Here is a 110,083-nt window from a genome sequence, read left to right as displayed (position 1 = left end):
CAGAGGCAGAGGCAGAGGCAGAGGCAGAGGCAGAGGCAGAGGCAGAGGCAGAGGCAGAGGCAGAGGCAGAGGCAGAGGCAGAGAATGATTCCATAGTCACAGGCTTATGGGTATTGCTTGATACCCGCGATGGCGCCTCTGTTCACCCCTTAAACCTGATCAGCTGTTCCACGAGCCATAGCAACACTGATGCAATGGCAGGCAAAGCAACCGCCTATCCCCTTAGAGCGCGAATAAAGCATAATCGCATTACAGACGGGGCCTAGGTCAATCCTGGTGAGCCCCTCCCCTTAATCCTCTTCGAATACCCAGTAACAACTGTTGTGGTTGCGATGGAACTGGAGGCGATTCACTGGGGATGATTACTCCCCCTGAATCGCACGCATAAAAAAACCGGCGCCTTGGCGCCGGTTTTTGCTCACTACGTCTCGATTACAGAGAAGCGGTGAAGGTACGGGTGATGACGTCTTGCTGTTGCTCTTTGGTCAAAGAGTTGAAGCGAACGGCATAACCGGATACGCGGATGGTCAACTGCGGATATTTCTCCGGGTTTTCCATGGCGTCCAGCAGCATTTCACGGTTCATCACGTTAACGTTCAGGTGCTGACCACCCTCTACGTTGGATTCGTGGTGGAAGTAACCGTCCATCAGGCCAGCCAGGTTGGCTTTCTGGGCTTCCATATCTTTACCCAGTGCGTTCGGAACGATGGAGAAGGTATAGGAGATACCATCTTTAGCGTAAGCGAACGGCAGCTTGGCTACGGAAGTCAGGGAAGCAACAGCACCTTTCTGGTCACGACCGTGCATCGGGTTTGCACCCGGACCGAACGGAGCACCAGCACGACGGCCATCCGGGGTGTTACCGGTCTTCTTGCCATATACCACGTTGGAGGTGATGGTCAGAACAGACTGGGTAGCAACAGCACCACGGTAGGTGTTCAGCTTCTGAATCTTCTTCATGAAGCGCTCAACCAGGTCACAGGCGATATCATCGACGCGAGCGTCGTTGTTACCGAACTGCGGGTATTCGCCTTCGATTTCGAAGTCGATGGCAACGCCATCTTCGTCACGAATCGGCTTGACCTTGGCGTACTTGATGGCAGACAGGGAGTCAGCGGCTACGGACAGACCAGCGATACCACACGCCATGGTGCGATATACGTCACGGTCGTGCAGCGCCATCAGAGAGGCTTCGTAGCTGTACTTGTCGTGCATGTAGTGGATGATGTTCAGCGCAGCAACGTATTGCTTGGCCAGCCAATCCATGAAGTGGTCCAGACGATCCATTACGTCGTTGTAGTCGAGGTACTCGGACTTGACCATCTCGGTTTTCGGACCGACCTGGATCTTGAGCTTCTCGTCCATACCACCGTTGATTGCATACAGCATGGTCTTGGCCAGGTTGGCACGAGCACCGAAGAACTGCATCTGCTTACCAACGATCATCGGGGATACACAGCAAGCGATGGCGTAGTCATCGTTGTTGAAATCCGGACGCATCAGATCGTCGTTCTCGTACTGAACGGAAGAGGTCTCGATGGATACCTTGGCACAGTACTTCTTGAAACCGACCGGCAGCTTCTCGGACCACAGGATGGTCAGGTTCGGCTCAGGGGACGGGCCCATGGTGTACAGGGTGTTCAGCATACGGAAGCTGTTCTTGGTGACCAGAGTACGGCCATCAACGCCCATACCAGCCAGGGTCTCGGTCGCCCACATCGGGTCGCCGGAGAACAGTGAATCGTATTCCGGAGTACGCAGGAAGCGAACCATACGCAGCTTCATGACCATGTGGTCCATCAGCTCCTGGGCTTCTTGCTCGGTGATCAGGCCTTTCTGCAGGTCACGCTCGATGTAGATATCCAGGAAGCTGGAGGTACGACCGAAGGACATGGCTGCACCGTTCTGGGACTTGACTGCCGCCAGGTAGGCGAAGTAGGTCCACTGTACGGCTTCTTTAGCGTTCTTGGCCGGTACGGAGATATCGCAACCGTACTTGGCAGCCATCACCTTCATCTGTGCCAAGGCACGGTGCTGTTCGGAGATCTCTTCGCGCAGACGGATGGTGGCTTCCAGGTTGACGCCGTTTTCCAGGTCAGCTTGCAGGGACTTGAACTGGGCCAGTTTGTCGGCCATCAGGAAGTCAACACCGTACAGGGCAACACGACGGTAGTCACCGATGATACGGCCACGGCCGTAGGCATCCGGCAGACCGGTGATAACACCAGACTTACGGCAGTTCAGGATGTCTTTGGTGTAAACGTCAAACACGCCCTGGTTGTGAGTCTTGCGGTACTCGGTGAAGATCTTCTCGACCATCGGGTCCAGTTGACGACCGTACACTTCGCAAGAAGTTTTAACCATCTTGATACCGCCGTTGGCGATGATGGCGCGCTTCAGCGGCTTGTCAGTCTGCAGACCAACGATCTGCTCCAGGCTCTGATCGATATAACCGGCATCGTGTGCGGTAATGGTGGAGGGCAGGTCAGTATCAAAATCGACCGGCGCATGAGTGCGGTTTTCGATTTTGATCCCTTCCATGACCTTGTCCCACAGCTTGGTGGTCGCTTCGGTCGCGCCAGCCAGGAAGGACTCGTCACCTTCATACGGGGTGTAGTTCTTCTGGATGAAGTCACGGGTGTTGACAGAGGTCTGCCATTCACCGGCCGCGAAGCCTTCCCATGCTTTTTGGAACTGTTCGTTAAGTTCTGCCATTTTTCATTACCTCACACGGTATTGATGTAGTATCCCGCAATCATCCTTAATGATGACGACGGAAGATAAACCAGTAAGTCAGACCAACCATCACGCCACCACCGATGATATTGCCGATGGTCACGGGGATGAGGTTGTGTAGGACGAAGTTGGATACGGTCAGGTCAGCAAAGGTTGCCGGATCCTGGCCGATGGCCTGCCAAAATTCCGGACTAGCCACGCTGTGGATAGCGATACCAACCGGAATCATAAACATGTTTGCGATGCTGTGCTCGAAACCTGAGGCAACGAACATGGCAACCGGCAGCAGCATAACCACTACCTTGTCAGTCGCGCTGCGGGCACCAAAGGCCATCCAGGCAGCAAGACATACCATCAGGTTACAGAGGATACCGAGCGCCACCGCTTCGAAGAAGGTGTGGTGAATTTTGTGTTGGGCCACTTTGAGGGCGTTAAGGCCCCACTGACCGTCTGCTGCCGTGTACTCGGCAGAAACGATGATCAGCGCCACCATCAGCAGACCGCCAATCAGATTACCGAAGTAGACCAGACCCCAATTCTTGAGCAGCTGAGCCCAGCTGATGCGATTGGCAGCCTTGGCCACCAGCGTCAGGGTGGTGGAGGTGAACAGCTCGGCACCGAGCAGCACACAGAGAATAAGTCCGAGAGAGAAGCAGAGACCGCCCACCAACTTGGCCATACCCCAAGGCATGGAGCCGGTTCCGGTCGTCACTGTGATGTAGAAGATAAATGCGATGGCGATGAAAGCGCCTGCGGTAATGGCCAGTGGAATGACCTTGTATGCCGGCTTGGTAGCCTTGGCATAGGTGATGTCTTCAGCCAGTGCAGCGATGGCTTCGGGCTTGAGACAATCGAATGGAGATTCAGCTTTCAATTATTTTCTACCTGAATGTTTTGCCTGTTGAAATCATAACAAAGGGCCTAATAGCCAAAATTGACATTGATCAAGTTTATCAGAGTGCGAATGTAATTTTACTACAAATATTTTAGTGCGATGGCTACGCCACTTTACACCATGTATCAGCTGAAACAGAAATATCACATTTTTAATGCAATGATTTTAAAGAATTTATTTCCAATCATGGAAATGTGGCATTGGCAAGATATCTTTGCAGATCAACAGCACATCCCCTGCCCTGCAATCAATCCCCTTAGGGGTATTTTTTGTTTTTTATTTCATCTTTGAATAACAATCCCGTGCCTTGCCGCACGATAAACAGAAGGGGCCACTCGGCCCCTTCCTTTACAGCAACGATCACGCCCAGTGATGGGCTCGCTTGGCCTTTTGCAGCTTCTCGTAAGCCGCCAGCAGCTTCTGGTGCAGCGGGAACTGGGAGAGCGACAGGTCGGCCGCCTCCAGACCGTGGAAGCGTGCTTCGCCAGTGGCGTTGGCCCATGCCTGTGCCAGCGTCTCTTCGCCATACATGCGAGTGAAGACGGCGCGATACTGCTCCGGATCCCGCTCCTCGTCGAGGAACAACTCGACGCAGGCACGCAGGGCGCGGTAGTAGCTGGCACGCTCGGCAGTGAACACTGACTGGTTGAACTCCATGGTCCAGTCGATGAGATCCAGTGCGGTCTCCAGCTCACCGGCGGCCAGCGCCAGCATGGCTTTCAGCTCGCCAACGCGCAGGGTGTGCAGCGCGGTCCCCTTGGCAGCGGCGATGCCCAGCAGCTCGCGTACACGGGTGCGCTCGTCGTGCCCCTCTTCATCCAGTTGATCAAACAACGCCATGTACTGCTCGGCATCCCAATCCAGTGATGGCAGCGCCAGGATCACTTCGCGCAGGTTGGCGCCCATGTTGTTGTTGGCCAGCAGCAGATCTTCGGCCGGATAGATGTCGGACATGCCCGGCACCAGAATGCGGCAGGCGTAGACACCCAGATGCTCGTAGTCGGCGATATAGACCGGCTGCTCCAGCTCGTGGAAGATGCCGATCAGGTGGTCGAACTCCTCCTGCGAGGTGCCACGGAAGTCCCAGTCGGCAAACTCGAAGTCCGCATCTTGCTTGAACAGATCCCAGCTGATAAGGCCCGAGGAGTCGATGAAGTGGGTCTCGAGGTTGTGGTGATCCGCCACCTGCTCGTTGTCGAATGACGGCGGCACGAATACGTCGAGATCCTTGAGACCGCGGCCCTGCAGCAGCTCGGTGACGGTACGCTCGAAGGCCACTTCGAAGCGCGGGTGGGCACCGAAGGAGGCAAAGCAGGTGCCATTGCTCGGGTTAAGCAGCACCACACAGATGACCGGATAGCGGCCACCCAGGGAGGCATCGAAGCTGTAAATGGGGAAGCCTTCCGCTTCGAGGGCGGCGATGGAGGCTGCAATTCCCGGATAACGGGCAATCACCTCGTCCGGGATCAGCGGCAAGCTGATAGCCTCGGCGATGATCTTGTTCTTCACGTGGCGCTCGAACACCTCGGAGAGCGCCTGGGTGCGCGCTTCGGTCTTGGTGTTGCCAGCGCTCATGCCGTTGGAGACATAGAGGTTGCCGATGATGTTCATCGGGATGTAGACGGTCTCGTGATCGGACTGGCGCTCGAACGGCAGGGCGACGATACCGCGCTCCTCGTTGTTTGACTGAAGATCCACCAGCATGTCGGCGGTCACTTCACCATCCGGGTTGTAAAACTTGCGGGTGAAGCTGTCTAGCAGACCGGCCGGGAACTGGTCACCCTCGATGGGGAACCACTTTTCGTTCGGGTAGTGAACGAAATCGCCGTTGGCGACCTGCTCGCCCAGATAGAAGTCGGCGAAGAAGTAGTTAGTGGAGAGACGCTCGAAATATTCGCCAAGGGCAGACGCGAGGGCCGCCTTCTTGCTGGCACCCTTGCCGTTGGTAAAGCAGAGGGCGCACTCTTTGTCGCGAATATGCACCGACCAGACGTTCGGCACGGGGTTGAGCCAGGAGGCCTCTTCAATATCAAAGCCCAAGGCTTGCAGCTTGGTCTGGAAGCGTTCGATGGAGTCTTCCAGCGCCGCGTCCTTGCCGGGAATAAAAGTGTGGTCAGTCATCACGATATCCTGATTTTTATTGGCTCATGTTCGGCCGCAGATAATAGCAGGGGTCGGCGGCTTTGGCAGGACAAATATCAGCAAACAGGGATGAGTCGCACGGTGAGAAACCGGCTTGCCCCCTCTCCCCGCCACAAACAGCGCGGGCCCGGGGATTGCCCGGGCCCGCTTGTTACGCAATGCGATACATCGTCAGAGCTGCTTGCCCTGGCTGGCGATCACCTGGCTGTACCAGTGGAAACTCGCCTTCTTGATCCGGCGAAGTGACCCCCCCTGCTCGTCACGCTCCACGTAGACGAAGCCGTAACGCTTCTGGTAACCGTTGAGCCAGCTCAGGATGTCGGTGAACGACCAGGCACAGTAGCCGAGCAGTTCCACCCCGTCCTGCATCGCCTCCTGGCACGCCTTGACGTGGCTGCGCAGATAATCGATGCGGTACTCATCGTTCACCTTGTCGCCCGCCTCCAGCTTGTCAAACTCGCCAAGGCCGTTCTCGGTGATCATCAGCGGCAGACCATAACGGGAAGAGAGGCGACGCAGGGCGATGCGCATCCCGGTCGGGTCGATGGCCCAATCCCAGTTGCTGGTCTCAAGGTGCGGATTGGGCGCCGTCTTGTAGAGGCCGGGGATGCCGCTCGATGGCGTAGTGCCCTTCTTGCCGGTGGTGTTGATGCGCTGCAGGGTCTGACCGCCCAAGGGGTTATCTGTGTAGGTCAGGGTGTAGTAGTAGTTGACGCCGATGTAGTCGGGCGTCCCCTCGCGCAGCAACTCCATATCGCCCGGCAGGATCTCCGGCGCCTCGTCGTTTTCCCGCAAGTAAGCGAGCGCCGCCTGCGGATAGCGGCCGAAGCAGTAGGCATCCAGCCACCAGAGGTTGTTGAACTCCTCGGCGTTCTCGTAGGCCAGCATATCTTTCGGATCGCACGACGCCGGATAGGCTGGGGAGTAGGCAAAGCTCGGGCCGATGAGGCCATTTGGCACATGCTGGCGAAACGCCTTGATCACCCGGGCGTTGGCCAGAAACGCGATATGGTTGGCGGCAAAGAAGCGCTTGCGATCCTGCACGGCGGGCGGATGGGTGCCGAGCTGATAGGCGTTGGTCAGGTTGTAGTTCTGCTCGTTAAGCGACACCCAGTACTTCACCTTGCCGGCAAAACGCTGATAGAGGGTCACGCAGTAGCGCTCAAAATCCTCGATAATGCGTCGATCTTCCCAGCCGCCGTACTCATCCTGCAGCGCCTGCGGCAGATCCCAGTGATAAAGGGTCAGCACCGGTTCGATCTGGTGGGCCAAGAGGGTGTCGATCAGCTTCTCGTAGAAGGCCAGACCCGCCACGTTCACCTCACCGCGACCGGTGGGATAGATGCGTGGCCAGCTCACCGAGAAGCGGTAAGCCTTGAGCCCCATCTCGGCCATCAGCGCCACGTCCTCTTCCATGCGGTGGTAGTGATCCACCGCCACATCGCCGTTGCTCCCCTCAAAGGTCTTGCCCGGCAGCTTGGTGAAGAGATCCCACACCGAGGGCCCCTTGCCATCGGCATTCCAGCCCCCCTCCACCTGATAGGCGGCGGAGGCGGCGCCCCACAGAAAATCGCTCGGGAAGTCGTTGAACTTGTGGTGATGCATCTGGTGTTGCTCCTTCTGCGCTGATGGTGTCAGCCATCTCTGATAACTCGGCGCCCCCGTGCCGGGGCACCCGAAATGAATTGGCATAAGCATCCATCACTTCTAAAATTCCGTCCAATGACAAATATGACCACTCAACATTCCCAACAGGAATGAAAGGAGCCCTGATGGAGCTACGGGATCTGAAAGCCTTCGTCACTCTGGGGGAGGTGCTGCACTTCGGCCAGGCGGCGGTACGTCAGCACGTTACCCAGTCGGCCCTGAGCAAACAGATAAGGCGACTGGAGGAGGAGCTGGGCGGCGAGCTGTTCGAGCGCAACGCCAGCACCACTCGCCTCACCGGACTGGGCAGGGCGCTGTATGAAGATGCCCGCGCTGTGGTCATCCAGAGCGAGCAGCTCTCGCGCACCGCCCGCGACGTGCTGGCGGGCAATGTCGGCACCCTGCGCATCGGCTTTGGCGTGGCCACCAAAATCCTGGTGCCCGCCGCCATCGCCCGTTTTCGCGCCGAGCGGCCGCAAGTGACCATAGAGCTCAACGATCTCTCTACCCACCACCAGCTGCTGGCGCTGAGTGAAGGCAAGCTGGATCTCGGTTTTTGCCGCCTGCCCGCCCCCAAGGGGTGGCACGCCCTGCCAGTGGTCGAAGCACACTTTGTCGCCGTGCTGCCCGCCAGCTACCGCGATGTGAGGGAGTTGGCGGATCTGGTGGACAAGCCGCTGGCGATCCTGCGTCGGGACAAGGCCCCGTCGTTTTACGATCACCTGATGAACTATCTGGCCCAGAGCGGGCTGCGTTTTCGCGATATCCAGTACGTCAACGACTTTGCCGCTGGCGTCGCCACCGCGGCAGCCGAGATCGCCTGGACCCTGGTCCCCTCCTCCACCACCATAGAGCACCCGGATGTGCTCACCCTCCCCTTGAGAGACGGGGAAGCCTGTTGGACCATTGGCCTTATCCGTCCGCCCCACAGCAAGGGGCCCTTGATCGATGCCTTCTGGGCAACCATCGCCGATATGACGCCAAGATAGACACGCCCTTGGCAAACCTTGGCAAACCGCAGATGGCGGCAACGCATCAACGATAGCGTTCGACGATACGCGCCAACTCGCCGCTTTGTCGCAGCTGTTGCAGGGCACGGTTGAACTCGGTTATCCGGGTATTGAAGCGGGAGTGCTTGCCGATGCAGAGATTGAACGGGGTAGAGGCAAGCTGCAGCGGCACCTCGACCACCTGCCCGGACAATCCCAGCTGGTTGAGTTTGAAACGTGCCACCAGTGGGTCGGTCACCATCAGGTCCCCCCGACCCGCCGCCAGCATTTTGAAAACATTATCGACATTGATGGTGTGATGAACGGTGAAGCCCGCCAGGTTCTCCTTGCCCCAGCCGTTACCGAAATAGTCGAGAAAGGTAAGTGATTTGAAGTCGCTCAAGCGGCTGGCACGCTGAAAATCGCTCATCCGGGGGTGGCCAAGCCGGGTAAATACCGTCAAAACCGTCGTGGTAACGGGCTCCTCCACCACCAATGTGTAAGAGCGGCGCTCCCGGGTGGCGATGGTGACAAAGCCATCGGCCTGCGCCATCCGCACCAGTTTTTGCGCCCGTTGCCACGGATAACCTTCATGGCGCACCCGCAGCCCCATCTGCGCTGCCACCCGATCCATCACGTCTATCATCAGCCCGCGCATCCTGCCCTGTTCGTCACGCCACGAATATGGGGCAAAGTCGTCAAAGTAGACCATCTTCAACTCGGCCGCTGGCGCCGCCCATGCACTCTGCCACATCAGCAATCCCCACAGGATTGCGCTCCCCAGACTGACTCTCATGGCCGCGACTCCATCCACTTCTGCCAACTCTGAGCCTAGTGCAAAGCGGGCTGCGGCAAGGTTCAGGATCCAGTGGAAAAGTGGCCAACGAAAAAAGAGAGAGGAAGCAATGGCTTCCCCTCTCTCGTTCGTTTGTCAGCACGCCACCTTACCGATGGCGGTCACGGCTAGCCGGTTACGCCAGCTCGGCCCGCAGCGCCTTGGTGGCATCGACCATCACCTTGAGGGCGGCCTCAGTCTCTTCCCAGCCCCGGGTCTTGAGGCCGCAATCCGGGTTGACCCAGAGCCGCTCGGCCGGGATCTGCTTGGCCGCCTTGCGCAGCAACCCCTCAATCCAGCTCTGGCTCGGCACGTTCGGCGAGTGGATGTCGTAGACGCCCGGGCCAATCTCGTTGGGGTAGTTGAAGCGTTCGAACGCTTCGAGCAGCTGCATCTGGCTGCGGCTGGTCTCGATGGTGATCACATCCGCATCCAGCGCCGCCACCGCCTCGATGATGAGGTTGAAGTCGCTGTAGCACATGTGGGTGTGGATCTGGGTGCGGTCCGCCACCGGGCTTGCGCTCAGACGGAAGGCGCGCACCGCCCAGTCGAGATAGGCCTGATGATCCTGCTTGCGCAGGGGCAAGCCTTCGCGGATCGCCGGTTCGTCGATCTGGATGATCTTGATGCCGGCGGCTTCCAAGTCAGCCACCTCGTCGCGAATGGCCAGCCCGATTTGCAGGGCGGACTGCTCGCGGCTCACATCTTCCCGCGGGAAGGACCAGCAGAGGATGGTCACAGGGCCAGTCAGCATCCCCTTCACCGGCTTGTCGGTCAGGCTCTGGGCAAATCGGGTCCATTCGAGCGTCATGGGAGTCGGGCGGTCAATATCGCGGGTGATCACCGGCGGCTTGACGCAGCGGGAGCCATAGCTCTGTACCCAACCGAAGCGGGTGATGGCAAAGCCATCCAGCAGCTCACCGAAATACTCCACCATGTCGTTGCGCTCAGCCTCACCATGTACCAACACATCCAGCCCGATGGCCTCCTGACGCGCGATGGCATCGCGGATCTCGGCCTTAATGCCAGCCTCGTAGGCACTGTCATCGATGCGACCGGAGCGCCAATCCTGCCGCAACACCCGGATCTGGGAGGTCTGCGGGAAGGAGCCGATGGTGGTGGTGGGCAGCAGCGGCAGTTTGAGATCCGAGCGCTGCAGCTCGGCCCTGACCGGATAGGGGCTGTGGCGCTCAAAATCGCTGTTGGTCAGGTTGGCGAGCCGTGACTGCACCGCTTTTTTGTGCACCCGGCTGTCGGACTCCCGATCGACGATGGGCTGGCTGTAGGCGGTGATTTTGTCGAGCTCGCCCCCATCCAGATACTCTCTGAGCAGTCCCAGCTCGAAACATTTTTGCAAGGCGAAGGCGAACCAGCTGCGGGTCTGGGGATCCAGCTCCTGCTCCAGGGTCAAATCCACCGGGCTGTGCAGCAATGAGCAGGATGAGGCCACCCAGAGCCGCTCGCCGAGTTTGGCTTTCAGTGCCTTCAGAGTCGGCGCCAGCTTGGCCAGATTGGCACGCCAGACGTTGCGGCCGTTGATCACCCCGGCGGAGATGACCCACTGGGCGGGCAGATGCGGCACCAGGGTCTCCAGTTGCTCGGGGGCGGCCACCAGATCCAGATGCAAGCCATCCACTTTCAGGCTGGTGATGATGTCGCGCTGATGGGCAACCGAACCGAAATAGGTGGTGAGCAACAGCTTGCAGGGGCCGCTCAGGCGCTCGTAGGCGTTGAGGTAGGCCAGCCGCCACTCGTCCGGCAAGTCCAGCGTCAGCGCAGGTTCATCGATCTGTACCCACTCCACTCCCTGGGCGGCCAACTTGGCCAGGATCTCCTGATAGACGATGAGCAGGCGATCGAGCAGTTCAAGGCGGGAGAAGCCGCTCTCTTTCTCCTTGCCAAGCCACAGATAAGAGACCGGTCCCAGCAGCAACGCCTTGACCGGCAGCCCCAGCGCTTTGGCCTCTTCCACCTCGTCAAACAGCTGGCTCCAGCCCAGCTTGAAGCGCTGATCACGGCTGAACTCCGGCACCAGATAGTGATAGTTGGTGTTGAACCATTTGGTCATCTCGGCGGCGGCCGCCGCCGGGCCGGTCGGCGCACGGCCGCGGGCTACCCGGAACAGGGTGTCGAGATCGGTCTCGCCATGACGGTGGCGGGCAGGCACTGCATCCACCAGCAGGCTGGTACCGAGCACCTGATCGTACCAGGCAAAGTCGCCCACCGGCAGCAGATTGACCCCGGCGCCGTGCTGGGCCTGCCAATGGCGCTCACGCAGCGTCTTGCCCACGGAAACGAGTTCGGCCTGAGTGGTCTCGCCACGCCAGTAGGATTCGAGGGCAAATTTCAGCTCGCGCTTGGCGCCGATACGGGGGAAGCCCAGGGTGTGTGCTCGTGTCATAGGTTCATTTCCTTATGCTCATTCATCTGATGGGAAACTGGATGATTTAGCCATCCAGATGTTTACACATCCAAAATGACAAGATAAGGTGACGCTGGCTATTGAATCCTCTTCAACTGGCTCTCAAATAATCCTCAACTGACCGCCAGTCAGGTTCACCGCGAGGATACAGAGGCCGATGTTTACAGGTGCAAGAGGTGCCGGAGTCAAGAAGCGCAGCAGGCCACCGCCGACCGTAACCTCAGCGCCAGACGCAATCTCACAAGGAGCCATCTTATGGCAGTGCCAAGCAATGCAGGGATAGAGATCAAACACTTGAAAACATTGACCGCGCTGGCCGAGCAGGGCTCGCTGGCCGGTGCGGCGCTGACCCTCAACCTTACCCAGTCCGCCCTCTCCCACCAGCTCAAAGAGCTGGAGACCCGCCTCAATCTGGAGCTCTACCTGCGCAAAAGTCGCCCGCTGGTGCTAACCGCAGCAGGCAGCCAGCTGCTCGCCCTCGCCCGTCAGGTATTGCCCGCTCTGGCCCAGACCGAGAAACAGTTGCAAGCCCTGCAGAGCGGCGATGCGGGCAGGCTGCATCTGGCGCTCGATTGCCACAGCTGCATCCAATGGCTGTTGCCGCTGTTGCCCGATTTTCGCCGCCAGTGGCCCGGGGTGGATCTGGAGGTGGAGTCGGTGCCGGGCTTTGATGCCATCAATGCCCTGCTCGGCGGCCAGCTCGATCTGCTGCTCACCTCGGACGTGCAGGCCCGCGGCGATCTCCACTTCGAGCCGCTGTTTGCCTTCGATCTGACTCTGGTGATGGCGCCGGATCATCCCCTCTGCCACCAGAGCCACATCGAGCCGGGCGATCTGGGGCCGGAGGTGCTGCTGGTCTATCCGGTGGAGCGCAGCCGCATGGATATCTTCAGCCGCTTTTTGCAACCCGCCGGGGTGGAGCCCGCCCGCTGCAAGCCGGTGGACAACACCTCGGTGATGCTGCAGATGGCCGCCGCCGGCCTCGGGGTTGCCGCCTTGCCACGCTGGGCCAGCGACGAGTTTGTCAGACAGGGGATGCTCTGCGCCCGACCCCTCGGGAGCGGTATCCGTCGCCATATGTACGGCGCGGTGCGGGCCGCCGATCGGGATCAAGCCTGCCTGCAGAGCCTGTTCGAGCGCATTCGCCGCAAGATGGAGGGATAGCCCTCCTCAGCGTGGCTGACCGACCTCTGCCAGCAGTGCAGGCAACTGCGCCTTGATAAAGTCGATGAGGGCCCTGACCGCCGGTGACAGACCGCGCCGCGCGGGATAGAGCATCACCAGCTTGCCATCTTTGGGACGCCACTCGGGCAGCAGTTGTTGCAGCAGCCCATCCTCCAGCTCATTGACGCAGGCGTAAAGTGGCAAGCCCACCATTCCTAGCCCCGCCAGCGCCGCCTGTTTGAGGGTTTGCACATTGTCGCTGCGCAGCAGCACATTGACCGCAACCTCCTCACTCTCCCCACTGTCGTGCCGCAGCCGCAGCAGATCGGCCTGACGCTCCAGCGAGCTGAAAAGCAGGGCATCCTCTCCTTCCAGCTGGCGTGGATGCGCCAGCGCATTGTGGCGCGAGAGCCACGCCGGGGTCGCCAGCACGCCCCACTGCACCGTACAGAGCGGCACCTGCACCAGGCTGGAGGGGGGCTGCTCAAAGGCCACCCCGCGGATCACCACATCCAGCCCCTCCTCCAGCAGATCCACCTGCCGATTGCTGGCTTGCACGGCGAGCCTCACCTTGGGGTATTGCGCCATAAAAACGGGCAACAAGCGGGCAAGCAGCGCATCGGCCATGGTAATGGGCACGCTGATCCGCACCAGACCGCTCGGCTCCTGCTGCCGTTGCCGCACAGCCGCCTCTCCCGCCTGCGCCTCGGCCAGCATCGCCTGACAGTGGCGATAGAGCACCTCACCGGCATCGGTCAGGCTGAGTTGGCGCGAGGTACGTTGCAGCAGCCGGGTATCCAGCCGCTCCTCCAGCAGCCGGATCCGGCGCGAGATCCGCGACTTGGGCACGCCAAGCGCCCGCGCGGCGGCAGTGAATCCCTGCCGCTGCACCACATGGGTGAAGAGATAGAGATCATTCAAATCAAGTTCCAGTGGTGTCATCGGGCAGCCTTGGTCAGGGTGAGGAGCATTCTTATCGTTCCATTGGTGGAACGATAAGAACCTATTTCACCAGATTGTCGCTATTTTTGCAGCCATCATAATGGCCCTGTCCCCATCAGACGGTTGCTGCGCGGCAATCCGCCCCACCAGCAAGGGCCGTTTGACTGTTCCAATATCACAAGGAGTTCACCATGAAACTGCGACAAATCTGCTCTGCCACCCTGCTCGGTCTGGCGACCCTGACCGCCACGCTGGCCACCACAGCGACACCGGCCATGGCCGCCGAGGCTGCCAGCCATCCGACCGTATCACCCAACCGCTATCTGGAGATGCTCTCCCGAGACAATGCGGTACTGCTGCTGGTCGACCATCAGGTCGGCTTGCTGAGCGGCGTGCGCGACACCACGGTGGGCGAGCTCAAGCACAACGTGGTGGCGCTGGCCAACGCCGCCCGCGCCCTCGGCGTGCCGGTGATCGTGACCGCGACCATGCCCGATGGCATGTGGGGCCCCACCATGCCTGAACTGACCAGTGCCCTGACGGATGTGAAGGTGATCAACCGCACCGTCATCAACGCTTGGGACGATCCTGCCGTGCGCGCCGCCATTGAGAAGACCGGCCGCAAACAGCTGATCATCGCCGGGGTATCCCTCGAGATCTGCGCCAGCTTCCCGGCCCTCTCTGCCAAGGCTGCCGGCTATGATGCCCGGGTGGTGCTTGATGCCTCCGGCACCTTCAACGAAGCCAAGCGCACCACTGGGCTGCAACGCTTGCTGGGGGCCGGTATCCCGGTCACCGACTACGCCTCTGCCGCGGTCGAGATGCTGCGCAGCAACGTCGACCCCAAGGCGCACGATGTCTACAGCGCCCTCGACATGCCTTTCGCCACCCTGGTGTGGCAGATGCAAGAGGGTGCCAAGAAGTCGTAACTCGCCTCGCCTTCGGTCAGATGACCGAAGGCTTCTTTTGTCTTCAAGAGGTTATATCGATGACCAGACGCCTGACTCTCTCCGCCCCCGTCAAGGGCCAACCGCTACGCATTGGCAGCGGCTTTGCAGCCAGCCATTTTGGCGAACACTTTTTCAACGGTCTGATAGACCCCGTGGTGATGGTGGATCACTTCCAGATGACCCCCCCACCTTCGAGCCCCATCCCCACGCCGGGATCTCTGCCGTCACCTATCTGTTCGAGGACTCGACGAGCCCCCACGTCAACTACGACTCCCTCGGCAATCAGGGCCCCATCGAACCGGGGGCGCTCCACTGGCTGGCGGCCGGGCGCGGGGCCGTACATACCGAGCAGCCGGAAGGGGCATCGCCCTATGTCCACGCCCTGCAGATCTTCGTCAACCTGCCTGCCCGTCAAAAGATGATGTCGCCTTTTGCCGTCCACGCAGCCGCTGCCACCATCCCCGAATTTCATGGCGAAGGGGTGCGAGTACGGGTGGTCGCAGGCCACAGCAACGGGATAACGGCACCACACTCGGTAAAACTGCCCCAACCCTTTACCCTGCTCGATGGCCATTGCGCGCCCGGCAGCCGCTTCACCCATCTGCTGGCGGCAGGCTGGAATGCCATGATCTATTCCCTGACCGGATCGCTGACCCTGCAGGCGGAGGGAGAGCGGCACCTCATCCCGGCAGGTCACGGGATGGGTGTCAGCCTCTCTGCCGATGGCGGCGAGGCTGTGGCTCTGCAGCTTGAGGCCACCGAGCCCTGCCACTTCGTGCTGCTCTCAGGCCAGGCGCTCAATGAACCCCTGGTCAAACATGGCCCCTTCGTCATGAACAGCCACGACGCCATTGCAGATCGGCTGCATGCCTATCAGCGCGGCGAATTTGGTCAGCTCAACGATGAGTGGCTGCGCAACGGCCAATATCGGCCATGAGCACGCTCGCTGGCCACCAGCCACAAAGCACGCGCTGGCCTCTGGTCTTCCTCGCCATTTTTGCCGGTGCCAGCGGCGCCCTCTGCCTTGGCAAAGTGCCCGCCGTACTCGGCATACTGCGCAGCGAGCTGGGGCTGACACTGGTCGAAGCCAGCTATCTCGCCTCAGCTTTCAATACGCTGGCGATCCTCTTCAGCCTCTTTCTCGGCCTGCTGCTGACTCGCTGGAGTGGACGGCAAACCGGGGTTGTCGGGCTACTGGTTATCGTCACAGGCGGTGCGTTGGCACTACCCGCCACCGGGCTGGCCATGATGCTGCTGTCGCGCATTGTCGAGGGGATTGGCTTTTTGCTGGTCTCTGTGGCCATGCCCGCCTTTATCGTGGCGGTGACCCGGGAGGAGGATAAACGGCTGGCCTTGAGCCTGTGGGCGGTCAACCTGCCTCTCGGGGCGGCGGCGGGTATGCTGCTCACCCCCTGGCTCACGGCGCAAGGTGGCTGGCGACTGGCCTGGCTGATCCTGATGATCCCGCAACTCTCTGTCCTGCTGCTTCTGCTCGCCAGTCGCTCGGCAGATGGGCTGCGGGTCTGGGCACCCCAAAACTCGATCAACTCGGGCCACCCGCTGCGCCAACTCACGGTACTCCGACAACTGACACTCTGGCGCTACGGGTTGGCGTTCATGCTCTACAGCCTGATGCTCTGGGCGCTCTTTGTCTGGCTGCCGACCATGTTGCAAGGCAGCCCCGGGATTGGCCAAAACCAGATCGCCCTGCTTTCGGCGCTGGCGGTGGTCGCCAATATTCCCGGCAACCTGATGGGGGCATGGCTGCTGCGCCGGGGCGTGGCGCGAGATCGGCTCATCTGCTGGGCACTGAGTCTGATGGCGCTGTGCGGCATGCTCGCCTTCTGGCCCGGCCTGTCGCCGTGGTGGGCCTATGGATTGTGCCTCGTCCTCTCCCTGTCGGGTGGTATGGCGCCGCCGGCTATCCTCTCGTCTGCGCAGGAAGTGAGTCAGGGGCCGGTACAACTGGCCATCGTGCAGGGCTTTTTTGTCCAGCTCGCCAACCTCGGTCAGCTGCTGGGGCCCTTGCTGCTGGCGGCCCTGATGACGGACAGCGGCCATTGGGGGAGCGCTCGCTGGCTCTTTCTGGGCGGCTTGCTGCTGGCAATCGGACTCTATCTGTGGCGCCGCCAGCCCATTGGCGGGCAAGAGCCCAACTGACAGCTAGGCCAAGCTGCATTGATATGTGTCAGGAAGTGCCTGCGAAGTAGCTGCGTAGCGCCTCCACCACCCGCCGAACCTTCTCCGGGATCTCCCGCTGCGGCGTGATGGCGTGGATCTCCATCGGCGCCACCCGAAAACCGGGCAACAGTTCGAGCAGACGCCCCTGCGCCAGATCCTCGCCAATCTCTCCCTCCGGCTGCAGCGAGATCCCCTGCCCCGCCAGCGCAAACTGGCGCAAGGGCAACACGTTATTGCAGAGCACCTTGGCCTTGAACCTCACCCTGTGTTCGCCCCCCTTTTCATCCTGCAGCAGCAAACCGTTGCCCAGCATGTCGCCGCAGAGCCAGTCGTGGGTGGCCAGATCGGCGGGCATGCGCGGCGTCCCCTTGCGCGCCAGATAGGCGGGAGCGGCGCAGAGCAGCATCCGGGTCTGCCCCAGTTTGCGGGCCACCAGGGTCGAGTCAGGCAAGGTGCCGACCCGCAGCGCCACATCGATCCGCTCGGCAATCAGATCCCGCTTCTCGTCGTCGGCGATGATCTGGATGGTGAGGCCGGGATGGGCCTGCAACAGCGGCGAGAGGGCCAGAGCCAGCGGCTGGCCCGCCATCCCCACCGGGGCGGTGATCCGCACTTCCCCGAGCAGGGCGTCGCGCACCTCCGAGAGGCGCAGCTCGGTCTCGCTCAGGGTCTGCTGCAACGCCCGGCACCCTTGCCACACCACCTCTCCCGCCTCGGTCAGACTGAGGCGACGGGTGGAGCGATGGAGCAGGGGCAGCCCGAGCAGGCTTTCGAGCTGGCTGATATGCTGACTGACGGCAGAGGGGGTCATGCCAAGGGATTTGGCCGCCCCTGTCATGCTGCCCGCATCCACCACGGCGGCGAAGATGGCGTAACGTCTGAGCTGTTCCATTATTAAATCCAGCTTATAAGTAAATGCATTTTTGAGGTGATTATTAAATCATAAATGGCAGCGTAGGATAGCCCCATTCCAACAGTGAAGGAGAGTTCCCCATGAAGATTGCCCTGATCGGTGCCAGCGGTTTTGTCGGTTCAGCCATCCTGAACGAGGCCATCAGCCGCGGCCATCACGTCACCGCCATAGTCCGCGATGTCAGCAAGGTGGCCGCCCATCCGCAGGTCACCGCCGTGGCGGTGGATGCCCAAAACCCGCAGGCATTGGCCGAGGTGCTCAAGGGGCACGATCGGGTGATCAGCGCCTACAACCCGGGCTGGACCACACCGGATATCTACGACCAGTACCTCAAGGGCGCCAACGCGATTGTCGCAGCAGCCAAAGCGGCCAACAGCTGGCTGCTGGTAGTAGGTGGCGCCGGCAGTCTGGAGGTCGCCCCCGGCGTGCAACTGGTGGATACCCCGGAGTTTCCGGCCGAGTGGAAACAGGGGGCACTGGCGGCCCGTGACGGTCTCACCGCCCTGCGCCGTGAAACCGCTCTCGACTGGCGCTTTGTCTCTCCCCCGGTGTTCCTCGAACCGGGCGAGAAGCGCGGCGGCTATCGGATTGGTGGCGATCAGGTGCTCTTTAGCGGCGAACAGCCTGCCGGGATCACCGCCGGTGATCTGGCCGACGGCGTGCTGAACGAGGTGGAAAAACCGACTCACCTGCGCCAGCGCTTTACCCTGGGTTACTGAGAGCCAGCAGGCGGTTAAGGCCAGAATGCGCGGTCACTCGCCTGTGCTTTCGGTCAGGTGAACACCCGCTCAACCAGAAGGGAGGTATCCGCCTCCCTTCTGTTTTGGTCATTTTTGCCACTGGTAGCTTGCCTCTGGTTATCACTCTCCCCCTCATCGTTGCCCCTTTACCCCGCAATGGCTGCGCAAAAACCTTCAGCCCATCAGGCACCGAATTCCATTTCGAATTTTGTATATAACTAAGAATAATTTGTTGTTTCCGTCTTATAACACCGAACAGTAGCATCCCCTTTATCCCAGATGGCGCCACACTGTCGCGCCATCCCGTTTGCCGCTTATCAGGTCTGCCAACAGCGGAGGCAGTGCAAGAGATGGCGCCAGAGATAACGAAAGAGTGAGGAGGTGCACATGGAACATTCACCACTGCCGATCATCGATCTGGCTGCCCTCAACGGGGCACCCGACCTGCGTCGCCCTATGTTGGCCAGGCTGGCCGCAGCCGCCCGCGACGTCGGCTTTTTCTATCTGACAGGGCATGGCCTGAGTGATGCCGAGCAGCGGGAAACCCTGGCGCTGGCAGAGCGCTTCTTTGCCCTGCCGGAGCAGGAGAAGCTGGCGGTGCAGATGGTCAACAGCCCCCACTTTCGCGGCTACAACCGGGTCGGTGCCGAGCTGACCCGCCAGCGGCCGGATCTGCGTGAGCAGTTCGATATCATGAACGAGGCGCAAGCCCTGCCTGCGGCCCTGATCCGTGAACCCTGGCAGCGGCTGGTCGGCCCCAACCAGTGGCCAACCGCCCTGCCAGAGATGAAAGCCCATCTGCTGGCGTGGCAAGATCGGCTGAGCGATATCACCCTCACCCTGCTGGCCGCTTTTGCCGAGGTGCTGGAGCAACCGGCCCAAGTGTTTGACGACAGTATTCGCGGCGCCCCCTACCACCACATGAAGCTGATTCACTACCCTGGGCAAGAGGCGGGCAGCAGCAGTCAGGGGGTCGGCGCCCACAAGGATCCCGGCTACCTGACGCTGGTGATGCAGGACAATCACTCGGGGCTTGAGGTCGAGACGGCCGACGGCTGGATCTCCGCGCCCCCCCTGCCGGGAGCGCTGGTGGTCAATATCGGCGAGCTGCTGGAGCTGGCCTCCAACGGCTATCTCAAGGCGACCCTGCATCGGGTGGTAAGCCCGCCGCCCGGCGTCTCGCGCCTCTCCTGCGCCTTCTTTATGGCGGCGCGGCTCGATGCCACCGTGCCCCTGCTCAGCCTCTCCCCAGAGCTGGCAGCGCAGGCGCAAGGGCCGGAGAGTGACCCGACCAACCCGCTCTTCTATCAGGTGGGGGAGAACGTGCTGAAAGGGCGGCTGCGCTCCCACCCGGATGTGGCGGCGCGGCACTATGGGCCGGTGGAACCCGCTCGCCTCCCGCGCACTGAAAGCGAAGCGATAACGGCCTAAGCAGCGCAGAGATCCGCAGGCGGGTATATGCATAAGCCACAAGCCGCATGCACATACCCGCGCTGACAAAAACAACAAGCAACGAACAACAAAACAAGTCATGGCCAGAGCCTGGCCATCACGGAGCAACACGATGAAATTCAAAACCATGAGCGTACACAGCGGCCAGCGGATCGACCCCCAGACCGGCGCCCTCACCACCCCGCTCTACCAGAGCAGCACCTTCAGCTACTTCAACGCTCAAGCGGGCAAGGATCGTTTCGCAGGTCAGGCCCCCGGCTTTATCTACAGCCGCTTTGGCAACCCCACCACCGCCGAGCTGGAGCAGAAGCTGGCGGCGCTTGAAGGTGCCGATGAAGCACTGGTGGTGGCGAGCGGCATGGCGGCGGTGAGCGCCATCATGTATGCCCTGGCCGACAGCGGCGATGAGGTGGCCTATATAGGCCCGCTCTACGGCGGCACCGATGCGTTCCTCAAGCAGACCTTCAGCCGCGCCGGCATCAAGGTCACCGCCTACGAGAGCGACCGGGATCTGCTGGCCAATATCCGCCCCGCCACCAAGGTGGTACTGTTCGAAACCCTGACCAACCCCACCCTCAAGGTGGTGGATCCGCGACTGGTGGTGGACGCGGCCCGCAAGGTGGGCGCTATCACAGTGTGTGACAACACCTTCCTTACCCCCTACCTGCTGCGCCCACTGGAGCTCGGGGTCGACGTGGTGATGCACAGCGGTACCAAATATCTGGGCGGCCACGGCGACATCATCGCCGGGGTGGTGGCGGGCTCCCACGCTCTGATGAAGTCGATCCGCACCGTGGCCCTCAAGCACATCGGCTCTCCCATCGGCCCGCAGGAGGCCTACCTGCTGCAGCGTGGGGTCAAGACCCTGCCGCTGCGGATGGATGCCCACCTGCACAATGCGCAGAAAGTGGCCGAGTTTCTGGCGGCCCATCCGGCGGTGAAGAAGGTGATCTACCCGGGGCTTGCCAACCATCCGGGCCACGATGCCCTCGGCGCCTTCGCCAGCGGCTTTGGCGGCATGGTGAGTATTGAACTTGAAGGCGGGTTTGAACGCTGCGCCACCCTGCTCGATAACCTGCAACTATTCGTGCAGGCGGTGAGTCTGGGGGATCTCGAGAGTCTCGCTTGCCATCCGGCCAGTACCACCCACGCCGCCATGGACGAGGCGAGCCGCCTCGCCGCCGGGGTCAATGACGACCTCATCCGCTTCAGCATCGGGGTGGAAGATGCCGATGATCTGATCGCCGATCTGGCCGCCGCGCTGGCGCAGATCTAACCGGGCGCGCTTTTACTCGCCGACAAAACAGCGGCGAGTGATATGCCTCAAACACAACAACGGCCCATCAAGGGCCGTTGTTGTTTGTTGCGCTATGGAAAGACGGGATTTACTCCTCCCACACCACCACCTGGGATGAGGGCCAGCGATCCCCGACCTGGGCGTACTTTTGCTCCAGCAGGTGACGCTTGATCTTCATGGTGGGAGTCAGCACACCGTTCTCGATATTCCAAGGAGTCTTCACTACCAGAATGCCGCGAATTTTGGCATGAGATTCCAGCTGATCGTTGACCCGTACCCGCGCCGCTTCCAGTCTGGCGTTGACCTCCTCCCGATTGCCCTTCATGGCACTCTCGGCCAGCTGCACCAGCGCAATGGGCTGGGGCATGCCATAACCAATCACGCAGAGCTGTTCGATAATGGGCTCCTGCCCCAGCAGTCCCTCGATGGGCACCGGCGCCACATACTTGCCCTTGGCGGTCTTGAACACATCCTTCATCCGGCCGGTGATGGTGAGATAACCCTCCTTGTCCAGCTTGCCCATGTCGCCGGTATGGAGCCACCCCTCGGCATCGATGACCTCGGCGCTGTGTTCGGGGTCCTTGTAGTAACCCAGCATCATCCCTTCGCAGCGGCAGAGGATCTCCCCTTCGTCAGAGATCTTGATGGTCACTCCGATCCCCGCCTTGCCGACGGTGCCGATCTTGTCGGCGCGGAATGGGTAGTTGATGGTGGAGTAGGCGTGGTTCTCGGTCATGCCCCAGGCTTCCGTCACCTTGAGGCCAATGCTCAGATACCACTCAAGCAGCGCAGGGGAGACAGGCGCGGAGCCGCAGCCGAGTACCCGGGCCTGATCCAGTCCCAACCCCTTTTGCAGCTTGCGTTTGATAAGGCCGGAGATAAGCGGGATCTTGAGCAGCAACGCCAGTTTGTTCTGGGGCAGCTTCTCGTGGATCTTGATGCGGAACATGGCCCACAGCCGCGGCACCGAGATAAAGACGGTGGGACGGCAGCGTTTGACATCTTCGATAAAGGTGTCGAGGGATTCGGGGAACGCGATGGTAGCGCCGCCATAGAGACTGCCGCCATAGATGTAGACCCGCTCGGTAATATGGGCCAGCGGCAGGTAGGAGAAGCCCCGATCGGCCTGGCTCAGGCTCACCGTCTCCACCAGCTTCTCGCACGACCAGGCGTAACGCTCAACGCTCAGCATGGCCCCTTTCGGCTTGCCGGTACTGCCAGAGGTGTAGACCAGACTCAGCAGGGAGTCAGGGTCCTGCACCGGGCTGTCAGGGATCGGCTCGTGCGCCTCCAGCAGATCGTCCCACTGGTGGCTGGCCGGCATGGTGTCATAGGGGAAGGCGATGCGCAGCAGATCGGCGGGTACGCCAGCCTCCTGACTCTTCCAGTCATCCAGCTTGCCGACGAAGATCGCCTTGGCCTCGCTATGGCGCAGCACATATTCGATGGTGTCGACGTTGGCAGTCGGGTAGATGGGCACGCTCACATACTGCCCCATCTGCATCGCCAGATCGGCGATAAACCACTGGGCGCAGTTCTTGGAGAGCAGCGCCACCTTGTCACCCGCCACCAGACCGAGGTGACGCAAGGCCGTCACCATCCGCCGCGCTTCATCGGCCACTTCACCCCAGGTGAAATCGACATATTCGCGGTTGATGGTTTGACGCAGGTAGGTTCGATCAGGACACTGCCGCTCCCAGTGATAGAGCATCTCGAGCGGCAGTTTATTGGCAATGCGTGAGGAGGAGGCCATAGTTTAATCCCTGAAACAAAAGGCGAAACTTATTATTAACCTTTCACTAACTTCAGGGGAAGGATAAACTCAAACTTCAGTTTGAATTGTGTATCCGATCAAGCTTCTGCGTCTTGTTGCAAACGACTCCACATCGCCTGCACCAGTTTTTCATCCTCTTCAGAAAGCTCACCTTGCAAGATCGCCTCGTTGAGGCTGCGCAGCACATAGCTCTTGACGTCCCGCACCAGGGTCTTGCCTTCCAGCTCGGCCCGGGCAACGGCCAATGAGATATGACCTCGCAGGTAACCCCCCGCAAACAGCTCATCGTCGGTCGCGGTGGCAACCATGCTGTCGATCAGTCCCAACAACTTGTGCTCAAAATCGTGAATCGTCATGTAACGCAGCCTCATTTGCGGCAAAAAATTCGGGGGTATGGAACCGCAATCCGGTTGATTGCAGCTCTCTGGCGCCAGGCCAGCAGCGTCCTTGGCGTCCTATTCCGGGTTGGCCACCGGGTAGATGACCTGATCCTTGTATCCCGTGGTTATTCGCAGATAACCACGCAACGCCCGGTTTAATTCGGGATCATCGGTGTCCACCAGCAGCGGCCTGCCCGCAAGGGCGGCAAGCTTGGCTTTGGTTGCCAGCACCTGGATATTCTCCAGCCCGACACACCGAATCACCTCAGGACTCAATTGCTGATTTCCGCGCCCGAACAGATGTCCCTGTCCGCCTATCAGGGTAATGATCAGTCGGCAGCGACGACCGCGGATCCGGGTCAGGATCTCGGCGGCGCTGAGATCCTGCCCGATAAGTCGGCCATTTTCCACCAGATCCACACCGAGCAAAGTATTTTCCAGACCGAGCTCTGCCATACAGGCTGCCACCGTGCTGCCGGAGCCCATCAGATAGAGGGTATCGGGCTCCATCTGCTCCACCACACCAGCGGCGAGATCCGCCAGCACCAGCTCTTCAGACTCCTTACCCCCCTGCTTGACCGCCTGCACATAACGCAGATCGCCGGGCACCTTCAGCTGGCCGTAGTGGCGGGCCCGCACCTTGCCCGCGCGAAACGCCTCCTCGTCGATGTCGCGCACCTCGGCATCGATCAGGCTGAGCAGTTCCCCTGCGATCATCCGCGCCACCACCCGCCCGCTGGCAGCCGGGGTCACCCCGTAGACACCGGAGTGGATCTTGCACCCCGCCGGAATGCCGAGCACATGGCAGGACTCCCCCACCGCGGCGCAAATATCCCGCGCCGTGCCATCGCCACCGGCAAACAGCAGCAGATCGACCCCGGCTTCGCGCATCAACTCGGCGGCGTGGCGGGTATCATCGGCCGAGGTGCTCTCCCCGACCGGTTGATAGATGACCCGACAGGGCAACCCCAGCTCGCGGGCCACCGCCTCCCCCATCTCTCCCGCCACCGTCAGCAGTTCGAACGGGATGCTCAGCTCGCACAGTGGCAACAGAGCTTGCCGCGCTCGATCTTGTGCTCTGGGCACGGCACCACGAGCAAGCGCCTCATCCACCACGCCGTCACTCCCCTTGAGCCCCACTGCGCCGCCAATCCCGGCGACAGGATTAATAATGAACCCTAATCGAAACATGCCTGCCTCCCTTGCGATGGCCCCCATTTTTATCTTTTCGCCCCTCTGGGACAAGCAGTGGCGCCCCTGCTAGAATGCGCTGCTTCAATTTTCCAACCAATTTTCAACCAAGGTTCAATCATGCTGGAATGGGTTCTTGATCCCTCTGCCTGGGTCGCACTCGCCACCCTTACCCTGCTCGAAATCGTGCTGGGCATCGACAACATCATCTTTATCTCCATCCTGGTAGGTCGCCTGCCGGAGGCGCAGCGTCAAAAAGCGCGCATTCTGGGTCTGGGGCTCGCCATGGGCACCCGGATCCTGTTGCTGCTCTCGCTCGCCTGGGTGATGCGTCTCACCGAACCGCTCTTCACCGTGCTGAACGAGGCTATCTCGGGCCGCGATCTGATCCTGCTGCTGGGTGGTCTGTTCCTTATAGGCAAGAGTACCCACGAGATCCACGCCACTCTGGAAGGCGCCGCCGAGCCGGAGAGCGTCAGCAAAGCGGCCTCGGGCTTTATCAGCACCCTGATCCAGATCGCCATTCTGGACATAGTGTTCAGCCTGGACTCGGTGATCACCGCGGTCGGTATGGCCGATCACGTGCCGGTGATGGTGCTGGCCATCATGATCGCCGTCTTCATCATGATGTTCGCCGCCAAATCCATTGGCGATTTCGTCGATGACCATCCCACCATCAAGATGCTGGCCCTCTCCTTCCTCACCCTGGTGGGGTTTGCCCTGATGGCGGAGGGGATGGATCTGCACATACCGAAGGGCTACATCTACTTCGCCATGGCCTTCTCGCTGGTGGTGGAGATGATCAATATCCGCTTGCGCAAGCACAGCGAGCCCGACACAGGAAAGTAGTGTCGCCGGATCAAAAAGAGCGCCTCTCGGGGCGCTCTTTTGCTATGCACACGGCGTACTGCCGGATAGAGATCACTGGTTGGCAATCACAATGGCAACCCGGCGGTTTTCTGCTCGTCCGGCTGCGCTCTTGTTGTCCGCCACCGGGGCCGTCTCACCACGGCCACGGATCTCAAGATTGGCGGGCTTCATCCCCACCGAGATCAGCACATCGGCCACCGATTGAGCTCGTTTCAGAGAGAGCTGCTGGTTATAGCTGCTCTCGCCGGTATTGTCGGTATGGCCGTCAACCCTCGCCTTGTCGAGCCCGACCCCAAGCAGGGCCTTGCCCAGTTTTTCCACTATCTGCCGGGTCTGCGGATTGAGTTCACCCACATTGTTGGCAAACAGCACCCGGTTGGCCAGATCCAGTGTCCAGCCCTCATCGGTCAGATAGAAACCTTGCTCCTTCAATACTGCCAGCTGTTCCGGGGTCAACCCCCTGGGGGTGCTCTGACAACCCGCCAGCAGAGAGAACAACAGGCCCAGCACGACCGCCTTGATGGAGAGGGATAGTTTCATTGTTATGACTCCTTTACACCTTGACTCACGCCGATTTGGCGGCCTCAACCTCCTCACGGCGTGTACGTTTTGCCAAATACATGGCTTTGTCTGCCAGCTCGCACAGCTCGCTGGCGCGGGTCCCGGGTTGATGGATGGCAAAACCGATGCTGATCCCTGCCACCAGTTGCTGTCCATCCCGCAATACCACAGGATCACTCATCGCCTGCTGAATGCGGTCGATCACCTCTTCCACATCCTGCCCCAGATGCACAGGTGTCAGCAGTATGGCGAACTCATCCCCCCCCAGCCGGCAGACCAGATCTCCGGGGCGCAGCTGATGCTCTACCCGCCGGGAGAGGGTCACCAGCACATCGTCACCGGCGTTGTGCCCCAGGGTGTCGTTAATCTGTTTGAAACGATCGCAATCGAGATAAAGCAGGGCGAACGGGGCCCCCCCCTCGCTTACCTCGCCAATGGCATGCTCGAGGCGAGCTTCGAATAACGCCCGGTTGGGCAACCCGGTCAACGCATCATGGGTCGCCTGGTGGAGCAGACTGGCGTTCTCCCGCGCCTGATGAGCCTGCCAGGCTTGCAGCTCATCCAGCAGGGCGTTGAAATCCTCTCCCAGTTCATTGAGCTCGACGATATCGGCCGGTGGCGCCCGCATCCCCAGAGTGCGTTGTCGACGCACCGAGTGGGCGACCTGTGCCAGTTGTCGCAGTGGCGAGGTGATCGCGACCTGCATCCGCCCGGCGACATAGAAGGCGCCCATCACACTCAACACCAGGCAAATCACCATCACCAGCAGCACCGAGAGCAAGAACAGCAACAGATACTCGCCATGACCGCGCAGCTCTATGGTGGCAATCTGATCACCTCCCCGCAGCATGGGATAGGTGACCGGCCCCGGTAACAGCAGGCGGGCAAGATAATCTTCGACTGTGGCTAGTGGATTGCTGACGGGACGAACCCATTTAGCGAGCTGTTGACCATTGGCCAGCAAGATACTGGCTTCGGCCACCTCCTCATGGGCGACAATACCGCCAAGCGCCTCGCTCGCTGCCTCTTCATCGTGGAACACCACCGCCGCCTCGGCGCTGTAGCTGATTGCGCGGGCCACCAGCTCCAGATTGTGATCGGCGTAGAAGCGTACTACCAGCAAGGCAATCAGAGTAAAAAAGAGTCCCGCCACGCTGACGGCCGTGATGGCGGCCACCAGATGGGTTCGCCCCAAGCTCTGACGCAGGGTCGGAAGACGGGGATCCGCGCTGACCTGTCGCCTCATGGGACCCCCTTATCGGCACGGGCCAGCTTGAGCACAGCGGGATGTACTCGTACGCCGCTCAGGGCCAGGGCATCGAGGTTCACTTTAAACCGCACTCGCACACTCTGTGGCTCGGTCTGCAGACAGAACACCGAGCTGGTGGAACAGTCGTGGTTGTATTCGCTGATGCTGAGCACTGAATGACCCTGCAAGCGCGCAAACAACGCAATCCGGGTCGGCTCGTCGACGACGCCGAGATAGAGCACATCGCAATTATCACTGATGGCCGGATCACTCGCGTCGTAACGATTGACCTGCACGGCACGGCCATTGGCCTGACGATCGATGGTAAAGAGGGCTCCGGCATACTCCGTCGGCGCCGCCACACACAGGCGCAGCACCGCAGGCTCGGTGGGCCAGCGAGTGTAACTCAGGATATCGAGCACCAGCTCTCTGACCGCCGTCGCCCGGCTCTCTGCGGCCGTTTCCGCCAGCGCGTGAGGCAACAGCAGACCAAACCCTAACAGCAAGGGCGCCAGGCGAGCGGCGAAACGGGGAGAAAAGAGTAACAGCATGATCGGGAAGTGGCCGCCTTGACAACACCGCTGCAGTGGCATAGCGGTTCGGGTACATGTATCCAGATAGTAAGTTGGTGGACACTGGCCTGACAAGTCTCCCGAAGCCCTCCCGCCCGGAAGCCGTGTAAAGAAAACAGAGAGCCCGTCTGGTGACGGGCTCTCTGTTGGCTGGCATCCGGAACAACTTACTTCTTGCTGATGCCATATTCCCGCAGCTTGTTGGCGATGGCGGTATGCGACACGCCCAGGCGTTTGGCCAACTGACGGGTCGACGGGAAGGCGGGATAGAGCCGGGCCAGCAGCTGGCTCTCGAAGCGCTTCACCGCATCGTCGAGATTCCCCTCAAACCACTCGTCGATCAGCGGCATGGTATCGGCCGCCACCGGCAGGTCGATCTGCTCGGGCCCCAGCTCATCCCCTTCCAGCAGTGTCATGGCGCGGTAGAGACAGTTGCGCAGCTGACGCACGTTGCCCGGCCAGCGGTAGGCGGTCAGGTAGTCGGCCATGTTGCGGGTAAAGCGCGGACGGGGTCGCTGCAACTCGCTGGCAAAGCGGGAGACAAACTGCTGGGCCAGCACCATGATGTCTGCCTTGCGCTCGCGCAGGGGTGGCAGCGCCAGACTGAGCACGTTGAGGCGATAGTAGAGATCCTCGCGGAAGGTTCCTTCGTGCACCAGATCCAGCAACTGCTTCTGGGTGGTGCAGATGAAACGCACGTTGACCTTCACCTCCTGCTCGTCACCGACCCGGCGGAACACCCCATCCTGCAGCACCCGCAAAAACTTGGTCTGCAGATGGGGAGACATGTCGCCGATCTCGTCCAGCATCAGGGTGCCGCCGCTCGCCAGCTCCAGCACGCCGCGCTTGCCCTCGGTGTTGTTGCCAAAGGCGCCGGGGGCATAACCAAACAGCTCGCTCTCGGCCACGTTATCGGGCATGGCGGCGCAGTTGAGGGCCATAAAGGGGTGGCTGGAGCGCAGGCTGGCCCCGTGACAGGCACGGGCCAGCAGCTCCTTGCCGGTACCGGTCTCACCGACAATCAGCAGCGGCGCGTCCTGCATCGCCAGTTTGCGCGCTTGCGACAGCACCTCTTTCATCTTGGGGCTCTCGGCCTGCAGATGCTCGAAGCCTCCCACTTCCACCGCATGAAGCGCGCTGAAGTGCAGGCCGACCCGACGGGCAGATTTGAGCACCACCACGGCACCGGCCAGCGCCTGCTTGCCGCGGGCTTCTGCCACGAACAGCGGCATCAGATCTGCCAGATACTCTTCGCCATTGAAACTGAGCTTGCAGGTCTGCGGCTTGATCTCGCTCGCCTCCAGCCAGCGGGTGAAGGAGAACCCCTTGACCAGCGAACCGAGCGCCACCCCGCGCACCTCCTCCACCGGCAAGCCGAGGGTGGTGAGGGCAGACTGATTGGCCTGGGTCACCTTGCCCTTGCTGTCGAGAGAGAAGACCAGATCCGGCAGCGCCTTGAGCAGCGCCTCGATTTCGTGGTGCTCTCGCTCGGAAGGCATGTAAGGGATGGTCTTGACGTCGTAGACGCCGGGAATGCGGCGGATCTCCGGCATCAAATGCTGAAAATCACTGAACTCCAGCTCGGGAAAGTTGAGATAGATGATGCCTGAGGTATCGATTTCGATGCCGCGCAGATCGATATTGTGCTCCACCAGGCGGTCGAGCAGTTCCCGGGTCAGGCCCAGGCGGTCTTCACAGCTGACTTCAAGACGCATTCGGGACACACTTCCTAGCTAACTCTATGAATGAGCGGATAATACAGTCTCGATCCCCCCAGTGCGAGCGCCAGCCCATAAAAATGCGGGCCCGCCCCGCTTTCGCAGGCAGGCCCGGGTCAACCGATGACGCTGGTGTGGGGCGCGATTACCGGAGTAACTGATCGGTACGCGCTGCCATGATGAAGTCGTTGCGGTGTAATCCGCCTATCTTGTGGTTCCACCAGCTGACGGTCACCTTCCCCCATTCGGTCAGAAATGCAGGAAGGGGGATACTCCGCCTCAACCTGTTCTCAGATTATCTGGGCAATTGGTCTGTACGCGCAGCCATGATGAAGTCGTTACGATGCAAGCCGCCGATCTTGTGGGTCCACCAGCTGACGGTCACCTTACCCCACTCGGTCAGAATGGCCGGATGGTGGAACTCCGCCTCCGCCAGCTCGCCCAGGCGGTTGGTAAAGGCCAGCGCCTCCTTGAAGTTGCGAAACGTAAATTCCCGTCGCAGTTGCAGCGCCCCCTCCTCCACCAGCGGCTGCCAGTCGGGAATAAGCTGCATCAGCTCGCGCAGCTCCTCATCGCTCACCTTGGGGGCATCGGCGCGACACGCTTCACACTGTTGGCTGGCCAGTTCGGACATGGGTTACTCCTGCTTGAATTAATGAAAAATTAATGAAAATGAAATAGGGTTGTTTGCTTTTGGTCAGCTCGCCTGTTTGCCAGCGGCAACCTCAAAACGTGGCGGATAGAGGCCAAGCCGACTGGCCTCCGCCAGAGCAGCCATGATCTCCTCCCCGGCCAGCTGGTAGAGATGATCGAGACTCGGCAGCACAAAATAGGTGGGCTGCATGATGTCGATGCGATACGGGGTGCGCAGCATAGTCAGTAGATCGAAGGGTTGCAGCAGCGGCTTGCCGGAAAGGGCATAAGCTGTCTCGCCGATGGAGGATAGAATGCCACCGCCGTAGATACGCAGCCCGTCCGCCGTGGCCAGCAGGCCAAACTCCACGGTGAACCAGTAGAGACGGGCCAGAAAGACCCGCTCCTCCTTGCTCGCCTGCTGGCCAAGCTGGCCATAGAGGTGGGTAAAGTGAGCAAAAGCGGGATTGGTCAGCATGGCGCAGTGGCCGAAGATCTCGTGAAAGATATCGGGCTCCTGCAGGTAATCGAGCTCGTCGCGGCGCCGGATAAAGGTGGCGACCGGGAACTGGCGGTTGGCCAGCAGGGCAAAGAAGCGGTCAAACGAGATAAGCGCGGGCACTGCCGCCACCGACCAACCGGTGGTCGCCAGCAATACCTCGTTGAGCTCCGCCAGCTGGGGGATGCGATCTCGCGGCAATGTCAGTCTTTCAAGGCCCGCCAGATACTCGTCACACGCCTTGCCTTCAAGCGCCGCCAGCTGACGTTCGATCAGGATCTGCCAGGTGCCGTGCTCTTCGGCCGAGTAGTGGATCACCCCGTCAGCATCCGGCTGGTGGGCGGTGTAGAAGGTTGCCATAGCGGTTCCATCCTCTGGCGCCACATCAAGGCGCCTTGCCGTTTCATCACGATTTCACTGTAACGAAATGGCAACAAAAAAAGCAGCCGACCCATGAGTCGGCTGCCTGAAACAGTTGTAAATAAATTGTGACAACCCGCTAACCAATCCCCACTACAGCTTGACCATGATATGGCGCGGCACCGTGTAATCCTCCAGCGCATAGAGGGAGAGATCCTTGCCGTAGCCCGACATCTTCATGCCGCCGTGGGGCATCTCGGAGGAGAGCATGAAGTGGGTGTTGATCCAGGTGCAGCCATATTGCAGGTGGCTGGCCACCTTGCTGGCGAGGCTCAGATCCTTGGTCCAGACCGACGAGGCGAGGCCATAGTCCGAGTCGTTGGCCCACTGCACCACCTGCTCGGCATCGTTGAAACGGGTCACCGACACCACGGGGCCAAACACCTCGCGGCGCACGATCTCATCCTCCTGCCGGGCCCCGACAATCAGGGTCGGCTCGAAGAAGAAGCCGTTGCCTGGGCGGATCTTGCCCCCCGCCGTCACCTCCACATGACCGCTGCTCTGGGCCCGCTCGACAAAGCTGGCAACCCGGTTGCGCTGTCTGTCCGAGATAAGCGGCCCCATCTCCACCCCCTCCTCGTACTGGCTTCCCACCTTGATGGAGGCCACCGCATCGGTCATGGCGGCGACGAACTTGTCGTAGATCTTGCCCTGGGCATAGATACGGCAGGCGGCGGTGCAATCTTGCCCTGCATTGTAAAAACCGAAGGTGCGAATGCCTGCCACCACCGCCTCCAGATCCGCATCGTCGAAGATGATCACCGGCGCCTTGCCCCCCAGTTCAAGGTGGGTGCGTTTCATGGTGCGGGCGGCGCTTTGCAGGATCTTCTGGCCGGTGGCGATATCGCCGGTGAGCGACACCATCCGCACCAGCGGGTGCTCCACCAGCGGCGCCCCTACACTCTCGCCCCGCCCGCAGATGACGTTGATAACGCCGCGGGGGAAGATCTCGCTGGCCAGCTCCGCCAAACGCAGCGCGGTGAGCGGGGTCTGTTCGGAGGGTTTGAGCACCACCGTATTGCCCGCCGCCAGCACCGGCGCCATCTTCCAGGCCGCCATCATCAGCGGGTAGTTCCAGGGGGCGATACTGCCCACAACACCAATGGGGTCGCGGCGGATCATGCTGGTGTGCCCCTCGAGATACTCCCCCGCCAGCGGCCCTTGCAGGCAGCGGGCCGCCCCGGCAAAGAAGCGGAAGCAGTCCACCACCGCGGGCAGCTCGTCGTTGAGCACAGCCAGATAGGGTTTGCCGCAGTTGAGGGATTCCAGCGCCGCAAACTCCTCGGCGTGGCGCTCGACGAGATCCGCCAGACGCAGCAGCAGGTTGCTGCGGCTTGCCGGGGTAGTGCGGCTCCACTGGGCGAAGGCGCGCTGGGCACCGTTCACCGCCCGGTTCACCTGTTCGAACGAGGCTTCGGGCACGGCGGCGATCTGTTCGCCGTTGGCCGGGTTGAGAATGGGTTCGGCCTGCCCCTCGCCGGTCACAAACTGGCCATCAATCAAGAGTTGGGTAGAGAGTTTCATGGTTGCATCCTTGCGCACGCGTTGAGTCATCATTTGCCACTGCCAGCGACATCATGGGTGTCGCGAGTGAGGTAGTAGGCAAGCAAAATGGGGAGAGTGGTGAAGGCCACTATGATGAGGGCCACCACGTTGGTGACCGGCCTGTCTCGGGGACGGATCAGCTCCTGATACATCCAGATGGGCAGCGTGGTCTGCTGGCCCGCAGTGAAGGTAGTAACGATCACTTCGTCAAAACTCAGGGCAAAGGCCAGCATGCCCCCCGCCAGCAGCGCCGTGGCCAGATTGGGCAGGATCACGTAGCGCAGGGTCTGGAAGCCGTCGGCCCCGAGATCCATCGACGCCTCGATGAGGCTCTGGTTGGTGCGGCGAAAACGGGCCAGCGCATTGTTGTAGACCACCACCACACAGAAGGTGGCGTGGCCGATAACGATGGTCCAGAAGCTGAACGGGATCTCCATCAGGCCGTAGGCCGAGCGCAGCGCGATACCGGTGACGATACCGGGCAGCGCGATGGGCAGCACCAGCAAGAGCGACACCACCTCCTGACCGAAGAAGCGGCTGCGGGCAATGGCCCCTGCCGCCAAGGTGCCGAGGATCATGGCTGCCAGCGTCGCCAGCCCCGCGACCTCCAGCGACAGCTGGATGGCACGCCACACATCGGGGCGATTGAGGGTCACCTCGAACCACTTGAGGGTGAGCCCGGGGGGCGGAAACTGGTAACTCTTGCTCTCGCTGGTGAAGGCGTAGAGGAAGATAAACAGAATGGGAAAGTGCAGGAACAAGAGTCCACCGATGGAGGCGTACTTGAGCAGGCCCGAAGGGCGCTCTCCCTGACGGCTCACTGAGCTAGCTGACATGACGGCCTCCTTGCTGCCGGTTCAAAGCGATAGGGTCAAAGCGCATCAAAGGCTCCTAACCGTTTCGCAATCGCCAGATAGATGGCGATGATAAGGATCGGCACCAGCGAGAAGGCGGCGGCAAAGGGCAGATTGCCCGCCGTTCCCTGCTGCATGTAGACCACCTGACCGATATACATGGTCGAGTTGCCGATGATGCCGGGGATGATGTAATCACCGAGGGTCAGCGAAAAGGTGAAGATGGAGCCCGCCACCACACCGGGCAACGCCAGCGGCAGGATCAGGTTGCGAAAGGTCTGGGCGGGTGTCGCCCCCAGATCGCTGCTCGCCTCCAGCAGGGATCGCGGAATACGCTCCACCGCCGCCTGAATGGGCAGGATCATGAAGGGCAGCCAGACATAGACGAACACGATAAAGGTGCCGAGCCGCGAGAAGGAGAGCGACGGGCCACCTATCACCGGCAGGGAGAGGATGGCATCGAGCAGCCACTCCAGCCCCATGCTGTCTGCCAGCCAGCTCACTACCCCCTCCTTGGCCAAGATCAGCTTCCAGGCGTAGACCCGCACCAGATAGCTGGACCAGAGCGGCAGCATGATCCCTACATAGAACAGCGCCCGGGTCTTGCCACTGGTGTAGCGTGCCATGTAGTAGGCAACCGGAAAACCGAGCAGGGCGCAGGCCAGGGTCACCAGCAGCGACATGCCGACGGTGCGGCCGATCACATCCAGATTCTCCGGTCGCAGCAGGGCGACGAAGTTTTGCAGCCCCAGCTCGTGGCGCACCTGACCGCTGAACTCGTCCAGCCCGAACAGGGAGTTGGAGAGCAGCATCAGCAAGGAGCCGACATAGATGATGCCGAGCCACAGCAGCGGCGGCCCCAGCAGGATCGCCAGCAGCAGGCCGGGCCGACCATAGAGCAGGGTCGAGAGGCGCCGCAGCGGCCTGAAACGGGCAGGTTCGGGCTGATGGTTCATGGCAAGACTCGCACTGTGAGGGGCACTCATGGCTGCGCCCCCTGATGGGCGCCGCTCAGGCGATGGATGGCCTGCTCCGGCCAGCTGAGACTGACCCTGCTGCCACGGGCCAGACGGGCCTGCCCCTCATTGGGGTGGTTGACGATGATCTCGAGCTGCTCCCCGAGATCAACCCGATAACGGACGAAGGGACCCAGATACTCCACCTCGCGGATCTCTCCCGACCAGCCCGGCGTGCCCGCCTCAGCGAGCCGGATCCGCTCCGGGCGCACCATCATCTGGCTGCCGTCGCCGCACAGCCGTCTGGCCTGCTCCCCTTCGAACAGATTGACGGTGCCAACGAAGCGGGCCACAAACGGCGTCGCCGGAGCGTCGTAGATGGTATCGGGGGCGGCAATCTGCTCGATCTTGCCCTGACTGAAGATGCAGATCCGGTCGCTCATTGAGAGCGCCTCCTGCTGATCGTGGGTGACGAAGATAAAGGTGATGCCCAACTGGCGTTGCAACGCCTTGAGCTCAAGCTGCATCTGCTCGCGCAACTTGAGATCGAGGGCCCCCAGCGGCTCGTCCAGCAGCAGGATGCGTGGCTGGTTGATAAGCGCCCGGGCGATGGCGATGCGCTGGCGCTGGCCGCCGGAGAGCTGGCTCGGGCGGCGCTTGCCGACCCCGGGCAGTCGCACCAGCTCCAGCATCTCGTCCACCTTGCGGTAACGCTGTGCCTTGGCGACCCCCTTGAGCATCAGGCCATAGCCGATGTTGTCGCGCACATCCATGTTGGGAAACAGGGCATAGTCCTGAAACACGGTATTGAGGTTGCGATCATAGGGCGGCACGGTGGAGCAGGGTTCGCCAAACAGGCGGATCTCTCCGTCACTCGGGTACTCGAAGCCCGCGATCATCCGCAGGCAAGTGGTCTTGCCGGAACCGCTCGGCCCCAGCAGGGTAAAGAATTCCCCTGAGGGGATCTGGAAAGAGATGTCATCGACCGCCTTCACCTCGCCATAGTGGCGGCTGACCCGGTCAAATTGTACGGCGTTCATGGGGCGTCCTTGTCTGTACTGGAATGAGCCGAACTCCTGTCCGGCCCGCTTGATTATCCGGTCTAGGCAGTCGTGCAGAGGAGGCGCAGCTCCCCTGCCGTTGGCAAGGTGGCAGTGGTTCCGACCACCTTGCTCACGCCGCCTCAGCGACCGCCCAGAATGGCGATATAGTCGGAAACCCAGCGGTAATAGGGCACGCAAGTTCCCTGGCTCTTGCACTGGGAGACCGGAGTGCGCCAGAAGCGAACCCGATCGAAGTTGTCGATACCGTTGGTTTTGCACCCGGTCGGGCCCAGCAGGGCATTGCCTTCGCAGGCGGCAGGCACCACAGGCACCGAGCCAAACCAGGCGGCGAGATCCCCCTGCAGCTTGTTGCTCAGGGAGTGCTCCAGCCACTTGTAAGCGCAGGTGAGGTTCTTGGCATCGCTATGCACCATGCTGGTATCGGCCCAACCGGTGACCCCCTCTTTCGGCACAGTGGTGGCGATGGGCTGCTTGTCGGCGATCAGGGCATTGGCCTGGAACGGCCAGGAGCCTGACGCGACCACCCCTTCGTTCTTGAAGTCATCGATCTGGACGAAAGCATCATGCCAGTAGCGTCCCACCAGCTGGCGCTGCTTGCGCAGCAGAGCGAGGGAGGCCTTGTACTGATCCTCGTTCAGCTCGTAAGGATCCTTGATGCCCAGTGCGGGCTGATGGGTCATCAGATAGAGGGCGGCATCGGCGATGTGGATCGGGCCATCAAAGGCCTGCACCCGCCCCTTGTTGGACTTGCCATCCGCCATGGTCTGTTCCTCGAATACCACGTTCCAGGAGTCCGGTGCCTTGGGGAACACCTTGGTGTTGTACATCAGGATATTGCCGCCCCACTGGTAGGGCACGCCGTAGTGCTTGCCATCCACAGTGTGCCAGGGGGCATTTTGCAGCCGGGGATCAATCTTGCTGTAGCTCGGGATGAGCGCCAGATTGAGTGGCTGCACCTTGCCACCGGCAATCAGACGCAGACTGGCATCGCCGGAGGCGGTCACCAGATCGAAGCCCCCCTCGTTCATCAAGGCCACCATCTCGTCCGAGGTGGCCGCCGTCTTGACGCTCACCTTGCAGCCGGTCTCTTTCTCGAATCCGGTCACCCAGTCGTAGTTCTTGTCGGTCTCGCCACGCTCAACGTAGCCAGCCCAGGCCACAATATTGAGCTGGCCTTCACCCTTGCCGAGCTCGGTCGGGGCAGCCTGGGTCTGGCCTGCCAGCAGCGCCGGAACAAGAGCCAGCATCAGAGGGGTCAATTTCATCATGCACTCCTTGCATTGTGTTGACTTGCATCAGGTGAAGGAACGCCATCATGGGCGTTAACATCCTGTTAACCAGCAATGAGCTTAGGGGAGTGGCAATACGATGAATATTTCAATTTTTGGTGGCTCAGGTATCAGCTAAATCGATATCGAGTGCAGATGAATCTGATTTTTGGTGGCTACCCCGCAAGAGATGGCTAGCGAGGGAGCGCCTGACGGGCCCGCAACCGGCTCTGATCCCGCGCAATATCGATAAATTCCCGCGCCGTCCAATCCAGCCGAGAACCACGGCGCCACACCAGCCCGATATCGATGGCGGGAATGGGCTCCTTGATGGGGCGCGCCTCGACCCGCTCCTGCTCCAGCGACCAGGGACGATAGGCAAAATCGGGCAGCAGGGCGACCCCGAGCTGGCTTGCCACCAGACTGCGCACCGCCTCCACCGATGCGGTGCGCAGCACGATACGGGGGGAGATGCCGTAGCGGCGCAGGCCGCCACCGATGATCTGATCGAGCTGATCGGCGGTCAGCGAGATCATCGGCTCCTCCCCCAGCGCGGTGAGCGAGAGGGTCGACTCGGCGCAGAGCGGGTGGTTGGCGGCCAGCCAGAGCCGCAGCGGCGAACGGGTCAGCAATTCGGTATCAAACGCCTCTTGTCGGATGGTACGGTTGGTCATCAGGATCCCCACATCCACCTCGCCATTGACGATCTGGTGCTCCAGAAAAGGCTGTTCATCCTCCTTCACCTCGATCTGTACCGCCGGAAAGGCACGGCGAAAGCGGCCAAGCGCCTCTGAGAGGTAGTAACCCGCCACCAAGGTGGTCACGCCGATGGTGAGTCGCCCCTGATCCTGCTGGGCCACCGCTTTGAGGGAGTGGCTCGCCTCGGTCATGGCGCCGAGAATGCGGCGGGCGTGGAGCAAAAACTGGTGCCCCTGAGTGGTGAGGGTGACGCCGCGCGGATTGCGCTCGAATAGCGGGGCGCCGAGCTCGGTCTCCAGCTCGCGAATGGCGCTGGTCACCGCCGACTGGGAGATATGCAGCTCGGCGGCGGCGCGACTCACTGAAAAGCTGTCGGCCACGGCCACAAAATAACGGATCTGGCGAAAGGTAAAGTTCATCAGGCATCCTTGCCGATTGGTACTATTGGTGTGATTGGTAAGATTGACTGCCAGCTTAACCGTAAACGGGCGTCTCGCCAAAACCGGGCACTGCTGCCAACTCAATGACCTGCCGATTAAAACCATGCCCCTGCGGCTTGGCGAGCACGACAGGGGCATGGGTCATCGCAGCAAGGTGCAGACAGGGCTATCAGGATTTGTTGAGATACCCCGCCAGCTGGCCGATCAGCCGCTTGCGCAGCTCGCCGAGTTTGGGTTTTTCGTCCGCACACCAGGGCAGCGGACGGCACGCTTCGATGGTGCGCAGGCCAAGACGGGCGGTGAGCAGCCCGGCCCCCACCCCTTGCGCCGCGCGGGCAGAGAGCTTGGCGGCAAACTCGGCGCCCAGCAAGTCCATCCCCACCTCGGTCACCAGCTCGGTAGCACCGGCGTAGAGCATGTTGCGAAACACCTGACGGATCAGACGTATGCGGCTCCAGTAGCCGAGCTCGATGGCATAGACATCGGCGATATCCTCGATCATCCGCAGGTTGCGCCACAACATCAGCATCATGTCGACGGTGGCGAGCGGGCTGAGCGCCACCAGCACAGCGGCCTCCCCCGACCATTTGGCCACCCGCGCCTGCGCCAGTTTGTCGCGTTCGCTCAATACCAGCTGACTGTAAAGGGTCAGCACCTCCCGATCGCTGTGGCTCTCGTCGAGCTGGGCCAGCCAGGTTTGATACCCCTCGCGCCCCTTGTCGCCACTTTTGACCGCCAACCCTTCGCAAAAGGCCTGCCCCTGCCCGACTCCCTGATGGGCCAGCAGATCTTCTGCTCGCGAGCGCACATCCTGACGCCGCTTGAGAGTGTGCAGCCGCAGCCACTCGCGCCCCACCACGCTGGCGGTGCCCGCCGCCACCAGCGCCGAGGCAGCCAGCCAGGCGCTGCCCCAGAGCGGGGTGGTGAGGAATTGATCGTAAAGAAAGGCGCCATACTGGCCCAACGAGAGCAGACCGACTGCCCCCAGCCCCCACGCCAGCAGCCGATGGCGGCGGCGCGGTTTGCTGACGAGGGCGCTCTCCACCTCGGTGAACTCGTCCAGCTCGTCGAGGCGCTCGAAACTCGCCTCCTCCAGCCGCTGAGCCGGTGCGGGCGGTCGCTCGTCACTGGCCACCGTCATGGCAGGCTCAAGGATCACCTTGCCCTGCAGCGGTGGCCGCTCTTTTATCTGATCGTTCATCGCCTTATTCTCCTGAAAACAGTCTCCTGCGGGCGGCGCAGGAAACAAACCCGAGCCGCACACCGTTATTCGAGGTGATCCCCGAGCAGAAACTCCAGCGCCGCATCGAGCCGGATATGGGGCAGCGCCTGATGGGGACTCATGGGCATGGGGCGAAACGCCTGAAAATCAAAGCCCTGATTGTTCCACCACTGCGCGGGTGGAATATGGGGCGGCACCTCCCCGGGGAACAGCAGCAGCGGCTCACCGCTCAGGCTGGTGCCACGGATGGCGGGGAACTCGCGGCCATTGGCCACCCCCTTGCCCACCTCGGTCGCCTTGATGGCGGCGAGCGCCAGACACTCGGTGGTGATCCCCTCGAAACGGGCCTGACCGCGGCCGCTGCGTACCAGATGCTGGAGCAGGGAGACCATGGGCGCATGCTGTTCGGGGGTGACGTGATCGGCCTTGCTCGCCACAAAGAGCAACTTGTCGATACGGGGCGAAAAGAGCCGCCGCCACCAGTTGCTCTTGCCGTAGGCAAAGCTCTCCATGATGCGGGCGATGGCCTGCTGCATGTCGCCAAAGCTGGCCGCCCCGGCGTTGAGGGGCTGCAGGCAATCCACCAGCACGATCTGGCGATCAAAACCGGCAAAGTGCTGCTCGTAGAAGCCCTGCACCAGATGCTGCTTGTACTGCTCGAAGCGCTGCTTGAGAGTGGCGTAAAGAGTGCTATCGGCGGGCTCGCCGACAGGCATCTCCCACACCCAGGGGACAAATTGCAGCATGGGGGCACCGGCATACTCGCCCGGCAAGACAAAGCGGCCGGGCTGGATCAGGTGCAGCCCCAGCTCCTGTTTGCAAGCATGCAAGTAGGCGGTGTAACGCTCGGCCAGCTCAGCCACCGGCCGCTCTTCGAAGCGCTGATCGACCTGCCACCCGGGGGTCAGCCAGCTGGTGGCAAGTGCCTGCAGCTCTGGGCGACGGAGCTGCTCGCGCACCTGTTCGCTCCACTGCTCGTAGCTCATCTCAAGGAGCGGCAAGTCGAGCAGCCACTCCCCGGGGTAGTCCACCAGATCCACGTAGAGGGTGGAGATCTCCCCCAGATGCTTGCGCAGAGGATGACGGGTGCGATAGCGGATTTCGAGGCGCACCTCGGCCACGCCGCGGGTGGGCTCGGGCCAGGCAGGTGGATCGCCAAACAGGGAGTCGAGACCACGCTCGTAGGCAAAGGTGGGGATGTGGGCATTGAGCTGCGGCACCCGGCGGGCACCGAGGATGCGCCCCTGACGCAGGGCATCCCACAATGGCAAACGACCGTCGATGGCCGCGTGTTCCAGCTGGTTGACCAGCGCCGTGATAAAGGCGGTTTTGCCGCTGCGAGAGAGGCCGGTCACCGCCAGCCGAATATGGCGATCCCGCACCCGGTTCACCACGTCGTTCGCCTTGTGTTGCAGGCGAGTCAACTTCTGTTCCAGTTTATTGAGTATCAAGGCTTGACCCGTTCTCCCTTGGTGGTTGCATCTGGATAGCTGGTGTCGATGGTGGCGCATCACGGGAGGCGCCGCCATCGACATGGGGGCTTCAGCAAGAACTACAGCTTGCGAAACTCCCGCTGCAGGTTGAACTCCCTGGAGGTCACCAGCTTCTCGATCCGCTGAACTCTGGGCTCCAGCGCGTCAAGTTCCTGCGCGATGCGGCCCAGCGCCTGATGAGGGGTGATCCCCGCCTGCCAGCTGCGCGCTTTCATCCGCACCTCGGCAAAGTCGGCATCCTCTTGCGAATAGAGGGTGACCGGCTTTTTATCGAGCAGGAACCAGGCAGCGATATAGGCGGTGAAGGTAATGAAACCGGCGAAGATAAGGCCACTGATGGCGAGCAGCCGCACGATCCAGGTCTCCACCCCGAAATACTCAGCCAAACCGGCACAGACCCCGGCTATCTTGCCACGCTGGGGATCGCGATAGAGGTTACGCCCTTCACGACTGACACTGCTCATACCTTGTTCCTCCAACCGGGTACTTCCGCATCCAGAATCGACTCCAGCGCGCCCACTCGCTCCTGCATCTTCTCGGTGCGAGCCAGCAGCCCTTGCAGCTGTTCCCGCTCGCTATCGGCAAGACCGGCGCCAATCCGCCCCTTGGCACGATAGTGCAGCACCAGCCAGATGGGGGCCACCACCACCATGAAGACCACCATGGGAACCATCAATACGCCCAGCAGATCTTCCATCTGTTACTCCCCCTGTTTGCCTTCGCTTTTGCTGTCGCCCTGACCCAGCTTCTGGCGCATGGCTTCCAGCTCACGGCTTATCTGATCGTCCACTTCCAGCTCGGCAAACTGCTGCGCCAGCGCCTTGTCGGACTGACCCAGATCGGCGCGCGCTTCCATTTCGTCGATGCGACGCTCCATCCGCTCAAACTTGCTCACCACAGCCTGGCTCTCGCCACGGGCTACCTGGCTCTGCACATTGAGACGGCTGCTGGCCGCTTCGGTGCGAATGGCCATCGCCTTTTGACGGGCGCGGGCATCTTCCAGCTTGGCTTCGAGCTGGCGGATCTCCTCACCCAGCTTCTCGATACCGCTGTCGACCGCTTGCTGCTCGCGGTAGAGGGTCTCTGACAACTCGGTCTGTTTCTTCTTCTCGATAAGGGCGGCGCGGGCCAGATCTTCACGTCCCTTGGTCAGGGCTAGCTCGGCCTTGGCTTGCCACTCGTCGACCCGCTCCTGATGACGGGCGACCTGACGACCAATCTCTTTCTGGCTGGCGAGGAAGCGGGCCAGATTGGAACGCTCCTTGACCAGCTCGTCCTCCATCTCCTGGATGATCAGGCGCACCATCTTCTGGGGATCTTCTGCCTTGTCGAGCAGGGCCGTCAGGTTGGAATTGATGATGTCGGCCAGACGGGAAAAAATACTCATGATTGCACTCCTGTTATTGGCATGGCGTTGTTTCTCCATTGACAATGGCAACTTGTGTGCCAATCTGGAACAAAATTTAACTTGTTGATTTATATGGGGCAGAATAGCCGAATTGCAAGATGCCTCGCGCAAGTGATGATTAAAATCACCAACTTTTGGTAAGATTGACCAGCTTTTACAACTGACAGGGATCACTATGACCACGGCCACGGAAAGCCTGCTGGGGGAATCCAACGCATTTCTCGAGATCATTGAGCAGGCCTCACGGCTCGCCCCGCTGCGCAAACCCGTGCTGATCATCGGTGAGCGGGGGACGGGCAAGGAGCTGATCGCCCACCGCCTACATTATCTCTCGGCGCGCTGGGATCAAAGCTTTGTCACCATCAACTGTGCCACCCTGAGCGAGAGCCTGCTGGAAACCGAGCTGTTCGGTCACGAAGCGGGATCATTTACCGGTGCAGCCAAGCGCCATCAGGGCCGCTTCGAGCGGGCCGATGGCGGCACCCTCTTCCTCGACGAGCTGGCCACCACCAGCGCCAGGGTGCAGGAGAAGTTGCTGCGGGTCATCGAATATGGCGAGTTCGAGCGGGTGGGTGGGGCCAAGCCCCTTAAGGTGGATGTGCGGCTGGTCTGCGCCACCAACGAGGATCTCCCTGCGCTGGCCGACAAGGGGCAGTTTCGCCACGATCTGCTCGACCGGCTCGCGTTTGATGTGATCACCCTCCCCCCCTTGCGGGAGCGGCGGGAAGATATCCTGATGCTGGCGGAGCACTTCGCCCACAGCATGACCCGGGAGCTGGGCTATCCGCTCTTTGCCGGTTTCTCGCGCAAGGCAACCCAGCTACTGCTGGATTACCACTGGCCGGGTAACGTGCGGGAGCTGAAGAACGTGGTGGAGCGCAGCATCTATCGTCAGGGCAATCCCCAACTACCGCTCTCGACCCTGGTGCTCAACCCGTTTGATTCCCCCTGGCGACCACAGGTCACGCAACCTGCGCAAGAGGCCCGAAGCGAGGTACAATCTGCATCCCCCCTCGCCTTGCCGCTCGATCTCAAGCAGGCGGTGGCGGAGTACGAGATTAATTTACTCAAGCAAGCGATGCAGCAATCCCAGTATAATCAGCGCAAAGCCGCTCAACTGCTGGCCTTAAGCTATCACCAGTTCCGTGGCATGCTACGCAAATATCAGCTGCTGGATGGCGATAACGATGCAGAACAAGAGTGAAGGAGCGCGGTTGATGCCGACTCCAGCAATACGCCAGCCTTCGCGCTGGCACATTTGTATCAAAACGTGCGAACAAAACCCCTATAAGAACATGGTTCAACAATGAGAATGCTCACACCCTTGCTGCTGGGTATGCTGGTGCTGGTCACCGGCTGCCAGAAGCAACCCGAGGCCTCCAAAACCGGACTCATCTATTGTGCTGAGGGATCCCCCCTCTCCTTCAATCCCCATGTTTCCAACTCCGGGGTGACACTGGATGCCAGTGCCCGTCCGCTCTACGACCGCCTGCTGGAGGTGAACCCCAACACCCTGGCGTTGGAGCCGGCGCTCGCCACCAACTGGCATGTCAGCGAGGATGGCCTCACCTATACCCTGACCCTGCGCAAGGGGGTGACGTTTCACCATACTCCCTGGTTCAAGCCCACCCGCACCTTCAATGCCGATGACGTGGTCTTCACCTATGCCCGCCAGCTTGACGAGCAGCACCCCTATCACAATGTGTCCGGCGGCGATTACCCCTACTTCTACAGCCTGGGGCAAGATCTGCTGATCAAACGGGTGAGCAAGAAGGGGCCGCAGACGGTGGTATTCGAGCTGAACCAGCCGAACGCCTCCTTCCTCGCCACCCTGGCCAGCGACTATGCGGTGATCCTCTCCGCCGAATACGCCGAGCAGATGTTGCAGGCGGGCACGCCAGCCCTGCTGGATAGCCGCCCCATCGGCACCGGGCCGTTCAGCTTCAAGGAGTATCGCCACAACGAGTTCATCCGCTATCTGCGCCACCCCGGCTACTGGGGCGGCGATGCCAAGATTGAACAGCTGGTCTACGACATCACCCCCAAATCCGCCAAACGGCTGGCCAAGCTGCTGACCGGCGAGTGCGACGTGATGAGCACCCCTTCCGCCAGCCAGCTCTCGGTGATCAAGCAAAATCCGGCGCTGAGCCTCTCGGTCCAGTCGGGGATGAACGTCGCCTTTTTGGCCCTCAATACCCGCAAGCCGCCGTTCAACAACGTCAAGGTGCGTCAGGCCATTGCCAGCGCCATCAATATCGACAATCTGCTGCAGGCGGTCTATTTCGATACTGGCCTGCCCGCCAACAGCCTGCTGCCGACCCTCTCATGGGGTTACAACCCCAGCCTGCCCGAGCGCAAACCCGACCTGAAACGGGCGCGCCAGCTGCTCAAGGAGGCGGGACTGGAGAAAGGGTTCGAGATGCAGGTGCTGGTACAGCCGGACGCCCGCCCCTACAACCCGGATGCGGTCAAGACTGCCCAGCTGATCCGCAGCGATCTGGCCAAGGTCGGGATCAAGCTCAAGATCGTGCAACGGGAGTGGCCGGTGATCGAAAGCCGCCTCACCAAGGGGCAGTACGACAGCCTGCTCTCCGGCTGGATTGCCGACAACGCCGACCCGGACAATTTCTTCCGTCAGCTGCTGAGCTGCTCGGCAGTGGAGCGCGGCAACAACTACAGCCGCTGGTGTAGCCCGGCCTTCGATCAGTTGCTGGATGATGCGGTCACCACGCCCCAGCTCTCGTTCCGGCTGCGCAACTACTACTATGCCCAGACCCTGCTCAACGAACAGCTGCCGCTGATCCCGCTGGCGCACGCCTTGCGTACCCAGGTCAGCCGCAGCGACATCGAGGGGCTGACGCTGATGCCCTTTGGCGGCACCTCCTTCAACCAGGCTCACAGGGAGTAAGCATGCTTCTATACACCTTGCGCCGCATCAACCTGCTGCTCATCACCCTGCTGGCGCTGACCTTTGTCGCCTACCTGCTGGACTATCGGCTGATCGGCAATCAGCTCAGCTTCTGGAGCGGCTATCCCGACTTCCTGCGCCGCATTTTCGCAGGCGACCTGGGGCTCTCCAGCGTCTCCGGACTGCCGGTGCTGGACGAGATCCGCCACTACTTCCCGGCGACCCTGATCCTCTGTCTGGCGGCGTTCGCCATCTCGCTGCTGGTGGGGATTCCTCTCGGCACCCTGGCGGCCCTGTCACAGGGCAAGACGCTGGATCTCTCCATCATGACTGCCGGTCTTATCGGCTATGCGGTGCCGGTGTTCTGGCTGGCGCTGCTGGTGGTGATGCTCTTTTCGCTGGATCTCGGCTGGCTGCCGGCGTCGGGCCAGATCAGCCTGCTCTACGACGTGCCCCCCATTACCGGCATCGCGGTGATCGATGTGCTGCTCAGCAACGAGCCCTGGCGGCAAGCGGCGCTGCACGATGCCCTGCGCCACCTCATTCTCCCATCACTGGTGCTGGCGGTGGTGCCCACCACCGAGGTGATCCGCCATGTGCGCAGCTCCCTCATCGACGTGATGAAGCAGAACTACATCAAGGCGGCGGCGAGCCGGGGCCTTTCCAAGGCGCAGATCGTCTGGCGCCATGGTCTGAAGAACGCCCTGCCGCCGGTACTGCCGCTGCTGGGTCTGCAACTGGGTAGCGTGCTCACCTCCGCCATGATCACCGAGGTGGTGTTCGAGTGGCACGGGATCGGCCGCTGGCTCATCAGCAGCATCGCCCTGCAGGATTACGCCGCCATTCGCGGCGCAACCTTGGTGGTCGCCAGTTTCGTGATCCTGACCAGCGTCAGCACCGAGTTGCTGACCACCCTTATCTATCCGGCACGGCGCAAAGAGTTGTATGCCAAACAAGATTGAACGCGCTCATGGCGTGACCAGGAGCCAGGTATCCTATGCAAGATAAATCGAACATCTATCCCGAGCTCAAGATCCTCTCGCCCCTTGAGCAGACGTGGGCCTCCTACAGCCGCAATCCGTTGGCGATGGCGGGGCTCTGGTGCTTTTTGCTGTTGCTGCTCATCACGCTGGTGGGGCCGCTGGTCGTCCCCTACGGCATCGATGAACAGCACACCGACAAGCTGCTGCTCGCCCCCTCCTGGGCGGCGACCGGCAACATCGACTACTTCCTCGGCACCGATGATTTGGGGCGCGACATGCTCTCCCGGCTGGTGGTGGGGGCGCGCCTCACTTTCGGCTGTGCCCTTGTCGTGGTGGTGATCGCCATGGTGGTGGGCTCCGCCATCGGCATACTCGGCGGCATGAGCAAGGGGCTGAAATCGAGCGTGCTGCACCACCTGCTCGATACCCTGCTCTCCATCCCCTCCCTGCTGATGGCCATCATCATGGTTGCCATTCTGGGGCCGGGCCTTGGCAATACCCTGATCGCCATTACCCTGGCATTGATCCCCCCCTTTATCCGGGCCACTTACAACGCGGTGCATGCCGAGATGCAGAAGGAGTACATCATTGCCAGTCGGCTCGATGGCTCGCCCCCCTTCAGGATCATGCGGCTGGCTATTTTGCCCAATATCGTCGAGACCCTGGTGGCCCAGACCACCCGCACCTTGTCTGCGGCCATTCTCGATATCTCGGCAGTCGGTTTTCTCGGCCTCGGAGCACAATCCCCTCAACCGGAGTGGGGCACCATGCTGGCCGATTCGAGTGACCTCATCTATCTCGCACCCTGGACCGTCACTTTGCCGGGCATGGCTATCCTGTTCAGCGTGCTGGCCACCAACCTGGTTGGTGAAGGCATCCGCGAAGCACTCAAAGAGGGGAATGACTGATGCCGCTGCTCGATATTCGCAATCTCACCATCGAGATCGACACACCGCAAGGCAAGGTCAAGGCGGTGGACAAGGTGAGCCTGACCCTGACCGAGGGGGAGATCCGCGGTCTGGTGGGTGAATCCGGCTCAGGTAAAAGTCTGATCGCCAAGGTGATCGTCGGCATCGAGAAGGACAACTGGACGGTACGTGCCGACCGGATGCGCTTCAACGACATGGATCTGCTGACCATGGCCCCCAAGGAGCGCCGTCGCATCATGGGTCGCGAGATCGCCATGATCTTCCAGGACCCCATCAGCTGTCTCGACCCCTCCGAGGAGATCGGCACCCAGCTGGAAGAGGCAATCCCGACCGATTCGTTCGAGGGGCAATTCTGGCAACGCTTCCAGTGGCGCAAGAAGAAGGCCATCGCCCTGCTGCACCGGGTCGGCGTCAAGGATCACCGCAAGGTGATGCGCGCCTATCCCCATGAGCTGTCGGATGGCATGTGCCAGAAGGTGATGATCGCCATGGCCATTGCCAACCAGCCGCGTCTGCTGGTAGCCGACGAGCCCACCAGCGCCATGGAGTCCACCACCCACTCCCAGATCCTGCGACTCCTGGACAAGATGAACAAGCTGGGCAATACCACCATCCTGATCATCAGTAACGATATCGCCGCCATCGCCAACCTGACCGATACCATCAACGTGATGTACTGCGGCCAGATGGTGGAAGTGGGCACACGGGAGCAGATCCTCGAGACCCCGCATCACCCCTATACCGATGCCCTGCTCAAATCGATCCCCGACTTTGACAAGCTGGTGCGCCACAAGTCGCGCCTCGAGACCCTGCCCGGCGTCATCCCGCCGCTGCAACACCTGCCCATCGGCTGCCGTCTGGGGCCGCGCTGCCCCTACGCCCAGAAGCAGTGCGTGCAGACTCCGTTGATGAACAAGATCAAGGGCCATCAGTTCAGCTGCCACTTCCCGCTGAACATGGAGGAGCCGAAAAAATGATGACCGTTAATGCCCCCATGAAGGAGCCCCGCTTGTGATCGAGCCATCCCTGTTGCAGGTCAGAGGCCTTAGCAAAACCTACCAGAACCGCACCGGTCTATTCCGTCGTCAGGCGGTGGAGGCGATCAAGCCCCTCTCGTTCGATCTCGAAGTGGGCCAGACCCTCGCCATCGTCGGCGAAGCTGGCTCCGGCAAGAGTACCCTCGCCCGCATTCTGGCCGGCATGATCGAACCCACCAGCGGCGACATCGCCATCGACGGCCAACTGATGGTGCATGGCGATTACCAGACTCGCTGCAAACTGCTGCGGATGATTTTTCAGGATCCCAACACCTCGCTGAACCGCAAGATCCGGGTCGGCCAGATCCTGGAAACCCCGCTGCGTCTCAACACCGAGATGACCGAGGAGGAGCGCCGTGAGAAGGTGGTGCAAACCCTGCGCATGGTGGGGATGCTGCCGGACCACGCCCTGTTTTATCCGCAGATGCTCTCCTCCGGTCAGCAACAGCGGGTGGCGCTGGCGCGGGCGCTGATCCTCAACCCCAAGATCGTGGTGGCCGATGAGGCGCTCTCCACCCTGGATATCTCGGTACGCTCCCAGATCATCAATCTGCTGCTGGAGATGCAGGAGACCATGGGACTGAGTTATGTGCTGGTAGCCAACGATTTGGGCATCGTCAGCCATATCAGCGACGAGGTGCTGGTAATGCACGAAGGTCGGGTGGTGGAGCGCGGCAAGACTCTCAAGGTGTTTGCGGATCCCCAGCATGAGGTGACTCGCCGTCTCATCCAGAACTACAACAACGAATACCGCAAATAGAGAGGCGCTGGCCGCCGCCCTTGCCGCTGTGTTTCGCCGAGCTCACTCGGCGGGATCAAAAAAGCCCACTGCATACAGTGGGCTTTCTGTTACCGGCGTTGCTGCTTAGGCTTGCAGCAACAGACGGTTGATGCGGGAGACGAAGCTCGCCGGATCGTTCAGCCCGCCCTGCTCGGCCAGCTGGGCCTGTTCGTGCAGCAGGGTGACCCACTCGCCAAACAGTGCCTCGTCTTCAATGGTGTCGAGTTTCTTCACCAGCGCGTGGTCAGGGTTGAGCTCCAGAATGTACTTCTGCTCCGGTACCGGCTGGCCGGCCGCGCGCATCAGCTTGATCATCTGGGTGCTCATACCGTAGGCGTCGGTGACGATGCAAGAGGGGGAGTCGGTCAGACGGTGGGTGACACGCACCTCTTTCACTGCATCGCCCAAGCTCTTCTTGACCCGCTCCACCAGACCGGCGTTGGCCTTCTCGGCCTCTTCCTGGGCCTGCTTGGAGGCTTCGTCTTCCAGATCGCCGAGATCCAGTTCGCCACGGGTGACGGAGATAAGCTGCTTGCCGTCGAACTCGGTCAGGTGGCTCATCAGCCACTCGTCCACGCGCTCCCACATCAGCAGCACTTCGACACCTTTCTTGCGGAAGATCTCGAGGTGCGGGCTGTTCTTGGCAGCGGCATAGGAGTCAGCAGTGATGTAGTAGATCTTCTGCTGGCCTTCCTTCATGCGGCCAACGTAATCCTCGAGAGAGACGGTCTGGGCTTCGCCCTCGCCAGCGGTGCTGGCAAAGCGCAAGAGCTTGGCGATCTCTTCGCGGTTGGCGTAATCCTCGGCCGGGCCCTCTTTGAGCACGTTACCGAACTCTTTCCAGAACTTGGCGTACTTCTCGGCATCGTCTTTCGCCAGCTTGGAGAGCATGGTCAGGACGCGCTTGGAGCAAGCCTTGCGCAGAGAGGCGGTCACCTTGTTGTCCTGCAGGATCTCACGGCTGACGTTGAGCGGCAGATCGTTGGAGTCCAGCACCCCTTTGACGAAGCGCAGGTAGGTCGGCATAAACTGCTCGGCGTCATCCATGATAAAGACGCGCTGTACGTAGAGCTTCAGACCGTGCTTCTGCTCGCGGTTGTAGAGGTCGAACGGAGCGCGGGCCGGCACGTAGAGCAGGCTAGTGTACTCCTGCGCCCCTTCCACCCGGTTGTGACCCCACAGCAGCGGATCTTCAAAGTCGTGGGCGACGTGCTTGTAGAACTCCTGATACTCCTCGTCCTTGATATCTTTCGGGTTGCGGGTCCACAGTGCCGTGGCGCGGTTGACCTGCTCCCACTCGCCCGGGGTGCCGACGATGGTTTCGCCATCCTCTTCGCGATCCGGGGTGCCCTCTTTGAACATTTCGACCGGCACGCTGATGTGATCGGAATATTTGCCCACCACGGAGCGCAAACGCCAATCGTCGAGGAACTCGTCCTCTTCGGCACGCAGGTGCAGGATGACGTCGGTACCGCGACCCTCTTTGGTCACATCAGCGACGGTGAAGGAGCCTTCCCCTTCCGATTCCCACTGTACGCCCTGCTCCGGAGCAGTACCGGCGGCGCGGGACACCACGGTCACCTTGTCGGCCACGATAAAGGCGGAGTAGAAACCGACCCCGAACTGACCGATCAGCTGGGAATCCTTACCCTGATCGCCGGAGAGGTTTTTGAAGAATTCTGCGGTGCCGGACTTGGCGATGGTACCCAGGTGCTCAATCACCTGATCACGGGTCATACCGATCCCGTTATCGGAGATGGTCAGGGTACGCTTCTCTTTGTCCACCACCAGACGCACACGCAACTGGCCGTCGTTTTCGAACAAAGAGGCATCGGAAAGCGCCTTGAAGCGCAGCTTGTCCGCCGCATCGGATGCGTTGGAGATCAGCTCGCGCAGGAATACTTCTTTGTTGGAGTAGAGGCTGTGAGCCATCAGGCTCAGCAGTTGTTTGACTTCAGTCTGAAAGCCGTGGGTTTCGGCATGAACACTTTGGGTCATGGACCAATCCTCAGAAACATCGGGTTGAACATACGCCCAACCTAGATGGGGACAGGGATCCAAATATCAAGGGGGCGAATGTGCAATCCTGCTCATTCGCCCCCTTTTTCCATTCAACTGCCGATTTTCTGATCAGGCCGTAATGGCACAATCCTATCCAGCCCCTTATTTGAGGCGCTGGCGCCCCATCAGGGAGTGGGAAAGCGTAGTGCCATCCACCAGCTCCAGCTCGCCCCCTACCGGCACCCCGTGGGCAATGCGGCTCACCTCCACCCCGGCCGCACGGGCCATGTCGGCGATATACCAGGCGGTGGCATCCCCCTCGATGGTCGGATTGGTGGCGAGGATCAGTTCGCTGATGTGCTCTTCCTTCAACCGGCGCTCGAGAATATCGAGCCCCAGCTCCTCCGGGCCTATGCCGTCCAGCGGCGACAGATGACCCATCAGCACAAAGTAGCGACCAGAGAACTGGCCGGTCTGCTCGATGGCCGCCACGTCCGCCGGGCTCTCCACCACGCAGAGCAGGCCATTCTCTTCCCGCTTGGGATTGGCGCAGATATCGCAGCGGTCGTTCTCGGTAAAGGTGCGGCAGTGGCTGCAGTGGCCAATCTCGGTCAGGGCGCGAGAGAGCAGCTGGGCCAGACGCAAACCGCCGCTGCGCTCACGCTCCAGCAGGGTAAAGGCCATCCGCTGGGCAGACTTGGGCCCCACCCCCGGCAATACCTGCAGGGCTTTCATCATCTCATCGAGCAGGGGACTGAACTTCATAACACTCCTTACACAGGCCTGCCCCTCGCCACCACCAGGGCCACGACGGGTCAGCAAAACAGGATAACGCCATTGGCGCAGGACTATACCCGAGCCGGCCCATGACTGCCATTTGCTTTGCTGGCCAGCGCAAAAACGCGGCGCTTATACTTGGTCAAAGACAAACGGGTGGTGTCATAAAAGATCGCCCCCCTCATCAGGACAAGGAGGTTAAATGGAGACACAACATATAAAGCCTCTGGTCCGCCGAAACGGACTAACCCTGATCTGGGCCGGGGGGCTCATCACCAGCCTGATGCTATTACTACTCTGGTTGCTTGTGGAAGGCCCGGTGCTCCCGGCCTATATATTGCTACTGAGTGGCATGATGATAACCTTGATAGGCTGGTTCAAGCTCAATGAGCCCCCGATCAGCCTATCCCTATGCCAGCACTCCCTCCACTATCACCACAAATATGGCGGCTGGGCACTGAAGTGGCACAACATCCAGCGTATCGATCAACCCAGAATCCATGTTGGTTGGGATCTCCAGCCCCTGCCCTATATCGGTTTCAAGATAAAACAGTATGACGAGTTTCTGACACTGATCACTCCCAGACTGGCCGTGCATCTGTTGACAGAGCAGCGCCCTGTGTTGCTGCATGCCCTGCATAATGAGCAGCTCCATGGGCAGCCAGTGCATACAAATGACCCCTTACAAGGCATCGACTGGCTGGAGGAGAGTCACTTTTGCTCCCCGCAAGGGCTGCACTACGATGGCGCATTGGCCATGCTGGCTCAACGGATGATTCGCATGCGCCACTTGCTCGGTTATGACCTGTTGATCCCGGTAGGCAGCCTGGATCGGGAACCGGATGATTTCCTCAAACTGCTGCGCCAATACAGGCAGGAGGCGATCGTCTCTCCACTACCTTCATCAGAGCCACACGCTCAATAACCCCCCTGCCAAGTGGTTGTCGCTACGTCCCAGGCACTAAACGGTGAGCTATCCAACGCGGTTGTAACACCCATTAGACGATTGCAGAGAGTGCTGATGAGAACTACCGATTCCCATAACACTAAATACTCATACCCTGAAGTAACCACCCTTCACCATGTGGTGCGGTGTTTATTTGAACAGTTAACTGCCATGGGTCATGGCAGTTAAAGAGGCTCATTTTTCGACATTGGATGCCAAAACGCTCAAGCGCTCTTGGCAACACGTTTTTATTTGTAATGGCTAACCAAAATCTAATTACCATACAAGTAACCCGAATTGCCGACGCACCTCCTACAGCGAATCATCACTTTTATTTAAGCCTTATTTTTTATACACTTAAATACATGTCGGGAGATTATTGGATGGCTTTTCCCTCAGATAACGAAGGATGTCGAGCCGAGTAAAACCAATCAGGAAGCAGAACACGTGTCCTCGAGAAGCAAACAAACCGTCAAGCTTGATGATGTCGCGGCCCTGGCCAAGGTGTCCCCCTCGACAGTCTCACTTTATGTACGTCATCCAGACAAGGTAAAAGCCAATACCGGCCATAAAATTCAGCGTGCCATTGATGAATTGGGTTATGTGCACAACAAAATTGCCAGTCAGTTTACTGCCGGGCGAAGCTCGGCAATGGCAATTATCGTTCCTTCCATTTCCAATATTACCTTTAGTACCTTTGTCCAGCAGATTGAACATATCGTGAGTGATGCAGGTTTTCAGCTCTATATCGCATCTCATGATCACTCAATGGAAAAAGAGGAGCAGCAGATCCGCTCCATTTTACAATGGTCTCCTGCCGCCATAACCCTCACTGGCGCGAAGCACAGTGATACTACGATTCGTATGCTGGAGCACAGTGCGGTGCCTGTGGTTCAAGCATGGCAAATCGGTGAAGCCAGTCCGTTTGTCGCGCAGGTCGGTATAGATCATTTTCAGGTGGGTTACGATGCCGCATCTTACCTGATACGCTCCGGCTGCCATAAAATTGCCTATTTCACGACCCGTTTTAACGATGACGTGCGTGCGCAGAGCCGCTACAGCGGCTTTTGCCAGGCACTTGAGACGGCGGGTATGGATCCCTTGTTGGTCGAAATCCCTTACAGCGACAATATTTACCCCGCCGCACGCGAACTACTCATCAAGACACTGCTCAAAGAGCGCAAACTCGACGGCATTTTTGCATCAAACGATACCATTGGTACTGCATTGCTGATGGAGGCGATTGCACGCAATATCCCGGTACCAGAGCAACTCTCTATCATCGGGTTTGGCGATTTTCCAGGCAGCGGTTATCTGGCCCCCGTGACCTTGTCCAGTATCAATATCAATATTCACTCTGTTGCCAGCCAGGCTGCATCCATGATGTTACGGATGGCTCGCGATCCCGATTATAGAGGCGAGATCATTGATGCCGGATTTGACTTGATCCCCAGACAGAGTACCCGGTTTGTTTTGTGACCAAGCCAATATAGTCACACCATGATCCATCACAAAACCATGGCCTTGATAAATAGCCCATGAAGATAAATGCCCCCCATGTATCTACCAGAACACTATCCATTGCGTCAGATATTTTTAAGCAGGGCACCAGTTACTGCCAGCGCTACAAGGTTTTGGTTAAGTAATATCGCTGATGAAACACCGGGCACTTTTCCAACGTCATGACGACTGAATACCCCCGCGCTTGGTAAAAAGGCTTTGCTTGAAAACTAAAAGTATCGAGCTGTGAAAAACGGCAGCCGCGCTCGCGGGCAGCCTGCTCCATCGCTGCCAATAACCGGCCTCCTACACCGCGCCCCCGCAGACTGCTGGCCACCCACAGATACTCGATATAGAGCCAGTTGCCGTAGGTATGGCCGCTGCATCCTCCGGCACGACGTTGCTGCTCATCCTGATAGAAGATGGCAAGTGGGCGACGTATCTGTTCACCGACAAACTCACGATTGGTTGTGATCAGATTGTCTCGTAAAAAATCGATGTCGTCCTGGCTGGGGTTTTGCACAACGTCAAGAGTGTCAATCATGCTGCTCTGCTCCTCTGGTGAAACATAATGGCCGTGAACATTGTCACGGCCATGGGTTATCCGGGTCGCATCCTCTATGGCGAACGCCGGTGCGATTTACGCCAGATCCTTTAGCTCGGCAAACAGCGAAGCCCAGGGACTTTTGGCACGATAGAACACTGGGGGCTGGCCAATCGGTGCAGGCAGAGTGACCCGCTGGCCCCCTGTAAAGCGCTGGCCGCTCCAGATATGAGTCCACTGCTCACCTGCAGGCAGGTAAGTTGTCCACTCACGCACATCCCCTTGGTGAACCGGTGCCACCAGCAACTCTGACCCATAGAGGTATTGATCCTGTATGACGTAGACCTCGGGATCATGTTCAAAATGCAGCATCATGGCACGTTGAACCGGATACCCTTTCTCAGCCGCTTCATCCACCAGGCTACGTAAGTAAGGAGTCAGGTGGCAATAAACTCGGGTCATCCGGGCAAAATGCGCCAACGTGCTGCCATCCTGGTCAAACTGGAAGTTCTCATCAGGGCGGTTACCTTCGTGGGTACGCATGACTGGGGTAAAGGCAGCCATTTCAACCCAGCGGTCAAACAGCTCCTTGGTTCGACGGTTGCCAAACAGTGAGGTGTAGCCACCGATATCCGAGTGGTGATAAGCGTTCCCCAACATACCGGAGGAGAGCGCCCCCGAGATCACCGTGACCAGACCGTCGTGACGGCTGAAATCGACACATTGATCGCCTGCCCACAGTAGCGGGCAGTATTGCTGCACCCCGGTGTAACCGGCTCGCATAAAGAACAGGGCATCACCGGTTTGGCCGTTCATAGCGATCGCGTCAGCGTTGCACTGGGCCCACAGAGTCGGCCAGGCATTGTGCATCAGCTTGGCATCGACACCGTTGTGCAGGTAGATGTTATCGGTCGGCAGGTACTCGCCAAAGTCAGCCATCCACCCCTTGATCCCCATGTCCAGCATGTTTTTACGCAGCACGGTATCACGGAACCAGGCCATGGCGTCTGGATTGGTAAAGTCGATACAGCCGCAATAGAATTCGCCAAAGTCGACCAGCGCAACCTGACCATCCTTGTCCAGCGCCATATAGCCGAGCTCTTTGGCGATCGGAAACAGCTTGCCATCTTCACACAGGTAGGGGTTGACGTAGGCCATGAACTCGATGCCCTGGTCATTGAGCGCCTTGATCCTGGCGGGCAGATTGGGGTAGCGATCCTGATGGTGCTGCCAATCCCAGTCCCAGAACAGGCGCTTGCCAAACGAGGTGACCCGCAAGCCGCACCAGTCTTCACTCCACAAACCCGAAACCTTGATACCATGGTCAAGGGCGTTTTCCAGACGACTGAAGGTATTGACCTCTCCCCCCTTCAGACCAAGGATCGCCCCCTTGTAAACCCACTCAGGCAACCTGGGCTGGCGGCCAAACCGGGCGGACAGTTTTTCGATAATGCCCAGATAGCTCTCTGCGGTGCGCAACTCGATGGCCTGCGGGATCGCCCACACTTGCAGCTCATGAAACCCTTCGTGACGAAAATCGAAATCGGCATAAGCGGTGGTGTCGATATGGCAGCTGTATTTACGAGAGGAGACAAACGTGGGTTGCGGATAGTTGGTGTGGTAGTAATCCCCACCGGCTTTGCCCATCACATCGGCTTTCCATTTGATCTCGCTGTGGGGATGGCGACCAACACCGGGCTCTGAGGTCCACAACGGAAAGTGACGGCCACGCAAATCAAAATAGGACATCTGCTCGCCACAACCCCAGACATGCTCTTTACGTTCGGCCGGCAATCTGACCCAAAAGCGGTTATATGCCTCGTTCAGTATGGTCGGATAAAGCATCACATCATCGCCATCACACACCACAGCCACCTGTAACAAAGCCGGGGTCAAGGCATTCGGGGCAAAAACAAACAGGTTGTTGTCAACCTGTTCGATATGAGTCAATGCGACGCGAGACTCGATATAGTCTTCGATATCAAAATTGCCGCGATAAATTTCCATTTTTTCCCGGCCCTTGCCTATATAAAACGCTGGGACATCCGCTTGATGAGAAAATAACAACTGCTGCTGGTGCTGAATCGTTAACGCCTGTGACGAAAATTCGAGTTGCATTGCATAAGCTCCTGTTTAGTCGGGCCATCCCCGCTTGCTCGCAAACACAATAATAGCGCTACGATTTCATTTCAATCACGTAAAACCCAAACAGCGATCTCGATCACCAATCAACATCCGCCACATGAAAACGCTTGGCCCATTTGTAAACACCATTTTTAAGAGAATCCTTAACCACCAGCGCAATCTCTCGATCTGGATCCCACTTTTCAACAATCACCCTTGCGCCAACAATCGCATCGCTACGATTATTGGCAGGCCGGATGGGTTCCACACTATGGAGAATAAAATGGTTGTTCAGGCGCATATCGAAAGCAGACTGCCTTTTAGGGAAAAACTTGCCTATGGCGTCGGCGATTTTGGTTACAACTTTGTATTGAATATCACCACCCTCTATCTGCTTAAATTTCTGACCGATGTAGCAGGTATCAATGCGGCGTGGGCAGGCGTCATCTTTTTGGTGGCGAAAGTGTTCACCGGCTTCACCGACCTGGGCACCGGCATTTTCCTCGACACCCGCAAGAGCTTCGGACCTCGCGGCAAGTTTCGTCCGATGCTGCTCTGGACCATAGTGCCGCTGTTTATCTGCAACATGTTGCTGTTTTGCAATTTTGAGCTCGACAGCGAGACCAAGACCACCCTGTTCATTGTCTGCTTCATGGCCTTTGGCCTGTTTTTTAGCCTGGGCAATGCCAGCTATGGCGCCATGGTGCCCTCTATGACCAAAAACGTTCAGGATCGCGCAGAGCTGGCAGCCTGGCGTCAGGGCGGAGCCAACACTGGCTTGTTGCTGGCCACCGTCGGTTTCATGCCCATCGCCATGTTGTTTGAATCCCAGGAGACCGGCTACATGGTGGCAGCCCTGGCCTACACCTCGGTCGGCTTGGCGGCGGTGCTCTTTTGCTACCTCAACGTCAAAGAACACCACACCATCATAGGTAATGACCCTGACCAGATCGTCGAGAAGCCCACCATCAAGGAGGGGCTCAAGGCGGTACTCAAGAACAACCAGTTGCTGGTGCTGGCAGTAGCCAACCTGCTGACCCTCTCCGCATTCAACGTCAAACTCACCGTGCAGGTCTTCTACGCCCAGTACATTCTGGGTGATGTCTCCATGGTCTCTTACATGAGCTTTGTCAGCATGGGGTGCATCTACCTCGGGGTGTTGTCTGTGCCTGCGCTGGTACGCCGCTTTGGCAAAAAACCTGTCTATCTGGCCGGATTGTGCCTGTGGATCTCCGGCGACATTGCCAACTACCTGTTCGGTGGCACCGTCATGAGTTACGTGCTGTTCACCTCGCTGGCGTTCTTTGGCACCTCTTTCGTCAACAGCCTTAACTGGGCGTTTGTCTCAGATACCGTTGAGTACGGTGAGTGGAAAACCGGTACCCGTACCGAAGGCTTGGTCTACTGCGGCATGACCTTCTTTAGAAAGTGTTCGCAAGCTATCGCAGGGTTCGTCCCCGGGTTTGCTCTGGCACTGGTTGGCTACATGCCCAATGTGGAGCAAACCGATGCCGCCAAAGCCGGGATCACCGGACTGATTTTCATCTACCCGGCAAGCCTGGCCATCGTAACGGCACTGGTGATGGCCCTCTTCTACACCCTCAACGAGCAGCGCTATCAAGAGATCATCGCCAGCCTTGGTGCCCGCCGTGTGGCGACCACCCAAAGCTGACTCTCATGCAACTGGCAGCGGCGTGCTGGCCACGCTGTTGCTCTCTTCAAGGATGTGATCCCATGACATATCGCAATGTGGCAAGTGACCGTCTGGCATGGCAGGAAAAGATGGCCTACGGAGTGGGTGATCTCGGCTATAACTTCCTGCTCAACTGCACAACTCTCTATTTGCTGATCTTCCTGACCGATGTGGCAGCCATTCCGGCAGCATGGGCCGGAGCAATCTTTCTGGTTTCGAAGTTCTTTACCGCCTGCACCGATCTGGTGACCGGCAGCGTGCTGGATAATCGTTCCGAGCTCGGCCCCAGAGGTAAATTTCGCCCCTTCCTGCTCTGGACCATAGTGCCACTGGCTCTTATCAACACCGCCCTGTTTACCAGCGTTGAGCTCCCGGTCATCGCTAAAACAGTACTGTTTACCCTGCTGTTCATGATGTTTGGTGCCTTTTACAGTTTTGGCAATGCCTCCTATGGCGCCATGGTCCCGGCCCTCACCAAGCGACTCCAGGACCGAGCCGAGCTCGCCGCCTGGCGCCAGGGCGGAGCCAATACCGGATTACTGCTCTGCTCGGTGGGGTTCATGCCGCTGGTATTGCTGTTTGACAAACCACAGGTCGGCTATAGCGTTGCGGTACTGATTTATTCGGTCATGGGGGCTGCAGCAGTACTCTTTTGCTACAGCAGAGTTCGTGAACGCCATGTGCTGCCATCGGTTGTCAACGAATCGGGGTTTTCGGCAGTACAAACCAACGCACGGGCCGTGCTGGCAAACCGTCCGCTGGGCATCCTGGCGCTGGCCAATCTGCTGACGCTAGCAGCGTTCAACACCAAGCTGATTGTTCAGGTTTTTTACGCCCAATATGTGATTGGCGACGTATCGATGATCGCCTACATGAGCTTCATCAGCATAGGGTGTATCTACCTGGGGGTATTGCTGGTCCCCTTTGCCGTGCACCGTTTTGGCAAACTGCCTGTCTATCTGGCCGGCATTGGCGTGTGGATATGCGGTGACCTGCTCAACTACCTCTACAGCGAGAGTGCTCTCGATTACATCCTCTTCACCTCCCTGGCCCTGTGGGGATCCGCTTTCGTCAACAGTCTCAACTGGGCGTTCATCTCTGACACCGTCGAGTATGGGGAATGGAAAACCGGCATCCGCACAGAAGGGCTGGTCTACTGCAGTCTGACCTTCTGCCGCAAATGTTCGGCCGCGCTTGCGGGCCTCATTCCCGGGCTGGTGCTGGCATGGTCAGACTATGTTCCCAACGCGACGCAAAGCACCGAGACCCAAAGCAGCATCGCCAATCTGATGTTTCTCTACCCGATCTGTGCCCTGATTTGCGCTGCTGCCTTGATGTTGCTGTTCTACCCGCTCACTGATGCTCGCTATCAACAGATCGTCCGGGAGCTGGCACAACGCCATGCCCTTGCTTCTCCCCGGAAACCCCATCACCGAATGAGTGAACAATCTACTCCATCGCCTGACCCCCCCCCTCTTCGTGCGGGTCAGAATGGCTGAATTTAACATGCTGTTTTTATTGAATTAATCCTTAACCAAATCAGACAAAGAGAGCGCTATTCCTATGTCATTCAACAGTGAAAACCTGGCCAAGCTCGATATCTCGGCGCTGCGTAGCCAACGCTGGTATGCCCCCGACACCATCCGAGCCTTCGCCCATCGTCAACGCAGTCAGCAAAGTGGCTTGAACCGCGACGAATTCATGGGCAAGCCCGTGATCGGGATCATCAATACCTGGAGTGAAATGAGCCCCTGCCATAGCCACCTGCGTGAGCGCGCCGAGGCCGTCAAGCGAGCCGTCTGGGCCGCGGGAGGCTACCCCGTTGAATTGCCCGCGCTGTCGGTCGGGGAAGTATTGGTCAAGCCGACCACCATGCTCTATCGCAACTTTCTGGCGATGGAGGCAGAAGAGCTGCTGCGCCAGCATCCGATCGATGGGGCTGTGCTGCTCGGCGGTTGCGACAAATCCACGCCAGCCCTGCTGATGGGCGCCATTTCGATGGACTTGCCAGTGATCTTCTGCCCCGCCGGCCCCATGTCGAGCGGCAAATGGCGCGGTCATGTCACCGGTGCCGGTACCCATACCAAGAAGTTCTGGGATCAATTGCGCTTGGGGGCCATTACCCAGCATGACTGGATCGAGCTGGAGGGGGCGATGACTCGCTCCATCGGCACCTGCAATACCATGGGCACAGCATCCACCATGACCTCCATCGCCGATGCCATGGGCTTTATGTTGCCGGGGGCCAGCTCCATCCCCGCCGCTGACTCGCGACACGTCCAGATGGCAGCCCAATGCGGCCAAATCATCGTCGACATGGTGTGGCATGATCACAAACCTTCCCGCTGGCTGACCCGAGCCAACTTCCTCAATGGCGTAGTGGCCTACATGGCGCTCGGCGGCTCCACCAATGCCGCGATCCACATGATTGCGATGGCCAACCGGGCGGGCATCAACCTCACTCTGGAAGACATGGAGTCGGTGGCACGGGAAGTCCCTGTGCTGGCCAATCTGTTTCCCTCTGGTGATCAGTTGATGGAGGAGTTCTTCTTCGCCGGCGGTCTGATGGCCCAGCTGAAAAAGGTGGAGTCATTCCTCCACCTCGATGCGATCGGGGTCACCAATCGTCCCGTTGCACAGTGGATTGCCAACGCGACCTGTTATGACGACAACGTGATCCGCTCGCTAGATAACCCTGTGGTACCGCTCTCCCGTGGATGTGCATTGACAGTATTGCGCGGCAATCTGTGCCCCAACGGGGCTGTGATGAAATCATCTGCCGCCAAACCCGAACTGCGCCACCACAAGGGCCCTGCCATCGTCTTCGACAGCCATCAAGAGCTCTCGGATCGCATCGATGACCCCGCCCTGGAGGTAACCAAGGAATCAGTGATTATCCTGCGCAATGCCGGCCCGGTCGGCGCGCCGGGCATGCCGGAGTGGGGCAACCTGCCGATCCCGAAAAAGCTGCTGCAACAAGGCGTCACCGACATGGTGCGGATTAGCGATGCCCGCATGTCCGGTACTCACTATGGCACCTGTATCCTGCACGTTGCCCCTGAAGCGGCCATTGGTGGCCCACTGGCACTGGTACGTACCGGTGACCTCATCGAGCTCGATATCGCCAATGGCCGCCTCAACATGCTGGTCAGTGATGAAGAGCTGGCCGAGCGCCGCCGCACGCTCAAACCGGTACACAAAGTTTATGAACGCTCTTATGCCGCACTCTATCAACAACATGTGACCCAGGCCGATCAGGGCTGTGACTTCGATTTCCTCCAGGCTGGCAGCAAAGTGCCCGAGCCCCCGATTTTCTAAAGGAGCAAACAATGAATCCGTTCAAACTTGCGATTACTCAAGGTCCACGCCCACTGGGCACCTGGATGATGACTGGCAGCGATACGGTGGCGGAAGCCATGGCGACTGTCGGTTTCGATTTCTTGGTGCTGGACCAGGAACATGTGCCGGTCGATAGCCTGGATGCGATCCGTATCGATCGCGCCATTCGTGCCAGCAACCCGGCCACCACCCCACTCTACCGCCTGGCCTGGAACGACACTGTGTTGATCAAACGGGCGCTTGATGGCGGTGCAACGTCGCTGATGGTGCCGTTTGTCAACAGTGCAGCAGAAGCCCGCAAAGCGGTAGAGGCGGCCTACTACCCTCCCCTAGGCAAACGCGGCTTTGCCGCGGTGCATCGTGCGTCCGGTTACGGTGCCGAACCCGAATTCGTGCGTAAAGCCCGGGAAGAGCTCTGCCTTATCCTGCAAATTGAGACCCCTGACGCCATTGATGCCATGGAAGAGATGGCCATTGAAGGAGTGACCGGCTTCTTTATCGGCCCCGGCGATATGAGCGCAGCCATGGGCCATATTGGCAATCCCTCTCACCCCGAGGTGCAAGCCAAGATCCGTGAAGGGCTGGAGAAGTGCCAGCGCTTGGGATTGCCTTGCGGGATCGTCGGTGGCAACCCCGAGCTGGTGAACAAATATCAAGAGATGGGTTTTAGCTTCGTGGCGCTCGGCTCCGACATGAGTTACCTGCTGGCTCGCGCCCGTGAACAGCTCGCCGCGATCCGGGGGGAACGTCTGAGCATATCCGGTGGCGAGGTTTACTGATGAAGAGGCTTCACCGCCAAAGCGGCCCGCTTGATCTGGAGCTCATCCCCGAGCTTGGTGGCGCTATCGGCAAACTGACCTGGCATGGCAGGGAGATCTTGCGCTCCCTGCCCGATGGTCAGAACGTCACAGTCAACCAGGGGGGCTGTTTTCCCCTGGTACCTTACTCCAACCGTATTGCTCATGGACGGTTTCACTTCGCCGGATATGATTACGCCCTGCTGCGTAACTTTGGCGATCATCCCCACTCAATTCATGGCAACGGCTGGCAGCAGCCATGGCAAGAAGGGGATGCAGATGATGACTCTGTCGTGCTGACCCTGCACCATGACGCACAGGGAGCATCCGCGGCGCAATGGCCCTGGCCTTATCGGGCAACTCAGCGCTTCACCCTGCAAGAGAATGCGCTGCATATCATACTCACTTACCACAATCTGGCCGATCACGCTGTCCCGGCTGGGCTGGGCTTTCACCCCTATTTTCCCCGTGCGGCGCACGCCGAGATCCAGTTCGACGCAGGCGGTGTGGTACTCAACGACCACAAGTCCCTGCCCACTGGTCTCGCGCCACTACCGACCCAATGGAACTATCGCACTTGGCGCAAACCTGAACCCGCCAGTGTCGATAACTGCTTCCATCACTGGAGTGGCTGTGCACGGGTGCGCTGGCCAGATGAGAAGCTGATGGTGACCCTGAGCTCACCCGATGCGCCTCACGCCATCCTGTTTCTGCCGCCCGCCGATCGTGACTTCATCGCCATCGAGCCGGTTTCTCATATCAATGATGCCATCAACAACGGTGGCTTTGGTGACCCTGCGCTGGCCATGGCCACTGTGCCAGCCAATGGGCAGTTGCAGATCTCCATGCTGCTTGAGGTTTCTCACTATGCCTAATCCTGCTCTGCTACTTGCCGACTACCGCGGCCATCTGCCCGAGTGCCCGACCTGGAGCACTGCTGAACAGGCGCTCTACTGGACCGATATTCTCGAGCGTTGCCTGCACCGCTATCACCCCGAAAGCGGCGCCATGACGACAATCCCCTTCCCCGAAGAAGTGGGCTGTTTTGCCCTGCGCGAACAGGGTGGCTTTATCGCAGCGATGCGCACCGGGATCTATCTGTGTGATCAACACGGGCAAATTGAGCGTAAAGTCGCCGATAACCCCAATAACCCAGCGCTGGCCCGTTTTAATGATGGCGGTACCGATCAGGCGGGTCGTTTCTATGCGGGCACTTACTGGAGCCCACGAGATTACAACGGCGCCCTGCTATGCCGGGTTGATGCCGAGCTGCAGATGTCGGTGATCCAGTGCGACATTCTGGGAGCCAATGGCTTGGCATTCAGCCCAGACATGCGCTGGATGTACACCACTGATACCCCCAACCGCCGCCTTTATCGCACTCCGTTGGCCCGCGACGGTTCACTCGGTCAACGGCAACTGCTGCGCGAGTTTGCAGCCCGCGCCGACGAAGGGCGCCCGGATGGGGCTGCAATCGATGTCGAAGGATGCTACTGGAGCGCCCTGTTTGATGGCCATCGTATCGCCCGCTTCTCTGCAGAGGGGGTATTGCTGGCCGAATATCCCTTGCCGGTACGTTGCCCCACCATGGTCTGTTTTGGTGGTGAAGACATGAAGACCCTCTTCATCACCACCACTCGCGAAAATATGGACGCCGCCGAACTGGCAGCACGTCCGCTCTCAGGTGCGCTGTTCAGCATGCGTGTTGACATCGCCGGTCTTGCTAAACCCACATTTAAGGAAAACAACGGATGAAAACTATCGGCTTTATCGGTCTTGGTCTGATGGGCGAAGCGATGTCAAAGAACATCGTCAAAAAATTTGATGGCAATGTGTTGGTATTCGATATCAATCAGGAGGCTGTCGCCCGGGTGGTCGATGCAGGCGCCATCGCCTCCCCTTCCATTGCCAGGTTGGCAGCCGATGCGGATGTGATCATCTCCATGGTACCGCGCTCCGAACACGTCAAAGCGGTCTATACCGAACTGCTGCCACACCTTGGCCCCGGCAAGATCACCATCGACATGTCCACCATTGACCCGGCAGTGTCAATCGCCTTATCCCGCCAGGTAGCAGAAACCGGTGCCGTGATGCTCGATGCGCCCGTGGTCAAATCGGTCCCTGCCGCCGTGGCTGCCGAGCTCGGGATCTACATAGGTGGCGACCTGTCCGCCTACAAAAAGGTCAAGCCATTGCTAGCCATGATGGGCAGCAACCAGATCCACCTGGGGGGCAACGGCCGTGGTTTGATCATGAAGGTGCTGCACAACACCTTGGTCGCCCAAATTCAGAACAGTGTCAACGAAATGCTGGCCACCGCCGATCATTTCGGCATCGATAAAGAGAGCTTCAACACCGCCGTCTCTTACGGTGGCGGCAGCAACTTCTATCTGACCAGCAAGATAGGTGCCCTGATCGCCGAGAACTACAACACTGTCTTCTCGCTGGAGAACATGGCCAAAGATATCGGCATTATGAAGAACCTCATGGGCGAAGAAGCGCTGACCCTGCCCGGAGTCGAATTGGTGAATAACATTTACCAGCAAGGCCTGAATAACGGTTTGGGCCGTGAGGATTTCTGTGCCACTTATAAGTTGGTAAAGCAAAACATTCAATAGCTGGCTGATAAAAACCATCGCATGAGGTAATTAATTTACCTCATGCCAATCGCTGTACGATTTAATATCAACTTACCATTGGCGAGTCAATCACTATGCGTATCCACCCCAAAATATGCTTAATCCCTCTTATATGCTGCAACGCAGCTTTCGCAGGCGGTTATTTTGAAAGCCGTGAGGCATTTAACTTTGCTACCGACCAACATGAGTTATTGTTGCGACTCGGCTATAACTGGGAATCTGGTGCCGGCATTATGGCCAGCAATGCGTATAATACCGATAAACTAGACAAGCTAAAGCACAGTTATAACGAAATTGAAGGGTGGTATCCGCTATTAAATTTAACCACCAAACTCTCGGTCAATGCCGGTGGTTTGGTTAACTCCTCTAGCTCTTGCTCTGGTGGCTCTGCGTATCTGGATGGAAAGTACAACTTTACCGATAACTTTTCCGTTATTGCACGATACCGTTACAATCATCAAAATTATCTAACTACGGATCTTGATGGTTATGGCGATAATAACGATACCAATGAATACGCACTGTATATTGTCAATAAAATAACACCAGCTTTGACCCATACTTTTGAATCGCACTATTTTTCTCGCGTCAATAATTTCAACAGTGCTAATGGGAAAGATCATCACTGGGAGCTAACCAGTCAAACCCGCTATCGAATCAATCCACAATGGATGCCTTATCTGGAATTACAGTGGTACGATAGAAATATTGCCTATGATGCAGAGGCATACCGGATCCGTATTGGTGTTAAATACTTTTTCTAATGTTGCCAGATGAATTCAATCTATGACTCACGGAGAGCAGTTATGAACTATTCCCAGCAAGTACAATATCACTCTATTGCCGGCAAGGTCGCCGTTATCACAGGTGGCGCCAGTGGCATTGGCGAAGAGTTGGTGCGCGCCTTTGTCAGCCAAGGTGCCAAAGTCGCCTTCCTCGATTTTGATAAATCTGCAGGCGAAGCACTCGCGCATGAGCTCGACTGCCTGTTTCTGTTTTGCGATGTCACCGACCTGACTCTGCTCAAAGCGTGTTTTACGACCATTGAACAACAGCTGGGCAGTGTCGATATCCTGATCAACAACGCGGGCAGCGATGATCACCATAAAATTGAGGATCTGACCGAGGAGTATTTCGAAAACCGCATCAATATCAATCTGCGTCACCAGTTGTTTGCGATCCAAGCCGTGTTGCCAGGCATGGAGCAAAAAGGGAGCGGCAGCATCATCAATATGGGATCCATCAACTGGATGCGGGGCCGCCCCGGGAGAGTCTGCTACTCCCTGTCAAAAGCCGCTATCCATGGTTTTACCCGTACCCTGGCGCAGGAGTTGGGCGCAAGAGGCATTCGGGTTAACAGCCTGGTCCCAGGCGCAATCCGTACCCCCAAACAGGATGCGATGTGGGCGCAACTCGACCCTGCCGCGGTGAACCAGTTTGTCGAACTGCAAGCACTCAAATTCCGTCTCGATGGCTCACATTGTGCTCGCATGGCCCTCTTCCTGGGTTCTGACGAATCCAATGGCTGTACCGGCCAAGATTTCATTGTTGATGCGGGGCTTACTCTGAACTAAGGCTCTGTCCCAAGGCTGTCTGCTTGAAATGATGAGGTTTGAGCAATATCTGGCTGGCATGGCATTCAACCATGCCGGGCAATCCAGAAGAGGCAAATGCTGCAGATATTGCTTGTTTTTATAGATACGCGTTTGGCTAGATGGGACAGGTCTCGATGCAAATGGGGAAAACGCCATTAATCCGAGCAAGAGTGGTCTCCATGACCCTCTCTTACATCTGAGGGTACCGGAAGAAGATCCCACCATCTTCAGAATGATGCGATCAACTGATATGCAAACCACCAACAGTTGAGATAGTCGGGGCGCATAATAAATCATGCATAAAGAAAAACCCCTGCTCTAAAGCAGGGGTTTACTGTTTGGCGGTGAGGGAGGGATTCGAACCCTCGATACGTTGCCGTATACACACTTTCCAGGCGTGCTCCTTCAGCCACTCGGACACCTCACCAAATTTTTGCTCACTGTTTTATGTGCTTGAGCTGCACATTCGCTGGCGGACCATGCCGCGGCGACGGGGCGTAATGTAAGGGATACGATGGCTTTTGGTCAATGCAATTTTTTACTTTTTGCGTTCGTTTGCTCAATATCCGAACCAAGTGACCAAAAATATGCCGTTTCGTATCCCTTTCAATCAATTTACTGCCGCTTCGTGCAAATGTTCACCTTTGAGCGCCTCTTCCAGCGAACCGTAGAATTCCAGCTTGCCGGGCTGCGGCCGCACCTTGGCACGGGCCAGGGTCTTGAGCGGTTGGAACTGCAACTCGGCCACCCGCAACTCGACCCCGGCTTTGGCCATCTGCTTGCCAAAGTGGAGGAAGGCAGACAGGCCGCCCGCATCGAGGATGGAAACCGCCTCCATCTGCAACACCAGCACCTGGTGCCCTTTCACTTGCGCTTCCAGCTCGGCAAAGACCCGTTCGGCCGCGGCAAAGAAGAGCGGGCCGTTGATCTTGTAGAGCAGGCCGTTGTCCGGCACCTCGTGGGCATAGCGCTTGTGCTCGGCCAAATCGTGCAGTTTGGTCATCTTGGCGATTTCACGCATAAAGAGCAGGGAGGCCAGGATCACCCCGAAGGTGATGGCGATGACCATGTCGAAAATGACGGTGAGTGACAGGCAGACCAGCAGCACCAGCACATCGGATTTGGGCGCGCGACGGATCAGCTCCACCACCTTGTGCGCTTCACTCATGTTCCAGGCCACGATGAGCAGCAAGGCAGCCATGGCCGAGAGCGGCAACCAGGAGAGCCAGGGGGCCAGCACCAGAATGGCGGCCAGCACCACCAGCGCATGGACGATCCCCGAGATGGGGGACGTAGCACCGGCACGCACGTTGGCGGCAGAGCGAGCGATAGCGGCGGTAGCGGTAATGCCGCCAAAGAAGGGGGCGAAGATGTTGCCAAGCCCCTGCCCCACCAGTTCGGCGTTGGAGCTGTGTTTGCGACCGGTCATGCCATCGAGCACCACGGCGCAGAGCAGCGACTCGATCGCCCCCAGCATTGCCATGGAGAAGGCGGCAGGCAGCAGCCGCTCAACAGCCGCCAGGTTCCATTCAACTGGCAAACCATCCGGTCCGGGCAAGGCCCAGGGCATCACCAGGGTCGGCGCGATGGGCGGGATCCCCATCCCTTGAGTGCCATCGGCCAGGGTATAGCTGAACTTGCTGCCGATGGTGGCCACATCCACCCCAAAGTAATGGAGGCCAAAACCCAGACCTACCCCGACCAGCACTGCGGGCAGGTGGCCAGGCACCGGCAGACGCAGGCGCGGCCAGAGCAGCAGCACGGCCAGCGTTGCGACCCCCACCAGGGTATCGCCCCACTGCCAGCTTGGCAGGGCGGCGGCCAGCGCTTCGACCTTGCCCAGATAGGTTTCCGGCATCTCGGGCACGCTTAGGCCAAAGAAGTCCTTGATCTGCAAGGTGGCGATCACGATGGCGATACCACCGGTAAAGCCCAGCGTCACTGACGGGGGAATGTACTCGATAAGGCGGCCAAGACGGGCCATCCCCATCGCCACCAGAAAGAGGCCGGAGATGAGCGTCGCCATCAACAGACCACCGACCCCGAACTGCTGGGCGACAGGATAGAGGATCACCACAAAGGCAGCGGTCGGGCCGGAGATGGAGTAGCGGGAGCCACCGGTCACGGCGATCACGATTCCGGCAATGATGGCGGTATAGAGACCGTGTTGCGGCGGCACACCGCTGGCAATGGCCAGTGCCATGGCGAGCGGGATGGCGATGATGCCCACCGTCACACCGGCGATAAGATCACGGCCGAAGCGGGCCATGCTATAGGGTTCATCAATACAGGACTGGCGTAAGGCTATGGCGAGCTTCACGCTATTTAAAGAGGCTTGCTTGTGCATGTATATCGTAATACCAGAAGAGGGAGATAAAGGCCGGAGAGATCCGGCGCCCGATCATCATCAAGGGCCGGCAGGGCTGTCGACGCGGCGATGGTATCCTGCGTAACCTTACTCCAGACGGGTCATTTTTTCGATGGGCAGGATCAATGAAAAGCACTCTGCCCCATGATTTGGCCCATTTACCGCCAAATCGCCGATCTTGACTCCAGCTCTCCCCCTTTTAGCCACAAAGATTACCATTTGAGCCTCACCTGGTTACCAGCACGTTCGCGACATCATGCTGTCATCATCAGGTTGATGCGAACCGAACCAATGCCCCCTGCGCCGGTTGGGGGGAGCGATGGCAAGGGACTGATTGTGCTGAAAATAAACCGCAAAGCGCAACTTTTGGGCAAACAGTCCGAAAATCCGGTTTTCGAGAAATTCGCGGGTTGACACCCGCCGCCCTGGTCATTAATATTCGCCCCGTCTTAACGAGACAGGCAATTCCTCCTTAGTTCAGTCGGTAGAACGGCGGACTGTTAATCCGTATGTCACTGGTTCAAGTCCAGTAGGAGGAGCCAATTCCCTCGTAGTTCAGTCGGTAGAACGGCGGACTGTTAATCCGTATGTCACAGGTTCAAGTCCTGTCGAGGGAGCCAAATACTGTTCCGAGAAGGAACGAGAAAGACCAGAAACCCGCATTCCGAAAGGCTTGCGGGTTTTTTGTTGTCCGAAATAGTTCGGCGAAGTTCGCCAAGAACCGGGGTCATTGGTACCATGAATGGTACCAGCGAACACCAACGCCAATTTTCATTGGCGCTTCTCGTTGTATTAGTGTCATGGTTGATGCTGGTACCACGAGCACAACTCGTGGTACCAAAACAAGGCAAACATAGTCAACGCTGGTACCAAGTCAGCCATCATCAAGGAGGATAATGAGATGGCTAAAGATCTGCTGAGCGACAGCAAAATCAAGGCGGCAAAGCCCAAAGAAAAGGACTACACCCTGTCAGATGGTGAAGGGCTACAATTGCGAGTCTCTGTGCAAGGTTCCAAACTTTGGGTGTTCAAGTACTATCGGCCCGCAGATAAAACTCGGACCAATATGAGCTTCGGCTCTTATCCCGAAGTTCCCCTCGCCAAGGCTCGAGAACTAAGGCAAGGCGCCCGCAGCCTTCTAGCTCAAGGCATCGATCCGAAAGCTCACCGAGATGAACAAGCTCAGGCTGCGGCTGACCAACAGGCAGCAAACTCAGCAACCTTCGAGCGTATGGCGGCTAAGTGGCTCGAACTCAAAAGTCATTCTGTTACCCCTCGCTATGCGTCTCATGCCTGGCGAACTCTGCAACTTAATATCCTTCCCCACATTGGTTCACTACCCATCGATCAGATCCGGGCACCACAAGTTATTGAGTTGCTTCGTCCGCTCGAAGCGCAGGGCAAGTACGAAACAGTGCACCGTCTGTGCCAACGAGTTAATGAAATTCTCGACTACTGCGTAAACCACGGTCTGCTTAATGCGAACCCATGTACTGCCATACACAAAGTATTCAAGAAGCCCGCTGGGCAACACATGCCAACCATCAAGCCATCCGAACTACCTCAGCTCATGGCTGATATAGCTAATGGCAGCTTGAGTAATACGACGCGTGGTCAGATCGAATGGAGTCTTCATACGCTGGTACGCCCGAGTGAATCGGCCGGTACTCGCTGGGATGAGATCGATTTTGACGGCAAGGTATGGAACATTCCGGCCGACAGGATGAAGATGTCTCGTCCGCACCGAGTCCCGCTAACGGATCAAGCTATAGCTCTTCTTGAGTTCATGAAGCCCATTAGTGGACATCGTCCATTTGTATTCCCCGGGGATCGAGACCCTCTTGGCCACATCAACCCACAAACTGCAAATGCGGCACTTAAGCGGCTTGGGTATGGGGGACGTCTAGTTGCACATGGCCTACGCTCTCTTGGGAGTACCATTCTGAACGAGCACGGCTTCAACCCCGATGCCATCGAAGCCGCCTTGTCGCATGCTGACGAGAACGAGGTTCGCCGCGCTTATAACCGCTCAGATTACTTTGACCAAAGGGTGACGATGATGAAGTGGTGGAGTGAGCATATAGAGCAGGCAAGTCATGGCCATGTGCCCCTCTCCTCTGTCAAAAAGACCGTGAGTCTTGTACACCGCTAACCCCGTTCTTCCCCCTACCTTCCAATGCCAGTCATCAGCTTGACTGGCATTTTTTATTCCTCCCTTTATGACTGAGCATCTTGCTGGATGCCTTCTTGTTGGCTTCGTCAATGCATTCCAAAAACAAATAAAACACCACCATTCAATGAAAATAATTCATATAAAAGTGGTGTTCTAGTAGGACGATAGCATTTGCGGGTCGGTGGTTTACTGAGCGCACTGTACGGCCCCGGACCATGCCGTACCTTGACGAACCGCTACGCAAGGAGCTCAGTATGAAAACTAAAAGCACTCGTTCGACTCATATCAAAGAGGCCGAGCACCTCCACGCAGCCCCACATGCCAAGCCGCTCTCATCCACTGAACCCTCCTTTCGCTTCTTGGATATCAAAGAAGTGCTGGCTTTAATCCCTGTCAGCAAGACAACGTGGTATGACGGTATTCGGAAGGGAATCTACCCGAAAAAGTGCAGCCTCGGTGGTCGCCGCGTCGCTTGGCGCAGCTGTGATATCGAGGACTTGATGCAGAAGTTGGTCGGGGGGATGTAACCATGACCACCGCCCTCTCCTTGGAGGACTCAATGATTGCCATGGGCGTGAAGCCATCACGCGCATTGAGCCCTACACCTGGTCAGGTCCTCCGCTTTCATATTCAAGGGGACCGCCCAGGTACACGCAATGGTTGGTTGATCACCGACGAGTTGGGTAATCACGCCGCATTTGGCTCGTGGAAGACGGGAATAAAGTGCGTATGGCGGCCAATCGGACCCGCAATACCAAGCTATATACGTGCCCAACTCACTCAGCAGGCAAAAGCTGCTGAGGCAAATCGGCTTGCCGAGGCTCAAGCAAAGGCGCTCAAGGAAGCCAAAGAGATCTGGGGGGCAGCCGAGCCCCCATACCAACACGCTTACCTTGCCCGCAAACAAATCTCAGGGATCGGTGCTCGTCAGTTTGGTAACCGGTTGATAGTACCGGTCTTCAATGCACGCGCCCAGTTGTTGAGCTTGCAAGACATTGATGAAAGCGGGAATAAGCGCTTCCATCGGGGTTTGTCACTCAAGGGCGGGTTCTTACTCCTTGGCCCTTCACCCAAGTCCGACGCCCCCGTATTGCTTTGCGAAGGCTATGCAACCGGGGCCACGCTGTTTGAGAACCTCGGCATACCGGTCGCCATTGCATTTTCTGCCGGTAACCTGCTCGAGGTCGGCCGTATCATTCGCACGCTCTATAGCAGCAGCAAGCTGTGGGTGTGTGCAGACAACGATCATGCCACTGCTGGCAACCCCGGACTAACCAAAGCACGTGCAGCAGCTTATCAACTGCACGGCCGCTTGATTGTGCCACCGACCATCCCCGGCATAACCGACTTCAATGACCTCTTCTGCCTTAACGGCAAAGCCGCACTGCTCGCGTGTGTTGAGGCCGCCCCTCCAGCCCATTAAATCCGGTGTCACGGCGTCACTGTGTCACAAACACCAACGAGACCGGATCGTTCAACCAACTTTATACAAAGGTATATTCCATGAATACAAGACGTTACGAGCTGAAGGTTGAGCCCTTCCAGTTAGGCCCCATTGAGTTTCAAGATGGACTCTACTGTGTCACCACTGACAAAGGTCAAGACGATGTTTGGAGCAGGATTGGTGCTCCACTCTGGGTAATCGCCAGCGGGAGCGACACTGCAGGTCTAGGCTGGGGCATACAGGTCAACTGGTATAGCCCGGATGGCCGGCCGCAGGAGGCGTTTATTCGAGATGTTCACCTGCTATCTGACGGACGCGAAGCGTTGATGAAGCTGATGGACGGAGGCTATCGCTTCAACTTGGGTATGAAGAGACAGCTGATTGACTATCTCAACTCGAAGCCCACTGACAACACGCGTATTCGGCATGACCGGCTAGGCTGGATCCCGGATACCCACATCTTCATGTTTGGAGATGGGGCTGTGGGATATGCCAATGCGGTCAAGTATATCTATACCGGTCATACCCCAATACAATCCGACGTGGCAGGCACCTTAGACGAATGGCGTGATGAAGTTGCGGCGCTGTGCCTTGGCAACAGCCGCTTGCTATTAAGTACCTCGCTTGCTTTCGCTGGCCCCTTGCTGCGCTTGACCAATCAGAGCAGCTTTGGCGTCCATCTGGTGGGGCCATCCTCAATCGGCAAGAGCACCGCCATGCTGGTTGCAGCCAGCGTGCTCGGCAAGCCTGCCAACAAGATCCAGACATGGAATGCCACCAAGGTGGGATTGGAAACCACCGCGGACTTGTGCAACGACAGCACCCTCTTTCTGGACGAGATCGGGCAGGCAGACCCTCATGTTCTGGGCGACACCATCTACATGCTGGCCAACGGTGAAGGACGAGCTCGTGCCAATGCCGATCTGTCGCGCCGTGCCAAACTACAATGGCGAACAACCTTCCTCAGCAACGGGGAAGTTGACTTGGAGCACAGCCTCGCCTCGGTCGGTAAGCGTCACAAAGCTGGCCATGATGTCCGCATGATCAATATTGAGGCCGATACCGACCGCCATGGCATCTTCGAAGAGTTGCATGGCCATCCGAGTGGAGCCTCCCTCTCCAAGACCCTCGCAGAACGTACTACCCGGTATCATGGCGTTGCCTTCCGCTCTTTTGTTGAAGAGCTGACCTTGGACATCGATGGTGCTCAGGCATTCGTTGACGAGCATCGCGCTGACATGATGCGACGGCTTGGAGCCAAAGAGTGTGATGGCCAAGTGCAAAGGGTGGCCGATGCATTCGGATTGATATCGGCTGCAGGTGAGTTGGCCAACCGCTTCGGGATCACAGGTTGGCCTGCGGGTAGTGTAGCAGCCGTTGTCGAGCAACTATTCCGCAAGTGGCTCGCAAGGCGTGGTACAAGCGGCTCCCTTGAAGAAGCAAACATTATCGAGCAGTTGGTCGAGCTACTCGAACGCCGCAGAGGGCAGTTCCTTGCCGATGGGCCGAATGTCACGAAGCTGGGAGAGACTTACGGCTACACGACCTCCCTCGAACTGCACCTCTATGTGGATGGGTTTAAACAAACCTTCATCGGTTTTAACGCCAACTATGTCCATAAGGTGTTGCGTAAACACGGCATCCTCACACATGGCACCGGCCGCGACCTGCCCCGACACAAGAAATCCAGGGTGTATCAATTGTCGTTGGACAAGATAGCGGACGCCCACGACAGGCTGTTGTCGGAACAAGGAGGAGAGTAAACAACAGGGGCCGCAGAACGCGGCCCCTTTTCTTGTTTGTGGTTAGTGCAGAGGTGATTGTGGTTCGTCAGCCCCCTCCTCTTCAAGCCAATGCTGCCGCTTGTGTGTCAGTTGAGCGACCAGCTCTTCCTGCGACCATACCCTCTCTCGCAGGTCGGTCTCGACTCGCCCTCGCAGTTGCTCAAAGAAATGTTCATCCGCGATGGCCATCAGATAGGCCAGCTCCAACACCTCATCACCGTTAAGCGAGACACGACGAGCCTTTCGCTTGGCACTCACGCTCACCTTCTCTTCCCGCTGGGTGTGGCTAACATGGAGCCCAAGGAGAGACGGGTTCAGACCGGAGATGATGCGCTCGCTCAATCCCCACTTGATGCTATCCATCAACGGCTTGCCCAGAATGCCCCCTGTTGCCACCGTCAGTGACGCGACAAACAGGCTGAAGTCCAACAACTCCTCCTTGGTCAGCTGACCGTTATCCAGCATCCGCTGGATCGACCGGCCCGACTTGCCAAAGAGTCGCTCTATGAGATCGAGATTCACTTTCATGATGGTGTCCTTTGGTTTTGGCACTATTGCCGCCCCAAGATTTAAGTCCCCCTTTAGGGGGACAAACGGCCACCAAATGCAATTGATATTTATTCCCATCAAGTTGGGTGTAACTTCATAAGTTCATGACAGATATTGGGCCACAGGTCGATTGATGCGGCCCTGCTCGACGGGAGCTCGAACCCACTTCCCCTCCCCTAGGTCATGCCAAAGATGGGGTTCGTTTCCTATTATAGGAAACGAACATTCTAGCAATTTCAATTGGTTATCATACCTAGCAGCAGTCATAACAGCACACTCACCCGCAGAGGATGAGTCGAGGGTGAGTGTGGCTATCGGTTGCACAAGGGAGAAAAACCGGTACCGACGAGGTGGTGGGGGTGGGTCAAATCAAGATGGGGGGGGCGGGAGGTGACCCCGCCGCCGCGCATGTGGAATGTGTCACCGAGACCCGTCTACATTCGCAGCACTTTTCCAAAACGTCCTACTACAGCCAAGTAGCAGGCTCCTTGTGCCTTAGTTGGTTACCTCGCCACCGGCAGGTCCTCCCAGCGGGTGGTGTAACAGGGGCTCAGGTGCTCTTGTCGCATCATCCACTCAGGCGACCCCGTGCCTTGGCTGGCAAAGCCTACGCGCCCCAATCCCTTGGCTTTGATCTGGTCCATCACTGCCATCAGCGCATCTGATTGAGCGGAGGACGGGGCAAACAGATCGGCCTGTTGCTGCCCCTTGGGGGTGAACTCACTCAGCATGACGCCCCCCTTCTGATAGCGGTAACCGTCGCGCCAAATCTGCGGTAGCAGCACGTTCACTTGCTGCAGCAGCAACCGAGTATCATCGCTAGGGCAGACCAGCCGGACGCCAGCCTGCTCACTGTAGTAAGGCGCTCGTTCATCAAAGGGGCTGGTTCGCACGAACAGGTGCACCCGCTGGCAACACATCCCCTCGGCCCGCAGCTTCTCGGCTGCGCGAGCCATAAAGCCTGACAACGCTTGGGCCATTTCTCCACGGTCAGTCACGCGCTCACCAAAGGAACGGCTCGAGAGGATCTGCAGCTTCGCCGCCGGTTCAACGGTCAGCTCCGCGCAAGGCAGGCCACGCAACTCCTGTACGATCCGCTCGACCACCACGCCGTATTGGGCGCGTAACCCTTTGGCGTCGCTAGCCACCAGGTCAGCAACGGTGTTGATGCCTTGTGCCACCAACTTAGCGCCCAAGCGCCGTCCTATGCCCCACACCTCGTCCACCGGGGTGATAGCCATCAGCCGGGCACGGCGCAGCTCGTCACGCAAGTCCACGACGCCGCCAGTGGCAGGCCACTTCTTGGCTGCATAATTGGCCAGCTTGGCGAGGGTCTTGGTGGGGCCGATCCCGACCCCTACCGTTAGGCCGGTCCACTGCCACACTCGCTGCCGGATCTGTTGTCCATAGGCTGTCAGGTCCCCGGCAAACGACTCCGACAGTGACAGGAATGCTTCATCGATGGAGTAGACCTCCAGCTCGGGGGCCATGGTCTCCAACGTGCTCATCACCCTGCCAGACATATCGCCGTAGAGCGCGTAGTTGGAGCTGAATGCCACACCGCCATGCGCCTCGAACTGCTCGCGGATCTTGAAGTAGGGCCCGGCCATCTTGATACCCAGCGCCTTGGCTTCGGGGCTGCGCGACACCACGCATCCATCGTTGTTGGAGAGCACCACGATCGGGCGGCCACGCAGCTCAGGGCGAAACAGCCGCTCACAGCTGGCGTAGAAGTTGTTTACATCAACGAGCGCTATAGCCATCACGCTGCCTCAGATTGCCAATCACATGGGTGACCACTCCGAACAACTCCAGGGAGAGGCTCATACAAGGGTCGATAGGCGCGAACGCCGGATTGGCTGGCAACAGCCGCAACCTCGGCTTGAGCTGCAAGGTCTTTACCGTGAAGCCGCCATCGAGTAGTGCAATCACCACATCACCATGGCGCGGGGTGAGGCTCTTATCGACCACCAGCAAGTCACCGGGAAAGATGCCGACCCCGGTCATGCTCTCCCCCTCGGCACGCAGATAGAAGGTTGCTGCAGGGTGCGCCACGCAGTGGGTGTTGAGGTCCAACTTCCCTTCCAGATAGTCGCTGGCTGGGCTGGGAAAGCCGCAAGAGGCGCGGTGCAAGAACAGCGGGATGGTCACCTCGGCGGGTGATGGGTCTGGGGTTAACAGCTTCATGGCAAAACACCTGTATTTATATACAGGCATTATAGCGCACCACCTTTGAACCAGCGCAAGTCCCGCATGCCAGTGATGGCGTACCATGGCGCCAACAAATAACAAAGAGGTCAGTATGAGTCACAATCTGTGTGCCCTACCGAAAGAGCAGCAAGAGCAGGTCGAGGTCGAGAAGGCCGCCGCATATGCGGTATGGAAGGAGCGCAACGGTCACTTGGCCAGCGCAGAAAGCGAAGCAAGCCTGCATAAGGGTGAGCTGGGCAGCTATTTTCTCGAGCAAGTGGGTAAATACAAACGAGGCTAACTCTATCTGGTTGAAAATGTTACATGTACACATGCCCAGTATCGAAGGAATTGTCATAGCCCGATAAAATCGCCTCTCACTACTTTTAGACGCTCGTTACAGCAACTCGGGTCGTCTTAGTCGGCACACGAGCGGTACGGTAATAACTCAAAAAATTTATTTAAAATAATGGCTGTGTTATGCAGCTTGCACGAGAGAGCAATAACCTGAACATGCATGTCCAAACGTTAGAATCATTCCCCCCTGAAGTTGTCAGTAAACTGCAGTACTACGTTTACCGGCTGATTGATCCACGCAATGGCGAAACATTTTATATCGGCAAGGGGAAGGGAAACCGGGTCTTCGCTCATGTCCAAGGCAGTGTTGAGGATGACGCTGTATCGGAAAAATTGGAGCGAATTCGCGCCATCCATCTTGCAGGGCTGGATGTGGTGCATGTTATTCATCGGCATGGTATGAGCGAAAAAACGGCCTTTGAGGTCGAAGCCGCGCTGGTTGATGCCTATCCGGGGATCACCAATATCATGGATGGGCATGGCAATAGTGAATTTGGTGCCATGCACTCAACCGAGATCATCCAAAAGTACTGTGCTCCCACTGCCGAATTCCACCATAAGGCGCTGTTGATCAGTGTTAACCGTAGCGCATTAGAGTGGTCACTTTATGACGCAACCCGCTTTGCTTGGCGTCTCAATAAAGATAAGGCCTGCCAAGCAGATGTAATTTTAGCCACGGTGCAGGGGCTGATTGTCGGTGCATTTATTGCGCAGCAGTGGATTGACGCAACAGCTGAACATTTTCCAGGTAAAGAGACCATTGAAGGACGTTATGGCTTTGTTGGCCATGAGGCGTCTGAGGAGATCAAAGCCATGTATGTCGGCAAGAGGCTGCCCGATGAGTTTCGCAAGCGGGGAGCTTCAAACCCCATCAAATATACCTGGTCGTGAAAGCTCAGAGCACAAACGGCAGCCAAATATGCGCTTATCTTGTCCAATCGACATAAATTTTGAGTTTTGGTGACCTGGCTTCATAGAGCAATCGCCCTCTGAGGGGTAGAATGACGCTCCTTTGATAGCATGAACTGAGCGCCGTTAGGGTCAATAGAGTATTTATGAGTAGCGAAGAACACCTGGTTAAGCTGGGCTTTAAATTTGGTAAAAATGGTGCCCACTCGGCTAGAAGCTTGATGTATAGCGAGCTAAAAACGCTGCTGGATGGTCGCCCTGAGCAGGCAACCCGGCATGACTATCAGCAAGATATCGAGCTTTACAATGTGCTGCATAAAAGCAGCGACAATGCCCGCAAGTTGACGTTCCGCCACCTGGTCGATCTGTATGGTATCTCCCCGGATATCCCTTTGTTTCACGTGTTTCGCCAGCTATGGGAGCGAAGTGAAGAGGCTCAACCTCTGTTGACCTTGCAACTTGCGCTGGCCAGGGACCCGTTATTAAGGCAGACCCAGTCGTTGATTAGTACGACCCCGTTGGGAGACGTACTGGAACGTGAACAGGTGGAACACGTTTTAGCCGCCCCCGACCCTAACCGTTTCAGCCCGGCTTCCCTGCGCTCGTTTGCCCAGAATATCAACGGCAGTTGGACGCACGCCGGGTTCCTGCAAGGCAAATACAAAAAGGTGAGAACCAGTCCGGTCGTGACCTATGTCAATGCGGCATTTGCACTCTTTCTCGGTCACTGTGAAGGGCGTGCCGGACAAGGGCTGTTTCAGACTCCATGGTTTCAACTGCTAAGCCTGGATCCGGCAGAGGGATATGAGCTGGCCTACATGGCATCGCTGCATGGCGTAATTAGCTACAAGCAGGCTAGTGGCATTGTCGAAATCCGCTTCCCCCTCTGGCCAATAGTGCCAGCATCTTGAGGAGAACGAGAGCATGGGTGATCGCCTCTCAAAACTGATTAAGCGTTTTACCACTTATATCTCGGTGCCTTGGCGCTCGGTGCTATCTGCCGAAGAGCGCGCTGTCTTTGTGGTGTACCACAAAGAAGATGAGTTAAAGCTGCGGGCTCGGGTCACTGAATTTCAACTGGCCGTTGAGCAGCATGGTCACCGTTGGCAGTTGTTGGATATCACAGATGCCTTCCCCAAGTGGATGGGGGAACACGACTATGCAGACGCCTATTTCGCCGAGCCGGAACTGCTGGTGGGCAGTTATGAATTTTTTGCCGAAGAGCTGGCCGAGCGTCTGAAAGAGGAAGTCGATAAAACCCTGGGGAGCAACGATGTAGTGGCCCTGCTGGGCACTGGCACACTGTTTGGTTTTGCCTCTGTTTCTGGGTTGGTGAAGGCGCTCTCTCCAGTGGTAAAAGGCAAGCTGGTGGTCTTCTTCCCCGGCGAATATCACGACAACAACTTTAGTCTGTTAGATGCCAAGGATGGGTGGGGATATCACGCCACCGCCATCTGTCACCATAACGAATAACAACAAGGAATTACGGGATGCTAAATAGAGAGATTTACAGTAACGATCCGTTGCAATCTGAGTTGGCCAACAACGGTGTGGCCGTCGTCAACGATGATCAGAGTGCCGAGTCCTTCGCTACCCTGCGTTATGAGCTTAAAACCTTTGTCTGTGATGGCGCCTATGAGGCGGGCATGCAGAAAATTCTGGCGGCCTATCTGAGCAAGCTAGACGCCAAGGTTGAGCAGTCAGGGGTCTGGATCAGCGGTTTCTACGGATCGGGTAAATCTCACTTGGCCAAGATGTTGCGCACCTTCTGGACCAATCAACGCTTCTCTGATGGTGCCGATCCCTTGAGCCTGGCCGATCTCCCTGCAGGCATTCGCGAGCAATTTGCCAAGCTGTCACTGCTCTCCCAACAATACCAGGGTTTGCATGCCGCTTCGGGTACCCTGGGAGCGGGGATGAAGGGCGACGTGCGCCTGGCGTTCTTGTCCATCATCTTCAAGTCCGTTGGCCTGCCGGAGCAGTACCACCTGGCGCGGTTTGTCATGTGGTTGAAAGCCGAAGGTGTTTTGCCGCAGGTGCAAGAGTATGTGCGCTTGCATGCCAAAGCCGTAGGTGAACAAGACGCCTGGCAAAAAGAGCTGCGCAACCTCTATGTCTCGCCCATTCTGGCGGCGGCCTTGTTACAAGCATTTCCGGATCTGGCGCCGTCGATCGCCGAAGTGGGCAAAGCGCTGCGCGCTCAATACCCCAATGTGGCCACCATTACCAATGATGAGATGGTGGATGCAGTGATGGACGCCCTGGCACGCAATGGCCAATTACCTTTGACCCTCATCGTGCTGGATGAAGTGCAACAGTTTGTTGGTAGCGATGAAGATCGGGCTCATGTGGTGCAAGAGGTCATCGAAACCTGCTGTAAAGACAGTGCCTTTAAATCCAAGATGCTGTTTGTTGCCACCGGGCAAAGTGCGCTAAGTGACACCCCTAACCTGCAACGCCTGATGGGCCGCTTTGTGGTTAAGGTGCAACTGGCCGATACCGATGTGGATGCAGTGATCCGCAAAGTGATCCTGCAGAAAAAAGAGAGTGCCAAGGGGGCAGTCGAGGATCTGATCCAGAAAAACCTGGGCGAGATCAGCCGCCATCTGCGGGGCTCCAAGTTTGAACATCAACGGGATGACGAACAGTGGATGGTGGCCGACTATCCGTTGCTGCCGGTGCGTCGCCGTTTCTGGGAAAAGTTGCTGCCAGCCCTGGATAAAACCGGCACCGGCTCACAGCTGCGTAATCAACTGCGTATCACCCATGAGGCAACCCGTTACGGGGCCGAAAAGGCGCTTGGCTGTCTGATCCCGGCCGATTTTATTTACGATCAAATCGTCAACGATCTGGTCAATAGCGGAGTAGTGGGGCAAGAGATCTATGCCGAGATTGGCAAGCTCAAAGATGGCTCGCCTGAAGAGGTCCTGCAGGGGCGGATCCTCTCCCTCATCCTGATGATCAGCAAATTGCCGAGCGAAATTGACTACGGCATTCACGCCAGTGCAGAAACCCTGGCTGACTTGCTGATCGAAGATTTGGAGAACGAGAAACATGACCTGCGCCCACGGGTCAATGCGGCGCTGCAGGCGTTGGAAAAGGCCTCGCTGATCATGGCAGTGCAGTCTGCAAGTGGCGTTGAGTATCGCCTGCAAACGGCCGAGAGCCAGGCTTGGTATGACATGTATCGCCAGCAGCAAGCGGAGCTCCGTGCCGATCCAGCACGACTCGATGGCCTGCGCAATCAACTGGTGCACACCATAGTGCGCAAGTTGGTCAGCCAAGTGCGCCTTACCCAAGGCCAGGTGGCAGAGGGGCGCACCCTGAATGTTGCGTTCGATGATGAGTTGCCCAACGATGCACAAGAGAAGCTCTACGTCTGGGCACCGGGATTACCGGAGCGGCAACTGCAAGATTTGGCGCGCGCAGATAGCGCAGATAATGGAACCCTTTATCTTTATATCCCCTCAGAGGGTAAGAGCAAGCTTAACGCAGCCATCGTTGAGAAACAGGCGGCCACCATGACCCTGGACGTCAAACAAAATGCGGTGGTGACCGAAGCGGGTAAAGAGGCCCGTGCCGCTATGATGTCGAGCCAGCGCAATGCCGAAGCCGAGGTCAAGCGCTTGACCGCTGAGATGGAAGGGATGATGTGGCTGCGTCTCTCCGGTGGCAGTGAAGTGGGGGGCGATACCTTGGTGGCGCAACTGCAAGCTGGGGCCGAAACGGCCTGCGTGCGCCTCTATCGCAACTTTGATATGGCCGATCACAAGGAGTGGGCCAAGGTCTACACCCGTGCCAGTCAGGGGGATGCCGATGCGCTAGAGGCCATTGGTCATCAGGGTGAGGCGCAAAACCACCCGGTCTGCCGTGAAATCAAAAAGTTTATCGGGGTGATGAAAACCGGTAGTGAAGTGCGCGAACACTTTGGTAAAGCCCCTTACGGCTGGTCCCGCGACGCTATCGATGGCGCACTCTTTGCCATGTTGGCAGCTGGCGTACTTAAAGCCAGCGATACCAAACTCAACGCCACCGATGCGCGCAGCCTGGAGCGTGCCCAGGTCGGCCCGACCCAGTTCCGCCCCGAAACAGCCACTATCGGCAAGGTACAATTGATCAAGGTGCGCAGCCTGATCAACAGCTTGGGGGTGAGTTGTAATGCAGGGGAGGAGAGCAGCAAGCTTGCCGACGCATTACAACAGGCCAAGGCGCTGGCTCGCCGTCTCGGGGGCGAGGCTCCCTTGCCACTGCCCCCCTCAACCCAGCAACTCGATGAGCTATTGGTGCTCTCGGGCAATGATCAACTGCTCGCCGCGTTTGAAAGCAAAGAGGCGCTGCAAGCCGAATACGAGAGCTGGAAAGCACAGCTTGAGCTGGTGGCCGAGCGCAAAGAGCAGTGGGACAACCTGCAAGGTCTGCTGCCCTACTGCCGTGAACTGGCGGTGTTTGCTGAGCTCAATCAAGAGTGCGAGGCCCTGCGTGCCGGTCGTACCCTGCTGCAAAGCCCTTCCCCGGTGCAGCCGCTACTCAACAAAGCCATAGACGCGTTGCGTAATGCCATCATGGCGCACTGTGACCGCTATGAGCAGGAGTACCAGGCCTGCTACCGCGAACTCGACAGTGACCCAAGTTGGGCCAAGCTCACCGACGATCAACAGAGCCAACTGCTCACCAAGCACGGCATTGCCAAACTACCCGCGCTCAAACTGGGTAGCTTGCACGAGGTACAACAGAGCCTGGATAACTGCTCCTGGCAGGGGTGGAACGATCGAATTTCAGCCTTGACCTCTTATTTTGATAAGGCCCTGAGCGATGCAGTCACCCTACTCAAACCCAAGGTCCGCCATATCTCGCTGCCAAAGCCGCTGATTGAATCAGAACAAGATCTGAAAGCCTGGCTGGCCCAGGTAGAAGATCAGGTGCGTAGCGAACTGGCCCAAGGTAACCCGGTGCGCGTCAGCTAGTGCGCTGAACAAAAGAGAAACAATAAGGCCGATGCGGCAGACTTACCGCGTCGGCGCTTAGCCCAATCCCCGCATTCTATTTAAGGAACATGGGGTCACCCATCTTCCACATATCGAGCTAACACCATGAGACAAGCCCTGGATAAGACTCTCAGAACCCAGCTGGAAAGCGCCGTCCTCGCTGCCCGTGAGGTGGTTGAAACCGCCTGCCGGGAAGAGATTGAGCGCTTAGGGGTGGCTGATGCCACTGTGCCCGCCTTTCTGAACGACGGGCAGCGCAAGCTGCGTAACCGCCTGCGGGCCCACGCTCGCCAACTGGGCGACCCGCTTCACGATAATGGCAAGCAAGAGACAGCTCACCTGCTGGCCGAGATGGCCTACGAGCAGTGGCACCGCATGCTGTTTGCCCGTTTTCTCGAGCAAAACAACCTGTTGATGTATGACGCTTATACCCCGGTCACCCTGGATGAGTGCGCAGAGCTGTTAGAAGAAGAGCCCGACTGCGCCAGTGCCTGGGAGCTAGCAGGGCGCTTGGCAGCCAAGATGTTGCCCCAGGTGTTTAGGATGGATTCCCCCGTGCTGGCAGTACGCCTGCCCATCAACCATCAGCGCACCCTCGAAGGCTTGATCATGGCCCTGTCACCGGCGGTGTTCGAGGCACAAGACAGCCTGGGTTGGTGTTATCAGTTCTGGCAAAGCAAGCGCAAGGACGAGGTCAACAAGTCCGGCGTGCCCATCGGGGGCGATGAACTGAGCCCGGTTACTCAGCTCTTTACCGAGCCCTATATGGTCTCATTCCTCTTGGATAACGCCCTGGGTGCCTGGTGGGCCAAACGTCGTCTCACCGATGATCATCTGCGCCATGCCAGCGATGAGCAGGAGCTCCGCGAGCGCGCCGCGCTCCCTGGCGTGCCCCTCTCTTACCTTCGCTTTGTTAAAGTGACGGATACCCAAGGGGAGTATTGGCAACCGGCCGGTGGTTGGTACGACGCCTGGCCCCAAAATATCAGCGAACTAAAAACCCTCGACCCTTGCTGCGGCTCCGGCCACTTCCTGGTGGCGCTGTTTCTGATGCTGGTGCCGATGCGCATGCACCTGGAAGGGTGCGATGCCAATACCGCCATTGAGCGGGTGATCACGCAAAACCTGCATGGTTTGGAGCTCGATGGCCGCTGTATCGAGATTGCCGCCTTTGCCCTGGCGCTCGAAGCCTGGCGTTTCCCCAATGCCGGTGGTTATCGGCCACTGCCAGCCTTGCAGCTCGCTTGCTCCGGGCAAGATGTGCTGGCCGCCAGCGATGAGTGGCAGCAGCTTGCCAAACAAAATCCGGAGCTTGAGCCGGCCCTTGCTTGGTTGATGCGCCAGTTTAGCGATGCCCCAGTGCTGGGCAGCCTGATCGATATCAAGCGTGCCCATTACGAGGGCAAGGCTCAAGGTGCCCCGGCCCCCTGGCAGCAACTGCTCGATGCGCAGGCGCAGAATGCAGCCAAGAGCGATGATGATAGCCAAGAGACACAAGTGGCCGCTCAGGGCTTAGCCCTGGCAGCCAAGCTGCTGGCCGGGAGCTACCATCTGGTGGCCACCAATGTGCCCTACTTGGGGCGAGGCAAGCAGTGCGCCGAGTTGCAAGATTTTTGTGATGAGTACTACCCGGAAGCCAAAGCCGATCTGGCCACGGTATTTTTGGAGCGCTGTCTCGACTTTAATTCCCTGGGCGGCAGTTCGACCATTGTCTTGCCACAGAACTGGTTATTTCTGACCAGTTATAAGAAGTTTCGCGAGAAGTTATTAACCGAGCAAACCTGGAATCTAATTGCCCGTCTTGGGCCAAGAGCCTTTGAAACTATCTCCGGTGAGGTGGTACAGGCTATTTTAATTACTTTAAGCAAAGGTGTGGCGCCTAAAGAGGCGTTGCTGCGCGGGGTGGATGTGTCTGTCTCGAAAACCGCCGCCGACAAAGCCGAGCAACTGCGGATTGAGTCACTGAAGAGCGTAGAACAAGCCAAGCAGTTGGAGAATCCTGATGCGGTAATTTATCTAGAGTCTGACGGAATTGGTAGTGAGACATTAGAATCCCACGTTGAACGAACTGAGGGGCTAAGTACTGGGGATTTATTGAGACTTAAGGTCTTCCATTGGGAAATCGACTCCACAAATAAAGACTGGGTGTTATTCCAAAGTACAGTGAAAGAGAGTATTCATTTTGGAGGGATGTCAGGAGCATTGTATTGGTGTGATGGGAATGGCCCAATGAACTCTTTGACAGGAGCCAGAATTACAGGTCAAAAGGCCTGGGGAAATAAAGGTGTCTTAGTAAGCCAGATGCGTATGTTGCCTGTAACTATTTATGTAGGGGGCAAGTTCGATGATAACTCCGCAGTGGTATGGCCTAAAGATAGCACTGAAACACTCGAAAGCATTTGGTCATATATGTCCTCAGCTCAGTTTGGTCCGGATGTCAGAAAGATAGACCAATCTCTGAAGGCCACCAGTAACTCTTTGATAAAAGTAGAGTTCGATTATTCTAGTTGGTTAAAGAATGCAAAGTTGTCTTACCCGCATGGCCTCCCCAAACCTTACACCAATGACCCCACTCAATGGATCTTCCATGGTCACCCCTGCGCCTCAGTCGTATGGGACGAAGAGAGCAAATGGACCAAAGAGGGGCCGGTGCGCTTTGATGAGTCCGTACTGCAGGTGGCGGTAGCTCGCCTGCTGGGGTATCAGTGGCCCGCCGAGCTGGACGAAGAGATGGAGCTGGCCGATGAGCAACGTCAGCTGGTCGATGAGGTGACCAAGCTGAACGCCTTTGCCGATGAAGATGGTATCGTCTGCCTCCCAGCTGTGCGCGGTGAAGCTCCGGCCCATACCCGATTGGAAAAATTGTTGGTGGCGGCCTACGAGGATGACTGGAAAAACGGTGCCCTGGATAAGCTGCTGACCGCCGTAGGTAGCAAGAGCCTGGAGCTTTGGCTGCGCGATAAGTTCTTCGAGCAGCACTGCAAACTGTTCCAACATAGACCCTTTATCTGGCATATCTGGGACGGCCTAAAAGATGGCTTCTCCGCCCTGGTCAACTATCACAAGCTCGATCGCTCCGGCTTAGAGCGCCTGATCTACACCTACCTGGGCGACTGGATCCGCATCCAGGAGCAGGGGGTAAAAGAAGCCCGTGATGGTGCCGAAGAGCGCCTGACCGCCGCCAAAAACCTGCAACAGCGCCTCGAGGCCATCTTGGCCGGTGAAAAGGGGCTCGATATCTTTGTGCGCTGGAAGACTCTAGCCGAACAACCCATCGGTTGGGAGCCGGACCTTAATGATGGGGTGCGCCTCAATATCCGTCCCTTCCTCAAAGCGGCCGATGTCGGCAAAAAAGGCGCCGGTATCCTGCGCTTTAAGCCCAATATCAACTGGAACAAGGATCGCGGTAACGACGTCGCCACAGCCCCTTGGTACACTCTGGGCCTGCAATATGGTGAAAAAGAGGGGGCGCGTATTAACGATCACCACTTGTCGCTAGAAGACAAACGCGCCGCCAGAGCAAACCAACCCAAATGATGGAAGCCCTATGATCGATACGCTCAAGACGGTCAATGTTGGCCCTGCCCCTAGCTTGTCGCTGGCCTTTGGCCTGCGGCTCAATCTGCTCACCGGCGATAATGGCTTGGGTAAGAGCTTTTTGCTGGATATCGCCTGGTGGGCGCTGACTCGCCGCTGGCCAGCTGAGATCAACCCTAAGCTCACCACAGGGCGTAAAGCCCTGCCCAGTGAGGTTGGGGAGGCGAGCATCAGCTTTTCATTTACCGCCAAGAGTAAACGTGAAGAGTACCAGAGTACCTTTGCCCGCCGTGAACAGAGCTGGACCGGCCGCCCCGGGCGGCCTGCCAACCCTGGCCTGGTGCTCTATGCCATGGCTGACGGTAGTTTCGCGTTGTGGGATCCGCACCGTAACTACTGGCGCACCCAGGGAGAGCTCGATATTCAAGAGCGTCTGCCCGCTTATGTCTTAAGCCCCAGTGAAGTATGGGATGGCCTGGCCAGTAGCGATGGCAGTTGGTTGTGTAATGGCCTTATTCGCGATCTAGCCAGCTGGCAAAAAGAGAAAGGGGCGGCATTTAAACACCTGAAAGCGGTACTTAAGGCGCTCTCCCCTTCTCCTGATGAGATCCTGACCCTGGGAGAGCTAACCCGGATCAGCCTGGATGATGCGCGGGATATCCCGACCATCCGCATGCCGTACCAAAAAGATGTTCCGGTGGTGCATGCCTCATCAGGGATGCGGCGTATCTTAGCCCTGGCCTATCTGCTGGTGTGGGCCTGGCAAGAGCATCAGCAGGCGGCCAAGCAACTGGGGGAACCGGTGACCCCCCAGATCACCTTTTTGATCGACGAGATTGAATCTCACCTGCACCCCAGCTGGCAGCGCAGCATAGTGCCCACCTTGCTGAGCGTCATGGGGTTGCTTGATAAACAGGCCAAGGTGCAGTTGATCACCGCGACCCATTCCCCCTTGGTGATGGCCTCGGTCGAGCCGCTGTTTGATGCCAGCCAAGATGCTTGGTTTGATCTGGATCTGGCCCAAGGCGAGGTGACGCTCACCCGGCGCGCTTTTGAGAAGCAGGGGGATGTCACCAGTTGGTTAACCAGTGATGCCTTTGACTTACCCAGTGGGCGACCGCAAGAGTATGAACCGTTGATCAAGCAAGCTTCGGCGCTCTTGGGGCAAGCAGCTCCGGATCCCCAGGCGCTCGCTGCCATGTATCAGAAATTGCTGCTCGCGTTAAAGCCGACCGATGAGTTTCTATTTCGCTGGCGTGCCATCTGCGATAAGAAGGGCTGGCAGTTATGATCCCGGTGCAATTGCAACCTGAGCCTGTTGATTTTGATGCCAGAGTGCGCCAGCCGGGGCATGATTGGTTAGCCACTAATGGCATAGCGCCCAATGCCCCACCACCAGTGGCATCGGATTTGCCCAACTATTGGACGCGTTCTAACAAGCAGCTGTGGGATGCCTACAGTGGTGTCTGCGCCTATTTGGCGATCTATTTTGAGTGGGTTATTGGCGCGGCCTCGACCGATCACTTTGTGGCCAAATCGCAGAATGCGGGTGAGGCCTATGAGTGGGATAACTACCGCCTGAGCGCCCTTGGTCCGAACCGCAATAAGAATAAGTTTGATGATGTGCTAGACCCCATCGGTTTGGCCCCTGAGACCTTTATCATCAACTTTGCCAATGGTGAGATTGCGGTCAATCATGCGCGTTATCCTGCCGGAACAGTTTATGCAGCAGATGCTGCGGCAACTATTACCCGTCTCAAGCTCGATAGCCCGGAGCATAATCAGATGCGCGCCCGGCATTATGACAACTACTTGAAAAATGACTGTTCGCTCGCTTTTTTACAACGCCACTCTCCCTTTGTTCATGGCGAGCTGATCCGCCAGGGGTTGGTTTAAGCCTTAAGGCGCGAAACAGAATCGAGAATTCCATGCAAGTTATCGACTATCTGGTTACTCAATTGCGCGACAGCGCGCGTTATAACTCTCAGGTGCAGGTATCGCCCGCAGTGGTGCTCTGGACCGATGAAGCCCGGCAGTGGCAAGCTGCCATGCCGATTATCAAGCGCTATTTACCCGAGCTACTCGAGCTGGGTGAGTATCTGCCCGCCGAACGCACCGGTCCCGCAATTTGGCTAAAGTGCATGATTGCAGGTACTGCACCAGAGCAATCCCTGCCTGCTGATACCATCCCGATCCTCTATCTGCCCGGTGTCAGTCGCAAAGATCTGCGGGCCATCGACCAATGCTCGCTTGCCCTGCAACCCCTTGCCGAGTTGCAGTATCGCGGCTGCTGGTGGGCCTATAACACTGCCGGGCGGGATTGGAGCGTGGGCTCTTTTTTAAGTAATCCCAAAGTGGGGTTGCAGCTTGATGTCGCCAAAGATGGTAAAACCCAGCAAGCGTTGCTAGAGGTGTTGCCTGATCTGCTGGAAGCCCAGGCCGCTAGTTTGCAGGGCAAACGGTTAGAAACCAGCGATCTCTATGCGTTGGCGGGGGGCGACCCAATCCGCAATATGCTGGCTTGGCTCAATGAGCCTGAGGCCATCCAAAAGGAGTGGCAGCAGAGCAACCGCTGGCAGCACTTCTGTGGTCAGAGCCAAGATGCGTTGGGTGTTGACCCTGCCAATGCTGAGATCTCGTCGTTGTTGCCGCTGCTGTGCGATGCACAGGGACCCTGGCAAGCGGTGTGGGAGCGTTTTAGCGACACCGCCGTACACCACTCTTCATTGATTAAGGCTCTACATCAGGTGCAGCCCAGCGAATTGCTCTCTGAGCCAGCCCGCTACCCCTTTTGCAATGAGCATGAAGAGCAACGGCTGGCGCAGACGCTAACCACCTTGGTTAACGAGGAGGTAGCAACCATTCGTACCCACCTGGCGTCGCTTAACGTTGAGCATGCACCCCGGCGTGAGTGGTTGTGGGCTGGGCTCGGGCTCTCCCCCTGGGCGATGTTGCTTGATCCGTTAAGCCAGCTGAGTGAAATGACACGACAGCCACTGGGGGGGCCGGATATTGAGACCATGGCCAGCTATTACCAGGAGAAGGTATGGCAGACCGATGATCTTGCCCTGCAGGTGATGGCCCTGGCGAGCGATAGCGCCATGGAGCAGGTAGCCGCCGCGCTGCTTGGCAAACTCTATACCCCTTGGTTAGAGGCGGTGACCCGGCACTTCCAGCACTTGGTGAAGAGCCAGGGGTATCCGGGGGGCCAGGGTGTGCAAGAGCCGGTAGGAGCATACCAGGGGGCCAGTACCGTACTCTTTTTTGTCGATGGGTTGCGTCTGGATATGGGCCATCGTCTTATGCATCTTTTGGCGCAGGCTAACCTGCAAGCCAGCTTGAAAACCCGCTGGAGTGCACTCCCTAGTCTGACGGCGACAGCGAAAGCGGCAGTGACTCCCCTTAGCCCCTTGTTAACCGGGGATCTGGAAAGCGACAAATTTGTCCCGCAATTCGCCGACAGTGGGGCTGATTTCTCGAGCCATTATTTCAAGAAAGGGCTAGCCGAAGCGGGCTGGCAATATCTGGAAGGACACGACTGTGGTGAGCCAGAACAAGGTAAGGCTTGGGTGCAGTGTGGTGACCTGGATAATCTTGGGCACGAGCGTCAGCAGAGCCTGCCGAGATTTATCGATCATGCCTTAAAGGGGGTGGTTGAGCGGATTGTGAGTCTGTTGGATGCCGGTTGGACCAGAGTACATGTGGTGACCGACCATGGCTGGTTATGGAGCCCAGAGAAACTACCTAAAGCAGAACTGACCAAACACATGACAGAACTGCGCACGCCACGCTGCGCCATTTTGAAAGGTAATGGCCAGAGTGACTACCTGCAATGCCCCTGGCATTGGAACCCCGCCGTGCGAGTAGTGATGGCCCCCGGGATCAGTTTGTTCCAGGCAGGGGATTACTACAATCACGGCGGTGTGAGTCTGCAGGAGTGTTTAACGCCAGAGCTGATGGTTTCAAGGTAACAAGGGTATAGGTGGGAGTTGTTGGTACAACTCCCTGTTTGAGATGGCAAAGAAAAAAGTAGGTAAAAAAGTAGCACCTATCGTCCAGCGTCGTGGTGGCGTTGAGTCGAGAAGTATCTGGAATATTGCTGCAGCTGTGAGCCAGGATCAGTTGTCCTATCATGCACATGATGAGGCACTGCCTTTTATTATATCACCAGCGAGCGGATGGCCCTACTCAAGGGCAGGATCCTCTACTGACTTGGAGGGTTATATTCGAATTTACCATCATCGGGATTATCTATTTAGAAAGTTAAATACGACTCCGATAGTTGGTAATGTCAATATTAAGCCTCCAAAAAAGAACAAACGAAAAACATTAACTTTGTCACATATAGAAGGACCGTCATTATTTATATCCCCAGCGTCAGCTATAGATAACTTACTCATCGAGCTAGCAGAGCTGAATCAACTTCATGATTACAATGAGAGACAAGGTATAGCATCTTCTCTTTCTATATCGCTTTTGAATGGTTGGCCTTATTCAAGAGAATCAGCTCAATCTGAGCTTGATGAACATATTAGAGTCTACCATCATCGAGATTATTTATTCAAAAAATTAAACACAACCCCAATAGCACGGAGTGTTAAAAACAAAAAACTAAAAAATAAAGGTTCTGGACGTGAGGTTTTGACTCTGCGTAAAGTGGAGAATGTGACACAATTTTCGTGGCCCACGACCGCTATACTTACGTCAAATCACAGTTTGATGGAGATTAACTGGCCCAAGATTGGCATCCTACAAGCAGTTGGGTATCGAGTCGGCGATAAAGGACTGTTTAAAAATGAACGACAAAAAATTTTAAGTGAAGTCTATAATAGCAAGTTGCCATTAGTCGAAAGCCAACTTTATATGAATGAATGGGGAACTCCTAAATCATCACGGCGATTGTATAAGGTTGCATATACTATCGCAGCCTTGGTTAGAAATGCGAAAAGAAAAACCAAAGCTGATATGCGCCGTGCAATAACTGACTGGGAAGATGATCTCTCTTGGTTACGAAGTAAGTATTATGTTGATATGATGTGGGACTGGCCATCTACATAACGAAAATGGCCAGACGATGGAGTCAATTTTTGAAAATTGAATGTTCTTGGATTCGGCTTATCGAGATATTTATTTCGCCATTTACAGCAGACTGCATCTCTCCACGTTTAAACAAAACGATGATGGTATCATCATAGTCAATTTCTAGGGACGTAGATAATTCAATAAGGTCATCTTCATCCATGGTGCGCTTATAGGCACTCTGTTTCCGTGATAAGTTATATACACTGAAAATTGTCGCCATTAATCGCTTGCAATCTGTACTCTCACCACCACCAGGATTGACGACCTGGTTAAATACTAATGGCTCACCCTGAGCAAGGGTTCTAATAAATGATAAAGTTCGTGCTTTAGCACAACTATCGGTAAAGTCATTGTAGGTGGCGCCATTGACCCACTGTGCCTTGATCCAGTTTTGATGTTCCCCTCGCAAAGCCCGGCCACTTTTTATAAACGGTCCACCGTCTTTAAGATACTCATCTCGAATCAGTCTGATAGCTTCTAATTCATCGTTATCGAGTTTGTAGCCGCTAAAGTCTGGCTCAATCTCATGCAGTTTCGCGGGGACTATGCGATAACGCTCAGTTAAATAGATAAACTGGTCTGGCTGGATAGTGGTTTTTACGGAGTGCTCGACACTACTGCTAATGGTGAGGCCACGGTCAAAACCTGCGACATCATAACGTTGGCAGATATGTTCAAACTGAGCATGTAATGCTGAAAAGTCACAGTGTTCAGATTGAGACTCAAGATGATCAAGTAATTCACTATATGCACCAATCGCATCAAGGTTAGTATAATGGATTGCCTTGGTGTTGTTATGGTAGCCACATGCTCGACCAATATTTGCCTGGACGATTGCCGCTATATTTGAAATGGTACTATCCCAGCTGTTAATTAACTCCTCTTTCATTTTCGAGCCGAAGTTTATGCCTGCTCGAAAGCCTGCAACTGTAATAGCAATGAGTTTATCATCAAAGAGGCTGGCAGCATCATAAGCGTATTTGAAGTCTTGAACCGAGCTAATTTCATGTTCTTCGACACCAGCTAGCTTTTGGCCAATAATAAAAATCTGGTCTTCTGCAATCCCTTGCTCAAGCAGAATGGCCTTCACTGAAGCAGCTGCGCCACTTTGTACCCTAACGAGGCTCCAACCTGGGCCTTGATGTTCAAGAAATTGTCTGATGAATCGTCTTCGCAATAGGGAGTCTTGGCAAAAATCTCGCTGTGTCGGATCGAGCTTCACGATCTGATGATGCTTGTGCATGCTCCGAATACCGTGGTAGTCGGAGGTTGTTTTGTGAAATACCAGTTGAGTGTGGTACTGATGTTTTAGAATTGAGTCAGCACCAGCGGCATAGAGAGCGCTAAAAGGGGTTGCAGAGATAAATGCAATCTTACAAGCACTATTTTCACTATCAAGGTAATTGAATACATCACTGTAGCGAACGCCATCTTGATGAGTGCCGTAATGGCACTCATCAATGATGATCAATCGTGGCTGTTGATGCTTAAACTCGGATGCCAGAGTAAGCCGGAAATTCGTGAAATTACTCACGACCATGTTGGGGCATGCCGCGAAATCAGATTTGGCCTGCTCTAACAGCGCAAGGTCAGCCATCGTGACCAAGTACAAGGTATCTTTTAACTTGCGACGATCACATAAATCACTGTCAGATAATGAATTCCGCTGCAGACAACTAAGTGCTAAGGCAATACCAGACTTTCCTGATTGCATCTCTGCCGCGATAACGACAGCTCTTGATCCATTATCGAAATGACGAAAAGCACGCTGCGCCGCATTTATCTGATGTGAGAAGGTATTACCAGATAGTACTGACGCAACTTTTTCTCTATGCCGTGTTACCTGATTGTTCATGTGATTGTTTAACTCACTGAAACGTTGCGCTGTTGCTCAGAAAATTGCGATTCATCATGGATGATTGTTTCATTTTCTGGCAGTTCATTGGCGGCAGCTTTCATACGGCTTACCTCGGCATTATATTCCCCACGCTTATAGAGTACGAACATGGTGTCATCGTGTTCTATACCAAAATGATCACACATTTCGTGAACATCATCTTCAGTCATGACCCATTTGTTGACATTATTGCGTCGGGACATGTTATAAATACTGAAAATGGTTGCGGTGACGAGCTTTTGCTCTGTGTATTCACCAGAGCCAGGCATGACAATAGTATTGAATTCTATAGGCTCTTGCTGAGCAACTTTTTGCGTAAAATTTAGGGTCCGTTCTTTCATCGTACCCTCTTTACGTGCTTTTTCCTTGTTATCATAGGAGTCGCCATTGACCCAATGAGCTTTTACCCAATTTTTCTTGGCACCACGCATGGCACGAGAAGACTTTACCGAAGGACCAGAATCTCTGAGTAGCTCTTCACGTAGCAATGCTATGGCCTGCAGGATTAATTTATCCTCGGTATGCAGTGTGAAGTCGTAATCAGGATCAAGCAGCTTCGCTGGCACGGCAACGTAGCTATCGGTCATGTATGTTTCAACATCACCTATGGGTCGACGCCGCTTGTTTTTGACGGTTAATCCGACATCCAAACCATTGACATTAAACTCTTGGCATACATCTTCAAAAAATTCTTTGAGACCATCAAAATCAGAGGCGGCGTGTTCACTGGTATTTTTATCAAGGTAATCCAGGATTGCCCCATAGGCTTGTGCCGCATTAAGGCTTGTGAAGTGATGTGCTTCTCGATTGTCATGGTACCCACAGGCTCTGCCAATGTTAGCTTGTACCACTGCTGCGACACTGGTTACTGTACTGTCCCAGGTGGCAATGAGCCGCTGTTTCATATCTTGACCAAAATTAATCCCTGCGCGGCAGCCCGCTACAGTAATAGCAATGAGCTTTTCGTCAAAGTCGATGCACTCATCGAACTCTTTTTTAAATCGCTCAATGGTAGTTAATTGGTCTTCTGGGACACCACGGAGATCTTTGCCAAGAATATGAACATTCTGATCTGCAAATCCAGCTTGAATAAAACCATTTTTTGCCTCCATTGCAGCACCAGGAGGGACTCTGACCAATACCCATCCAGCACCTTCATGTTGCTCGAGTAAGCTTAGTAGTTTCTCTTTGGCTGGCGAGTCATCCAGGATATTTCTCGAGTCGGAATCCAATCCAGTGACTTTATTGGACCGCAGCATTTCCCGAACACCGTAGTACTCGTTACTGGTGCGATGGAATACCAATTTGGTATTAAAATCACGCCGTAAAATTGAGTTGCGAGCGGCCTCTTCGGCTGCTTCTGCAGCTTCGATAGCCTCTTTTTCTCTGTGATTATGTTTTGCTATTTCTTCTTCGTGCTTGGCAACATCATATTCAGTCTCTGCCGCATAGAGAGCCCCAAATGGCGTCGCAGAGATAAACACTACTTTGCAATCTTTATTCTCTTTTTCGAGGTAATCAAAAACCTTGCAGTACCGAATAGCTGCTGCATTTGAGCCATAGTGACACTCGTCGATCAGGATCAGTTTGGGCGGATTACCTTTAAAAGTTCGCTCTAAATCTTGGTCGAATCGAATAAAGTTACTAACAACCACATTTTTGGCATCCGCCAGATCTTTTTCAGCCTGCTCTAACAAGGCAACGTCAGGCATGGTTATCAAATATAGAGTGTCTTTGAGCTTGGATCGGTCGCAGATCTCTTTATCACTCAGTGACAGACGCTGCAAACAACAAAGAGCGAGTGCCACACCAGACTTACCAGCTTGCATCTCTGCAGCAGTGATAACCGCTCGGACATTACCACTCAGTGCATCGAATGTTTTTTGTGCTGCGATACGTTGATGATCGTGTAATTTTTTCCCTGTAAGGATGGCATTAACTTTTTGTCGCAAAGAGTCGGCTTTGGCTGTCATGAATAGGGGATCTGTGTGGTCAATAGATAGGTCTGTTAGTTTCACACAGCTGTCTGCAGGTTCCAACTGTGAGCGTGTAAAACTCGTGTGTTCAATGGTGTTGTTGACCAAATCAGCCAGCAAGTCATGACATTCACCGCCACAAGTGACCGTTACACTCGTGGTTTCCTGACAGGCAGACCCAAGGTGTACAGTTTGTTGATTACACCAACATACACCATTACTTCCGATACCTGACCATTGTATGTTCGGAGACTAATTTTGCCTGTCATCAACTGCTTGAACCGATACATCGCTGTCTCTGCCAGTGAGCAACGGTGATACCCCAACATCTTCTTCCAGTACGCCAGTCAGTCCTTGCGCATCACCAGCTCCGCCTCATTTCTTGGATGTCCCTTTTCCCATAACCCCGCGTTCTTGCGAGGCTGGATACAGGCTTCGCTCCTTTGCGCGCTATCAGCTTATGGCTGGCTTCGCTGTCATAGTACCATCCGCATAAACACGTCCTAGCTTGCGCCGCAGTGGATTGAGCAGAGTCGGCATCACCACGGCATCATGCATATTTTACAACGAGGCTTCCGCCGCCACGATATCGTGGGTCACCGGGTCTACCACCAGATGCAACTTGCGCCAGACTCGCCGCTTCTCCGAGTCGTGTTTTCTGACCTTCCACTCGCCCTCACCGTGCATGCTCGCTTGCTGACACAGCTATAGTCCGATGTGCACAACGGCATATTCATCAACTGAAACAGAGAGTCGAGTAGTCCCAGGGTTGCTCGCAGAGTCAGAGTGAGGTTGAAAATCCCCTTGGGTATCAGGAAGGTGCTGATGGTCTGGTCAGTGTAGAGTTGGCTGCGCCCCGTCGCCCATGATGATCGTGGTGAAACCAGTTGCTCATGACCTAGACATCAACCCAGAAGGTGAGTGAGCCACGGTTAATCAGAGACCTGTTGTATTCAGGCCAGTTGGTGATGGAGTGAAGCGACGAGCCCATGAGGCAAACTTGAAGAGGATGGTGGTGATCAGATCACCACGGTTCCATTCAAGCTGCATCGATTTGGGCAATCGCGCCTATTTCAGCCAAAGACATTGGTAATAACAATTATTTTCACTTGGACGTCTTGGGTAGCAGGAGTATCCGGCATCTTGGGTTAAGCCTAATGGCTGTGATACCGCCCTGAAAAAAGAAAGACAAGTCGAACATGGGATCTACACTCAAGATATTGATAAAGTTAACTTTTAATATTTGACATTTCCTCGCAGTGAAGATAATGGTACCCACAGTAGCCCTCACGATGCCCCAAAAAATGGATTTGCGAAAATCATACCGTCTGTTGTAGGGTATTCTTGCTTCGCCAGCATGACCTTCGCACGAGTCGAAACAGGCCTGATGATTCTTAACCTTCTCGTAGTTGATATCATGACCTTGGATGGTTAAACGTGCGGCATGAAAACCCAAGGTTCGAGGATGCAACTATGAACCTATCCAATCTCGCTCGTGAAGCACGCAGAGCTCTGCAACTCCTTTCTGGTACCACCACCACTCATCAACAAACGCTGGAGTTGCTAGCTGCAGCTCTGGGTTTTGGCTCGTATGCCGCGCTGACATACAGGTCGATCGTGCTGGTTGATGCCGACGTTCAAGAGACACCCATGTCTACCAATATCGAGCGTGTCCAGGAGCGAGCCAAAGACATTCTTGGCCAAGAGATACCAGCCCACATTATCGTTGACATCATGCGCCAGCATCGAGTCCATGTGCTGACCCTCCTCGAAGAAGATGAGGTCAACAAAGACGAAAATCCACCTTATAGACCGTCTTATATACCGGCTTATGCTCTGCACCAATTAGCACGCTTGGCCCCCCTCATCGACCACCCCAATGGGGAAAATTACGAGGTCGTTGACAGTCTGGTCAAGCAGGTCAGACGCATAGCTGAGAGAGAGCACATCCCCGCTCTTCTCGTGGCCTTGTCTGACCATTTGTCTGTCCCGTTACAAGAACCCGAAGCATACCTGGATTTTGCTACGCTGGAACGTCGTGATGAGGCTTACCGGTTGTACCTTGGTGGTGCTGAGCTGCACGGCGAACAGCTGCAAATTGCAAAGTCCGAGGCATACGCTAGATGGCGAAAAGGCATGCACATAGATTTGCTGCTCGATGCCATTGCACTTGACGATGAAGATGCCGAAGATTTACTGGCAGATTGGATTAGGCACGACGATCAAGGCGTAAACCTCAAGTACATCAGTGGTAGGAATCTTACGTTGATTGCACCGATGCTGATGGAGTCCAGCTACCATGATGACGCAGTTCAGGCATGGCTGGCTGCCACCAAACATAACGGTATCAAGCACAAGCTTGTATCAAGCTGCTACCAACACGATCTCCTGTATAGAGCTACCGTGAATACCTACTTCTCTCGCTTGTTTTCAGATAATGGGTGGTGCAGTCGCGAGCCGAAGATTGAGCATAAATACCACGACTATCTGCTCCTAAAATGCGATACAGAAGAACAGGCGTCGTACCTCTTTCCCGATTGGAATAATCGGCAAGGACGTTCCGCTCTCAGAGCCTTGAGTCCAGCACTCGATGAACAGGCCAAGCTTGATGCAAAAAGAATCTTTGATGCCTACCATGCTCGCTGACAAATTATGGTAATAGGCAGTTGAGTCTGTAAAGACTCACCTTCCCATCTGCATCACAATAAACGGCCAGCTTGACCATCGTTTGAAGGCCAAGCTGGCTTCGTCAACTCCAGCCTCAATACAGACAGCACTCCAGCTCGTTTGCTTACCTGATTTGCTCGATAGCTGGTCAGTATGCCACGCCGCCCTAACATCCGGTTAGTTTTCATCATCTACCCCCCCTCCCTTGTCAGCAAAGCTGGCCGCCCCTGTTTGCCCAGAGCGCCTCCAAGGCCCATAGCGCAATCTATGAACAAAAGGGGCAATGACGCCCCCATATCACTTGGCCAGCAAGCACTCTGGGGCACTGAGCAGCGTCAGGCCAGGGGGAGGATATGGCATGCAACAAGGGACATTTGTCACCACATGACACTCTGACGCCCTCTCATTCGCGACCGGTGTCACTCGCATCACGCCCCCAAATGCCAGCAGCTCAACCACCCCAAAACACCACCCTTAATAATCAACAACTTAACCAGTAATATGCAACGTAGCCTACACTTCGAAGGCGATTTACTTGAAGGATGTGACAGAATGACACCGTGACACAAGAATGAGCAGCCTGAAACTTGCGGGAAACCTATTTGGGGACTGATTTGATTCCTGAAAAGTACCTAAAAAGTTGGTACCAAGCACAGTACCAACAATCAATTTCATAACCACAAATACAGTTGAATTACAATTAGTTGCATTGCAATTTCAGATGATGTCGAGGGAGCCAAATTCTAAAGCCCAGCCTTTTGGCTGGGCTTTTTCGTATCTGCCTCAGAAGAGTCTAGAGAAGCCTAGATTACTCATCCCCACACTGGGGGCTGTCACGTCCACAAACAGGTCAATACCACGCCACAACCGAGCATGCTCACGGAGTGCTTGCTGATAGGCCCAAGTGGCGATTGCGGTAGAACGCTCGGCGTCGATGCTCACCAGAGGGGACAGCTCGTCCGTGAGGTACGCCCCATGGGTCAGGATATTCTGCTCGTACCAGGCATCCCTGTGCTCGGGAGCGGCGAGAAAATCCCGTTTGCTCCGGTTACAGTTGGCGTGTGCCAGTACGAAGTTGTGGCCCAAATCGATTGGATAACGACGCCAGGGGATGAAATGGTCTACCTCACCACTCCCGTGTATCGCCTTGTTACAGTAAAAACAGGTTCCCCCCTGCAAGTCCCTCAAAACCTCCCCCACCCGTACCAGCGCCTGACGGCTTGAACCAAATAGAAAATTCTCCAGCCCTACACTTGGGCCAATCAGTGGCTGATTCCCCTTGATGTCGCAGATAAGCTGCAACCAATGCTGTCGGGAGAGGGAGACCACCAGATCGTAAAAGCGGTGGAGACAGTAGAGAATTCCGGGGTTCAGGCAGATATGATCCGCGCCCCTTTGATGAGGATAGAGGTGGCACTCCTCTCGCCCACCCAGGATCTGCAGACGCCACAAGGGCCCCTCAACAAGGATGCGCCGAACTCGGGCAAGAAGAGGCCGCCAGGCGTCGTGCCGACGCAGTGCAGTTACCGAGCGGACCCCCTCTGCACGCAGCCGGGACAACTCCGTTAGCATGATGGCCTGACGACCGCTGCTCTGTTTGAGCAAGGTAGCCGTTTCTCCCGTCGCCGAGTAGGGCAGACTGTGCTGCCAATAAAGCTCCACAAACTTGGTGGCCAGTTCGTCCAGCGTAATAGTGCGCGCCGCGGTCAGATCATGGGTCTCGGTACTGCGCTCAATCGCGATATCTGCAATCCCGTGGAGCAAGGCGCACTTGTAAGTGGCCACAAAATCGCCTTCGGTAAAGATGCGTTGCAGATAGGCAATAAAAGCGAGTTGTTGCTCAGGGGAGGCGTGCATGTTCACCCCCAAGGATCAGACTCTGCCAACTCAAGCCGCTACGCGCCAAGGCATCCTCCTGTGGTTCTGACACATGGAGCAGTGTCATCCCCTCCTCCAATGCAAGCCGCTCCACCTCATCGACAGCTACCGGATACATGGCTCGCTCCCGCATCTCCTGCTCCGAGATAACCAGACGAAGACTCAGTACCAGATAACCATCTGGTGAGAGCAGCTCATGAAGACGTGCCAGCGCCAAGGGACGAGACTCCGGGGGTAGATGCATCCAGACAGCACTGAGCAAAATCAGATCAAAAGTACCGGTCACGCGAGAGAGAGCCGGCATAGCGTCATTGACCCAATCCACTGCAACATCCCGGGTACGGCACTGTCCCAGCGAAGCGAGTGCCTGACTGGGTTCGACAGCGACCACACTGTGGCCCTGATGGAGCCCGGCCAAAAACGCGGCATCCCGACCACTGCCAGCCCCTACATCGAGCAACCGGCGCGGCGCCGCCACGAGCCAAGGCTCCAGCAGAGTGAGCCAGTCGCAATGAACAGTGCGCGAAGATACTTGTTGGTAACGGGCCGCCAATTCGGTGGCGTGGCGCTGGTAGTAGTCGAGGGACACAATGCGTTCCAATCGGAAAATAAAGGGAAATAGTCTCACAAGATCAGTGGGTTGACTATGACAAGGACGACACTTTACAGACATGAACGATTAAGGGGGCAGAGGCATTTACAAAAACGGGATGCCAGCCAAAAGAAGCGCGGCCAGAGGGCTCTGAATGATGCCACCGCTCAACATTTCGGGTAATATTCGTCCAACTCACTGATCTGTTGGCACTTATTATCGCCATGATAGGTCAACGCCAGATGGAGATGGCTATTGATGAACCCAGCTGATGTCGTGGCCCTGTTTGGGGATGACAAGATTCTTTCTTTTGACCTTGAGCTGACCAGGGATGAAAAGCTGCGCCATCTGGGTGCACTCCTGGCTGATCGTGAGCTCAATCTCAAAGGCCCGCAGGATCTCTCCCTCAAGGCGTTAAATGCTCTGGCACAGGGGGCTGAGGTAATCCTTGGCCATAATATTCTCGATTTTGATCTCCCCTGGTTGGCCAAACAGGCTGTACGTCCCCAGTTGCTTCTCGAAAAGCCGGTAATAGATACCCTCTATCTATCTCCCCTTGCCTTTCCCAAAAACCCCTATCACCGCTTGGTCAAGGATTACAAACTGGTTCGGGATACCCTCAATGATCCGGTCGCGGATGCAAGGCTCGCATTGCAGATCTTCTCGGAACAGTTGATAGCCCTGCAAGCCTTACCCCTGTCCCAATTGCAGCTTTATCAATATCTGTTCGACCAGGGAGTCATGGCGCAATTTAACACTCAGGGTCTGTCACTGGTGTTTGCCAGACTGACAGGCCGCCCGCCAGTGCGGGTCTCGGAGCTACCCACTCTCATCAAGAGCATTGCCCATGAGAAAGCGTGCCCCAATCAGCTCAACCGGGTGATTGGTGATGCCCTGCGTCAACCCATGCTGTTGTTACCATTGGCTTATGCCTGCGCCTGGTTGCCCGTGTCCGGCGGGAACTCCGTGTTGCCCCCCTGGATTTGGCGCCGCTTCCCCCAGACCGCAGAAATCATTCACACAATTCGTGAGCGTCACTGCGGTCATGCTGACTGCAGCTATTGTCAGGAGAACCACGATGCACGCCGCCATCTGCAGCGAATCTTCGAGCTCGACAACTTTCGCAACCTGCCTGATGGGACACCATTGCAGAAGACCTTGATCGAGGAAGCCATGGCTGGCGTCGCATTGCTCGGCATACTCCCAACCAGCGGCGGTAAGTCGCTCTGCTACCAGCTCCCGGCACTGGTGCGTAACCAGCGAAGCGGTGCTCTCACGGTCGTGATATCCCCCCTGCAGGCACTGATGAAGGATCAGGTGGACAACCTTAAACACAAGGCCGGTATTGAAGGGGTTGCCGCTATCTCGGGGCTGCTGACGCTACCAGAGCGAGGCGCGATTCTTGAACAGATCCGTATGGGGGATATCGCCTTGCTCTATATCTCCCCCGAGCAGTTGCGCAACCGCACAGTCAAACAAGCAATACGACAACGTCAGATCGGTGGCTGGGTATTTGACGAAGCGCACTGCCTGTCGAAATGGGGGCATGATTTTCGCCCTGACTATCTCTACTGTGCCAAGGCCATCGCCACCATTGCCAAGGAACAGCAGGTCCCCATGCCTCCTGTCTTCTGCTATACCGCGACCGCCAAACCGGATGTGATTGAGGATATTTGCGCCCAGTTTCTCGACAAACAGCCCAGACCTCTTCTCAGACTGGAAGGCGGGGTTGAACGTACCAACCTCGAATATGCCGTCGTTGAGTGTCCCGGTCTCAATAAACAGGGCCATATCCTTAACCTGCTCGAGCAGTTCTTCGGTGAGGAAAAGCCCGGTTCCTGCGTTATCTACTGCGCAACCAAGCGCAGCGTGGACGAGCTGGCCGATTTCCTCGGTCAGCAACAATCCCTCCCGATCTCGCGCTTTTACGCCCGAATGGACAGTGCCCAGAAAAAAGCGACTCTCGAACAATTTATCAATGGCGAGATCCGGGTCATCTGCGCGACCAACGCCTTCGGGATGGGGATCGACAAGGATGATGTGCGTTTGGTGATCCATGCCGATATCCCCGGCTCCCTCGAAAACTATCTACAGGAAGCGGGACGAGCGGGACGCGATACAGCACAAGCCCACTGCGTACTGCTGTTTGATGAACAGGATATCGAGAAACAGTTCCAGCTCGAGGCAATGAGTGAAGTCAGCCTGCGCGATATCAAGCAGATTCTGCGCGGAATACGGCTCAGGGCCAGCAAAGGCGGCAAGCAGGAGAACAACCCGCCACTGGTCGCAACCAGTGCAGAGCTCATCAACCAGCCTGAGGTGGAAACCAGCTTTGCTGCCGATGACACCAATGCGGATACCAAGGTCAAGACAGCGATCGCCTGGCTCGAGCGCGCTGGCTATCTGGAGCGCAGCGACAACATCACTCAGGTTTTTCAGGGGCGCCCTCTGTTTGCTTCCACAGAAGAGGCAATGAAAAGGGTAGACAGTCTAAAACTCGCTCCCAAGGCCAAAGCCATCTGGCAAGCGGTTATCCAGGCGCTGATGAGTGCTGCCGATGATGATGGTCTCAGTGCCGATGCCATTGCCGAAGAGGCAGGCCAATACATGGCCGATCACGGAAGTGGAGTTCAGGCCAGTGAAGTGATGCGGGTACTCACCCAGATGGCGGATGTCGGTCTGCTCTCTCAGGGGATGTTACTGACTACCTGGCTTCGCCCCAAAGGAAGAGACAATGCCAAGGTGCTCTGCGGGCAAGTACACAGCATTGAAAAGGCGATGCTGGACACCTTGCGTGAAACAGAACCCGAACCTGATACAGGGCAAGGGCTGATCTTTAACATTCGACTGGTCAATCAGGCCATCAAAGATCTGGGGCATGAGCGGTGTAACCCTGGCTTGCTGCGCAATTTGCTGACCAGCTGGGCCCAGGATGGTCGCTCGGGGGGCGAGAAAGGCTCCATTGATGTCAAATATCTCTCTCGGGATCTTTACCAACTCACCTTCAACCGAACCTGGTCCCAGATTGAGCAGACAATTGAGCAACGCCATCGCGTCACTGGCGCCACCCTCGATTTTCTCTACACCCTGTTGGCAAGCAGCGAAGAGAGTGTCCAGCGCCAAGTGATGCTGTCATTTGCCCTGGAACAACTGGTCAAATACCTGCGAGAAGACATGGATGTGGCTCAGCTAATGAACAAGCGGGAGGCAAGCAGCCAGCAGGAGTGGTTGCTCAAAGGGGCAGAGCGGGCACTGCTCTACCTGCATGAGCAACACGCCATCGTGCTGCAAAATGGTCTTGCCGTGTTCCGAAGCGCTATGACCCTCACGCTGACCGCTGAGCGGCAGCAACAATACAACAAGGCAGACTATCAGCCGCTTGAGCATCACTATCGCCAGAAGGTGATTCAGATCCATGTGATGAATGAATACGCCCGCATCAGCCTGGAGCACTTCAAGAAAGCCAAAAAGCTGGTGACAGACTACTTTTCCATGGAAGCTGACAAGTTCCTCGGTCACTACTTCAAAGGGCGCAACAAAATCCTGGAGCTGGCGACCAGCGAACACTCCTGGAAGCGCATTGTCGAAGATCTTCACAACCGAGCCCAGGAGCAGATCGTTCAGGCACCGCCCGAGCAAAACTTGCTGGTACTGGCAGGCCCGGGGTCAGGCAAGAGCAAGGTGATTATCCACCGCTGCGCCTACCTGATGCGGGTCAAGCAAATCTCCCCATCGCGGATCATGTTGCTCTGTTACAACCATAATGCGGCGATGTCCCTGCGCCGACGCCTGACCGAGTTGCTGGGGCGTGACGGAGCACGGGTCTCGGTATTCACCTTTCACGGTCTCGCAATGAGTCTGACAGGCAATGCGGTGCAAAACCGGATATCCGACGATATCGACTTTACCACCATCATTGATGACGCAATCAAGCTGCTCCGGGGGGAGCAGAACCAGCTCGGTCTCGAATTGGAAGAGCAGCGGGAAAAGCTGCTCGGTGGATTGCAATTTCTGCTCGTCGACGAGTATCAGGACATTGATGAACAACAGTACCAGCTTATCGCGGCACTGGTGGGCAAAAGCGAAGAGGATGAGGAGGCCCGACTGCATCTGATGGCTGTGGGTGATGATGACCAATCGATCTACGCCTTTCGCGACGCGAACGTCAGCTTTATTCGCCGCTTTGAGCACGACTACAATGCCCAGACTCACTTCCTGACCTGGAACTATCGTTCCACCACCCACATCATCGAGACCTCCAACCGCGTGATTGAGCACAATCAGGATCGCATGAAGCGTACACATCCCATCAAGATCGACGACAGGCGCAAGATGGAAGTGGCCGGGGGGCACTGGGAGGGACTGGAGGCAGCACAGGGCCGTGTCATCATCCAGCAGTGCCAGGATGTGGCGCAACAGGCAGCCGAGGTTGTGAGACATATCGCGCTTATCCGTGAGAAGACTCCCACTTGCCCGCTGGAATCTATCGCCGTGCTGGCCCGTAATGGGCTGGAGAAGGAGGAACTGGCCTGGGTTCGCTCGGCGCTGGCAGATGCCGATATTCCCTGTCGTTTTACTCTGGATAAAGAGAACGGTTTTCCTGTGCATCGCTGCCGTGAAATCTTGCGCTACCAGAATTGGCTACAACAGCAAGGTCATGCCCTGCTGACAGCGGAGCAACTTGCAGCACCTCTCCCTCCACTCTCACTGGCCAACCGTTGGGAGGAGCTACTGCACAATCTGATTGCTCAATGGCAAGCCAGCCAGGGAGAGCACGCTCTTTCTGCCCACCACTTCCTGATGTTCCTCTACGAGTATTTGAGCGAGCAAAAGCGCCAGATCCGCTTCGGTAAAGGGGTATTGTTAAGTACGGTACATGGGGTTAAGGGGGAGGAGTATCGCCATGTGATACTTCTCGACGGCGGCTGGCAACGCGCGGCGGAGCTATCGACCAGTAACCTGGAAGAAGAGCGGCGCCTCTTCTATGTGGGGATGACACGTGCTATCGAAAGGCTGGTTCTCATGGCTCGCCACGATCAACGTAATCCCCATATTCCACTGATCGCCTCCCACTGCTACGTGCAGAGACCTTACGCAACCCGACCGGACAGACAACGTCGTTTTGCCATGATGGGTATGTCGCAACTGGTGTTGGGCTATGCCGGACGCAGTAGCGAGACTCATCGTATCCACCGCCTGCTCAGTCAGATAAAGGTTGGCGATGCCGTGCGTATCGCTCCCGATAAAAACAACAAGCTTCATGTGTATCACCAGAATCACGAAATAGCTCGCCTCTCCCTGCTCGGCGAAGAGACCTGGAAATTCGACATGAATAGCATCCGTGAAGCCCGAGTGATTGCTCTGGTGGAACGACGTAAAGAACAGGAGAAAGAAGAGTATCAACCCAAGATGCGCAGCGAACGTTGGGAGATCCCCATAATCGAGCTGGAGTTATGAACCAAACTGGTAGCCCCCCATGCTACCGGGATAGACCTTCACGACTTGCAGCACCAGCTGTGCCGGTACTGCAATAGGTGATAGTGAAAGCTTGGTGACTTGACGACACGTCGCTGCCAATAGCCTCAATTCAGGTCATAATGTAGTGGTCAACTAAATCCGGACACTTGGTTAGGCCGTACTTCGGCTTTTGCTGGCGGTATCCCGTCATTGTGGCAATGTGGACGCCGCCAGTTGTAGTAAGTAATCCATCAGGTAATAACTGATATCTCGTTTCGCTTCTCGCAAGCTCATATATCCCATAGCCGGGAGCCACTCTGACTTCAGGCTCCTGAACAGTCGCTCCATCGGGGCGTTATCCCAGCAGTTACCACGACGACTCATACTCTGGGTCATGCGATAGCGCCACACTCGTTGCCGAAATGCCCGGCTGCCATATTGGCTGCCCTGGTCAGAGTGAAATAGCACACCGGATGGGCAACCCCGCTGCTGATAGGCCATCTCCAGTGCTTTGATGGCTAGCTCTGCATCTGGTTTATCTGACATCGCCCAGCCCACGACCCGCCGGGTGTGCAGGTCAAGAACCGCTGCCAGGTAATGCCAACGACCACCTGCCCAGACGTAGGTGATATCGCCACACCACACCTGATTGGGTTGCTGGACATCAAATTCACGGGCCAGCAGATTGGGGATATCCGGTCGTTCAGACTGTGCCACCTTATAGCGGTGTGCGCCCGGCTGTTTGGATACCAGCCCGGCTTCCTTCATCAGGTTACGTACTTTGAATCGGCCAATCTGATACCCCAACTCTCGCATCATCGACATCAAGGCGCGGCTGCCCGCTGAGTTCCGGCTTTCTTTGAACAACCTGCGCAACTCAGAGCGCTGCTGCATACGCTCACGGTTAATCGTCCGCCTGCGAGTCAGATAGTCGTAAAAGCAGGAGGTGGGAACATCGAAAGCGCGGCAGACCAGAGTGATGGGGCTTCCAGCTCCTGGATTTTCTGCAGCTCCGGAGTCAGCGCTTTGCTGATTGGGGTAGTGCCAATTCGTTAGGATTGAAGCTGCTGAACCCAACGACGCAGTACGGTTTCACCGACATCCAGTGAACAGCTGGCTTCAGGGACAGAATATCCCTGGTCGAGCACCAGGGATGCGGCTTCGAGTTTGAATTCGGCAGTAAATGAGCGACGTAATCTTGTCATTGAACACCTCAGGTCATGGTGGCGACTGTACCACCTAAAATGGTGTCCGGGATGATTAGACCACTACATTGCTTATTGGTGGGTGACCCGGATCTGCAGGGTCTGGCGCTCGCTCTGGCTGCCTCGCCCTCCCTGTAGCTGGGTGCCGAGGCTGCTCCCCTGATCTGCCGAGCTGGTTGAGAGCTCCCCCACCGTCAGCCACTGGCCCGGGGCTCCACTGACCTCGGTGGCACTCTGCCCGCGATTGATGGTGCCCTGATCCAGCCTCGCCTGTTCGCTGCTCAGCGCAATCTGCACCCGATCGCCAATCAAGGTGGCCGTGGCATAGAGGCCGTTCACCAGCGGCATCATCCCCACCACGGCGCCCCCGTTCCACTGATAGAAGGTGACCGGCTGATAGGAGCCCATCTGCAGCAGCACGGGACGACCCGACAGCCCCCGCACCTGCCAGCTGTCGTTCTGGCTGCGCTGGTACTGCTGGGCGTTGCCATCGACCAACCACTGCCGCTTGGCCTCGTCGCGACTGATTGAGCCTCCCAGTTGCTGACCGCTGGCGGCCCCCTCCACCCGCCACTCGATAAGCAGGCTTTGCGGTGGCTGGTTGATTTGCGCCAGAGTCGCCTCCGCTTCCTGCAACTGGGCTGGCGTCCCGCTCAGCACCAGCTGATTACCCATGGCACTCACCCCAAGCTGGGGATAGATCTCCTTGAGGGTCTGCACCGCCGCCTGCGCCTCGAAGACCGGGATCACCTTCACCTCGGCCCACAGCAACGGGCTCCAGAGTCCCATCATGCAGCCAAGCCACAGCAGCGCCCTGCAGCCAACCTTACCCATCCGAACCATTGCGATCTCCTTGTTCTTTGTGCTCTTCTCGCTCTCTGTTCTCTCTCTGCTCAGGCGTAGACCCACACCCGCAGCCAACTGATCGGCCCTACTCTGTTCACCCGTTGATGATGAACCCAGCGGTTGCCAAAAAACAATCGGGAATGCAGCAAGTCCGTGATTTCCCACGGTATGAGGCTCTCATTCCACGCCCGTTATCGCGTAAGATAGCGCCATCATAGTTGCCCAAGCGGAATCCATCATGTTGAAACAGCTGTTGTTACTCCCCCTCGCCCTGCTGCTGGGGGCCTGCTCCCTGACCCAGTACAACGTCAGCGAGGCCGAAATCAACCAGTACCTCAAAGATCAGGTCTCTTTTGAAAAACAGCTGGGGATCCCCGGCATCATGTCGAGCAAGATCCGTCTGGATGAGATGCAGAGCCGTATCGGCCGCAAACAAGCAGATCGCATCGAGCTGGACGCCGCTGGCGACCTGCAGGTGAGCAGCCCCCTTGGCAGCCAGCAGATGAAGATCCGCTTTGCCCTGAGCGCCCGCCCAGACTATGTGGCCGATCAGGGCGCCATCTATCTGCGCGACCTTGAGCTGGTCTCGGTCAAGACCGAGCCGGCCGATATCGGGGCTGCCCTCACCCCGCTGCTGCCCACCTTCAATCAGTCGCTCTCCCTGTTCCTGTCGCAGACCCCGGTCTACCGCCTCGACAGCAGCCGCAAGAACGAAGCCAGGATCAAGGAGAAGGTCGAAGCCCTCAAGGTGGAGCCTGGCCGTCTGGTCATCCCGTTCAAGCTGCTCTGATCCCCGCCACACTGGCACTTTCAGTGCAATAAACAGATAACCGTCCTTTTCGACAGCGCACATCCGGTTCAACGTGCAGCCGAATGGGGCGGTTTTTTACTTCTCAAGTCCCCATCAACACAGCATAATGCAGACCATTCTCATTTAGATTCGTCATGAGAAGCGTCAATAATAAAACCAATGGTGAGAAGGGACATGAGAAAAACCGTACTGGTTCAGGCGATTGCCTGCGCACTGATCAGCGGCGCCGCACACGCTGCCGTCAAGGTCGAAGACAAGACATTCAATACCGCCGCCAACATGCTGGCCTATACCGAATTCGAGCTCTCCGGTGAGCCGCTGGCCGAAGCGCTGGGGCTGGATCTGGATGTGCTGGATGCCAACCGTGCCGATGAGCCGACCCCGTTCGACTTCGCTGCCGGCATCGAATCCTACGAATACTCCGAAGAGGCGATGTACGCCCTCAACTACCAATCCGGCATGGGCCCGCATCTGGTGAACGGGCCGCAAAACCTGGCCCGTGGTGGCACCATGGCCTCTCTGGGACAACGGGTGCTGGCCATGGCCGACGCCGTTGGCTTCCCGGCTGATGAAGTGCCGCAGGGCATGTATCCCCTCTCCCTGCCCTACGCCTCCGCCAATCCGGAGTTTGCCCAGGCAGTGAACGTCACCCCGGTCAATGG

At 57.3% G+C, this 110,083-nt stretch carries 85 protein-coding genes, 3 tRNA genes and 3 pseudogenes (1 of these 91 running past the window's edge); 46 read left to right on the top strand and 45 right to left on the bottom strand.

Annotated features, from left to right (window positions below; translation table 11 throughout):
- Window positions 1-432: 432 nt before the first annotated feature.
- From pflB to G5332_RS06190, 4 genes are all read right to left on the bottom strand, one after another.
- A complete protein-coding gene (gene pflB, locus G5332_RS06205; protein WP_005352571.1) occupies window positions 433-2,715 on the bottom strand; it encodes a formate C-acetyltransferase in 2,283 nt (760 codons plus the stop codon).
- 46 nt (window positions 2,716-2,761) lie between these two features.
- A complete protein-coding gene (gene focA / locus G5332_RS06200) occupies window positions 2,762-3,610 on the bottom strand; it encodes a formate transporter FocA (protein ID WP_005333620.1) in 849 nt (282 codons plus the stop codon).
- Window positions 3,611-3,991: 381 nt separating this feature from the next.
- Window positions 3,992-5,752: a 30S ribosomal protein S12 methylthiotransferase accessory factor YcaO gene (gene ycaO / locus G5332_RS06195; protein ID WP_005352574.1), complete on the bottom strand. Its 1,761-nt coding sequence runs from the start codon at window positions 5,750-5,752 to the stop codon at window positions 3,992-3,994.
- Between the two features lie 192 nt (window positions 5,753-5,944).
- Window positions 5,945-7,378, bottom strand: a complete 1,434-nt coding sequence (locus G5332_RS06190) for a glycoside hydrolase family 1 protein (protein WP_421249476.1) — start codon at window positions 7,376-7,378, stop codon at window positions 5,945-5,947.
- Window positions 7,379-7,545: 167 nt separating this feature from the next.
- Here G5332_RS06190 and G5332_RS06185 point away from each other — a divergent pair, with 167 nt between their 5' ends.
- Entirely contained in the window at window positions 7,546-8,409 is an 864-nt protein-coding gene (locus tag G5332_RS06185; protein ID WP_021231364.1) for a LysR family transcriptional regulator, read from the top strand.
- Window positions 8,410-8,455: 46 nt separating this feature from the next.
- Here the strand turns inward: G5332_RS06185 and G5332_RS06180 are convergent, their stop codons facing one another.
- Both G5332_RS06180 and metE read right to left on the bottom strand, forming a co-directional pair.
- Window positions 8,456-9,205, bottom strand: coding sequence for a substrate-binding periplasmic protein (locus tag G5332_RS06180; protein ID WP_120414108.1), 750 nt, complete (start codon window positions 9,203-9,205; stop codon window positions 8,456-8,458).
- A 175-nt stretch (window positions 9,206-9,380) separates the two neighbouring features.
- Complete coding sequence (metE, locus tag G5332_RS06175) at window positions 9,381-11,645, bottom strand: 5-methyltetrahydropteroyltriglutamate--homocysteine S-methyltransferase (protein WP_421311184.1); 2,265 nt, start codon at window positions 11,643-11,645, stop codon at window positions 9,381-9,383.
- A gap of 276 nt (window positions 11,646-11,921) precedes the next feature.
- On the opposite strand from metE, the gene G5332_RS06170 reads away from it, so the two are divergent.
- Complete coding sequence (locus tag G5332_RS06170) at window positions 11,922-12,830, top strand: LysR substrate-binding domain-containing protein (RefSeq protein WP_129503882.1); 909 nt, start codon at window positions 11,922-11,924, stop codon at window positions 12,828-12,830.
- Between the two features lie 6 nt (window positions 12,831-12,836).
- On the opposite strand, the gene G5332_RS06165 is transcribed toward G5332_RS06170, so the two are convergent.
- Window positions 12,837-13,772, bottom strand: a complete 936-nt coding sequence (locus G5332_RS06165; RefSeq protein WP_421249478.1) for a LysR substrate-binding domain-containing protein — start codon at window positions 13,770-13,772, stop codon at window positions 12,837-12,839.
- 191 nt (window positions 13,773-13,963) lie between these two features.
- On the opposite strand from G5332_RS06165, the gene G5332_RS06160 reads away from it, so the two are divergent.
- The 3 genes from G5332_RS06160 to G5332_RS06150 are packed head-to-tail and all read left to right on the top strand — an operon-like array spanning window position 13,964 to window position 16,882.
- On the top strand, window positions 13,964-14,701 hold the full coding sequence (locus G5332_RS06160; protein WP_338454929.1) for an isochorismatase family protein: 738 nt from the start codon (window positions 13,964-13,966) through the stop codon (window positions 14,699-14,701).
- Window positions 14,702-14,738: 37 nt separating this feature from the next.
- Complete coding sequence (locus tag G5332_RS06155) at window positions 14,739-15,659, top strand: pirin family protein (RefSeq protein WP_421311183.1); 921 nt, start codon at window positions 14,739-14,741, stop codon at window positions 15,657-15,659.
- Complete coding sequence (locus tag G5332_RS06150; protein WP_421249479.1) at window positions 15,656-16,882, top strand: CynX/NimT family MFS transporter; 1,227 nt, start codon at window positions 15,656-15,658, stop codon at window positions 16,880-16,882. The genes G5332_RS06155 and G5332_RS06150 overlap by 4 nt, the downstream gene beginning before the upstream one ends.
- Window positions 16,883-16,910: 28 nt before the next feature.
- Here G5332_RS06150 and G5332_RS06145 read toward each other — a convergent pair whose 3' ends face one another.
- Window positions 16,911-17,795, bottom strand: a complete 885-nt coding sequence (locus G5332_RS06145; protein ID WP_227342674.1) for a LysR family transcriptional regulator — start codon at window positions 17,793-17,795, stop codon at window positions 16,911-16,913.
- Between the two features lie 101 nt (window positions 17,796-17,896).
- Between G5332_RS06145 and G5332_RS06140 the strand changes: the two genes are divergently transcribed.
- From G5332_RS06140 to G5332_RS06130, 3 genes are all read left to right on the top strand, one after another.
- Window positions 17,897-18,535: an NAD(P)-dependent oxidoreductase gene (locus tag G5332_RS06140; protein WP_227342672.1), complete on the top strand. Its 639-nt coding sequence runs from the start codon at window positions 17,897-17,899 to the stop codon at window positions 18,533-18,535.
- A gap of 408 nt (window positions 18,536-18,943) precedes the next feature.
- The gene (locus G5332_RS06135) at window positions 18,944-19,987 is read left to right on the top strand and encodes an isopenicillin N synthase family dioxygenase (protein WP_227342671.1); all 1,044 of its coding nucleotides are present in this window, start codon (window positions 18,944-18,946) and stop codon (window positions 19,985-19,987) included.
- A gap of 133 nt (window positions 19,988-20,120) precedes the next feature.
- The gene (locus G5332_RS06130) at window positions 20,121-21,284 is read left to right on the top strand and encodes a trans-sulfuration enzyme family protein (RefSeq protein WP_227273826.1); all 1,164 of its coding nucleotides are present in this window, start codon (window positions 20,121-20,123) and stop codon (window positions 21,282-21,284) included.
- A gap of 109 nt (window positions 21,285-21,393) precedes the next feature.
- On the opposite strand, the gene G5332_RS06125 is transcribed toward G5332_RS06130, so the two are convergent.
- The 3 genes from G5332_RS06125 to G5332_RS06115 form a co-directional block, all read right to left on the bottom strand.
- A complete protein-coding gene (locus tag G5332_RS06125) occupies window positions 21,394-23,058 on the bottom strand; it encodes an AMP-binding protein (RefSeq protein ID WP_421311182.1) in 1,665 nt (554 codons plus the stop codon).
- Between the two features lie 98 nt (window positions 23,059-23,156).
- Window positions 23,157-23,435: a YfcL family protein gene (locus tag G5332_RS06120; protein WP_005333639.1), complete on the bottom strand. Its 279-nt coding sequence runs from the start codon at window positions 23,433-23,435 to the stop codon at window positions 23,157-23,159.
- A gap of 99 nt (window positions 23,436-23,534) precedes the next feature.
- Window positions 23,535-24,650 (bottom strand): ATP-NAD kinase family protein, encoded by a 1,116-nt coding sequence (locus tag G5332_RS06115; protein ID WP_421209253.1) that lies wholly within the window; start codon window positions 24,648-24,650, stop codon window positions 23,535-23,537.
- Window positions 24,651-24,770: 120 nt separating this feature from the next.
- On the opposite strand from G5332_RS06115, the gene G5332_RS06110 reads away from it, so the two are divergent.
- Window positions 24,771-25,499, top strand: coding sequence for a TerC family protein (locus G5332_RS06110; RefSeq protein ID WP_421311181.1), 729 nt, complete (start codon window positions 24,771-24,773; stop codon window positions 25,497-25,499).
- A gap of 72 nt (window positions 25,500-25,571) precedes the next feature.
- Here the strand turns inward: G5332_RS06110 and G5332_RS06105 are convergent, their stop codons facing one another.
- The 17 genes and pseudogenes from G5332_RS06105 to pspA form a co-directional block, all read right to left on the bottom strand.
- Complete coding sequence (locus tag G5332_RS06105) at window positions 25,572-26,060, bottom strand: OmpA family protein (RefSeq protein WP_421212114.1); 489 nt, start codon at window positions 26,058-26,060, stop codon at window positions 25,572-25,574.
- A 25-nt stretch (window positions 26,061-26,085) separates the two neighbouring features.
- On the bottom strand, window positions 26,086-27,327 hold the full coding sequence (locus G5332_RS06100; RefSeq protein WP_421311180.1) for a diguanylate cyclase domain-containing protein: 1,242 nt from the start codon (window positions 27,325-27,327) through the stop codon (window positions 26,086-26,088).
- On the bottom strand, window positions 27,324-27,881 hold the full coding sequence (locus G5332_RS06095) for a YfiR family protein (protein ID WP_227342662.1): 558 nt from the start codon (window positions 27,879-27,881) through the stop codon (window positions 27,324-27,326). Before G5332_RS06095 ends, G5332_RS06100 begins: the two co-directional genes overlap by 4 nt.
- A gap of 188 nt (window positions 27,882-28,069) precedes the next feature.
- Window positions 28,070-29,617 (bottom strand): transcriptional regulator TyrR, encoded by a 1,548-nt coding sequence (tyrR, locus tag G5332_RS06090; RefSeq protein WP_005333656.1) that lies wholly within the window; start codon window positions 29,615-29,617, stop codon window positions 28,070-28,072.
- A 154-nt stretch (window positions 29,618-29,771) separates the two neighbouring features.
- Window positions 29,772-30,254 (bottom strand): annotated as a pseudogene (locus G5332_RS06085) (4a-hydroxytetrahydrobiopterin dehydratase); the annotation flags it as partial.
- A 63-nt stretch (window positions 30,255-30,317) separates the two neighbouring features.
- Complete coding sequence (gene phhA, locus G5332_RS06080; RefSeq protein ID WP_227342660.1) at window positions 30,318-31,112, bottom strand: phenylalanine 4-monooxygenase; 795 nt, start codon at window positions 31,110-31,112, stop codon at window positions 30,318-30,320.
- A gap of 153 nt (window positions 31,113-31,265) precedes the next feature.
- Window positions 31,266-32,696, bottom strand: a complete 1,431-nt coding sequence (locus tag G5332_RS06075) for a gamma-aminobutyraldehyde dehydrogenase (RefSeq protein WP_421311179.1) — start codon at window positions 32,694-32,696, stop codon at window positions 31,266-31,268.
- A 29-nt stretch (window positions 32,697-32,725) separates the two neighbouring features.
- Window positions 32,726-33,553 (bottom strand): ABC transporter permease, encoded by an 828-nt coding sequence (locus tag G5332_RS06070; RefSeq protein WP_421311178.1) that lies wholly within the window; start codon window positions 33,551-33,553, stop codon window positions 32,726-32,728.
- Between the two features lie 35 nt (window positions 33,554-33,588).
- On the bottom strand, window positions 33,589-34,557 hold the full coding sequence (locus tag G5332_RS06065) for an ABC transporter permease (protein WP_005346227.1): 969 nt from the start codon (window positions 34,555-34,557) through the stop codon (window positions 33,589-33,591).
- A complete protein-coding gene (locus tag G5332_RS06060; protein WP_139407866.1) occupies window positions 34,554-35,567 on the bottom strand; it encodes an ABC transporter ATP-binding protein in 1,014 nt (337 codons plus the stop codon). The genes G5332_RS06065 and G5332_RS06060 overlap by 4 nt, the downstream gene beginning before the upstream one ends.
- A gap of 143 nt (window positions 35,568-35,710) precedes the next feature.
- On the bottom strand, window positions 35,711-36,856 hold the full coding sequence (locus tag G5332_RS06055; RefSeq protein WP_421259264.1) for an ABC transporter substrate-binding protein: 1,146 nt from the start codon (window positions 36,854-36,856) through the stop codon (window positions 35,711-35,713).
- Window positions 36,857-37,053: 197 nt separating this feature from the next.
- Window positions 37,054-37,977, bottom strand: coding sequence for a LysR family transcriptional regulator (locus G5332_RS06050; RefSeq protein WP_005346246.1), 924 nt, complete (start codon window positions 37,975-37,977; stop codon window positions 37,054-37,056).
- A 190-nt stretch (window positions 37,978-38,167) separates the two neighbouring features.
- Window positions 38,168-39,199 carry a YcjF family protein gene (locus G5332_RS06045; protein ID WP_421259265.1) on the bottom strand — a complete coding sequence of 344 codons (1,032 nt, stop codon included), beginning with the start codon at window positions 39,197-39,199 and terminating at the stop codon, window positions 38,168-38,170.
- Between the two features lie 65 nt (window positions 39,200-39,264).
- Window positions 39,265-40,671: a YcjX family protein gene (locus G5332_RS06040; RefSeq protein ID WP_421259266.1), complete on the bottom strand. Its 1,407-nt coding sequence runs from the start codon at window positions 40,669-40,671 to the stop codon at window positions 39,265-39,267.
- 101 nt (window positions 40,672-40,772) lie between these two features.
- Window positions 40,773-41,177 (bottom strand): envelope stress response membrane protein PspC, encoded by a 405-nt coding sequence (gene pspC, locus G5332_RS06035; RefSeq protein WP_421311177.1) that lies wholly within the window; start codon window positions 41,175-41,177, stop codon window positions 40,773-40,775.
- On the bottom strand, window positions 41,174-41,410 hold the full coding sequence (pspB, locus tag G5332_RS06030) for an envelope stress response membrane protein PspB (RefSeq protein ID WP_005333672.1): 237 nt from the start codon (window positions 41,408-41,410) through the stop codon (window positions 41,174-41,176). The genes pspC and pspB overlap by 4 nt, the downstream gene beginning before the upstream one ends.
- Window positions 41,411-41,413: 3 nt before the next feature.
- Window positions 41,414-42,100, bottom strand: a complete 687-nt coding sequence (gene pspA, locus G5332_RS06025) for a phage shock protein PspA (protein ID WP_005361184.1) — start codon at window positions 42,098-42,100, stop codon at window positions 41,414-41,416.
- Window positions 42,101-42,296: 196 nt separating this feature from the next.
- Between pspA and pspF the strand changes: the two genes are divergently transcribed.
- The 6 genes from pspF (at window position 42,297) to G5332_RS05995 (ending at window position 48,738) form a co-directional block, all read left to right on the top strand.
- Window positions 42,297-43,325 (top strand): phage shock protein operon transcriptional activator, encoded by a 1,029-nt coding sequence (pspF, locus tag G5332_RS06020; protein WP_005333674.1) that lies wholly within the window; start codon window positions 42,297-42,299, stop codon window positions 43,323-43,325.
- Window positions 43,326-43,433: 108 nt separating this feature from the next.
- Complete coding sequence (gene sapA, locus G5332_RS06015) at window positions 43,434-45,029, top strand: ABC transporter substrate-binding protein SapA (RefSeq protein ID WP_162515159.1); 1,596 nt, start codon at window positions 43,434-43,436, stop codon at window positions 45,027-45,029.
- Window positions 45,030-45,031: 2 nt separating this feature from the next.
- Window positions 45,032-45,991 (top strand): ABC transporter permease, encoded by a 960-nt coding sequence (locus G5332_RS06010; protein ID WP_021231386.1) that lies wholly within the window; start codon window positions 45,032-45,034, stop codon window positions 45,989-45,991.
- Window positions 45,992-46,026: 35 nt separating this feature from the next.
- Window positions 46,027-46,920: an ABC transporter permease subunit gene (locus tag G5332_RS06005; RefSeq protein WP_216953434.1), complete on the top strand. Its 894-nt coding sequence runs from the start codon at window positions 46,027-46,029 to the stop codon at window positions 46,918-46,920.
- The gene (locus G5332_RS06000; protein WP_005333679.1) at window positions 46,920-47,918 is read left to right on the top strand and encodes an oligopeptide/dipeptide ABC transporter ATP-binding protein; all 999 of its coding nucleotides are present in this window, start codon (window positions 46,920-46,922) and stop codon (window positions 47,916-47,918) included. Before G5332_RS06005 ends, G5332_RS06000 begins: the two co-directional genes overlap by 1 nt.
- A gap of 34 nt (window positions 47,919-47,952) precedes the next feature.
- On the top strand, window positions 47,953-48,738 hold the full coding sequence (locus G5332_RS05995; protein ID WP_005333681.1) for an ATP-binding cassette domain-containing protein: 786 nt from the start codon (window positions 47,953-47,955) through the stop codon (window positions 48,736-48,738).
- 105 nt (window positions 48,739-48,843) lie between these two features.
- Here the strand turns inward: G5332_RS05995 and htpG are convergent, their stop codons facing one another.
- Window positions 48,844-50,757, bottom strand: a complete 1,914-nt coding sequence (htpG, locus tag G5332_RS05990; protein ID WP_058058711.1) for a molecular chaperone HtpG — start codon at window positions 50,755-50,757, stop codon at window positions 48,844-48,846.
- Window positions 50,758-50,922: 165 nt separating this feature from the next.
- The gene (gene recR, locus G5332_RS05985) at window positions 50,923-51,525 is read right to left on the bottom strand and encodes a recombination mediator RecR (RefSeq protein ID WP_019444931.1); all 603 of its coding nucleotides are present in this window, start codon (window positions 51,523-51,525) and stop codon (window positions 50,923-50,925) included.
- 214 nt (window positions 51,526-51,739) lie between these two features.
- Here recR and G5332_RS05980 point away from each other — a divergent pair, with 214 nt between their 5' ends.
- Together G5332_RS05980 and G5332_RS05975 are read left to right on the top strand one after the other, a co-directional pair.
- Window positions 51,740-52,462 (top strand): DUF2982 domain-containing protein, encoded by a 723-nt coding sequence (locus G5332_RS05980; protein ID WP_421221570.1) that lies wholly within the window; start codon window positions 51,740-51,742, stop codon window positions 52,460-52,462.
- Between the two features lie 468 nt (window positions 52,463-52,930).
- Window positions 52,931-53,962: a LacI family DNA-binding transcriptional regulator gene (locus tag G5332_RS05975; protein WP_216953430.1), complete on the top strand. Its 1,032-nt coding sequence runs from the start codon at window positions 52,931-52,933 to the stop codon at window positions 53,960-53,962.
- 145 nt (window positions 53,963-54,107) lie between these two features.
- On the opposite strand, the gene G5332_RS05970 is transcribed toward G5332_RS05975, so the two are convergent.
- The 3 genes from G5332_RS05970 to G5332_RS05960 form a co-directional block, all read right to left on the bottom strand.
- Window positions 54,108-54,527, bottom strand: a complete 420-nt coding sequence (locus G5332_RS05970) for a GNAT family N-acetyltransferase (protein ID WP_323892302.1) — start codon at window positions 54,525-54,527, stop codon at window positions 54,108-54,110.
- Window positions 54,528-54,623: 96 nt separating this feature from the next.
- Complete coding sequence (locus G5332_RS05965) at window positions 54,624-56,645, bottom strand: alpha-glucosidase (RefSeq protein ID WP_421236287.1); 2,022 nt, start codon at window positions 56,643-56,645, stop codon at window positions 54,624-54,626.
- Between the two features lie 103 nt (window positions 56,646-56,748).
- Window positions 56,749-56,952, bottom strand: a complete 204-nt coding sequence (locus G5332_RS05960; RefSeq protein WP_421236286.1) for a hypothetical protein — start codon at window positions 56,950-56,952, stop codon at window positions 56,749-56,751.
- Between G5332_RS05960 and G5332_RS05955 the strand changes: the two genes are divergently transcribed.
- The 9 genes from G5332_RS05955 to G5332_RS05915 all read left to right on the top strand — a co-directional run bounded on the left by G5332_RS05955 (window position 56,935) and on the right by G5332_RS05915 (window position 66,693).
- On the top strand, window positions 56,935-58,323 hold the full coding sequence (locus G5332_RS05955; protein ID WP_421236285.1) for a glycoside-pentoside-hexuronide (GPH):cation symporter: 1,389 nt from the start codon (window positions 56,935-56,937) through the stop codon (window positions 58,321-58,323). The two genes, G5332_RS05960 and G5332_RS05955, sit on opposite strands and share 18 nt — an antisense overlap.
- A 62-nt stretch (window positions 58,324-58,385) precedes the next feature.
- Window positions 58,386-59,843, top strand: coding sequence for a glycoside-pentoside-hexuronide (GPH):cation symporter (locus G5332_RS05950; RefSeq protein WP_421255451.1), 1,458 nt, complete (start codon window positions 58,386-58,388; stop codon window positions 59,841-59,843).
- Between the two features lie 64 nt (window positions 59,844-59,907).
- Window positions 59,908-61,662 carry an L-arabinonate dehydratase gene (gene araD / locus G5332_RS05945; protein ID WP_216978944.1) on the top strand — a complete coding sequence of 585 codons (1,755 nt, stop codon included), beginning with the start codon at window positions 59,908-59,910 and terminating at the stop codon, window positions 61,660-61,662.
- A gap of 11 nt (window positions 61,663-61,673) precedes the next feature.
- Window positions 61,674-62,462, top strand: coding sequence for an HpcH/HpaI aldolase family protein (locus tag G5332_RS05940; RefSeq protein ID WP_216978945.1), 789 nt, complete (start codon window positions 61,674-61,676; stop codon window positions 62,460-62,462).
- On the top strand, window positions 62,462-63,355 hold the full coding sequence (locus tag G5332_RS05935; protein WP_216978946.1) for an aldose 1-epimerase: 894 nt from the start codon (window positions 62,462-62,464) through the stop codon (window positions 63,353-63,355). The genes G5332_RS05940 and G5332_RS05935 overlap by 1 nt, the downstream gene beginning before the upstream one ends.
- The gene (locus G5332_RS05930) at window positions 63,348-64,235 is read left to right on the top strand and encodes an SMP-30/gluconolactonase/LRE family protein (RefSeq protein WP_216953424.1); all 888 of its coding nucleotides are present in this window, start codon (window positions 63,348-63,350) and stop codon (window positions 64,233-64,235) included. The genes G5332_RS05935 and G5332_RS05930 overlap by 8 nt, the downstream gene beginning before the upstream one ends.
- Window positions 64,232-65,098, top strand: coding sequence for an NAD(P)-dependent oxidoreductase (locus G5332_RS05925; RefSeq protein ID WP_069556391.1), 867 nt, complete (start codon window positions 64,232-64,234; stop codon window positions 65,096-65,098). Before G5332_RS05930 ends, G5332_RS05925 begins: the two co-directional genes overlap by 4 nt.
- Window positions 65,099-65,193: 95 nt before the next feature.
- Complete coding sequence (gene ompL / locus G5332_RS05920; protein ID WP_421311176.1) at window positions 65,194-65,883, top strand: porin OmpL; 690 nt, start codon at window positions 65,194-65,196, stop codon at window positions 65,881-65,883.
- A gap of 42 nt (window positions 65,884-65,925) precedes the next feature.
- Window positions 65,926-66,693, top strand: coding sequence for an SDR family NAD(P)-dependent oxidoreductase (locus G5332_RS05915; protein WP_216953421.1), 768 nt, complete (start codon window positions 65,926-65,928; stop codon window positions 66,691-66,693).
- Between the two features lie 360 nt (window positions 66,694-67,053).
- Here the strand turns inward: G5332_RS05915 and G5332_RS05910 are convergent.
- Window positions 67,054-67,141: transfer RNA gene (locus G5332_RS05910), tRNA-Ser, on the bottom strand.
- 183 nt (window positions 67,142-67,324) lie between these two features.
- Window positions 67,325-69,061 carry a C4-dicarboxylic acid transporter DauA gene (dauA, locus tag G5332_RS05905; RefSeq protein ID WP_069528347.1) on the bottom strand — a complete coding sequence of 579 codons (1,737 nt, stop codon included), beginning with the start codon at window positions 69,059-69,061 and terminating at the stop codon, window positions 67,325-67,327.
- Window positions 69,062-69,548: 487 nt separating this feature from the next.
- Here dauA and G5332_RS05900 point away from each other — a divergent pair.
- The 6 genes from G5332_RS05900 to G5332_RS05875 all read left to right on the top strand — a co-directional run bounded on the left by G5332_RS05900 (window position 69,549) and on the right by G5332_RS05875 (window position 74,462).
- Window positions 69,549-69,624, top strand: a tRNA-Asn gene (locus tag G5332_RS05900).
- 2 nt (window positions 69,625-69,626) lie between these two features.
- Window positions 69,627-69,702: transfer RNA gene (locus tag G5332_RS05895), tRNA-Asn, on the top strand.
- A 281-nt stretch (window positions 69,703-69,983) separates the two neighbouring features.
- Window positions 69,984-71,234, top strand: coding sequence for an integrase domain-containing protein (locus tag G5332_RS05890; protein WP_005361190.1), 1,251 nt, complete (start codon window positions 69,984-69,986; stop codon window positions 71,232-71,234).
- A 275-nt stretch (window positions 71,235-71,509) separates the two neighbouring features.
- Entirely contained in the window at window positions 71,510-71,782 is a 273-nt protein-coding gene (locus tag G5332_RS05885) for a helix-turn-helix transcriptional regulator (protein ID WP_139460606.1), read from the top strand.
- Between the two features lie 2 nt (window positions 71,783-71,784).
- Window positions 71,785-72,678, top strand: coding sequence for a toprim domain-containing protein (locus tag G5332_RS05880; RefSeq protein ID WP_421311175.1), 894 nt, complete (start codon window positions 71,785-71,787; stop codon window positions 72,676-72,678).
- An 80-nt stretch (window positions 72,679-72,758) separates the two neighbouring features.
- The gene (locus G5332_RS05875; RefSeq protein WP_005361201.1) at window positions 72,759-74,462 is read left to right on the top strand and encodes a DUF927 domain-containing protein; all 1,704 of its coding nucleotides are present in this window, start codon (window positions 72,759-72,761) and stop codon (window positions 74,460-74,462) included.
- A gap of 42 nt (window positions 74,463-74,504) precedes the next feature.
- Here G5332_RS05875 and G5332_RS05870 read toward each other — a convergent pair whose 3' ends face one another.
- The 3 genes from G5332_RS05870 to umuD all read right to left on the bottom strand — a co-directional run bounded on the left by G5332_RS05870 (window position 74,505) and on the right by umuD (window position 77,219).
- Window positions 74,505-75,011: a hypothetical protein gene (locus G5332_RS05870; protein ID WP_227342630.1), complete on the bottom strand. Its 507-nt coding sequence runs from the start codon at window positions 75,009-75,011 to the stop codon at window positions 74,505-74,507.
- A gap of 524 nt (window positions 75,012-75,535) precedes the next feature.
- Complete coding sequence (gene umuC, locus G5332_RS05865) at window positions 75,536-76,795, bottom strand: translesion error-prone DNA polymerase V subunit UmuC (RefSeq protein ID WP_187268275.1); 1,260 nt, start codon at window positions 76,793-76,795, stop codon at window positions 75,536-75,538.
- Window positions 76,776-77,219 (bottom strand): translesion error-prone DNA polymerase V autoproteolytic subunit, encoded by a 444-nt coding sequence (umuD, locus tag G5332_RS05860; RefSeq protein ID WP_025327594.1) that lies wholly within the window; start codon window positions 77,217-77,219, stop codon window positions 76,776-76,778. The genes umuC and umuD overlap by 20 nt, the downstream gene beginning before the upstream one ends.
- Before the next feature lie 115 nt (window positions 77,220-77,334).
- Here umuD and G5332_RS05855 point away from each other — a divergent pair, with 115 nt between their 5' ends.
- From G5332_RS05855 to G5332_RS05810, 10 genes are all read left to right on the top strand, one after another.
- Complete coding sequence (locus G5332_RS05855) at window positions 77,335-77,523, top strand: DUF3283 family protein (RefSeq protein ID WP_421311174.1); 189 nt, start codon at window positions 77,335-77,337, stop codon at window positions 77,521-77,523.
- 179 nt (window positions 77,524-77,702) lie between these two features.
- Window positions 77,703-78,470 (top strand): LEM-3-like GIY-YIG domain-containing protein, encoded by a 768-nt coding sequence (locus G5332_RS05850; RefSeq protein ID WP_270659885.1) that lies wholly within the window; start codon window positions 77,703-77,705, stop codon window positions 78,468-78,470.
- A gap of 164 nt (window positions 78,471-78,634) precedes the next feature.
- The gene (locus G5332_RS05845; protein ID WP_421311173.1) at window positions 78,635-79,399 is read left to right on the top strand and encodes a hypothetical protein; all 765 of its coding nucleotides are present in this window, start codon (window positions 78,635-78,637) and stop codon (window positions 79,397-79,399) included.
- A gap of 13 nt (window positions 79,400-79,412) precedes the next feature.
- Window positions 79,413-79,961 carry a BREX protein BrxB domain-containing protein gene (locus G5332_RS05840; RefSeq protein WP_171280305.1) on the top strand — a complete coding sequence of 183 codons (549 nt, stop codon included), beginning with the start codon at window positions 79,413-79,415 and terminating at the stop codon, window positions 79,959-79,961.
- Between the two features lie 17 nt (window positions 79,962-79,978).
- Window positions 79,979-83,452, top strand: coding sequence for a BREX system P-loop protein BrxC (gene brxC, locus G5332_RS05835; RefSeq protein ID WP_421311172.1), 3,474 nt, complete (start codon window positions 79,979-79,981; stop codon window positions 83,450-83,452).
- 126 nt (window positions 83,453-83,578) lie between these two features.
- The gene (locus tag G5332_RS05830) at window positions 83,579-87,010 is read left to right on the top strand and encodes an Eco57I restriction-modification methylase domain-containing protein (RefSeq protein WP_421311171.1); all 3,432 of its coding nucleotides are present in this window, start codon (window positions 83,579-83,581) and stop codon (window positions 87,008-87,010) included.
- A 10-nt stretch (window positions 87,011-87,020) separates the two neighbouring features.
- Window positions 87,021-88,301, top strand: coding sequence for an AAA family ATPase (locus G5332_RS05825; RefSeq protein ID WP_421311170.1), 1,281 nt, complete (start codon window positions 87,021-87,023; stop codon window positions 88,299-88,301).
- A complete protein-coding gene (locus tag G5332_RS05820) occupies window positions 88,298-88,906 on the top strand; it encodes a hypothetical protein (RefSeq protein WP_421311169.1) in 609 nt (202 codons plus the stop codon). The genes G5332_RS05825 and G5332_RS05820 overlap by 4 nt, the downstream gene beginning before the upstream one ends.
- Window positions 88,907-88,938: 32 nt before the next feature.
- Window positions 88,939-90,981 (top strand): BREX-1 system phosphatase PglZ type B, encoded by a 2,043-nt coding sequence (gene pglZ / locus G5332_RS05815; RefSeq protein WP_408140223.1) that lies wholly within the window; start codon window positions 88,939-88,941, stop codon window positions 90,979-90,981.
- A gap of 43 nt (window positions 90,982-91,024) precedes the next feature.
- Window positions 91,025-92,068, top strand: coding sequence for a hypothetical protein (locus tag G5332_RS05810; RefSeq protein WP_408140225.1), 1,044 nt, complete (start codon window positions 91,025-91,027; stop codon window positions 92,066-92,068).
- A gap of 22 nt (window positions 92,069-92,090) precedes the next feature.
- On the opposite strand, the gene G5332_RS05805 is transcribed toward G5332_RS05810, so the two are convergent.
- The 3 genes and pseudogenes from G5332_RS05805 to G5332_RS05795 all read right to left on the bottom strand — a co-directional run bounded on the left by G5332_RS05805 (window position 92,091) and on the right by G5332_RS05795 (window position 96,956).
- Window positions 92,091-93,947, bottom strand: a complete 1,857-nt coding sequence (locus G5332_RS05805) for a DEAD/DEAH box helicase family protein (RefSeq protein WP_421172046.1) — start codon at window positions 93,945-93,947, stop codon at window positions 92,091-92,093.
- Between the two features lie 8 nt (window positions 93,948-93,955).
- Window positions 93,956-95,962 (bottom strand): DEAD/DEAH box helicase family protein, encoded by a 2,007-nt coding sequence (locus G5332_RS05800; protein ID WP_247824029.1) that lies wholly within the window; start codon window positions 95,960-95,962, stop codon window positions 93,956-93,958.
- A gap of 152 nt (window positions 95,963-96,114) precedes the next feature.
- Window positions 96,115-96,956, bottom strand: a pseudogene (locus G5332_RS05795) (IS5 family transposase).
- Between the two features lie 482 nt (window positions 96,957-97,438).
- On the opposite strand from G5332_RS05795, the gene G5332_RS05790 reads away from it, so the two are divergent.
- Window positions 97,439-98,611 carry a hypothetical protein gene (locus G5332_RS05790; protein ID WP_421311168.1) on the top strand — a complete coding sequence of 391 codons (1,173 nt, stop codon included), beginning with the start codon at window positions 97,439-97,441 and terminating at the stop codon, window positions 98,609-98,611.
- Between the two features lie 804 nt (window positions 98,612-99,415).
- Here G5332_RS05790 and G5332_RS05785 read toward each other — a convergent pair.
- The gene (locus G5332_RS05785) at window positions 99,416-100,489 is read right to left on the bottom strand and encodes an HNH endonuclease (RefSeq protein WP_421207042.1); all 1,074 of its coding nucleotides are present in this window, start codon (window positions 100,487-100,489) and stop codon (window positions 99,416-99,418) included.
- Window positions 100,473-101,099 carry a class I SAM-dependent methyltransferase gene (locus tag G5332_RS05780; protein WP_416034159.1) on the bottom strand — a complete coding sequence of 209 codons (627 nt, stop codon included), beginning with the start codon at window positions 101,097-101,099 and terminating at the stop codon, window positions 100,473-100,475. Before G5332_RS05780 ends, G5332_RS05785 begins: the two co-directional genes overlap by 17 nt.
- Before the next feature lie 261 nt (window positions 101,100-101,360).
- Here G5332_RS05780 and G5332_RS05775 point away from each other — a divergent pair, with 261 nt between their 5' ends.
- Window positions 101,361-106,559 carry a RecQ family ATP-dependent DNA helicase gene (locus G5332_RS05775; protein ID WP_421311167.1) on the top strand — a complete coding sequence of 1,733 codons (5,199 nt, stop codon included), beginning with the start codon at window positions 101,361-101,363 and terminating at the stop codon, window positions 106,557-106,559.
- A 149-nt stretch (window positions 106,560-106,708) separates the two neighbouring features.
- Here G5332_RS05775 and G5332_RS05770 read toward each other — a convergent pair.
- Together G5332_RS05770 and G5332_RS05765 are read right to left on the bottom strand one after the other, a co-directional pair.
- Window positions 106,709-107,764: pseudogene (locus G5332_RS05770) on the bottom strand (IS3 family transposase).
- A 72-nt stretch (window positions 107,765-107,836) separates the two neighbouring features.
- Window positions 107,837-108,556 (bottom strand): hypothetical protein, encoded by a 720-nt coding sequence (locus G5332_RS05765; RefSeq protein ID WP_421249510.1) that lies wholly within the window; start codon window positions 108,554-108,556, stop codon window positions 107,837-107,839.
- A gap of 292 nt (window positions 108,557-108,848) precedes the next feature.
- Here G5332_RS05765 and G5332_RS05760 point away from each other — a divergent pair, with 292 nt between their 5' ends.
- Window positions 108,849-109,400, top strand: a complete 552-nt coding sequence (locus G5332_RS05760; protein WP_005337065.1) for a lipoprotein — start codon at window positions 108,849-108,851, stop codon at window positions 109,398-109,400.
- Between the two features lie 195 nt (window positions 109,401-109,595).
- On the top strand, window positions 109,596-110,083 hold the beginning of the coding sequence (locus tag G5332_RS05755; protein WP_421249484.1) for a hypothetical protein. Its footprint extends 1,510 nt past the window's final position; only the first 488 of its 1,998 coding nucleotides appear in the window; its start codon is at window positions 109,596-109,598; its stop codon lies beyond the right edge, outside the window.

The organism is Aeromonas sp. 603757 (assembly GCF_049171255.1).
Classification (GTDB): domain Bacteria; phylum Pseudomonadota; class Gammaproteobacteria; order Enterobacterales; family Aeromonadaceae; genus Aeromonas; species Aeromonas veronii_A.
This window is presented reverse-complemented; position numbering and strand designations above follow the sequence as displayed.

Coding starts and splice junctions, on each gene's coding strand:
- pflB (WP_005352571.1), bottom strand. CDS start 2,715: ATGGCAGAACTTAACGAACAGTTCCAAAAAGCATGGGAAGGCTTCGCG.
- ycaO (WP_005352574.1), bottom strand. CDS start 5,752: ATGACTGACCACACTTTTATTCCCGGCAAGGACGCGGCGCTGGAAGAC.
- G5332_RS06190 (WP_421249476.1), bottom strand. CDS start 7,378: ATGCATCACCACAAGTTCAACGACTTCCCGAGCGATTTTCTGTGGGGC.
- G5332_RS06185 (WP_021231364.1), top strand. CDS start 7,546: ATGGAGCTACGGGATCTGAAAGCCTTCGTCACTCTGGGGGAGGTGCTG.
- G5332_RS06180 (WP_120414108.1), bottom strand. CDS start 9,205: ATGAGAGTCAGTCTGGGGAGCGCAATCCTGTGGGGATTGCTGATGTGG.
- metE (WP_421311184.1), bottom strand. CDS start 11,645: ATGACACGAGCACACACCCTGGGCTTCCCCCGTATCGGCGCCAAGCGC.
- G5332_RS06170 (WP_129503882.1), top strand. CDS start 11,922: ATGGCAGTGCCAAGCAATGCAGGGATAGAGATCAAACACTTGAAAACA.
- G5332_RS06165 (WP_421249478.1), bottom strand. CDS start 13,772: ATGACACCACTGGAACTTGATTTGAATGATCTCTATCTCTTCACCCAT.
- G5332_RS06160 (WP_338454929.1), top strand. CDS start 13,964: ATGAAACTGCGACAAATCTGCTCTGCCACCCTGCTCGGTCTGGCGACC.
- G5332_RS06150 (WP_421249479.1), top strand. CDS start 15,656: ATGAGCACGCTCGCTGGCCACCAGCCACAAAGCACGCGCTGGCCTCTG.
- G5332_RS06145 (WP_227342674.1), bottom strand. CDS start 17,795: ATGGAACAGCTCAGACGTTACGCCATCTTCGCCGCCGTGGTGGATGCG.
- G5332_RS06140 (WP_227342672.1), top strand. CDS start 17,897: ATGAAGATTGCCCTGATCGGTGCCAGCGGTTTTGTCGGTTCAGCCATC.
- G5332_RS06135 (WP_227342671.1), top strand. CDS start 18,944: ATGGAACATTCACCACTGCCGATCATCGATCTGGCTGCCCTCAACGGG.
- G5332_RS06130 (WP_227273826.1), top strand. CDS start 20,121: ATGAAATTCAAAACCATGAGCGTACACAGCGGCCAGCGGATCGACCCC.
- G5332_RS06125 (WP_421311182.1), bottom strand. CDS start 23,058: ATGGCCTCCTCCTCACGCATTGCCAATAAACTGCCGCTCGAGATGCTC.
- G5332_RS06120 (WP_005333639.1), bottom strand. CDS start 23,435: ATGACGATTCACGATTTTGAGCACAAGTTGTTGGGACTGATCGACAGC.
- G5332_RS06115 (WP_421209253.1), bottom strand. CDS start 24,650: ATGTTTCGATTAGGGTTCATTATTAATCCTGTCGCCGGGATTGGCGGC.
- G5332_RS06110 (WP_421311181.1), top strand. CDS start 24,771: ATGCTGGAATGGGTTCTTGATCCCTCTGCCTGGGTCGCACTCGCCACC.
- G5332_RS06105 (WP_421212114.1), bottom strand. CDS start 26,060: ATGAAACTATCCCTCTCCATCAAGGCGGTCGTGCTGGGCCTGTTGTTC.
- G5332_RS06100 (WP_421311180.1), bottom strand. CDS start 27,327: ATGAGGCGACAGGTCAGCGCGGATCCCCGTCTTCCGACCCTGCGTCAG.
- G5332_RS06095 (WP_227342662.1), bottom strand. CDS start 27,881: ATGCTGTTACTCTTTTCTCCCCGTTTCGCCGCTCGCCTGGCGCCCTTG.
- tyrR (WP_005333656.1), bottom strand. CDS start 29,617: ATGCGTCTTGAAGTCAGCTGTGAAGACCGCCTGGGCCTGACCCGGGAA.
- phhA (WP_227342660.1), bottom strand. CDS start 31,112: ATGGCAACCTTCTACACCGCCCACCAGCCGGATGCTGACGGGGTGATC.
- G5332_RS06075 (WP_421311179.1), bottom strand. CDS start 32,696: ATGAAACTCTCTACCCAACTCTTGATTGATGGCCAGTTTGTGACCGGC.
- G5332_RS06070 (WP_421311178.1), bottom strand. CDS start 33,553: ATGTCAGCTAGCTCAGTGAGCCGTCAGGGAGAGCGCCCTTCGGGCCTG.
- G5332_RS06065 (WP_005346227.1), bottom strand. CDS start 34,557: ATGAGTGCCCCTCACAGTGCGAGTCTTGCCATGAACCATCAGCCCGAA.
- G5332_RS06060 (WP_139407866.1), bottom strand. CDS start 35,567: ATGAACGCCGTACAATTTGACCGGGTCAGCCGCCACTATGGCGAGGTG.
- G5332_RS06055 (WP_421259264.1), bottom strand. CDS start 36,856: ATGAAATTGACCCCTCTGATGCTGGCTCTTGTTCCGGCGCTGCTGGCA.
- G5332_RS06050 (WP_005346246.1), bottom strand. CDS start 37,977: ATGAACTTTACCTTTCGCCAGATCCGTTATTTTGTGGCCGTGGCCGAC.
- G5332_RS06045 (WP_421259265.1), bottom strand. CDS start 39,199: ATGAACGATCAGATAAAAGAGCGGCCACCGCTGCAGGGCAAGGTGATC.
- pspC (WP_421311177.1), bottom strand. CDS start 41,177: ATGAGCAGTGTCAGTCGTGAAGGGCGTAACCTCTATCGCGATCCCCAG.
- pspB (WP_005333672.1), bottom strand. CDS start 41,410: ATGGAAGATCTGCTGGGCGTATTGATGGTTCCCATGGTGGTCTTCATG.
- pspA (WP_005361184.1), bottom strand. CDS start 42,100: ATGAGTATTTTTTCCCGTCTGGCCGACATCATCAATTCCAACCTGACG.
- pspF (WP_005333674.1), top strand. CDS start 42,297: ATGACCACGGCCACGGAAAGCCTGCTGGGGGAATCCAACGCATTTCTC.
- sapA (WP_162515159.1), top strand. CDS start 43,434: ATGCTCACACCCTTGCTGCTGGGTATGCTGGTGCTGGTCACCGGCTGC.
- G5332_RS06010 (WP_021231386.1), top strand. CDS start 45,032: ATGCTTCTATACACCTTGCGCCGCATCAACCTGCTGCTCATCACCCTG.
- G5332_RS06005 (WP_216953434.1), top strand. CDS start 46,027: ATGCAAGATAAATCGAACATCTATCCCGAGCTCAAGATCCTCTCGCCC.
- G5332_RS06000 (WP_005333679.1), top strand. CDS start 46,920: ATGCCGCTGCTCGATATTCGCAATCTCACCATCGAGATCGACACACCG.
- htpG (WP_058058711.1), bottom strand. CDS start 50,757: ATGACCCAAAGTGTTCATGCCGAAACCCACGGCTTTCAGACTGAAGTC.
- recR (WP_019444931.1), bottom strand. CDS start 51,525: ATGAAGTTCAGTCCCCTGCTCGATGAGATGATGAAAGCCCTGCAGGTA.
- G5332_RS05980 (WP_421221570.1), top strand. CDS start 51,740: ATGGAGACACAACATATAAAGCCTCTGGTCCGCCGAAACGGACTAACC.
- G5332_RS05970 (WP_323892302.1), bottom strand. CDS start 54,527: ATGATTGACACTCTTGACGTTGTGCAAAACCCCAGCCAGGACGACATC.
- G5332_RS05965 (WP_421236287.1), bottom strand. CDS start 56,645: ATGCAACTCGAATTTTCGTCACAGGCGTTAACGATTCAGCACCAGCAG.
- G5332_RS05955 (WP_421236285.1), top strand. CDS start 56,935: ATGGTTGTTCAGGCGCATATCGAAAGCAGACTGCCTTTTAGGGAAAAA.
- G5332_RS05960 (WP_421236286.1), bottom strand. CDS start 56,952: ATGCGCCTGAACAACCATTTTATTCTCCATAGTGTGGAACCCATCCGG.
- G5332_RS05950 (WP_421255451.1), top strand. CDS start 58,386: ATGACATATCGCAATGTGGCAAGTGACCGTCTGGCATGGCAGGAAAAG.
- araD (WP_216978944.1), top strand. CDS start 59,908: ATGTCATTCAACAGTGAAAACCTGGCCAAGCTCGATATCTCGGCGCTG.
- G5332_RS05940 (WP_216978945.1), top strand. CDS start 61,674: ATGAATCCGTTCAAACTTGCGATTACTCAAGGTCCACGCCCACTGGGC.
- G5332_RS05935 (WP_216978946.1), top strand. CDS start 62,462: ATGAAGAGGCTTCACCGCCAAAGCGGCCCGCTTGATCTGGAGCTCATC.
- G5332_RS05930 (WP_216953424.1), top strand. CDS start 63,348: ATGCCTAATCCTGCTCTGCTACTTGCCGACTACCGCGGCCATCTGCCC.
- G5332_RS05925 (WP_069556391.1), top strand. CDS start 64,232: ATGAAAACTATCGGCTTTATCGGTCTTGGTCTGATGGGCGAAGCGATG.
- ompL (WP_421311176.1), top strand. CDS start 65,194: ATGCGTATCCACCCCAAAATATGCTTAATCCCTCTTATATGCTGCAAC.
- G5332_RS05915 (WP_216953421.1), top strand. CDS start 65,926: ATGAACTATTCCCAGCAAGTACAATATCACTCTATTGCCGGCAAGGTC.
- dauA (WP_069528347.1), bottom strand. CDS start 69,061: ATGCACAAGCAAGCCTCTTTAAATAGCGTGAAGCTCGCCATAGCCTTA.
- G5332_RS05890 (WP_005361190.1), top strand. CDS start 69,984: ATGGCTAAAGATCTGCTGAGCGACAGCAAAATCAAGGCGGCAAAGCCC.
- G5332_RS05885 (WP_139460606.1), top strand. CDS start 71,510: ATGAAAACTAAAAGCACTCGTTCGACTCATATCAAAGAGGCCGAGCAC.
- G5332_RS05880 (WP_421311175.1), top strand. CDS start 71,785: ATGACCACCGCCCTCTCCTTGGAGGACTCAATGATTGCCATGGGCGTG.
- G5332_RS05875 (WP_005361201.1), top strand. CDS start 72,759: ATGAATACAAGACGTTACGAGCTGAAGGTTGAGCCCTTCCAGTTAGGC.
- G5332_RS05870 (WP_227342630.1), bottom strand. CDS start 75,011: ATGAAAGTGAATCTCGATCTCATAGAGCGACTCTTTGGCAAGTCGGGC.
- umuC (WP_187268275.1), bottom strand. CDS start 76,795: ATGGCTATAGCGCTCGTTGATGTAAACAACTTCTACGCCAGCTGTGAG.
- umuD (WP_025327594.1), bottom strand. CDS start 77,219: ATGAAGCTGTTAACCCCAGACCCATCACCCGCCGAGGTGACCATCCCG.
- G5332_RS05855 (WP_421311174.1), top strand. CDS start 77,335: ATGAGTCACAATCTGTGTGCCCTACCGAAAGAGCAGCAAGAGCAGGTC.
- G5332_RS05850 (WP_270659885.1), top strand. CDS start 77,703: ATGCAGCTTGCACGAGAGAGCAATAACCTGAACATGCATGTCCAAACG.
- G5332_RS05845 (WP_421311173.1), top strand. CDS start 78,635: ATGAGTAGCGAAGAACACCTGGTTAAGCTGGGCTTTAAATTTGGTAAA.
- G5332_RS05840 (WP_171280305.1), top strand. CDS start 79,413: ATGGGTGATCGCCTCTCAAAACTGATTAAGCGTTTTACCACTTATATC.
- brxC (WP_421311172.1), top strand. CDS start 79,979: ATGCTAAATAGAGAGATTTACAGTAACGATCCGTTGCAATCTGAGTTG.
- G5332_RS05830 (WP_421311171.1), top strand. CDS start 83,579: ATGAGACAAGCCCTGGATAAGACTCTCAGAACCCAGCTGGAAAGCGCC.
- G5332_RS05825 (WP_421311170.1), top strand. CDS start 87,021: ATGATCGATACGCTCAAGACGGTCAATGTTGGCCCTGCCCCTAGCTTG.
- G5332_RS05820 (WP_421311169.1), top strand. CDS start 88,298: ATGATCCCGGTGCAATTGCAACCTGAGCCTGTTGATTTTGATGCCAGA.
- pglZ (WP_408140223.1), top strand. CDS start 88,939: ATGCAAGTTATCGACTATCTGGTTACTCAATTGCGCGACAGCGCGCGT.
- G5332_RS05810 (WP_408140225.1), top strand. CDS start 91,025: ATGGCAAAGAAAAAAGTAGGTAAAAAAGTAGCACCTATCGTCCAGCGT.
- G5332_RS05805 (WP_421172046.1), bottom strand. CDS start 93,947: ATGAACAATCAGGTAACACGGCATAGAGAAAAAGTTGCGTCAGTACTA.
- G5332_RS05800 (WP_247824029.1), bottom strand. CDS start 95,962: ATGACAGCCAAAGCCGACTCTTTGCGACAAAAAGTTAATGCCATCCTT.
- G5332_RS05790 (WP_421311168.1), top strand. CDS start 97,439: ATGAACCTATCCAATCTCGCTCGTGAAGCACGCAGAGCTCTGCAACTC.
- G5332_RS05785 (WP_421207042.1), bottom strand. CDS start 100,489: ATGCACGCCTCCCCTGAGCAACAACTCGCTTTTATTGCCTATCTGCAA.
- G5332_RS05775 (WP_421311167.1), top strand. CDS start 101,361: ATGAACCCAGCTGATGTCGTGGCCCTGTTTGGGGATGACAAGATTCTT.
- G5332_RS05765 (WP_421249510.1), bottom strand. CDS start 108,556: ATGATGGGACTCTGGAGCCCGTTGCTGTGGGCCGAGGTGAAGGTGATC.
- G5332_RS05760 (WP_005337065.1), top strand. CDS start 108,849: ATGTTGAAACAGCTGTTGTTACTCCCCCTCGCCCTGCTGCTGGGGGCC.